At 71.6% G+C, this 112268-nt stretch carries 109 protein-coding genes, 1 pseudogene and 1 riboswitch (1 of these 111 running past the window's edge); of the genes and pseudogenes, 51 read left to right on the top strand and 59 right to left on the bottom strand.

The window, feature by feature from the left end:
- Positions 1 to 457: 457 nt before the first annotated feature.
- Both tyrS and IEY86_RS02255 read right to left on the bottom strand, forming a co-directional pair.
- Complete coding sequence (tyrS, locus tag IEY86_RS02250) at positions 458 to 1723, bottom strand: tyrosine--tRNA ligase (protein ID WP_189129762.1); 1266 nt, start codon at positions 1721 to 1723, stop codon at positions 458 to 460.
- 96 nt (positions 1724 to 1819) lie between these two features.
- Entirely contained in the window at positions 1820 to 2596 is a 777-nt protein-coding gene (locus IEY86_RS02255) for a DNA-3-methyladenine glycosylase (protein ID WP_189129763.1), read from the bottom strand.
- A 152-nt stretch (positions 2597 to 2748) separates the two neighbouring features.
- On the opposite strand from IEY86_RS02255, the gene IEY86_RS02260 reads away from it, so the two are divergent.
- The 4 genes from IEY86_RS02260 (at position 2749) to IEY86_RS37460 (ending at position 5333) form a co-directional block, all read left to right on the top strand.
- The gene (locus IEY86_RS02260) at positions 2749 to 3531 is read left to right on the top strand and encodes a sporulation protein (protein ID WP_189129764.1); all 783 of its coding nucleotides are present in this window, start codon (positions 2749 to 2751) and stop codon (positions 3529 to 3531) included.
- 189 nt (positions 3532 to 3720) lie between these two features.
- Complete coding sequence (locus IEY86_RS02265) at positions 3721 to 4254, top strand: YbhB/YbcL family Raf kinase inhibitor-like protein (RefSeq protein WP_189129765.1); 534 nt, start codon at positions 3721 to 3723, stop codon at positions 4252 to 4254.
- A 333-nt stretch (positions 4255 to 4587) separates the two neighbouring features.
- Entirely contained in the window at positions 4588 to 5091 is a 504-nt protein-coding gene (locus tag IEY86_RS02270) for an HNH endonuclease (protein ID WP_189129766.1), read from the top strand.
- 119 nt (positions 5092 to 5210) lie between these two features.
- Positions 5211 to 5333 carry a hypothetical protein gene (locus IEY86_RS37460; RefSeq protein ID WP_265803559.1) on the top strand — a complete coding sequence of 41 codons (123 nt, stop codon included), beginning with the start codon at positions 5211 to 5213 and terminating at the stop codon, positions 5331 to 5333.
- Here the strand turns inward: IEY86_RS37460 and IEY86_RS02275 are convergent.
- The 6 genes from IEY86_RS02275 to IEY86_RS02300 all read right to left on the bottom strand — a co-directional run bounded on the left by IEY86_RS02275 (position 5318) and on the right by IEY86_RS02300 (position 11077).
- The gene (locus IEY86_RS02275) at positions 5318 to 7222 is read right to left on the bottom strand and encodes an outer membrane protein assembly factor BamB family protein (protein ID WP_189129767.1); all 1905 of its coding nucleotides are present in this window, start codon (positions 7220 to 7222) and stop codon (positions 5318 to 5320) included. The two genes, IEY86_RS37460 and IEY86_RS02275, sit on opposite strands and share 16 nt — an antisense overlap.
- 288 nt (positions 7223 to 7510) lie before the next feature.
- Positions 7511 to 7804 carry a 4a-hydroxytetrahydrobiopterin dehydratase gene (locus tag IEY86_RS02280; RefSeq protein WP_189129768.1) on the bottom strand — a complete coding sequence of 98 codons (294 nt, stop codon included), beginning with the start codon at positions 7802 to 7804 and terminating at the stop codon, positions 7511 to 7513.
- Between the two features lie 12 nt (positions 7805 to 7816).
- On the bottom strand, positions 7817 to 8584 hold the full coding sequence (locus IEY86_RS02285; protein ID WP_189130035.1) for a sulfite exporter TauE/SafE family protein: 768 nt from the start codon (positions 8582 to 8584) through the stop codon (positions 7817 to 7819).
- A gap of 173 nt (positions 8585 to 8757) precedes the next feature.
- Positions 8758 to 9765, bottom strand: a complete 1008-nt coding sequence (locus IEY86_RS02290) for an SPFH domain-containing protein (protein ID WP_189129769.1) — start codon at positions 9763 to 9765, stop codon at positions 8758 to 8760.
- Positions 9766 to 9780: 15 nt separating this feature from the next.
- Positions 9781 to 10200: an NfeD family protein gene (locus tag IEY86_RS02295; protein WP_229698098.1), complete on the bottom strand. Its 420-nt coding sequence runs from the start codon at positions 10198 to 10200 to the stop codon at positions 9781 to 9783.
- An 85-nt stretch (positions 10201 to 10285) separates the two neighbouring features.
- Positions 10286 to 11077 carry an ABC transporter ATP-binding protein gene (locus tag IEY86_RS02300; protein WP_189129770.1) on the bottom strand — a complete coding sequence of 264 codons (792 nt, stop codon included), beginning with the start codon at positions 11075 to 11077 and terminating at the stop codon, positions 10286 to 10288.
- A gap of 185 nt (positions 11078 to 11262) precedes the next feature.
- Here IEY86_RS02300 and IEY86_RS02305 point away from each other — a divergent pair, with 185 nt between their 5' ends.
- On the top strand, positions 11263 to 12090 hold the full coding sequence (locus IEY86_RS02305; RefSeq protein WP_189129771.1) for an Rv1486c family protein: 828 nt from the start codon (positions 11263 to 11265) through the stop codon (positions 12088 to 12090).
- 127 nt (positions 12091 to 12217) lie between these two features.
- Here the strand turns inward: IEY86_RS02305 and IEY86_RS02310 are convergent, their stop codons facing one another.
- From IEY86_RS02310 to IEY86_RS02320, 3 genes are all read right to left on the bottom strand, one after another.
- Positions 12218 to 12517, bottom strand: coding sequence for a chaplin (locus IEY86_RS02310; protein WP_189129772.1), 300 nt, complete (start codon positions 12515 to 12517; stop codon positions 12218 to 12220).
- A 405-nt stretch (positions 12518 to 12922) separates the two neighbouring features.
- The gene (locus IEY86_RS02315) at positions 12923 to 13579 is read right to left on the bottom strand and encodes a response regulator (protein ID WP_189129773.1); all 657 of its coding nucleotides are present in this window, start codon (positions 13577 to 13579) and stop codon (positions 12923 to 12925) included.
- The gene (locus IEY86_RS02320; protein ID WP_189129774.1) at positions 13572 to 14747 is read right to left on the bottom strand and encodes a GAF domain-containing sensor histidine kinase; all 1176 of its coding nucleotides are present in this window, start codon (positions 14745 to 14747) and stop codon (positions 13572 to 13574) included. Before IEY86_RS02320 ends, IEY86_RS02315 begins: the two co-directional genes overlap by 8 nt.
- Before the next feature lie 212 nt (positions 14748 to 14959).
- Between IEY86_RS02320 and IEY86_RS02325 the strand changes: the two genes are divergently transcribed.
- From IEY86_RS02325 to IEY86_RS02335, 3 genes are all read left to right on the top strand, one after another.
- Entirely contained in the window at positions 14960 to 15658 is a 699-nt protein-coding gene (locus IEY86_RS02325) for an SDR family NAD(P)-dependent oxidoreductase (RefSeq protein WP_189129775.1), read from the top strand.
- A gap of 26 nt (positions 15659 to 15684) precedes the next feature.
- Positions 15685 to 16908, top strand: coding sequence for an S-adenosylmethionine:tRNA ribosyltransferase-isomerase (locus tag IEY86_RS02330; protein WP_373286946.1), 1224 nt, complete (start codon positions 15685 to 15687; stop codon positions 16906 to 16908).
- Between the two features lie 347 nt (positions 16909 to 17255).
- On the top strand, positions 17256 to 17657 hold the full coding sequence (locus IEY86_RS02335) for an aggregation-promoting factor C-terminal-like domain-containing protein (RefSeq protein ID WP_189129776.1): 402 nt from the start codon (positions 17256 to 17258) through the stop codon (positions 17655 to 17657).
- A 135-nt stretch (positions 17658 to 17792) separates the two neighbouring features.
- On the opposite strand, the gene IEY86_RS02340 is transcribed toward IEY86_RS02335, so the two are convergent.
- Positions 17793 to 20369, bottom strand: coding sequence for an FHA domain-containing protein (locus IEY86_RS02340; RefSeq protein ID WP_189129777.1), 2577 nt, complete (start codon positions 20367 to 20369; stop codon positions 17793 to 17795).
- 174 nt (positions 20370 to 20543) lie between these two features.
- Between IEY86_RS02340 and IEY86_RS02345 the strand changes: the two genes are divergently transcribed.
- On the top strand, positions 20544 to 22292 hold the full coding sequence (locus IEY86_RS02345; RefSeq protein ID WP_189129778.1) for a streptophobe family protein: 1749 nt from the start codon (positions 20544 to 20546) through the stop codon (positions 22290 to 22292).
- 106 nt (positions 22293 to 22398) lie between these two features.
- Positions 22399 to 23616, top strand: a complete 1218-nt coding sequence (gene serB, locus IEY86_RS02350; protein WP_189129779.1) for a phosphoserine phosphatase SerB — start codon at positions 22399 to 22401, stop codon at positions 23614 to 23616.
- A gap of 138 nt (positions 23617 to 23754) precedes the next feature.
- Here serB and IEY86_RS02355 read toward each other — a convergent pair whose 3' ends face one another.
- The 3 genes from IEY86_RS02355 to IEY86_RS02365 all read right to left on the bottom strand — a co-directional run bounded on the left by IEY86_RS02355 (position 23755) and on the right by IEY86_RS02365 (position 26521).
- On the bottom strand, positions 23755 to 24273 hold the full coding sequence (locus tag IEY86_RS02355) for a SixA phosphatase family protein (RefSeq protein WP_189129780.1): 519 nt from the start codon (positions 24271 to 24273) through the stop codon (positions 23755 to 23757).
- Between the two features lie 286 nt (positions 24274 to 24559).
- Positions 24560 to 24775, bottom strand: a complete 216-nt coding sequence (locus IEY86_RS02360) for a hypothetical protein (protein ID WP_189129781.1) — start codon at positions 24773 to 24775, stop codon at positions 24560 to 24562.
- Between the two features lie 252 nt (positions 24776 to 25027).
- Complete coding sequence (locus IEY86_RS02365) at positions 25028 to 26521, bottom strand: CynX/NimT family MFS transporter (protein ID WP_229698099.1); 1494 nt, start codon at positions 26519 to 26521, stop codon at positions 25028 to 25030.
- A gap of 91 nt (positions 26522 to 26612) precedes the next feature.
- Between IEY86_RS02365 and IEY86_RS02370 the strand changes: the two genes are divergently transcribed.
- Positions 26613 to 27278, top strand: a complete 666-nt coding sequence (locus IEY86_RS02370) for a FadR/GntR family transcriptional regulator (RefSeq protein ID WP_189129782.1) — start codon at positions 26613 to 26615, stop codon at positions 27276 to 27278.
- 132 nt (positions 27279 to 27410) lie between these two features.
- On the opposite strand, the gene fabI is transcribed toward IEY86_RS02370, so the two are convergent.
- Both fabI and fabG read right to left on the bottom strand, forming a co-directional pair.
- On the bottom strand, positions 27411 to 28178 hold the full coding sequence (fabI, locus tag IEY86_RS02375; protein WP_189129783.1) for an enoyl-ACP reductase FabI: 768 nt from the start codon (positions 28176 to 28178) through the stop codon (positions 27411 to 27413).
- A gap of 5 nt (positions 28179 to 28183) precedes the next feature.
- Positions 28184 to 28903, bottom strand: a complete 720-nt coding sequence (gene fabG, locus IEY86_RS02380; RefSeq protein ID WP_189129784.1) for a 3-oxoacyl-[acyl-carrier-protein] reductase — start codon at positions 28901 to 28903, stop codon at positions 28184 to 28186.
- Positions 28904 to 29112: 209 nt separating this feature from the next.
- Between fabG and IEY86_RS02385 the strand changes: the two genes are divergently transcribed.
- From IEY86_RS02385 to IEY86_RS02395, 3 genes are read left to right on the top strand one after another with little or no spacing between them, the layout of a single operon-like run.
- Positions 29113 to 30639, top strand: a complete 1527-nt coding sequence (locus tag IEY86_RS02385) for a TldD/PmbA family protein (RefSeq protein WP_189129785.1) — start codon at positions 29113 to 29115, stop codon at positions 30637 to 30639.
- On the top strand, positions 30636 to 32039 hold the full coding sequence (locus IEY86_RS02390; protein ID WP_189129786.1) for a TldD/PmbA family protein: 1404 nt from the start codon (positions 30636 to 30638) through the stop codon (positions 32037 to 32039). The genes IEY86_RS02385 and IEY86_RS02390 overlap by 4 nt, the downstream gene beginning before the upstream one ends.
- A gap of 6 nt (positions 32040 to 32045) precedes the next feature.
- Positions 32046 to 32612 carry an RNA 2'-phosphotransferase gene (locus tag IEY86_RS02395; protein WP_189129787.1) on the top strand — a complete coding sequence of 189 codons (567 nt, stop codon included), beginning with the start codon at positions 32046 to 32048 and terminating at the stop codon, positions 32610 to 32612.
- Between the two features lie 33 nt (positions 32613 to 32645).
- On the opposite strand, the gene IEY86_RS02400 is transcribed toward IEY86_RS02395, so the two are convergent.
- Complete coding sequence (locus IEY86_RS02400; RefSeq protein ID WP_189129788.1) at positions 32646 to 32930, bottom strand: GlsB/YeaQ/YmgE family stress response membrane protein; 285 nt, start codon at positions 32928 to 32930, stop codon at positions 32646 to 32648.
- 210 nt (positions 32931 to 33140) lie between these two features.
- Here IEY86_RS02400 and IEY86_RS02405 point away from each other — a divergent pair, with 210 nt between their 5' ends.
- Both IEY86_RS02405 and IEY86_RS02410 read left to right on the top strand, forming a co-directional pair.
- Positions 33141 to 33497, top strand: a complete 357-nt coding sequence (locus IEY86_RS02405) for a DUF3099 domain-containing protein (RefSeq protein WP_189129789.1) — start codon at positions 33141 to 33143, stop codon at positions 33495 to 33497.
- 246 nt (positions 33498 to 33743) lie between these two features.
- A complete protein-coding gene (locus IEY86_RS02410; protein ID WP_189129790.1) occupies positions 33744 to 33995 on the top strand; it encodes a hypothetical protein in 252 nt (83 codons plus the stop codon).
- A gap of 67 nt (positions 33996 to 34062) precedes the next feature.
- Here IEY86_RS02410 and moaA read toward each other — a convergent pair whose 3' ends face one another.
- The 3 genes from moaA to IEY86_RS02425 form a co-directional block, all read right to left on the bottom strand.
- Positions 34063 to 35061, bottom strand: a complete 999-nt coding sequence (gene moaA / locus IEY86_RS02415; protein ID WP_229698100.1) for a GTP 3',8-cyclase MoaA — start codon at positions 35059 to 35061, stop codon at positions 34063 to 34065.
- A 233-nt stretch (positions 35062 to 35294) separates the two neighbouring features.
- The gene (locus tag IEY86_RS02420) at positions 35295 to 36956 is read right to left on the bottom strand and encodes a monocarboxylic acid transporter (RefSeq protein ID WP_373286943.1); all 1662 of its coding nucleotides are present in this window, start codon (positions 36954 to 36956) and stop codon (positions 35295 to 35297) included.
- Positions 36953 to 37372 (bottom strand): DUF485 domain-containing protein, encoded by a 420-nt coding sequence (locus tag IEY86_RS02425; protein WP_189129792.1) that lies wholly within the window; start codon positions 37370 to 37372, stop codon positions 36953 to 36955. The genes IEY86_RS02420 and IEY86_RS02425 overlap by 4 nt, the downstream gene beginning before the upstream one ends.
- Before the next feature lie 522 nt (positions 37373 to 37894).
- Here IEY86_RS02425 and IEY86_RS02430 point away from each other — a divergent pair.
- From IEY86_RS02430 to IEY86_RS02450, 6 genes are all read left to right on the top strand, one after another.
- Positions 37895 to 39442: a S8 family peptidase gene (locus IEY86_RS02430; protein ID WP_189129793.1), complete on the top strand. Its 1548-nt coding sequence runs from the start codon at positions 37895 to 37897 to the stop codon at positions 39440 to 39442.
- Positions 39443 to 39814: 372 nt separating this feature from the next.
- Complete coding sequence (locus IEY86_RS02435; protein ID WP_189129794.1) at positions 39815 to 40990, top strand: DEDDh family exonuclease; 1176 nt, start codon at positions 39815 to 39817, stop codon at positions 40988 to 40990.
- A gap of 119 nt (positions 40991 to 41109) precedes the next feature.
- Positions 41110 to 41343, top strand: coding sequence for a metallothionein (locus tag IEY86_RS02440; protein ID WP_189129795.1), 234 nt, complete (start codon positions 41110 to 41112; stop codon positions 41341 to 41343).
- 177 nt (positions 41344 to 41520) lie between these two features.
- A complete protein-coding gene (locus IEY86_RS02445; protein WP_229698101.1) occupies positions 41521 to 42408 on the top strand; it encodes an SURF1 family cytochrome oxidase biogenesis protein in 888 nt (295 codons plus the stop codon).
- A 75-nt stretch (positions 42409 to 42483) separates the two neighbouring features.
- On the top strand, positions 42484 to 42606 hold the full coding sequence (locus tag IEY86_RS37465) for a hypothetical protein (protein ID WP_265803570.1): 123 nt from the start codon (positions 42484 to 42486) through the stop codon (positions 42604 to 42606).
- 5 nt (positions 42607 to 42611) lie between these two features.
- Complete coding sequence (locus IEY86_RS02450; protein WP_189129796.1) at positions 42612 to 43373, top strand: SDR family oxidoreductase; 762 nt, start codon at positions 42612 to 42614, stop codon at positions 43371 to 43373.
- Between the two features lie 81 nt (positions 43374 to 43454).
- On the opposite strand, the gene amaP is transcribed toward IEY86_RS02450, so the two are convergent.
- The 6 genes from amaP to IEY86_RS02480 all read right to left on the bottom strand — a co-directional run bounded on the left by amaP (position 43455) and on the right by IEY86_RS02480 (position 46277).
- The gene (gene amaP, locus IEY86_RS02455) at positions 43455 to 44051 is read right to left on the bottom strand and encodes an alkaline shock response membrane anchor protein AmaP (RefSeq protein ID WP_189129797.1); all 597 of its coding nucleotides are present in this window, start codon (positions 44049 to 44051) and stop codon (positions 43455 to 43457) included.
- 5 nt (positions 44052 to 44056) lie between these two features.
- Positions 44057 to 44701, bottom strand: a complete 645-nt coding sequence (locus IEY86_RS02460) for a DUF6286 domain-containing protein (RefSeq protein WP_189129798.1) — start codon at positions 44699 to 44701, stop codon at positions 44057 to 44059.
- Complete coding sequence (locus IEY86_RS02465; protein ID WP_189129799.1) at positions 44698 to 45084, bottom strand: Asp23/Gls24 family envelope stress response protein; 387 nt, start codon at positions 45082 to 45084, stop codon at positions 44698 to 44700. The genes IEY86_RS02460 and IEY86_RS02465 overlap by 4 nt, the downstream gene beginning before the upstream one ends.
- 5 nt (positions 45085 to 45089) lie before the next feature.
- On the bottom strand, positions 45090 to 45272 hold the full coding sequence (locus IEY86_RS02470) for a hypothetical protein (RefSeq protein WP_189129800.1): 183 nt from the start codon (positions 45270 to 45272) through the stop codon (positions 45090 to 45092).
- Between the two features lie 98 nt (positions 45273 to 45370).
- A complete protein-coding gene (locus IEY86_RS02475; RefSeq protein ID WP_189130075.1) occupies positions 45371 to 45637 on the bottom strand; it encodes a hypothetical protein in 267 nt (88 codons plus the stop codon).
- A gap of 145 nt (positions 45638 to 45782) precedes the next feature.
- Complete coding sequence (locus IEY86_RS02480) at positions 45783 to 46277, bottom strand: Asp23/Gls24 family envelope stress response protein (protein ID WP_189129801.1); 495 nt, start codon at positions 46275 to 46277, stop codon at positions 45783 to 45785.
- A 181-nt stretch (positions 46278 to 46458) separates the two neighbouring features.
- On the opposite strand from IEY86_RS02480, the gene IEY86_RS02485 reads away from it, so the two are divergent.
- Positions 46459 to 47229, top strand: coding sequence for a hypothetical protein (locus tag IEY86_RS02485; RefSeq protein ID WP_189130041.1), 771 nt, complete (start codon positions 46459 to 46461; stop codon positions 47227 to 47229).
- A gap of 28 nt (positions 47230 to 47257) precedes the next feature.
- On the opposite strand, the gene IEY86_RS02490 is transcribed toward IEY86_RS02485, so the two are convergent.
- The 4 genes from IEY86_RS02490 to IEY86_RS02505 form a co-directional block, all read right to left on the bottom strand.
- A complete protein-coding gene (locus IEY86_RS02490) occupies positions 47258 to 48076 on the bottom strand; it encodes an enoyl-CoA hydratase/isomerase family protein (RefSeq protein WP_189129802.1) in 819 nt (272 codons plus the stop codon).
- Positions 48077 to 48201: 125 nt separating this feature from the next.
- The gene (locus IEY86_RS02495; RefSeq protein WP_189129803.1) at positions 48202 to 48423 is read right to left on the bottom strand and encodes a helix-turn-helix domain-containing protein; all 222 of its coding nucleotides are present in this window, start codon (positions 48421 to 48423) and stop codon (positions 48202 to 48204) included.
- A 364-nt stretch (positions 48424 to 48787) separates the two neighbouring features.
- Positions 48788 to 50386 carry an ABC-F family ATP-binding cassette domain-containing protein gene (locus tag IEY86_RS02500; protein WP_189129804.1) on the bottom strand — a complete coding sequence of 533 codons (1599 nt, stop codon included), beginning with the start codon at positions 50384 to 50386 and terminating at the stop codon, positions 48788 to 48790.
- A gap of 355 nt (positions 50387 to 50741) precedes the next feature.
- A complete protein-coding gene (locus IEY86_RS02505; RefSeq protein WP_189129805.1) occupies positions 50742 to 51461 on the bottom strand; it encodes an outer membrane protein assembly factor BamB family protein in 720 nt (239 codons plus the stop codon).
- A 511-nt stretch (positions 51462 to 51972) separates the two neighbouring features.
- On the opposite strand from IEY86_RS02505, the gene IEY86_RS02510 reads away from it, so the two are divergent.
- Positions 51973 to 52389 carry a VOC family protein gene (locus tag IEY86_RS02510; RefSeq protein ID WP_189129806.1) on the top strand — a complete coding sequence of 139 codons (417 nt, stop codon included), beginning with the start codon at positions 51973 to 51975 and terminating at the stop codon, positions 52387 to 52389.
- A gap of 17 nt (positions 52390 to 52406) precedes the next feature.
- Here the strand turns inward: IEY86_RS02510 and IEY86_RS02515 are convergent, their stop codons facing one another.
- From IEY86_RS02515 to IEY86_RS02525, 3 genes are all read right to left on the bottom strand, one after another.
- Entirely contained in the window at positions 52407 to 53810 is a 1404-nt protein-coding gene (locus IEY86_RS02515) for a hypothetical protein (RefSeq protein ID WP_189129807.1), read from the bottom strand.
- An 81-nt stretch (positions 53811 to 53891) separates the two neighbouring features.
- A complete protein-coding gene (locus IEY86_RS02520; protein ID WP_189129808.1) occupies positions 53892 to 55004 on the bottom strand; it encodes an alpha/beta hydrolase in 1113 nt (370 codons plus the stop codon).
- An 85-nt stretch (positions 55005 to 55089) separates the two neighbouring features.
- Positions 55090 to 55794 (bottom strand): class II aldolase/adducin family protein, encoded by a 705-nt coding sequence (locus tag IEY86_RS02525; RefSeq protein ID WP_189129809.1) that lies wholly within the window; start codon positions 55792 to 55794, stop codon positions 55090 to 55092.
- A gap of 128 nt (positions 55795 to 55922) precedes the next feature.
- Between IEY86_RS02525 and IEY86_RS02530 the strand changes: the two genes are divergently transcribed.
- From IEY86_RS02530 to cobC, 11 genes and pseudogenes are all read left to right on the top strand, one after another.
- Positions 55923 to 57317, top strand: coding sequence for an NAD(P)/FAD-dependent oxidoreductase (locus IEY86_RS02530; protein WP_189129810.1), 1395 nt, complete (start codon positions 55923 to 55925; stop codon positions 57315 to 57317).
- A 283-nt stretch (positions 57318 to 57600) separates the two neighbouring features.
- A complete protein-coding gene (locus tag IEY86_RS02535) occupies positions 57601 to 58806 on the top strand; it encodes an inorganic phosphate transporter (protein WP_189129811.1) in 1206 nt (401 codons plus the stop codon).
- Between the two features lie 12 nt (positions 58807 to 58818).
- The gene (locus IEY86_RS02540; RefSeq protein ID WP_189129812.1) at positions 58819 to 59052 is read left to right on the top strand and encodes a hypothetical protein; all 234 of its coding nucleotides are present in this window, start codon (positions 58819 to 58821) and stop codon (positions 59050 to 59052) included.
- Between the two features lie 245 nt (positions 59053 to 59297).
- Positions 59298 to 59422, top strand: a riboswitch (cobalamin riboswitch).
- 126 nt (positions 59423 to 59548) lie between these two features.
- A complete protein-coding gene (locus tag IEY86_RS02545) occupies positions 59549 to 60580 on the top strand; it encodes a cobalamin biosynthesis protein (protein WP_189129813.1) in 1032 nt (343 codons plus the stop codon).
- On the top strand, positions 60577 to 62115 hold the full coding sequence (locus IEY86_RS02550) for a cobyric acid synthase (protein WP_189129814.1): 1539 nt from the start codon (positions 60577 to 60579) through the stop codon (positions 62113 to 62115). The genes IEY86_RS02545 and IEY86_RS02550 overlap by 4 nt, the downstream gene beginning before the upstream one ends.
- Positions 62116 to 62182: 67 nt before the next feature.
- Positions 62183 to 64384, top strand: a complete 2202-nt coding sequence (locus tag IEY86_RS02555; protein WP_189129815.1) for a putative cobaltochelatase — start codon at positions 62183 to 62185, stop codon at positions 64382 to 64384.
- A 33-nt stretch (positions 64385 to 64417) separates the two neighbouring features.
- On the top strand, positions 64418 to 65014 hold the full coding sequence (cobO, locus tag IEY86_RS02560) for a cob(I)yrinic acid a,c-diamide adenosyltransferase (RefSeq protein WP_189129816.1): 597 nt from the start codon (positions 64418 to 64420) through the stop codon (positions 65012 to 65014).
- Positions 65011 to 66360, top strand: coding sequence for a cobyrinic acid a,c-diamide synthase CobB (locus IEY86_RS02565; protein ID WP_189129817.1), 1350 nt, complete (start codon positions 65011 to 65013; stop codon positions 66358 to 66360). The genes cobO and IEY86_RS02565 overlap by 4 nt, the downstream gene beginning before the upstream one ends.
- Complete coding sequence (locus IEY86_RS02570) at positions 66357 to 66767, top strand: cobalamin biosynthesis protein (protein ID WP_308425093.1); 411 nt, start codon at positions 66357 to 66359, stop codon at positions 66765 to 66767. The genes IEY86_RS02565 and IEY86_RS02570 overlap by 4 nt, the downstream gene beginning before the upstream one ends.
- A pseudogene (locus IEY86_RS02575) lies at positions 66761 to 67225 on the top strand (CbiX/SirB N-terminal domain-containing protein); the annotation flags it as partial. The gene IEY86_RS02570 and the pseudogene IEY86_RS02575, both read left to right, overlap by 7 nt.
- 196 nt (positions 67226 to 67421) lie before the next feature.
- The gene (gene cobC, locus IEY86_RS02580; protein ID WP_189130043.1) at positions 67422 to 68453 is read left to right on the top strand and encodes an Rv2231c family histidinol phosphate aminotransferase CobC; all 1032 of its coding nucleotides are present in this window, start codon (positions 67422 to 67424) and stop codon (positions 68451 to 68453) included.
- 125 nt (positions 68454 to 68578) lie between these two features.
- On the opposite strand, the gene IEY86_RS02585 is transcribed toward cobC, so the two are convergent.
- Together IEY86_RS02585 and IEY86_RS02590 are read right to left on the bottom strand one after the other, a co-directional pair.
- A complete protein-coding gene (locus IEY86_RS02585) occupies positions 68579 to 71869 on the bottom strand; it encodes an ABC transporter substrate-binding protein (RefSeq protein WP_189129818.1) in 3291 nt (1096 codons plus the stop codon).
- 181 nt (positions 71870 to 72050) lie between these two features.
- Positions 72051 to 72971 carry an SCO1860 family LAETG-anchored protein gene (locus IEY86_RS02590; protein WP_229698102.1) on the bottom strand — a complete coding sequence of 307 codons (921 nt, stop codon included), beginning with the start codon at positions 72969 to 72971 and terminating at the stop codon, positions 72051 to 72053.
- A 274-nt stretch (positions 72972 to 73245) separates the two neighbouring features.
- On the opposite strand from IEY86_RS02590, the gene IEY86_RS02595 reads away from it, so the two are divergent.
- Positions 73246 to 75162 (top strand): glycoside hydrolase family 9 protein, encoded by a 1917-nt coding sequence (locus IEY86_RS02595; RefSeq protein ID WP_189129820.1) that lies wholly within the window; start codon positions 73246 to 73248, stop codon positions 75160 to 75162.
- A gap of 87 nt (positions 75163 to 75249) precedes the next feature.
- On the opposite strand, the gene IEY86_RS02600 is transcribed toward IEY86_RS02595, so the two are convergent.
- Together IEY86_RS02600 and IEY86_RS02605 are read right to left on the bottom strand one after the other, a co-directional pair.
- Positions 75250 to 76338 (bottom strand): amidohydrolase family protein, encoded by a 1089-nt coding sequence (locus tag IEY86_RS02600; RefSeq protein WP_189129821.1) that lies wholly within the window; start codon positions 76336 to 76338, stop codon positions 75250 to 75252.
- A 97-nt stretch (positions 76339 to 76435) separates the two neighbouring features.
- Positions 76436 to 76588: a hypothetical protein gene (locus tag IEY86_RS02605; protein WP_189129822.1), complete on the bottom strand. Its 153-nt coding sequence runs from the start codon at positions 76586 to 76588 to the stop codon at positions 76436 to 76438.
- Between the two features lie 68 nt (positions 76589 to 76656).
- On the opposite strand from IEY86_RS02605, the gene ectA reads away from it, so the two are divergent.
- The 4 genes from ectA (at position 76657) to thpD (ending at position 80016) form a co-directional block, all read left to right on the top strand.
- Positions 76657 to 77190: a diaminobutyrate acetyltransferase gene (gene ectA, locus IEY86_RS02610; protein ID WP_189129823.1), complete on the top strand. Its 534-nt coding sequence runs from the start codon at positions 76657 to 76659 to the stop codon at positions 77188 to 77190.
- 98 nt (positions 77191 to 77288) lie between these two features.
- On the top strand, positions 77289 to 78557 hold the full coding sequence (ectB, locus tag IEY86_RS02615; protein ID WP_189129824.1) for a diaminobutyrate--2-oxoglutarate transaminase: 1269 nt from the start codon (positions 77289 to 77291) through the stop codon (positions 78555 to 78557).
- Between the two features lie 71 nt (positions 78558 to 78628).
- Positions 78629 to 79036: an ectoine synthase gene (locus tag IEY86_RS02620; protein ID WP_189129825.1), complete on the top strand. Its 408-nt coding sequence runs from the start codon at positions 78629 to 78631 to the stop codon at positions 79034 to 79036.
- 77 nt (positions 79037 to 79113) lie between these two features.
- Entirely contained in the window at positions 79114 to 80016 is a 903-nt protein-coding gene (gene thpD, locus IEY86_RS02625) for an ectoine hydroxylase (protein WP_189129826.1), read from the top strand.
- 84 nt (positions 80017 to 80100) lie between these two features.
- Here the strand turns inward: thpD and IEY86_RS02630 are convergent, their stop codons facing one another.
- The 3 genes from IEY86_RS02630 to IEY86_RS02640 are packed head-to-tail and all read right to left on the bottom strand — an operon-like array spanning position 80101 to position 83194.
- Entirely contained in the window at positions 80101 to 80973 is an 873-nt protein-coding gene (locus tag IEY86_RS02630; RefSeq protein WP_189129827.1) for an ABC transporter ATP-binding protein, read from the bottom strand.
- The gene (locus tag IEY86_RS36125; protein ID WP_229698103.1) at positions 80970 to 82094 is read right to left on the bottom strand and encodes an ABC transporter ATP-binding protein; all 1125 of its coding nucleotides are present in this window, start codon (positions 82092 to 82094) and stop codon (positions 80970 to 80972) included. Before IEY86_RS36125 ends, IEY86_RS02630 begins: the two co-directional genes overlap by 4 nt.
- On the bottom strand, positions 82091 to 83194 hold the full coding sequence (locus IEY86_RS02640) for an ABC transporter permease (protein ID WP_229698104.1): 1104 nt from the start codon (positions 83192 to 83194) through the stop codon (positions 82091 to 82093). Before IEY86_RS02640 ends, IEY86_RS36125 begins: the two co-directional genes overlap by 4 nt.
- Positions 83195 to 83238: 44 nt before the next feature.
- Here IEY86_RS02640 and IEY86_RS02645 point away from each other — a divergent pair, with 44 nt between their 5' ends.
- The gene (locus IEY86_RS02645; protein WP_189129828.1) at positions 83239 to 83892 is read left to right on the top strand and encodes a TetR/AcrR family transcriptional regulator; all 654 of its coding nucleotides are present in this window, start codon (positions 83239 to 83241) and stop codon (positions 83890 to 83892) included.
- A gap of 53 nt (positions 83893 to 83945) precedes the next feature.
- On the opposite strand, the gene IEY86_RS02650 is transcribed toward IEY86_RS02645, so the two are convergent.
- Together IEY86_RS02650 and IEY86_RS02655 are read right to left on the bottom strand one after the other, a co-directional pair.
- Entirely contained in the window at positions 83946 to 84299 is a 354-nt protein-coding gene (locus IEY86_RS02650) for a hypothetical protein (RefSeq protein WP_189129829.1), read from the bottom strand.
- A gap of 40 nt (positions 84300 to 84339) precedes the next feature.
- A complete protein-coding gene (locus tag IEY86_RS02655; protein WP_189129830.1) occupies positions 84340 to 85887 on the bottom strand; it encodes an aldehyde dehydrogenase (NADP(+)) in 1548 nt (515 codons plus the stop codon).
- Between the two features lie 97 nt (positions 85888 to 85984).
- On the opposite strand from IEY86_RS02655, the gene IEY86_RS02660 reads away from it, so the two are divergent.
- The gene (locus IEY86_RS02660; protein ID WP_189129831.1) at positions 85985 to 86755 is read left to right on the top strand and encodes an IclR family transcriptional regulator; all 771 of its coding nucleotides are present in this window, start codon (positions 85985 to 85987) and stop codon (positions 86753 to 86755) included.
- A 28-nt stretch (positions 86756 to 86783) separates the two neighbouring features.
- On the opposite strand, the gene IEY86_RS02665 is transcribed toward IEY86_RS02660, so the two are convergent.
- Positions 86784 to 88073, bottom strand: a complete 1290-nt coding sequence (locus IEY86_RS02665) for a hypothetical protein (protein ID WP_189130045.1) — start codon at positions 88071 to 88073, stop codon at positions 86784 to 86786.
- Positions 88074 to 88098: 25 nt separating this feature from the next.
- The gene (locus IEY86_RS02670; protein ID WP_373286947.1) at positions 88099 to 89031 is read right to left on the bottom strand and encodes a 5-dehydro-4-deoxyglucarate dehydratase; all 933 of its coding nucleotides are present in this window, start codon (positions 89029 to 89031) and stop codon (positions 88099 to 88101) included.
- A gap of 220 nt (positions 89032 to 89251) precedes the next feature.
- Between IEY86_RS02670 and IEY86_RS02675 the strand changes: the two genes are divergently transcribed.
- Complete coding sequence (locus IEY86_RS02675; RefSeq protein ID WP_189129833.1) at positions 89252 to 90049, top strand: NAD-dependent epimerase/dehydratase family protein; 798 nt, start codon at positions 89252 to 89254, stop codon at positions 90047 to 90049.
- A 38-nt stretch (positions 90050 to 90087) separates the two neighbouring features.
- Positions 90088 to 91389 carry a TerD family protein gene (locus tag IEY86_RS02680; RefSeq protein ID WP_189130046.1) on the top strand — a complete coding sequence of 434 codons (1302 nt, stop codon included), beginning with the start codon at positions 90088 to 90090 and terminating at the stop codon, positions 91387 to 91389.
- Between the two features lie 58 nt (positions 91390 to 91447).
- Here IEY86_RS02680 and IEY86_RS02685 read toward each other — a convergent pair whose 3' ends face one another.
- A complete protein-coding gene (locus IEY86_RS02685; RefSeq protein ID WP_189129834.1) occupies positions 91448 to 92893 on the bottom strand; it encodes an alkaline phosphatase PhoX in 1446 nt (481 codons plus the stop codon).
- Between the two features lie 146 nt (positions 92894 to 93039).
- The gene (locus IEY86_RS02690) at positions 93040 to 94644 is read right to left on the bottom strand and encodes a hypothetical protein (protein WP_229698105.1); all 1605 of its coding nucleotides are present in this window, start codon (positions 94642 to 94644) and stop codon (positions 93040 to 93042) included.
- A gap of 223 nt (positions 94645 to 94867) precedes the next feature.
- Between IEY86_RS02690 and IEY86_RS02695 the strand changes: the two genes are divergently transcribed.
- Positions 94868 to 96706: a DUF8508 domain-containing protein gene (locus IEY86_RS02695; RefSeq protein WP_189129835.1), complete on the top strand. Its 1839-nt coding sequence runs from the start codon at positions 94868 to 94870 to the stop codon at positions 96704 to 96706.
- On the opposite strand, the gene IEY86_RS02700 is transcribed toward IEY86_RS02695, so the two are convergent.
- Together IEY86_RS02700 and IEY86_RS02705 are read right to left on the bottom strand one after the other, a co-directional pair.
- Complete coding sequence (locus tag IEY86_RS02700) at positions 96636 to 97145, bottom strand: hypothetical protein (protein ID WP_189129836.1); 510 nt, start codon at positions 97143 to 97145, stop codon at positions 96636 to 96638. The two genes, IEY86_RS02695 and IEY86_RS02700, sit on opposite strands and share 71 nt — an antisense overlap.
- Positions 97135 to 97623, bottom strand: a complete 489-nt coding sequence (locus IEY86_RS02705; protein ID WP_189129837.1) for a copper-binding protein — start codon at positions 97621 to 97623, stop codon at positions 97135 to 97137. The genes IEY86_RS02700 and IEY86_RS02705 overlap by 11 nt, the downstream gene beginning before the upstream one ends.
- Positions 97624 to 97857: 234 nt before the next feature.
- On the opposite strand from IEY86_RS02705, the gene IEY86_RS02710 reads away from it, so the two are divergent.
- Both IEY86_RS02710 and IEY86_RS02715 read left to right on the top strand, forming a co-directional pair.
- Entirely contained in the window at positions 97858 to 98499 is a 642-nt protein-coding gene (locus IEY86_RS02710; protein WP_189129838.1) for an RNA polymerase sigma factor, read from the top strand.
- On the top strand, positions 98492 to 99157 hold the full coding sequence (locus IEY86_RS02715; protein WP_189129839.1) for a zf-HC2 domain-containing protein: 666 nt from the start codon (positions 98492 to 98494) through the stop codon (positions 99155 to 99157). The genes IEY86_RS02710 and IEY86_RS02715 overlap by 8 nt, the downstream gene beginning before the upstream one ends.
- 143 nt (positions 99158 to 99300) lie before the next feature.
- Here IEY86_RS02715 and IEY86_RS02720 read toward each other — a convergent pair whose 3' ends face one another.
- The 8 genes from IEY86_RS02720 to IEY86_RS02755 all read right to left on the bottom strand — a co-directional run bounded on the left by IEY86_RS02720 (position 99301) and on the right by IEY86_RS02755 (position 106410).
- Positions 99301 to 99648 carry a metal-sulfur cluster assembly factor gene (locus tag IEY86_RS02720; RefSeq protein ID WP_189129840.1) on the bottom strand — a complete coding sequence of 116 codons (348 nt, stop codon included), beginning with the start codon at positions 99646 to 99648 and terminating at the stop codon, positions 99301 to 99303.
- A complete protein-coding gene (gene sufU, locus IEY86_RS02725; protein WP_189129841.1) occupies positions 99645 to 100115 on the bottom strand; it encodes a Fe-S cluster assembly sulfur transfer protein SufU in 471 nt (156 codons plus the stop codon). The genes IEY86_RS02720 and sufU overlap by 4 nt, the downstream gene beginning before the upstream one ends.
- A gap of 19 nt (positions 100116 to 100134) precedes the next feature.
- Positions 100135 to 101391 (bottom strand): cysteine desulfurase, encoded by a 1257-nt coding sequence (locus IEY86_RS02730; protein ID WP_189129842.1) that lies wholly within the window; start codon positions 101389 to 101391, stop codon positions 100135 to 100137.
- Between the two features lie 154 nt (positions 101392 to 101545).
- A complete protein-coding gene (gene sufC / locus IEY86_RS02735; protein WP_189129843.1) occupies positions 101546 to 102310 on the bottom strand; it encodes a Fe-S cluster assembly ATPase SufC in 765 nt (254 codons plus the stop codon).
- Positions 102311 to 102317: 7 nt separating this feature from the next.
- Positions 102318 to 102656 (bottom strand): non-heme iron oxygenase ferredoxin subunit, encoded by a 339-nt coding sequence (locus IEY86_RS02740; RefSeq protein WP_189129844.1) that lies wholly within the window; start codon positions 102654 to 102656, stop codon positions 102318 to 102320.
- Positions 102653 to 103894, bottom strand: a complete 1242-nt coding sequence (gene sufD / locus IEY86_RS02745) for a Fe-S cluster assembly protein SufD (protein WP_189129845.1) — start codon at positions 103892 to 103894, stop codon at positions 102653 to 102655. The genes IEY86_RS02740 and sufD overlap by 4 nt, the downstream gene beginning before the upstream one ends.
- Positions 103895 to 104119: 225 nt before the next feature.
- Positions 104120 to 105532 (bottom strand): Fe-S cluster assembly protein SufB, encoded by a 1413-nt coding sequence (sufB, locus tag IEY86_RS02750; protein ID WP_189129846.1) that lies wholly within the window; start codon positions 105530 to 105532, stop codon positions 104120 to 104122.
- Positions 105529 to 106410, bottom strand: a complete 882-nt coding sequence (locus IEY86_RS02755) for a helix-turn-helix transcriptional regulator (RefSeq protein WP_189130048.1) — start codon at positions 106408 to 106410, stop codon at positions 105529 to 105531. The genes sufB and IEY86_RS02755 overlap by 4 nt, the downstream gene beginning before the upstream one ends.
- 277 nt (positions 106411 to 106687) lie before the next feature.
- Between IEY86_RS02755 and IEY86_RS02760 the strand changes: the two genes are divergently transcribed.
- The 3 genes from IEY86_RS02760 to IEY86_RS02770 all read left to right on the top strand — a co-directional run bounded on the left by IEY86_RS02760 (position 106688) and on the right by IEY86_RS02770 (position 109542).
- Positions 106688 to 107614, top strand: a complete 927-nt coding sequence (locus IEY86_RS02760; protein ID WP_189129847.1) for an ABC transporter ATP-binding protein — start codon at positions 106688 to 106690, stop codon at positions 107612 to 107614.
- Positions 107611 to 108381, top strand: coding sequence for an ABC transporter permease (locus IEY86_RS02765; RefSeq protein ID WP_189129848.1), 771 nt, complete (start codon positions 107611 to 107613; stop codon positions 108379 to 108381). The genes IEY86_RS02760 and IEY86_RS02765 overlap by 4 nt, the downstream gene beginning before the upstream one ends.
- Positions 108382 to 108558: 177 nt before the next feature.
- The gene (locus tag IEY86_RS02770) at positions 108559 to 109542 is read left to right on the top strand and encodes a COX15/CtaA family protein (protein ID WP_189129849.1); all 984 of its coding nucleotides are present in this window, start codon (positions 108559 to 108561) and stop codon (positions 109540 to 109542) included.
- A 146-nt stretch (positions 109543 to 109688) separates the two neighbouring features.
- On the opposite strand, the gene IEY86_RS02775 is transcribed toward IEY86_RS02770, so the two are convergent.
- Positions 109689 to 110039 (bottom strand): hypothetical protein, encoded by a 351-nt coding sequence (locus IEY86_RS02775; RefSeq protein WP_189129850.1) that lies wholly within the window; start codon positions 110037 to 110039, stop codon positions 109689 to 109691.
- Between the two features lie 98 nt (positions 110040 to 110137).
- Positions 110138 to 111079 carry a heme o synthase gene (locus tag IEY86_RS02780; protein ID WP_229698106.1) on the bottom strand — a complete coding sequence of 314 codons (942 nt, stop codon included), beginning with the start codon at positions 111077 to 111079 and terminating at the stop codon, positions 110138 to 110140.
- A gap of 294 nt (positions 111080 to 111373) precedes the next feature.
- Here IEY86_RS02780 and tkt point away from each other — a divergent pair, with 294 nt between their 5' ends.
- Positions 111374 to 112268: the start of a transketolase gene (gene tkt, locus IEY86_RS02785; protein ID WP_189129852.1), read on the top strand. 1226 nt of this gene lie beyond the right edge of the window; the window shows 895 of its 2121 coding nt (coding positions 1-895); it begins with the start codon at positions 111374 to 111376; its stop codon lies beyond the right edge, outside the window.

Here is a 112268-nt window from a genome sequence, read left to right on the forward strand (position 1 = left end):
ACGCTGTTGAGTTCTCAAGGAACGGACGCTTCCTTCAAGACCCTTTCACCGGTCTCTCCGGGCGCTTCCCTTCTTGTTTCTCCGAGCTTATCAGATCTTTATCTCAATCCGATCCCGGCCGGCCGGGTCATGCTTTTGCTCCGGCTTTTTCGGCCTCGGCGTGTTCGCTACGTTAGCGCATTCCTTCGCGGCTAGCGAATTCATGCCCCGCGCCCATGCCAAATGAATTCAGCGCGCACAGAAGCACGGCCGAAGATTCGGAGTGGGTTCGTTGTAGTGAGTGCCGCCCTGCGAGGATCCGGTGAAACCGGCCGTCCCGCCTCAAGCGGCTCGGACTACATTACGGACGCGGGGAGGCAGAGTCAAGCTCGTCCAGGCTTCAAACGTGCAGATCCGGCCGGGAGTAGCGACTCCCGGCCGGATCCGGCGGCGCGACGGGTGACGAGGGGATGCCGGGTCAGTCGGCGGCCAGCTCCACCGCGGCGAGGCTCTTCTTGCCGCGGCGCAGGACGAGCCAGCGTCCGTGCAGTAGCTCCTCCGCCGTCGGCACGACGTCCTCACCTGCGACCTTGACGTTGTTGACGTACGCGCCGCCCTCCTTGATGGTGCGGCGGGCGGCCGACTTGCTGGCCACCAACCGCACCTCCGCGAGGAGGTCGACGACCGGGGCCAGACGGTCCACCTTGGCGTACGGCAGCTCGCTGAGCGCCGCCGCCAGTGTGGCCTCATCCAGGTCGGACAGATCCCCCTGGCCGAAAAGCGCCTTCGACGCGGCGACGACCCGGGCGGTCTGGTCGGCTCCATGGACGAGGGTGGTCATCTCCTCGGCCAGCGCCCGCTGGGCCAGTCTGGCCGCGGGGCGCTCCACGGTGAACCGCTCGAGCTCCTCGATCTCCTCACGGGACTTGAAGCTGAAGATCCGCAGGAAGGTGGGGATGTCCCGGTCGTCCGCGTTGAGCCAGAACTGGTAGAAGGCGTAGGGCGTCGTGAACTCCGGGTCGAGCCAGACGGTCCCGCTCTCGGTCTTGCCGAACTTGGTGCCGTCCGCCTTGGTGATCAGCGGGGTGGCCACGGCGTGCACGGAGACGCCCTCGACGCGGTGGATGAGGTCGATGCCCGCGGTGAGGTTGCCCCACTGGTCGCTGCCGCCGGTCTGGAGGGTGCAGCCGTAGCGGCGGTAGAGCTCCAGGAAGTCCATGCCCTGAAGGATCTGGTAGCTGAACTCCGTGTAGCTGATGCCCACGTCGGAGTTGAGTCTGCGGGCGACCGCCTCCTTGGCGATCATCTTGTTGACCCGGAAGTACTTGCCGATGTCGCGCAGGAACTCGATGGCCGACATGCCCGACGTCCAGTCGAGGTTGTTGACCATGGCGGCGGCGTTCGGGCCCTCGAAGGACAGGAACGGCTCGATCTGGGCGCGCACGCGCTCCACCCAGTTCGCGACGGTCTCGGGGTCGTTGAGCGTCCGCTCCGAGTTGGGCTTGGGGTCGCCGATGAGCCCGGTGGCACCGCCGACCAGGCCGAGCGGGCGGTGGCCGGCCTGCTGGAACCGGCGGATGGTGAGGATCTGCACGAGGTTGCCGATGTGCAGACTGGGCGCCGTCGGGTCGAACCCGCAATAGACAGTGACGGGGCCGTCCGCGAGGGCCTTGCGCAGGGCGTCCTCGTCGGTGGACAGGGCGAGCAGCCCTCGCCACCGCAGCTCGTCGACGATGTCCGTCACGGGTCTCGTTTCTCCTTCGTCCGGGCGGCGGCCGGTGCACCGCCAGCGTGTCCGAGAGTACGCGGTCCGCGCCGCCGGGTTGCGGTCACCTGGAGGTCACCGGGCGGTCGAGGTCCCGTTCCTGCGGCGCGGGACGTGGGCCCGGTAGGGGCTGACGGTCGGATCTGCGTCGATCCAGAAGCGCCAGGGGGCCGCCGCTCCGTCGCCGCCGACGCCCGTGCGGGGGCCACTGCGGACGGTGCCGGGGGCGGGGGGTGTGCCGTGCAGGATGCGGAAGGCGGGCTCGCTGCCGGAGGCAGCGGAGGAACAGCCGGAGGCAGCGGAGGAACAGCCGGAGGCAGCGGAGGAACAGCCGGAGGCAGCGGAGGAACAGGAGGAGGCAGCGGAGGAACAGCCGGAGGCCGGGCAGACGTCGGCGCCGTTGTGCGCGCGGTCGACGCCGAGGGCGGTGGCCAGCCTGGCCGGCCCCTGGGCCAGCTCGCTGTCCTTGCGGGCGCCTGCGCGGCGGGTACGGGCCAGATCGGCACCGACGATGATCTCTCCCGCCCGCAGCAGGACAGCCGATGGGGTGTCTTCGGGCCCGCACACCAGATTCAGGCAGTGCCACATGCCATAGGTGAAGTACACATAGGCGTGGCCCGGGGGACCGAACATCACCGCGTTCCGCTCCGTGCGGCCCCGGAAGGCGTGCGAGCCGGGGTCCTGGAGGCCGGCGTAGGCCTCCACTTCGGTGAGCCGCAGCTCGATCGTGCCCTCCGGGCCGGTGTGCACGAGGACACGGCCGAGGAGGTCGGGGGCGGCTTCGAGCACGGGGCGGTCGAAGAAGGAGCGGTCGAGCGCGCAGCGGTAGGAGGGGTGGGGCTGGTGGGGCATGAGGGCGAGGCTAATGCAAAGGTGTGACAGCCCCGGCATGGCCAATCGGCCCTGGTATTGCCAGGGTGGTACACGGAACCGCGGTGGGATCGTCAGCGTTCCCATGGGTCACAACCGGATCGACCAGATCGACCAGATCGAGAGGAACGAACGTGGGCTTCAAGAAGCTGCTTGCGAGCATGGGCGCCGGTGGCGCGTCGGTGGAGACGGTCCTGACGGAGCCGAACGTGGTCCCGGGCGGCGTGGTCCAGGGCGAGGTGCGGGTCGAGGGCGGCAAGGTCGCGCAGCAGATCGAGGGGCTGTCGGTCGGTCTCCAGGCCCGGGTCGAGGTCGAGTCCGGCGACGAGGAGTTCAAGCAGAACATCGAGTTCCACAAGGAGCAGATCGGTGGTGCCTTCGAGGTGCAGCCGGGCCAGGTGTTCGCGGTGCCGTTCGGTCTGGAGATCCCCTGGGAGACCCCGATCACGATGTTCGGCGGGCATCACCTGCACGGGATGAACGTGGGCGTCACGACGGAGCTGCAGATCGCCCGAGCGCTGGACTCCGGTGACCTGGACCCGATCAATGTGCACCCGATGCCGGCGCAGACGGCGATCCTGGACGCCTTCGCGCAGCTCGGCTTCCGCTTCAAGGCCGCGGACCTCGAGCGCGGGCACGTGCGCGGGACCCGCCAGCGGCTGCCGTTCTACCAGGAGGTCGAGTTCTCGGCTCCGTCGCAGTACCGGGGGCTCAACGAGGTCGAGGTGACGTTCGTGGCCGACGGGCACGAGATGGACGTCGTGCTGGAGATGGACAAGAAGCCGGGTCTGTTCTCCGAGGGCAGCGACTCCTACCGGTCGTTCACGGTGCAGCTGAACGCGTTCCAGGGCACGGACTGGGCCGGCTACCTCAACCAGTGGCTGGCCGAGGTCGGCGGTCGCCGCAACTGGTTCTGACCGTTTCTCGCGGGGCTCGAAGGGCTTGGACGGCGGGAGGGGGCGCGGCCGGTGCCGGCCGCGCCCTCGTGCGTGTACGGGGCTCTCACCCCGCGCTGTGGGCCTCGTGTGCGTGCCGGGCGGGGGCGGTGCGGGACTAGGGTGGCCGGTGAGTGATCGATCCGCCTTCGAGCTTCGAGAGGATTGACCGTGACTGAGCCGAAGAGGCCTCCGCTCCCCCACGATTTCCACCCCGAGGTCCCGTCGTTCACCGTGGCCAGCGACGACCTCACGCCGGGCGGGGTGCTGCCCGACGCGCACGTGCACGCGAAGGGCAACACCTCGCCGCATCTGCGGTGGGAGGGCTTCCCGGAGGAGACCAGGAGCTTCGCCGTCACCTGCTTCGACCCGGACGCGCCCACGGGCAGCGGGTTCTGGCACTGGTCCCTGTTCGACATTCCGGCGTCGGTGACCGAGCTGCCCACGGGAGCGGGCTCGGGCGACTTCAAGGGGCTGCCCGAGGGCGCCAAGCATGTGCGCAACGACAACGGGACGCGGGAGTTCTGCGGGGCGGCGCCGCCGCCCGGGGACCGGGCGCACCGCTATGTGTTCACGGTGTACGCGGTGGACACCGACCACCTCGGGCCCGACGAGGATGCCTCGCCGGCCGCGGTGGGCTTCAACTTGCGCTTTCACACGCTCGCTCGGGCCCGGGTGATCTCGGAGTACGCCAGCGAGGGCTGAAAAGCCGTTGCGGGCCGCCGTCCCCTGGCCGCACAGTGGTGTCGTCCGGCACTTCGATTCGTTTCGAAGCGTCGGGCAGTCGGTACCGCACGGGCGGGGCGGCAGGGGACGTCTTCGAGCGCTCCGTGGACCGCTGCCGGAATCCTGGTTCCCACCGGGGCGTCCGCGCCGACTGCCGTATGCTCCGGGCGCCTCTCACGGGGGAGGGCGCCCGGAGCGTTCGGCCTTTTCTTTTTTGACGGCCTGTCAAAAATTGCGTTGTTGTATGACTCCTGCCTGGGCACAGTGGTGCCACCTCGCCAATGGGCGGGGCGGGCCACGGAGGTGGGCGGGATGCGTGACACGCTGGTGCTGAATGCGAGCTTCGAGCCGCTGGCGACGGTGTCGCTCAAGCGTGCGGTGGTGCTGGTGCTCCAGGACAAGGCCGTGGTCGAGCAGGAGCACCCGGGGCTGCGGGTGCGCGCGCAGGACGTGGAGCTCGCGGTGCCGCAGGTGATCAGGCTCTGCCGGTATGTACGGGTGCCGTTCCGACAACGGGCGGCGTGGTCGCGGCGGGGAGTGCTGGTGAGGGACCGGCACCGGTGCGCCTACTGCGGCCGCAGGGCCACGACGGTGGACCACCTGGTGCCTCGTTCGCGCGGTGGCGCGGACTCGTGGCTCAACACGGTGGCGGCGTGCGCGGCGGACAACCAGCGCAAGGCGGACCGTACCCCTGAGCAGGCGGGGATGCGGCTGCTGACCCAGCCGTTCGAGCCGACTCCGGCGGACGCGCTGGTGCTGGCGCTGGGGCTGGCCGGGCGTGAGGAGCTGAACAGCTGGCTCGCGGTGACGGCCTGAACGAGCGGATGAACGGCGGCCTGAGCGGCCGGTGAACGAACGGCCTGAACGGCAAAAGGCCCGCCTCCCCTTGAGCTTGAGCTCGAGTGGGAGGCGGGCCTTCGCCTTGTGCGTTCCAGGTGCGTCAGGACCGTGCGGGCCTGCCCATGGACCTGCCCGAGGACGTGCCCGAGGACGTGCCCGAGGACGTGCCCGAGGACCTGCCCGAGGGACCTGTCGGCGGGACCTACTTCGGGCCGTAGGCGACGACGCGCGGGGTGTACTTGGAGTTGAACGCCTGGATGACGAGGACCAGATCGCCCTTGGTCACCATCCAGTTGTAGTCGAGCGAGGTGATGGCGGTCGACGGGAACTTGCCGCCCTTGGTCGCGGTGCCGGAGGAGCCGGACAGCTTGAGGAACTGGCCCTGGTCGGAGTAGCCGCCCTCGAGGATCGCGGTCACATCACCGTTGGAGGCGACATCCAGCGCCTGGATGCCCTTCTGCGAGGTGCCGAGCTTCTGGTTCCACTTCAGGGAGCCCGAGGACAGGTCGAAGGCGGCGACCGTGGTGGCCTTGCCCGCGAGCCCGCTGCCGACGGTGGCGATCATCGTGTCCCCGTTGAACCGGTACCGGGGCATCGTGTTGGTCAGGCTGCTGCCGTCGGAGAGGTTGCCGAAGGACTGCGTCAGCTGGATCTTGGGGCCGGGGTCGCCATTGCTGCTCATCTTGACGACGTAGCCGCGGGCGGCGGCGCTGCCCGGGTTGACCATGGCCACTGCCGGGGACGTGGAGAGCACATTGACCTTGGTGGTCGCGTCACCCTCGGTCTTGTGGCTCCAGAGCGTCTTGCCCGAGCCGTTGTCGAGGTCGAGCGAGTGGATGATCGTGCGGCCGGTGTCGAAGCACGACTGCGAGACGACGATCGCGTCCGGGGAGGCCATACCGTTGACCGTGCAGCCGCTCTTGCCACCGGCCGACCAGTTCTTCCTGTGGGTGTCGAGGGAGTACGAGTAGACGGTGTCCGCCATGATGGCGAAGACGCGGTTGCCCTTGCCGTCGATCGCGACGCTGCCCTTGTTGCCGGCGAACGAGGAATTGCCGACGGAGAGCGTCTCGTACCACTTGGGCCGACCGGTCTTGAGGTCCAGCACGGTCAGCAGGGTGCACGGCGCGATGGAGTTGGCGGTCGCCTTGCGGTACAGCACGGCGGCGAGCCCGTCCTGGGTCACCGTGCGGGACATGTAGCACGGCTTCGCGTCGGACTCGGGGGCCTCGGCCGTCCAGGCCTTGTTCCCGGTCTTGAGGTCGTAGGCGGTGATGTCCTTCTCGTCGCCCACGACGACGTTGTTGCCCGAGAACCAGGTGCCCACCAGTTCGCTGGTGTCGGCGGTGCTGGCGTTGGGGTCGGCGGCCACCTTCCACAGGGCGGTGCGCTCGGGGCCGATCTGGAGCTGACGCGACGCCAGTGAGAGGCCGTCCGAGGGGCCCTTGTCCTTGCCGTCGTTGCCGCCGTTGCCCCCGCTGGAGCTGCTGCCCCCGTCGGCGGAGTCGCCGCCGTTGTCGTCACCGTTGGTGAGGTACACGGCGCCGACGATGATCAGGGCCAGCGCGACGACTCCGCCGATGACCGCGGCTATCACGCCGTTCTTGTTGCGGCCGCCGCCCGGCCGGGGCGGCATCGGGTAGTTGGGCTGCTGGGGGTAGGGCGTCTGCTGGGGGTAGCCGTAGGCACCGGGCTGAGGCTGCTGCGGATAGCCGTAGTTGCCCTGCGGCTGCTGGCCGTAGGGGTTCGGCTGGGGCGGCTGCTGCGGATAGCCGTACCCGCCCTGCGGCTGCCCGAAGCCCGCCGGGGGCTGCTGCTGCGGCGGGACGGGAGGGGTCTGCGGCTGCGGGTAGCCGTAACCCGGCTGCGGCTGCCCCGGCGGCGGGGGCGGGGGCGGGGTTCCCGGTCCCTGCCAGGCCTGGGTGGGCGCGTAGTGCTGGTTGTCGGCGGGCGGCTGCTGCTGCGGGGGCTGGGGCGGCTGAGCCGGCCGGCCGGGCGGGGGCGGAGGAGGCGGCGGGGTACTGGGTCCCTGCCACGCCTGGGTCGGGGCGTAGTGAGGGTCGGGCTGCTGGTTCTGCCCGCTGCTGCCTTGTGGTTCGTCGGCCATGTCCCCGTCCGTTTCCATCCCCGTCATGCGGCCGCTTGCGGCCTTCTCACTCGAACTCCCGCATGGTAGCGAGCATGAAGACCGGAGAAACCAGGGGTCGGGGGGCAGGGGCCAAACGGTGACATGAACGCAACGCAGCTCGGTGGCCGGCGTTCCGTTTGTCCGGGTTGCCAGGGCGAATGGGCCGGATCACCGGGTGGAGGACGGCGTGGGGGGACATCGGATCACCCGGTGCCGACCTGTGGGAACGGCCTGAGTTCTCCCGTGGACGCTGAGCGCGGCAATGGCTCAGCCGCCGGCCGCGGCCGTCTCGTCGATGAACGCGGCGAGTTGGATGTCGAGTTCGGTGATGCCGCCCTCCGAGTGGGTGCTCAGCGTGAAGTGCAGGGTGCGCCAGCGGATGTCGATGTCGGGGTGGTGGTTCATCTTCTCGGCCTCGGCCGCGACGTCGTCGACGATCGCGATGGCCGTGGGGAAGTCACGCGCTTCCACGGTGCGCCGCAGGGAGTCGCCGTCGCGGGTCCAGCCGCTCAGCCGGGTGAGGTGCCGACCGATCTCGTTGTCGCTCAGTCTTCTCGCCATATGCCCAGGCTCTCAGCCGAAGACGAGTTTCGCGATGGCAAGCAGGCCGACGACGACGATCACCCCTCGCAGCGCGGTCGGGGGCAGGCGCCGGCCGACCTTCGCACCGACCTGGCCGCCGATGACGGCGCCCGAGGCGATGAGGACGACGGCGGTCCAGTCGAAGTCGGCGACGAACAGGAAGAACAGCGCCGCCACGGAGTTGACGATGAGCGCGAGGATGTTCTTGACGGCGTTGATCCGCTGGAGGTCGTCATTGAGCAGGGTGCCCATCATGGCCAGGAGAAGCACGCCCTGGGCGGCGCCGAAGTAGCCGCCGTAGACGCCGGAGAGGGTGACCCCGGCGGTGAGGAGGGCGCCTCCGTGGGCGGGGGATGGGGCGTCGTTGTTCTCCCGGCGTGCGGCGACGGCGCGGGCGAGCCTGGGCTGGAGGACGACCAGGACGAGCGCCAGACCGATGAGCACGGGGACGATGGCGTCGAATGCCGCCGACGGCAGCCGCAGCAGCAGCCAAGCCCCGACGAGGCCTCCGACGAGGGAGGCCAGGCCCAGCCGGATGAGCCGGGGGCGCTGCCCCTTGAGCTCGCGGCGGTAGCCGATGGCACCGCTGAGGGATCCCGGCACGAGGCCGAGGGTGTTGGAGACATTGGCCGTGATCGGGGGCAGCCCGACAGCCAGGAGTACGGGGAAGGTGATCAGCGTGCCGGAACCGACGATGGTGTTGATCGTGCCCGCTCCGATGCCCGCGACGAAGACCGCGAGCCCTTCCCAGATCGTCACACTGCCCCTTCCGGTCGCTGCGATCGTTGCCACTGGCACCGATCATGCCGGAAGGGGCGGCGGGCTGCGGAGCGCGGCCGGCCCATGGGACACGTGGACCGTGCGCTTCCCGGTGCCGGGCGGGTCCGTCGGTCGTCCCCGCCCGCGCTGTCACCTCGCCTTCGGTCCCGCTGTCAGTCCTCGCCGAAGAGCGGGTTCTCACGGCGGGACGGCAGGGGCTTGGCGTCCCCCGAGGGGCCCGAACCGGAGCCCGGTACGGGGCCGGTCACCGGGCGGCCGCCTCCGTTCCCGTTCGGGGGCTTGGGCTGCGAGCCGATGTTGCCGAGCGCTCCGCCGAGGCCCTTGAGTGCCTCATTGAGCTCGCTGGGGATGATCCAGAGCTTGTTGGCGTCTCCCTCGGCGATCTTCGGGAGCATCTGGAGGTACTGGTAGGCCAGCAGCTTCTGGTCCGGGTCACCGTCGTGGATCGACTGGAAGACGGTGCTGATGGCCTGGGCCTCACCCTCCGCGCGCAGGGCCGCGGCCTTGGCCTCACCTTCCGCGCGCAGGACGGCGGACTGCTTCTCACCCTCGGCGGTGAGGATCTGGGACTGCTTGATGCCCTCGGCGGTGAGGATGGCGGCGCGCTTGTCACGGTCGGCGCGCATCTGCTTCTCCATCGAGTCCTGGATGGAGGTCGGGGGCTCGATCGCCTTGAGCTCAACGCGGTTGACGCGGATGCCCCACTTGCCGGTGGCCTCGTCGAGGACTCCGCGCAGGGCCGCGTTGATCTCCTCACGGGAGGTGAGGGTGCGCTCCAGGTCCATGCCGCCGATGATGTTGCGCAGCGTGGTGACGGTGAGCTGCTCGATCGCCTGGATGTAGCTGGCGACTTCGTAGGTTGCGGCCCGGGCGTCGGTGACCTGGTAGTAGATGACGGTGTCGATGTTCACGACCAGGTTGTCCTGGGTGATCACCGGCTGCGGCGGGAACGGAACGACCTGCTCGCGCAGGTCGATGCGGTTGCGGATGGTGTCGATGAACGGCACCACGATGTTGAGGCCCGCGTTGAGTGTGCGCGTGTAGCGGCCGAAGCGCTCGACGATCGCGGCGCTTGCCTGAGGGATCACCTGGACGGTCTTGATCAGTGCGATGAAGACCAGCACGACCAGGATGATGAGGACGATGATGATGGGCTGCACGTGGTCATTCTCCCTTTACACGACGACGGCTGTGGCACCGTCGATCTCCACCACGTCGACCTGTTGACCGGCCTCGAATACCTGGCCGGAGTCCAGGGCCCGTGCCGACCAGACCTCGCCCGCGAGCTTGATGCGGCCGCCTCCGCCGCCGTCGACCCGTTCGAGGACGACGGCTTGGCGGCCGCGGAGGGCATCGATACCGGTGCGCTCCTGCGGGCGCTGCCTCTTGCGTGCGATCGGGCGCACCACCGCCACGAGGGCGACGGAGACAACGGCGAACACGAGCACCTGGCTCACGATGCCGCCCCCGACCGCGGCGACGATGGCGCCCGCGAAGGCGCCGACGGCGAACATCCCGAACTCGGGTACCGCGGTGATGACCAGCGGAATACCCAGGCCTACGGCGGCTATCAACCACCAGATCCATCCGTCCACGCACTCATCGTAGGCGTGGCACGGCACTCAGTACGAGGGGTTCGATCAGGTCTTAGGACAAGATGGATCACCAAAGTGGCTGGTTTTACTTCAACGGGAGCCCTCTGGCGGTCCATCGGTCGTTCTCGTGCTCGACCACGAGGGGCAGTCCGAAGCACAACGAAAGGTTGCGCGAGGTCAGTTCGAGCTCGATCGGCCCGGAGGCGACGACCTTGCCCTGGCGGATCATCAGAACGTGGGTGAAGCCCGGGGCGATCTCCTCGACATGGTGGGTCACCATGATCATCGAAGGGGCGATCGGGTCGCGCGCGAGACGGCCGAGGCGCCGCACCAGGTCCTCGCGGCCGCCGAGGTCGAGACCGGCGGCGGGCTCGTCGAGGAGCAGCAGTTCGGGGTCGATCATGATGGCGCGGGCGATGAGGGTGCGCTTGCGCTCTCCCTCGGAGAGGGTGCCGAAGGCGCGGTCGGCGAAGTCGGCCATGCCCAGCCGGTCGAGGATGACCCGGGCGCGGGCCTCGTCGGTCTCGTCGTAACTCTCGTGCCAGTGCGCGGTCATGCCGTAGGCCGCGGTGAGGACGGTCTCCAGGACCGTCTGGCGGCGCGGCATCTTGTCGGCCATGGCGACACCGGCCATGCCGATGCGCGGGCGCAGCTCGAACACGTCCACGCCGCCCAGCTTCTCGCCGAGGATCACGGCGGTGCCGCTGGTGGGGAAGAGGTAGCTGGAGGCGATGTTGAGCAAGGTGGTCTTGCCGGCGCCGTTGGGGCCGAGGATCACCCACCGCTCCCCCTCGGCGACCGCCCAGGAGACCTGGTCCACCAGCGCGCGGCCATTGCGGACCACGGATACGTCCACCAGCTCCAGCACGTCACTCATGTGCCCGTTGTCTCCCCATGCAGTGCGGTCGTCTCGGGTACGCGGCCGGCGCCTGTAGGAGCGCGCTCGGGACCACGCCTAGCAAAACCTACGCCACCGCTCGGCGGGCCCCTTCCTCGGCCAGCCCTCAGGCCCACCGGCCCGCGCCCGGGAGTGCTCCACAGGACAGGCCCTAGGCTGGGGCCATGCTTGAGGAACCTCGGTCGGGGCGGCTCGCCGCTTGGGGAAACGCATTGATCGCCGGGCTGGTTCCGCCCGACGACGCGGCGCAGAAAGTGACCGGCAGGGACGGGGGCCATCGCCTGGCCGGGCTGCCGGACGAGGAGGAGCCCGAGGCGCTGGTGACCCTGACCTGGGGCCTGGGGCGGCTGCGGGCGCTGGGGGTACGGGGGCTGCGGATCGCGCTGCCGGTGGCCGGGCATCCCCTGGGGCTCACCGGGCCCGCGGGCTTCAACGAACTGGCCCTCGACGCGGGGGAAGCGGTGCTGACGGTCGGCGGTCCACCCCTGGGACTGGTGCCCGAGGTGACGGAGATCGGGTCCGGCGACGAGCGGAGCACCGCGGTGGTCTGGCGCTGCCTTCCGGTGCGCGAGGCGCCTCCGGCGGACGTTCCGTCGCTGAGCGAGGCCGAGCGGGAGCTGAACGAGGCGCTGCGCGACGCGACCGAGGTGCTGACCCAGCTCGACGTGGCGGGTTCGGGGCCGGGCGCTCAGGCTGCGCTGGACGCCTACCGGACCCGGCGCACGCGCTCGGTGCTGGCTCCCGGCTATCCCCCCAGGGCGGTGCGGGTGCTGGAACTGGCGCAGCGGGTGGGCGCTCTGGTGGACATCGCGGCCGGGCGGCACAGCGGCGGGGAGGGCATGGAGCACGGCGGGGCGGTGAGCGCTTCGCAGATCGCGGCGCGGGCGGGGGCGCTGCGTCCGCTGGAGCGGACCGCGCGGCGGGCGCAGGTGGCCGCGTACAACGCCTTCGTCGACCAGCCGGACACCCCCGAGAAGGCCTGGCGGCGGTAGAGCGCCGGACGGCTTCGGCCCCGGAGGCGGGGTGCGCTCGGGCAGGCGACGCCGCCCCCACGGCGGCACGGGGAAGGCCCCGGGACCGGTGTGGGTCCGCGGGGCCTTCGGCTGCCGAGAGAACTCGTCAGTGGTCGTTGTGGTGCTCGCCGTGGTGGTCCTCGTGCTCCACCTCGGTGTTCTCGATGTCGGCGTTGATGCAGGTGGTGCCGAAGGTCGGGCTGAGCAGGTTCCCGACGCCGAGGTCGTTGCCGCACACGTTGATCGGGATGTTGATCGGGATCTGGACGTTGTTGCCCGACAGGAAGCCGGGCGAGTTGGCGGCGAAGCCCTCGGCCTCGGCGTCGGCGAACGCGGCGCCCGAGCTCGCCAGCACGGCGAGGCCGGCCGTGGCCAGGCACAGCGCCGTCTTCTTCACAGAGAACATGGGTGTTTCCTCCTGTTGAGGTGTTCCCGCGGCGACCGCGGGCTCACACGCGTGACAACGCGATCACTAACCCGGCAGCAACGAGTTTCGACACAGGTCCGTCCGTTCGGCGCAATCGGCCGCGAGGTCGCCAACGTGGGCGTGTCGAGGGAGAAAACAGCAGGTGGGACGGGGTGTGGGCGTGGTCGGCCGCAACCACCCTTACGGGGGCAGGCAGCATGGGCCCTCCGGTGCAACGGCTGCCGGTGCGACCCCGCCCGACGAAGCGTCGGCCGAGCTGTGGAGGGCCCCGGGCAGGGTCGGCAGGGCCCCGCAGGGCGCGGTGGGTGAACGCGGCGGGTGTGTGTCGCCGGTGGGTGTCGCCGGTGGATGTCGCCGGTGGATGTCGCCGTCGGGTGCGGTCCGTCAGTCGGCCATGTCGTGGCGCACGGCCCACAGGGCGGCCTGGGTCCGGTCGGCGAGGTCCAGCTTCATCAGGATGTTGGACACATGCGTCTTGACGGTCTTCTCCGACAGCACCAGGGCGCGCGCGATCTCGCGGTTGGAGCGGCCGTCCGCTATGAGGGCGAGCACTTCCCGCTCGCGCTCGGTGAGCGCGCCGCCGCGGCCCTGCGCCGGTGCGGCGCCCTCGGCGGACAGCAGGGCCTGGGCGACCTCCGGCTGGAGGAGGACATGGCCGGCGTGCACGGAGCGGATCGCTCCCGCGAGCGCGTCGGGGTCGACGTCCTTGTAGAGGTAGCCCGTCGCCCCCGCCCGCAGGGCCGGGACGACCGAGCGGGTCTCGGTGAAACTGGTGACGACCAGGACCCGGGCGGTGCTGCCCCGCTCCCGCATCGTCCGCAGCGCCTCCACGCCGTCCATGCCGGGCATGTGCACATCCAGCAGGATCACATCGGGGCGCAGGGCGTCGGCCGCCTCGATGCCCTCGGCACCGTCGCAGGCCTCACCGACGACCTCGATGTCGTTCTGCACCTCGAGGAAGGTGCGCAGGCCCCGCCGGACCACCTGGTGGTCGTCGACGAGCAGGACCCGGATCTTCTCGCGGGTCTCCTGTTCAGCCACCGGGAACCTCCATCTCGATCACTGTGCCCCGCCCCGGCGCTGACTCCACGCGCAGGGTGCCCCCGGCGCCGGCCGCCCGGTCGCGCATGGAGACCATTCCCAGGTGGCGGCCGGCACGGCGCACCGCCGCTGGGTCGAAGCCCTTGCCGTCGTCGGCGACCCGCAGCACCGCGCCGTTGCCCCGCCCGTTGAGGCTGAGGGAGACGGTGGTGGCGTGGGCGTGCCGCAGGGCGTTGTGCAGGGCCTCCTGGGCGACCCTCAGGACGGCTTCCTCCTGCCCCGCGGGCAGGGCGCGGACCTTGTCCGAGTCGAAGGTGACCCGGGCGGCGTGGGCGCGGTTGAGGACTTCCGCCTGAGTGCGCAGGGTGGCGACGAGTCCGTCCTCGTCGAGGGCGGCGGGGCGCAGCTCGACGACCACGGCCCTCAGTTCGTCGGCGGCCTCGGCGGCCAGGAAGGCGACCTGGGCCAGTTCGGCCTTGGCGCGGGCGGGGTCCCGGTCGACGAGGGCCGACGCGGCCTGAGCGGTCAGCCTCAGGGAGAACAGCTTCTGCGAGACGGCGTCGTGCAGTTCATGGGCGATACGGGCCCGCTCCCCCGCGATGGTGAGCTCTCGGCTGCGCTCGTAGAGGCGGGCATTGGTCAGGGCGATGGCGGCGTGGTCGGCGAGGGTGCGCAGCAGCGCCTCGTCCTCCTCCGTGAAGGCGCACTGGCCGTCGGCGCCCGCGCAGCCGGTCCCCTCCGGCGAGCCCTTCTTGTTGGCCAGGAAGAGCGCGCCCAGCACCTCGTCCCCGTCGAGGACGGGCACACCGAGGAAGTCGGACATCTCGGGGTGGGTGTGCGGCCAGCCCTCGAAGCGGGGGTCCAGGCGGACGTCTGCGAGGCGCTGGGGTGTGGCGTCGTGCAGCATCACCGCGAGGATGCCGTGCTGGCGCGGCAGCGGGCCGATGGCCTTCCACTGCTCGTCGCTGATGCCGTCCACCACGAACTGGGCGAAGCCGCCGTGGTCGTCGGGCACGCCCAGGGCCGCGTACTCGGCGCCGAGCAGGTCCCTGGCCGAGGAGACGATCGTCTGGAGGACGTCGCGGACCTCCAGATGCCGGCTCATCGCCAGCACGGCGGCGCTGACCGCCTCGATCCCGGTCCTGGGCCGGGGCCGTGAGGTGGACATGCGGTCACGGTACCCGTGCTCGCTCGCCGGGGCATCGGGCCGAGGGCTCGTGGGGCCTGGTCCCCGGGGCCTAGGCCCATCTGCCCTGGTCCGCTGCGTCCCGTGGCCGACGCCGCGGGATCCGTTGATTCCTAGCGTGGGAGCCGCATCGACGTCGAAGAGGCACGAACGTCGTAGAGACACGGGCAACGAGTACGAGGGTGTGGGCTGACATGTCTGTCGCGATCATCACGGGGGCGTCGAGGGGGCTCGGCCTGGCACTGGCCGAGGCGCTGGCGCAGCGGGGGTGGGGGCTGGTCCTCACCGCCCGCGGGGCTGACGCGCTGGAGGAGGTGGCGGGGAAGCTGCGCAAGCGCACACGGGTGACGGCGATCGCCGGGGACGTGGCCGACGACGCGCACCGTGTCGCGCTGGTCTGCGCCGCCTGGGACCTGGGCGGGCTCGATCTGCTGGTGAACAACGCGAGCGCGCTGGGGGCCGAGCCGCTGGTCCGCCTGGAGCACCTGCCGCTGATCGGTCTGCGTGAGGCGCTGGAGACCAATGTGGTGGCGCCGCTCGGCCTCGTCCAGCAGGCGCTGCCGCTCCTGCGGGACTCCCGCGGCACGGTGCTGAACATCAGCTCCGACGCCGCCGTCGAGGCGTACCCCACGTGGGGAGGGTACGGCTCGTCGAAGGCGGCGCTGGAGCAGCTGTCGGCGGTGCTGGCCGAGGAGGAGCCGGATCTGCGGGTGTGGTGGGTGGACCCGGGTGACATGCGCACCGCTCTCTACGCGGCGGCCTGCCCGGACGACGACCTCTCCGATCGGCCTGTGCCGGAGCAGGTGGTGCCCGCCTTCCTGGACCTGCTCGACCGCGGTGCGGCGAGCGGCCGCTACTCGGCGCCCGCGCTGCTGGCGGGGGCGGCGTCGTGAGACCTGCCCTGCCGGAGAAGTCGCAGGTGGGGAAGCCGGGAGTGGGCACGCGCGGCCCCTCGGGTTCCGGGGCCGCGCTGAGGGTGCCGCCCGAGCTGTCGGCTCGGGTGCCCGCGGAGCAGCGCGGGGCCGGCCGGGACGCGGTGCGGCTGTTGGTGGGCCGCAGGGGCGGGGGGGAGGTGTCGCACCACGTCTTCGCGGATCTGCCGTCGCTGCTGCGGGCCGGCGATGTGCTGGTGGTCAATACCTCGAAGACGCTGCCCGCGGCCGTGGACGGGACGGTGGAGGGCGTTCCCGTGGTGGTGCACTTCTCCACCCGGCAGGACGACGGCCGCTGGGCGGTGGAGCTGCGCAGGCCGGACGGCAGGGGGTCGACGCTGCCGAGGCCGGGCGGCCCCGCGGGGGCGCTGGTGGAGCTGGCGGGCGGGGGGCGGCTGGTGATCGTACGGCCGCTGAGCCCGCGCGGGGACCGGCTGTGGGTGGCGGCGGCGTCGATGCCGGACGTGGTGGCCCACCTGTACCGGCACGGCAGGCCGATCCGGTACGGCTACACGGAGCGGGACCAGCCGCTGTCCGCGTACGGCACGGTGTTCGAGGCGCCGTCACCGGACGGGCTGGGCTCGGCGGAGATGCCGAGTGCCGCGCGGCCGTTCACCCCGGCCATGGTGACGGAACTGGTGAGCCGGGGGGTGCATGTGGCGCCGGTCACGCTGCACACGGGGGTGGCGTCGGCGGAGGCGCACGAGCCTCCCTTTCCGGAGCGGTTCCGGGTCCCGGCGAGCACGGCCCTGCTGGTCAACGCCGTCCGGCGGGCCGGGGCGGGCGGATGGGGGCGGCCCGTCGGCCGAGGTGGCGGCGCCGGCCCGGCGGGCGGGGGCAGGGTCGTGGCCGTGGGGACGACGGCGGTGCGCGCGCTGGAGTCCGCCGCGGGGCCGGACGGCCTGCTGACCGCGGCGGACGGCTGGACCGACCTGGTGATCACCCCGGAGCGCGGGGTGCGGGTGGTGGACGGCCTTCTCACGGGCCTGCACGAGCCGGAGGCGTCACATCTGCTGATGCTCGAGGCGGTGGCCGGCCCCCGGCTGCTGGCCGAGGTGTACGGGCAGGCGGTGGAGCGGGGCTACCTCTGGCACGAGTTCGGGGACAGCACTCTCCTACTGCCCTGGGAAGCAGGAACGAACCAGACAAATCCCCCGCAGATCGTCGACGGTGAGCGTCGGGGCGACCACGCGCAGTGCCCCGGACTGTGACCTGCCCCATAGGACTTTGGTCCACTACGGTCCCGCGTAGTTCCTCGGAACTGCGCGGGACCTTCTGCCGTCCCACGGGGCCGACGGCGACTTTCCGGCCCGGGAACTGGGGGCCCGGAAGGTCCCGAGGCACTTCGGGACCCTCTGCCTTGAGTACGGCCGGGGCTAGTAAATGGGGTGATTGCACCGCCTCGGAACCGATGGCTACAACTGTGTGAGTCGCAAGCGGAACGGCCGATCCGAACCGCCCCGCGAGCCCCCCAGTGGTGTGAAACGCGCAGATGGCGCGTACGTCGCCAGGCGCTCACGGTCACTGCGACTCCCCCAGCGGAAAGAGTTCAATCAGTATGCCGTCTCTGACGATCAAGCGAGTGTCCGCCCGCAAGACCGCCGTTACCGGCGTCGCCGTCGCCGCTGCCGCGGCCGGGCTGATGGCCCTGGCCCCCGGCGCACAGGCCGCGGGTGGTTCCCAGGCGATCGCCAAGAAGATGATCCACAACGACGCCCAGTACCAGTGCTTCAGCCACATCGTCGAGCACGAGAGCGGCTGGGACCACACCGCCACCAACCCCTCGAGCGGTTCCTACGGCCTGGTTCAGGCGCTTCCCGCGAGCAAGATGGCCTCGGCCGGCTCGGACTGGAAGACCAACCCGGCCACCCAGATCAAGTGGGGCGTCGACTACATGGAGGACCGCTACGGCAGCCCGTGCGGCGCCTGGTCCTTCTGGCAGAACCACCACTGGTACTGAGCCGGCGCAGCCGAGCCGGCCAGGGCACACATACGCCGAGGCGGCGGCCGCCCTCGCGAGGGAGGCCGCCNGAGGCCGCCGCCTCGGCGTTCGCCCACCCGGTCCTGCGCGGGGTGGTCCTCGCACGGGGGCCGGTCAGCTCTGGCGCATGACCTCGGGCTCGTGGCGGCGCAGCAGCCGGACCACGATGAACCCGCAGATGACACCGAGCAGGAGCAGCACGGCGGAGTCGAACACCCACTGGCTCGCCGCGTGGTCCCACAGCGGGTCGGTCGCCGTCGGGTTCGACTTGTCCTGCGGACCCATGAGCCTGCCCAGGTCGACCGTGGTGCCCTCGGCGGCGATGGCCCAGCGCGAGGGCATCAGCCACGCGACCTGCTCGACACCGGGGCTGCTGAACAACCGGAACAGGATGCCGGTGAAGACGACCTGGACGATGGCGAAGAGCACCAGCAGAGGCATGGTCTTCTCGGCGGTCTTGACCAGCGAGGAGATGACCAGGCCGAACATCATCGAGGTGAAGCCCAGGAGCATGATGACCAGCGTCATCTCGATGGTCGGGTTCTTCGCGAGCAGGCCCTCCGCGGGCAGGTCGCGCGGGAAGAAGCCGATGGCGCAGATGATGATGCCCTGAAGGCCGGTGATCAGGCCCAGGACGATCACCTTCGACATCAGGTACGCCGACCTGGACAGCCCGGTCGCGCGTTCGCGTTCGTAGATCACCCGTTCCTTGATCAGCTCACGCACCGAGTTCGCCGCTCCGGAGAAGCAGGCGCCGATGGCGAGGATGAGCAGGATGGTGCCCGAGTCCGCGTTGAACCGGGACGGCGGCTTGGGCGGGCCCAGGCCGAAGTCGGACGGGATCAAGGTGCTCACGAAGCCGAGGATCGCGGGCAGAATGACCATCAGGGCGATGAAGCCCCGGTCGGAGGCGATCACCGACACATAGCGCCGGATGAGCGTCCACAGCTGGGAGCCCCAGCTCTGCGGCTTCGGCGGCCGGCTCTGGGTGGGCTGGACGGGCACCGACTGCGGCGCCACGGCGTCGATGTCGGCGGCGTACTTCTGGTAGTGCATGGAGCCGTGCCAGCGGCCGCCCCAGTCGTGGTCCCGGTAGGTCTCGAACGCCTGGAAGACATCCGCCCAGGTCCCGTACCCGAAGAACTCCAGCGCCTCGTTCGGCGGACCGAAGTAGGCCACCGAGCCACCGGGGGCCATCACGAGAAGCCGGTCGCACAGTGCCAGCTCGGCGACCGAGTGGGTCACCACGAGCACGGTGCGGCCGTCGTCCGCGAGGCCGCGCAGCAACTGCATGACGTCACGGTCCATCCCCGGGTCGAGGCCGGAGGTCGGCTCGTCCAGGAAGATCAGCGACGGCTTGGTGAGGAGCTCCAGCGCGACGGAGACGCGCTTGCGCTGGCCACCGGAGAGGGAGGTGATGCGCTTGTCGGCGTGGATGTCGAGCTTGAGCTCGCCCAGCACCTCCTCGACGCGGCGGTTGCGCTCGGCGGCCTCGGTGTCACCGGGGAAGCGGAGCTTGGCCGCGTAGCGCAGCGCGGTGCGCACGGTGAGCTGGGCGTGCAGGATGTCGTCCTGCGGGACCAGGCCTATGCGCTGGCGCAGCTCGGCGAACTGCTTGTACAGATTGCGGTTGTCGTAGAGGACGTCGCCCTCGTCCGCCGGCCGGTAGCCGGTGAGCGCGCGCAGGAGCGTGGACTTGCCGGACCCGGAGGGGCCGATGACGCCGATGAGCGACTTCTCGGGAACACCGAAGCTGACGTTGTTCAGCAGGATCTTCTCGCCGTTGCCGTGCTTGACCTTGACGGTCAGGCGGCGCGAGGAGAAGGAGACCGCTCCGGTGTCGACGAACTCCTCGAGGCGGTCGCCGACGAGGCGGAACGTGGAGTGGCCGACACCGACGATGTCCTCGGGCCGCAGCAGGTGACGCTGGATCGGCTGGCCGTTGACGTAGGTGCCGTTGTGGCTGCCCAGGTCGACGATCTCGTAGCGGCCGTCGGCGGTGGTCCGGAACTCCGCGTGGTAGCGCGAGACCTGGAGGTCGGCGACGACCAGTTCGTTGTCGAGCGCACGGCCGATGCGGGTGGTCCTCGTGGTGAGGTTGCGGATCATGGTCGGTTCCGCCCGGCTGCCCAGCGGGGACGGCGCGCCGCCGCCCTGCGGCTGACGCTGCGGCACACCCGGGCCCGGGGACTGCTGGTGCGGAACCTGCGGCGGCTGGAAGGGCGGCTGCTGCTGGGGCGGCTGGAACGGCGGCTGTTGCGGCGGCTGGAAGGGCGGCTGCTGGGGCGGGGCCTGCGGCGGCGCGTAGCCGGGGCCGACGCCCGGGGCCATGGCCGTGGGCGCGCTGTAGACATCGGCGCGCGCGGCGCTGAAGTTCAGCCGCGGACCGTCGGTCCCGTTGCCGAGGTGGATCGCCGAACCCGGGCCGACCGGCGCCTGGTTGACGCGCCGGCCCTGGGAGTACGTGCCATTGGTGCTGCCCTGGTCGTCGATGACCCAGCTGTGGCCGTTCCACCCGATGCTCGCGTGGCGCCAGGAGACCCGGGAGTCGTTGATCACCACGTCCGCCTGCGGATCACGGCCGATCACAAAGGGCCTGGACGGGTCAAGTGTCCAGGTCTGTCCGTTCAATTCAAGTACGAGTTCCGGCACTCCATGCCCCACATAGTTGTCCCCCGAAAGATCCCCCATGAGGGGAGTCTAGGGATGCTGAACATCGGGTGGAACTATTCCAGGCTCTTCGCGGGAACGGGAGGCCGGGTTGGGGGGAGACTGGTTTCGGGCGGTTCCGACAACTTCGGCGCATTGCACTCGGGGGGCGGGATGGGCGGGTATGGGGGTTCACGGCTGAGATGGGGAAGCGTCGTGCTCTCCGCGGTGGCCGCGGTGAGTTGGGCGTTTCTGGCGATGGCGGGTGTCGCGGCGCTCGGGCTGCACCTGCTGGGGGCGGACACGGCGGGCTCATTGGGCCCGATGACGGCGGCGGTCGTCGCGATGGCGGCCGGGGGCTCGGTGAGCCCGTCGGGAGACATGTCCGTCTTCGGGATGTCACCGGCCGGGGCGCAGGGCGGCATCGGCATCATGCCGCTGGGGGTGAGCCTGGTCGGGGCGCTCCTGCTGGCGTGGGTGTTCCTGCGTCCGCTGCGCACGGGCCCGGTGGCCGTCGGTGAGCTGGTCGCGCGGGTGGTGAGCACGGCGGCGCTGTTCGTCGCGGTGCTCGGCGGTCTGGCGTGGGCCGGGCACGACACGGTCTCCATCGACGGCTCGGCGCTGGGCGGCGCAGGAGGCAAAGGCGGGGGCGGGGGCGGAGGTCTGCTGGACGGCATCCCCGGAATCGGCGGCTCGGGGGATCTCGGCGATCTCGGTGACCTGGGCGACTTCGGCGACGGGCTCGAGGATTTGGTGAAGTCCCATTCCTCCGTGGGCTTCCACGTCAATACCGGTGCCACGCTCCTGCGGGGACTGGTGTGGGTGCTCGCGGTGGTGGTGATCGCGCTGGTCGCGTCGCGCCGCACCGCGCTGCCTCGCGGCTGGGAATTCGTCTCGCGCGCCGTCCGGCCCGCGGCGTCCGCGCTGGTGAGGGTCCTGCTGATGGCGGCGCTCGCGGGCGCGGCGGCGGGGCTCTACGCGGCGGCCACCGGCGACGAGCCGGGGAGGATCACCGGAGGCGTCCTGCTCGGGGCGCCCAACGGTGCCTGGCTGGCGGTGCCGCTGGGGCTGTTCGTCCCGTGGGACGGCTCCGTCTCGGGGCCCCTCGCACAATTCCTGCCCGCACCGGTGGACCGGCTGCTGAACGGCCATCCGGGCGGGCGGCAGATCACCTTGAGCCGTCTCGCGGAGCTGGACGGGAGGGTGTGGCTCCTCCCCGTGGCCGTGGTGCTGATGATGCTGACCGCCGGCGTGCTCAACGCGGCGAATGCGCCGCTCCCGCAGGGCGGCCGACCGGGGACACTGCGCCTGGCCGCGTCGGCGGCGGTACGGCTGGGGGTGGCCACGGCGGTGGCCCTGCCCCTGCTGGTGCGGGTGACCGGGGTATCGGTGGACGCGAATGTGTCGGTCTTCGGGATCGACGCGGTCGGTGCGGGTCTGAAGCTCAACGGGGACGCGGTGACGGCGGTGGCGCTGGGTGCGGTGTGGGGGGCCGCGGCGGGGTTCGCCGGGGCACTGATGTTCGCAGCCGCGGGCGCCGGACGCGGGCGTGAACGAGCCGGGGAGGATTGGGCGGGGCAGACGGCGGCCGCGAAGGCGCCTGCCGGGCAGGCGGCCGCGCAGATGCGGGCCGGGCAGGTGGGAGGAGGGGCGGCCCCGGCGGCGTCGGCTCAGGCGAGACCCGGGCAGGGGGCGGCAGCCGGGCAGAGGTCACCCTGGCACGGGGCGGCAGCCGGGGAGGCGGCCGCGCAGGCCCAGCAGCCGGGGCCCTACAACCCCCGGCCTCCGTACCGTCCCGAAGGGCCCGAGCACAATCCCTACCGGGACGACCGGGGCTCCACGCAGCCACCGGACCACGGCCGGAGTCAGGGCGGGGACCAAGGCCGCAGTGAGGGCGCGGCAGAGCCGCCCGCGAGGAACGACTCCCCCACCCTTCCGGACGTACGGCGGCCTCGGGACCGCTGAGGGGCGGCTTCCGGTTGAAGACCAGGTGAAAGGTACCGGTACAAGTGTCCGCCCACCGGGACGCTCGGCGCCGGTCCGAGTCACGCCCGCTAACGTGGGGCCTACCATGAACGATTCCACCGCTCGAGCGGAATTCCCCACCCTGCTCGTCAAGATCTTCGGCAAGGACCGTCCAGGTATCACGGCCGGCCTGTTCGACACCCTGGCGGAGTTCGACCTCGACGTGGTCGACATCGAGCAGGTGGTCACGCGGGGCCGGCTGGTGCTGTGCGCGCTGGTCACGGTGCCCGCCGAGGGCACGGCCACCGAGGGGGAGCTGCGCGCCACCGTGCACCGCTGGGCGGAGTCGATGAAGCTCCAGGCGGAGATCCTCTCCGGTGTCGGCGACAACCGGCCGCGTGCCGAGGGACGCTCGCACGTCACCGTCCTCGGCCACCCCCTGACCTCGGAGTCCACGGCCGCCATAGCCGCCCGTATAGCCGAGGTCGGCGGCAATATCGACCGTATCTTCCGGCTGGCGAAGTACCCGGTGACCGCGGTGGAGTTCGCCGTCTCCGGTGTCGCCACCGAGCCCCTGCGCAGCGCGCTCGCCGCCGAGGCCGCCAAACGCGGGGTCGATGTCGCCGTGGTCAGCGCGGGTCTGCACCGCAGGGCGCAGCGCCTGGTCGTGATGGACGTGGACTCCACCTTGATCCAGGACGAGGTGATCGAGCTGTTCGCCGCCCACGCGGGCTGCGAGGACCGCGTCGCCGAGGTCACCGCGGCGGCGATGCGCGGGGAACTGGATTTCGAGCAGTCGCTGCATGCCCGGGTGACGCTGCTGGGCGGACTCGACGCGAGTGTGGTGGACAAGGTCCGGGCGGAGGTCCGGCTGACCCCGGGGGCCCGCACACTCATCCGTACGCTCAAGAGGCTCGGCTATCTGGTCGGTGTGGTCTCGGGTGGCTTCACCCAGGTGACCGACGACCTCAAGGACCGGCTGGGACTGGACTTCGCGGCGGCGAACACGCTCGAGGTCGTGGACGGGAAGCTGACCGGCCGGGTCATCGGCGAGGTCGTGGACCGGGCGGGCAAGGCGCGGATACTGGCCAGGTTCGCGCAGGAGGCCGGGGTGCCGCTGTCGCAGACCGTCGCGATCGGTGACGGGGCCAACGATCTGGACATGCTCAACGCGGCGGGGCTGGGGGTCGCCTTCAACGCCAAGCCGGTGGTGCGCGAGGCGGCGCACACGGCGGTCAATGTCCCCTTCCTGGACACGGTCCTCTATCTGCTGGGGATCACCCGGGAAGAGGTCGAGGCCGCGGACCTGGCGGACGGGTCCTGAGCCCCCTCCCCGAGCAGCCCCGTCCCTGAGCCCGTATCCCCCCGCAGGACCACGGAAAGACCACGGAAAGACCACGAGGGGCCCCGCGGGGCCCCTCGTGCGCTTCTCCGTACGCGTCCGGCTCCGTACGCGTCCCGGTCAGTCGTGCGGCGCCCAGAAGGTCGTCAGCCGTCCGGCACCGTGCTCGACGGATTTCCAGGAGCCGGTGAAGGTGATCACGGCCGCGGCGGAGGTCGGGAATCCCTGACGGCGCATCCTGACCACCGTGTCACCGTCGGCCTCGCCCGCGAGCGCGTCGGCGAGGGCGTGCATGCCGGGGTTGTGGCCCACCACGACGAGATCCGTCACGTCGTCGTCCTGTTCGGCCAGCAGGGCGAGCAGGTCGCCGAGACTCGCCTCGTACAGCCGCTCCTCGTAGACGGTCCTGGGTCTGTGCTCGAGCTCGTGGACGACCAGCTTCCAGGTCTCACGGGTGCGTACGGAGGTCGAGCACAGGGCGAGGTCGGGTTCGATACCGGTCCCGGCGAGCCAGCGTCCGGCGGCGGGTGCGTCCCTGCGGCCGCGCTCGGCGAGCGGCCGCTCATGATCGGGGACGGACGGCCAGTCGGCCTTGGCATGCCGGAGAAGAACGATCCTGCGGGGCGTTTCGGCGCTCATACCCATCAGCTTTCCAGAAAACCTGCGAAGCGGCGCGGCCCCTGGAGGAGTACCTCCGGGCCTGTCCTATGGGTCACTGCGGGGCTCGCGACGCCCGGCACCCCGCCTGGCGGCGTCGCCGGACCGTCCCAGAAGACCCGCCCTCCTTGCCCGCCGACAGGCAGGAAGCGCCCCGAGGACGGCCGGGAGGACGGCTCGGCGCCTTGCCGACCGGGCGCCAACCGCCGCTCGCCGTCCGACAAGACCCATCCGACGAGACCCGTCCGACAAGACCCTTGAGACAGCCCTAGCCGAAAAGGCTGATCAGGACCTGCGGGAGGACCTTCTCTATGCGCTGGAGGCCCGGATACGGCGAGTAGTGCCGCTCCCCGGCCTGCGCGGGCGAGGCCAGCAGGCAGAACAGCGTGGTGAACACGGCGAGCGGCAGGGCGACGGCCCACCAGCGCACCCTCGTCTGCTGCCTGGGGCGCGACGCTTGGGCGTACTGCTGACGGGGCGACATGGCTGCTCCCTTTGGGGTGGGCTTCGGACGGGGCCGGTGTGGGCTCCACCGGTCGTTCCGGCGTGCTTCGACGCTACGGCGACCGACGTCCCCAACCCACCGGGCGAGCCACCCAGTTACCCCTGACCTACCCCCCATATCCATGGTGGGGTTAACCCCACCCCCACTCCCCCGGGCGCCGCCGAGTGACCCGCCCGGCCCCACCCGTCCCGCCCGGCCCCACCCGTCCCGCTCAGGCCCCACCCGTCCCGCTCAGACCTCGTCCTCGATGTGCCGGACCCGCCCCGCGAGTATCCCGACCACGATCTGCGGCACGAGCAGGCCCGCGATCAGCGTGATGGGCAGGCTCCATCCGCCGGAGTGCTCGTAGAGGGCGCCAACCGCGATGGGCCCCGGGATGGAGATCAGGTAACCGACGCCCTGCGCGAAGGCGGACAGCTTCACCACGCCGGCCGTGCTCCGCGAGCGCAGGCCGACCATGGTGAGGGCGAGGGGAAACGCGCAGTTGGACACACCGAGCAGGAGCGACCACACCCAGGGTGCGGCGGCCGGAGCCAGCGCCAGGCCGAGGTAGCCGGTGATGCCGAACAGGCCGAGGGCGGCGGCAAACGGGCCCTGGTGCCGGTAGCGGGCGGCGAGCGCCGGAAGAACGAAGGACAGCGGAACGCCGACCCCCATCGTCACCGCAAGGAGCACTCCGGCCTGCCCGGCCGGGATCCCGGCGTCATGGAAGATCTGCGGCAGCCAGCCCATGGTGATGTAGGCGCCGGTGGCCTGGAGGCCGAAGAAGACACCGAGAGCCCAGGCGGTGCGGCTGCGGGTGATCCGCATCGGGGCGTCGGTCCCGGCGGCCGCGGCCCCCTCGTTCCGGCCCCGGCTCCCGCCGCGGCTCTGGCGAGGGACGCGGCCCGCGGCCCGCTCACCGCGCCCACCGCTCCCCCGGTCACGGAGCACCACCGGCAGCCACGGCAGTACGGCGAGGGCGGCCAGGACCGCCCACACGCCCAGTCCGGCCCGCCAACTGCCGCCGAGGGCCTGTGTGAGGGGCACGGTGACGGCCGCCGCCGAGGAGGTGCCCAGGGCCAGCGCCATCGAGTACAGGCCGGTCATCGCCCCGACCCGCTCGGGGAAGTACCGCTTGATGATCACGGGAACCAGGACGTTGCCCATCGCGATTCCAGCGAGCGCCAGGGCGCTGACGGCCACGAACGCGGCCGTAGTTCCGACCAGCGAGCGCACGGCCAGTCCCACCGCGATCGCGGCCATGCCCGCCCCCACCACCGTCACCGGGCCGTAGCGCCTGGCCAGGCGGGGAGCGGTGACGCCGAAGACGGCGAAGCACAGGGCGGGAACCGAGGTGAGCATCCCGGCGGCCGTGCCGCTCATGTGCAGGCCGTGCCGGACTTCCTCCATGAGGGCGCCGAGGCTGGTGATCGCCGGGCGCAGATTGAGCGCCGTCATGACGAGGCCGGCCATCACCAGGCGGGGCATCCATCCGGGGACCGCCCGGTCGGCCAGGAGCCCGACACCGAACGGTGCGCCGCCGAGGGGCCGATCACCGAGGGATCGGCTGGCGGGGGATCGGCTGCCGAGGGGGCGCCCGCCGAGGAGTCGCCCGTCGGTCCGGCCCACGGGCCCCGGCCGGGCCCGCCGCCGCGGGTGACCTCCGGTGACGGTCTCTTCCTCGGTCTCGGTCTCTTCTCCGGTCGCGGTCTGTTCCTTGGTGGCGGTCTCTTCCTCAGACATGAAGCCCATCATAGAATGATGGGATGATTCTCTCTCCACTGGGTTCCGCCCCTCCCGGCCGTCCTGGTTCCAGGCTCGTCCCGGGAGCGCCATGCCACTGACCTCGCCCAGGCGCTCGGCCCTCGCCGACCAGGTGATCGCGCAGCTCAGGGGACAGATCACCTCGGGCGAGTGGCCGGTCGGCTCACGTATCCCGACCGAACCCGAGCTGGTCGAGCGGCTCGGAGTGGCCCGCAACACCGTGCGGGAGGCGGTACGCGCCCTCGCCCACAACGGGCTGCTGGACATCCGCCAGGGCTCCGGCACATACGTCCTCGCCACATCCGAGCTCGCCGGTGTGATGCACCGCCGCTTCGCCGACGCCGATCCCGCGCACGTCGCGGAGCTGCGCAGCGCGCTGGAGACGACCGCCGCCCGCCTCGCCGCTCAGCGCCGCACCGACGCGGACATGGCGATACTCGACACCGCGCTGGAGCGGCGCGAGCGGGCCTGGGACTCGGGCCACGCGGAGGCGTTCGTGCAGGCCGACGCCTCCTTGCACCAGGCGGTGGTGGCGGCCTCGCACAATGACATCCTGGCCGAGCTCTACGCGGACCTCGGGGAGGTCCTGAGGGACTTCCTGCGATGGGACGTGGGCTCGAGACTCGATCCCGAGCAGCATCTGGACCACTCGCGGCTGATCGAGGCGGTCAGGGCGGGCGACGCCGGTACCGCCGCCGCCGAGGCGGGCTCCTACGCCACTCGCTGCCGTTCCTGACGGAGCACCGGAACGTGAGCGAGCCCGGCCCCCACGGGTGCCGGGCTCGCTCGGAAACTCGAAAACGCGAAACGCGAAACGCGAAAAAACGAGAATTCGGAAACGCAGAAACGCAGAAACGCGGAATACCGGTCAGGCGCCGATCGCGTGCAGGCCGCCGTCCACGTGGACGATCTCGCCGGTCGTCTTCGGGAACCAGTCGGACAGCAGTGCCACCACACCGCGGGCGGCGGGCTCGGGGTCGGCGAGGTCCCAGGTCAGCGGCGCGCGGTCGTCCCAGACCTTCGCCAGCTCCTCGAAGCCCGGGATGGACTTGGCGGCCATGGACTTGATCGGGCCGGCCGAGACCAGGTTGACCCGGATGTTCTCCTTGCCCAGGTCACGGGCGAGGTAGCGGGAGGTCGACTCCAGCGCCGCCTTGGCCACGCCCATCCAGTCGTACTGCGGCCAGGCCACGGTGGCGTCGAAGTCCATGCCGACGACCGAGCCGCCGTTCTCGAACAGCGGCAGCGTCGCCATGGTCAGCGACTTCAGCGAGTACGCCGAGACCTGGACGGCGGTGGCGACCGACTCCCAGGGGGTGTTCAGGAAGTTGCCGCCGAGCGCGTCCTGCGGGGCGAAGCCGATGGAGTGCACGACGCCGTCGAGCCCGTCCACGTGCTGGCGCACCCGGTCGGCGAGGGTGTCGAGGTGCTCGGTGTTCGCCACGTCCAGCTCGATGACCGGGGCGGGCTTGGGCAGCCGGTTGGCGATGCGCTCGACGAGGCTGAGGCGGCCGAAACCGGTCAGCACGACCTCGGCGCCCTGCTCCTGCGCGAGCTTGGCGGTGTGGAAGGCGATCGACGATTCCAGGAGGACGCCGGTGACCAGGATCCGCTTGCCGTTGAGAAGTCCACTCATGATGATCAGTGACCCATGCCCAATCCACCGTCGACAGGAATGACGGCTCCAGTGATGTATGCGGCGTCGTCGGAGGCGAGGAAGCGCACGGAGGCGGCGACCTCCTCCGGCTGCGCGTAGCGCCCTGCCGGGATGTTCTTGAGGATCTCCTCCTTGCGCTCGCCGCCGAGCACCTGCGTCATCGCCGTGTCGACGAAGCCGGGGGCGACCACGTTGACGGTGATGTTCCGCGAGCCCAGCTCGTGCGCCAGCGACCGGGCGAAGCCGACGAGGCCGGCCTTGGAGGCCGCGTAGTTCGCCTGGCCGGGAGATCCCTTGAGGCCGACCACGGAGGAGATCAGGACGATCCGGCCCTTGCGGGCGCGCAGCATGCCCCGGGAGGCGCGCTTGACCACGCGGAAGGTGCCGGTGAGGTTGGTGTCCAGGACGGAGGTGAAGTCCTCCTCGGACATCCGCAGGAGCAGCTGGTCACGGGTGACGCCGGCGTTGGCCACCAGCACCTCGACCGCTCCGTGCTGCTCTTCGATGGTCTTGTAGGCGGTGTCGACCTGCTCGGCGTCGGTGATGTCGCACCGGACCGGCAGGACACCGAGCTTGGTCAGCTCCTCCGGTGGCTCACCCGTGCGGAAGGTGACGGCCACCTTGTCGCCGTTGTCTGCGAACGCGCGCGCGATGGCGAGGCCGATGCCCCTGTTGCCTCCGGTGACGAGAACCGAGCGGCTCAACGGACCACCCCTCCTGTTTGGGAGAACCCGTGCGGTCGAGCACGGTATGTACCTGAGAAAACTATCGGTCCCACCCCCTCGAGCGGGAATCGGGCCCCGACAGGGGCTGAGGTCCGCCACTGTTGGGATCCAACAGAAATCAGTGGGCGGCACCCCTGTCGGCGCGACATGATTCACTTCGACCGGCCCGACACCGAACGGAGGCACCCGTGCCCCATCAGATCGATCCGGCGTTCCTGGCGTATCCCTTGCGCAGACTCGCCGACGCCGCGCTGACCCGCACCCGTGAGCTGGGGTCCGAGCACGCCGACTTCCGGTTCGAGAGGGTGCGCAGCGCCTCGTGGCGATTGCGTGACGCCAAGCCCTCGGGCTCGTCCGACACCACGGATGTCGGTTTCGCGGTGCGGGTGGTGCACGGCGGGGCGTGGGGCTTCGCGTCCGGGGTGGATCTGACCCCGGACGCCGCGGCGAGGGTGGCCGAGCAGGCGGTGGCGATGGCGCGGCTGTCCGCGGGGGTGATCGCGGCGGCGGGCTCCGACGAGAGGGTGGAGCTGGCAGGGGAGCCGGTGCACGCGGACGCCACCTGGGTCTCCTCGTACGAGGTGGACCCCTTCGACGTGCCGGACGCGGAGAAGACCGCGCTGCTGGCCGGGTGGAGCGAGCGGCTGCTGGCGGCCGAGGGCGTCTCCCATGTGGACGCCTCGCTCATGACCGTTCACGAGAACAAGTTCTATGCGGACACGGCGGGAACGAGCACCACCCAGCAGCGGGTACGGCTGCATCCGTCGCTGACCGCCGTGTCGGTGGACCCCCGCACGGGCGAGTTCGACTCGATGCGCACCCTGGCGCCCCCGGTGGGGCGCGGCTGGGAGTACCTGACCACGGACCGGACCTGGGACTGGGACCGCGAGCTCGCCGAGATCCCCGAGCTGCTGGCCGAGAAGATGCGGGCGCCCAGTGTGGAGGCGGGCCGCTACGACGTGGTCGTGGACCCGTCGAATCTGTGGCTGACCATCCACGAGTCCATCGGGCACGCCACCGAGCTGGACCGGGCGCTGGGCTACGAGGCGGCGTACGCGGGCACCTCGTTCGCGACCTTCGACAAGCTGGGCACGCTCGCGTACGGGTCACGGCTGATGAATGTCACCGGGGACCGCACCGCCGAGCACGGCCTCGCCACCATCGGCTACGACGACGAGGGCGTGGCCGGGCAGTCGTGGGACCTGGTCAAGGACGGCACACTCGTCGGCTACCAGCTGGACCGCCGGATCGCCCGTCTGCAGGGCTTCGAGCGCTCCAACGGCTGCGCCTACGCCGACTCCCCCGGCCATGTGCCCGTGCAGCGCATGGCGAATGTCTCGCTCCAGCCCGACCCCGAGGGTCCGTCCACGCGGGGGCTGATCGAGGGTGTCGAGCGCGGTGTCTACATCGTCGGGGACCGCTCGTGGTCGATCGACATGCAGCGCTACAACTTCCAGTTCACCGGTCAGCGGTTCTTCAGGATCGAGAACGGCCGGCTGGCGGGCCAGCTCAAGGACGTCGCCTACCAGGCGAGCACCACCGACTTCTGGGGCTCGATGGAGGCGGTCGGCGGCCCCGGCACCTATGTCCTCGGCGGCGCGTTCAACTGCGGCAAGGCCCAGCCGGGCCAGGTCGCCGCGGTCTCCCACGGCTGCCCGTCCGCGCTGTTCCGCGGTGTCAACATCCTCAATACGGCACAGGAGGCCGGGCGATGAGCGAGGTTTCCGGAACGACCGCGCCGCACGAGACCGTCGAGCGGGCGCTGAAGCTCTCCCGCGCCGACGGCTGCGTGGTCATCGCCGACGAGGACTCCACCGCCAATCTGCGGTGGGCGGGGAACGCGCTGACGACCAACGGGGTCACCCGCGGCCGCACCCTCACCGTCATCTCGACGGTCGACGGCGCCCGGGGCACCGCCTCCGGCGTGGTCTCGCGCTCGGCCGTGACCGCCGACGAGCTGGAGTCCCTGGTGCGTGCCTCGGAGGCCGCCGCCCGTGAGACCGGTCCTGCCGAGGACGCCCAGCCGCTGGTCTCCGGCGTCCCGAGCTCCCCCGATTTCACCGACGCCCCCGTGGAGACCTCGGTCGAGGTGTTCGGGGCGTTCGCTCCCGCCCTCGGCGAGGCTTTCGCCCGCGCCAGGGGCGGGGGCCGGGAGCTGTACGGCTTCGCCGAGCACCGGTTCACCTCGACGTACCTCGGCTCCTCGACGGGTCTTCGGCTGCGGCACGACCAGCCGACCGGCTCGGTCGAGCTCAACGCCAAGTCACCGGACCGCACCCGCTCCGCGTGGGCGGGAGCGGCGACCCGCGACTTCACCGATGTGGACCTGGCCTCGCTCGACGAGGGTCTGGCGCAGCGCCTGAAGTGGGCCGAGCGCAAGATCGACCTGCCCGCGGGGCGCTACGAGACACTGCTGCCGCCGACCGCGGTCGCCGACCTGCTGATCTACCAGATGTGGTCGTCCGGGGGCCGTGACGCCGCCGAGGGCCGCACCGTCTTCAGCCGGCCCGGCGGGGGCACCCGGGTGGGCGAGAAGCTCTCGCCGCTGCCGCTCACGCTCGCCAGCGACCCGGCCGAGCGGGGCCTGGAGGCTGCGCCGTTCGTCATCGCGCACACCTCCGGCGACGACTCGTCGGTCTTCGACAACGGGCTGCCGCTCGCGCCGACCGAGTGGATCCGCGAGGGGGTGCTGACCTCGCTGCCGACCACCCGGCACTCGGCGGGACTGACCGGCCTTCCGGTCGCCCCCGGCATCGACAATCTCTGCCTGCGCAGCCCCGACGGGGCCAAGTCCCTCGAGGAGATGGTGGCCGGGACCCGGCGCGGACTGCTGCTGACCTGCCTGTGGTACATCCGCGAGGTGGACCCTGCGACCCTCCTGCTGACCGGGCTGACCCGCGACGGGGTGTACCTCGTCGAGGACGGCGAGGTCGTGGGCGCGGTGAACAACTTCCGGTTCAACGAGTCGCCGGTGGATCTGCTCGGCCGCGCGAGCGAGGTGGGCCGCACCGAGCGGACGCTGCCGCGCGAGTGGGGCGACTACTTCACCCGGGCCGCCATGCCGGCGATGCGGGTGCCGGACTTCAATATGAGCTCGGTCAGTCAGGGGGTCTAGCGGTCCATGGAGGAGAAGCGGGCGGTCAGGATCTCCAAGTTCCTGTCGCTGGTGCTGCGGCACGATCCCGGCGCTGTCGGGATCGTGCTGGACGACGCCGGCTGGGTGGGCGTGGACGATCTGATGGCCGCCTGTGCGGCGAAGGGCCGCCGCTTCTCCCGTGCCGAGCTCGAGCACGTCGTCGCCACGAACAACAAGAAGCGCTTCGCGTTCTGCGAGGACGGCACCCGGATCAGGGCGAGCCAGGGCCACTCGGTGGAGGTGGACCTCGGGCTCGAGCGCGCCGTCCCGCCCGATGTGCTCTTCCACGGCACCGGGGCGCGGACCGTCCCGGTGATCATGCGGGAGGGGCTGCGCCCGATGTCCCGCCAGGACGTCCACCTGTCCGCCGATGTGCGGACGGCACTGCGGGTGGGCGCGCGGCACGGTCGGCCGGTGGTGCTGGCCGTGGACGCGGCGGCCCTGGGGAGGGAAGGGCATGCCTTCCGGGTCAGCGCCAACGGGGTGTGGCTGACGGACCATGTACCCCCCGAGCGGCTGCGGCTCCACCACGAGGACGGCGCGAGGGGCTGAAGGGCAGCGGTCGCCGCCCGTCGGCCCGCGGGATCAGCGGACCACCCGTCCGCGTGAACCGCCCTTCCACGAGTGGTACAGCGGTGTGCCGACGGCCACGAGCAGGACCGCGCCAGCGATCTGCAGGATGTGCCGGATCCAGTCGACGCCCCTGGTCTCGCCCACCCCGGACCAGATCGCCACCGCGTTGCCGAGGATCCCGCCGAGCGTTCCGAGGACGACGGTCAGCCACAGCGGGATCGCCTGCTTGCCCGGAAGGATCCCCTTGGCCAGCAGCCCGAGGACGAAGCCGACGATGATGGCCCACAAGAACGACATGCCGCCTCCCGAGGTCTGTCCGCCCGGACGGGGACGTGCCGGTGCGCCTCGGTTCCAGTGTCCGCGGGGAGCCTGGGCACCGCATGTCGGCGCTGCCGGACGGCTTACGGCCGCCGGTACCCGGCCTGTGGCACCGACGGGGCGCGGCGTAACGTGGGAACGTTGGAGGCGGGAGTCCTCCGGAGTTCGATCGGGCGGCGGGTGATGGCGATGCACAGGCACGGGAGCGGGAACGAGGTCTTCCGCATCACGGGTGCGGCGGCCGGTCTCTCCGAGGACGTGCGTGGGCGGCAGCGGCGTTACGTCATCTCGATGAGCATCCGCACGGTGTGCGTGATCCTGGCGGTGACGCTGTGGAGCGTGGAGCGGCCGCTCGCGTGGGCCGCCCTGGTGGCCGGGGGTGTGCTCCCCTACATCGCGGTGGTGATCGCCAACGCGGGCCGGGAGAACGCCAAGGATCTGCCCGGCGCGGTGATCACTCCGACCCCGCCTCCCGAGCTCGAGTCCCATCCGCATCAGGTGGAGGAACGGGATCCGGATCAGCACCGGGAATACGACGCGCGTTGACCGACCGTTGTACGTTTGTACCTCAGGAAAAGCTCAACACAATCGCCGGGATCCAGTGCCCCGCGGCAGTCTCTGCGTGCCATACTTCGATACGCGCTCCGCATCCCCCGTCGGGGCGATGGACCGACGCCGGGCGGCTCCCCCCGTGGTTGCCCGGCGTCGCCCCATGTCCGGGCCCCTTTTCCCTCCGGGCCCTTTTCCCTCCGGACCGAACTGAACGCAAGGCGAGTCCACCAGGTGAGTCCCATGCTCCGTCCCGAGCCCGAAGAGCCGATCTGCTCGGCCAAGGACTGCCGCGAGCCCGCCGAGTGGGTACTGGCGTGGAACAACCCCAAGATCCATCAGCCGGAGCGGCGCAAGACCTGGCTCGCCTGCGAGGCGCACCGTGAGCATCTGTCGAAGTTCCTGGGTGTGCGCGGCTTCCTGAAGGACGTGGTCCCGTTCGCCGAGTGGACCGAGCGCGAGTCCCGGCCCGGGGCCGAGCGCGACGCCACGTAGCCGAGCGCGAGCGCCGCGCCCTACCGGGGCTCGCCGCACAGGGCACAGCGCGGGTCCGGCGGCCGCCTCAGCCTCCGATGGCCGACATCGGCCGCTGGGGCTGGAGGAACGAGGGGTCGTCGAGCCCGCTGCCCGCCTTCTTGCCCCACATCGCAACCCTCCACAGATCCGCGACCTGCGCGTCGGAGGCGCCCGAGCGCAGGCCGCCGCGCAGATCGGACTCCTCGCGTGCGAACAGGCAGGTGCGCACCTGGCCGTCCGCGGTGAGCCGGGTCCGGTCGCAGGCGCGGCAGAACGGCCGGGTCACGCTCGCGATGACACCGACCCTGGCGGGCCCTCCGTCGACCAGCCAGCGCTCGGCCGGGGCCGAGCCGCGGTCCTGCGACGGCTCCGGGGTGAGGCTGAAGCGGGTGGCGAGGCTGCGCAGGATCTCCTCGGCAGTCACCATGTTGTCGCGCTTCCAGCCGTGCTGGGCGTCGAGCGGCATCTGCTCGATGAAGCGCAGCTCGTAGCCGTTCGCCAGGGCCCAGCCGAGCAGGTCGGGGGCCTCGTCGTCGTTGATGCCGCGCATCAGCACCGTGTTGACCTTGACCGGGGCGAGCCCGGCGGCACGGGCGGCGTCGAGGCCGCCGATCACGTCGTGGTGGCGCTTGCGGCGGGTGAGGGTCTGGAAGACATCGGGGCGCAGGGTGTCGAGTGAGACATTGACCCGGTCCAGCCCCGCCTCGCGCAGCGCCGAGGCGGTGCGCTCGAGGCCGATGCCATTGGTGGTGAGGGAGATCCTGGGGCGGGGGTCGAGCTCGGCGCAGGCGGCGACGATGGAGACCAGCCCGGGGCGCAGCAGCGGCTCGCCGCCGGTGAAGCGGACCTCGCGGATGCCGAGGTCGGCCACGGCTATCCGGATGAGTCGGACGATCTCGTCGTCGGTGAGGAGTTCGGGCTTGGCCAGCCATTGCAGGCCCTCTTCCGGCATGCAGTACGTGCAGCGCAGATTGCACCGGTCGGTGAGGGAGACCCGCAGATCGGTGGCCACGCGCCCGTAGGTGTCGAGAAGAACGGCGTCCACCTCCACTCAGGGGGCGCGTCGACAGCGCCCGTACTCCTACCAGCCTATGTCCGCGGTACGACATTCCCGGTGGGGCCGAGCGCTCGCGGCGGGACAGCGGGCATGGAGCCGCTGTCCCGCCGCAGCGTACGCGATGGGTCGGAAGCTACAACACTTTGTTTAAGCGCGCTGCCCTCGCGGCGCCCTCGCGGCCTCGCCGTGCCTTCACCGCGGCCCCGTCGCGTCCTGGCCGGTCAGACGGCACCCGCCCCCGTGAGCGAGCGGACCTCCAGTTCCGCGTACTTGCCGGCGTCCGGCTCCTCCTTGGACAGCAGGGTGGCGACCCACCCGAGCAGGAAGCCGAGCGGGATGGAGACCAGACCTGGGTTCTCCAGCGGGAACCAGTCGAAGTCCATCCCCGGGAAGAGCGCCTTGGGGTTGCCGGACACGACCGGCGAGAAGATCACCAGCGTGACCGAGCAGGTGAGGCCGCCGTAGATGCTCCACACCGCGCCCTGGGTGGTGAACCGCTTCCAGAACAGGCTGTAGAGCAGTGTCGGCAGGTTCGCCGAGGCGGCCACGGCGAAGGCCAGCGCCACCAGCGCCGCCGTGTTGAGCTTGTCCGCGAAGATGCCCAGCACGATGGCGATGACCCCGATGATGGCGGCCGCGATCTTGGCGACCCCCACCTCCTCCTTCTCGCTGGTCCTGCCCTTGCGGATCACATTGGCCCACAGGTCGTGGGCGAACGAGGCCGAGGAGGCCAGCGTCAGGCCCGCCACCACCGCGAGGATCGTGGCGAACGCGATGGCGGAGATCGTCGCCAGCAGGATGGCGCCCCAGGTGCTGTCCGCGCCGCCGCCGAGTTCCTGGGCGAGCTGCGGCGCCGCGGTGTTGCCTGCCGCGTTGGCCGCGGAGATGGCCTTCGGGCCCACCAGGGCGGCGGCGCCGAAGCCGAGGGCGATCGTCATCAGGTAGAAGCCGCCGATGATGCCGATGGCCCAGTTGACCGACTTCCGGGCGGCCTTGGAGGTGGGCACGGTGTAGAAGCGCACAAGGATGTGCGGCAGCCCGGCGGTGCCGAGTACGAGCGCGAGGCCGAGGGAGACGAAGTCCAGCTTCGAGGTGCTGTCCGCGCCGTAGCGCAGGCCCGGCTCCAGGAAGGACTTGCCCTGGCCGCTGGCGTCGGCGGCGGCGCCGAGCAGCGAGGAGATGTTCCAGTCGAACTTGTTGAGCACCAGGACGGTGATCAGGAGGGTGCCCAGGATGAGGAGCACGGCCTTGATGATCTGCACCCAGGTGGTGCCCTTCATCCCGCCGATGATCACGTACAAGACCATCACCAGACCGACCAGCGCGATGATCCAGCGGCGCGGCCCCTCGCCCGTGACGCCGAGCAGGAGGGCCACCAGCGAGCCCGCGCCGACCATCTGGGCGAGCAGGTAGAAGATGGAGACCACGATCGTGGAGGTGCCCGCCGCCGTGCGCACGGGACGCTGCCGCATGCGGAAGGCGAGCACGTCGGCCATGGTGAACCGGCCGGAGTTGCGCAGCGGCTCCGCCACGAGCAGGAGCGCGACGAGCCAGGCGACCAGGAAGCCGATGGAGTACAGGAAGCCGTCGTACCCGTAGAGGGAGATGGCGCCCGCGATACCGAGGAACGACGCGGCCGACATGTAGTCGCCGGAGATCGCCACACCGTTCTGGAAGCCGGTGAACGAGCGGCCGCCCGCGTAGAAGTCGGTGGCGTCCTTGGTCTGCCGCCCCGCCCACACCGTGATGCCGAGGGTGATCAGGACGAACACCGAGAAGAGCGAGATGATCAGCGTGCGGTGGTCTCCGGCGTCGGAGGCTGCGAGCGGGTTCAGCGCTCCGGCGCCGTGGGACATGGCGTGTGCCATGGTCTGCCCGGTCATGCGTCGCCCTCCTTGCCGCTCAGGGTGCCGGTGGGGCCGCTCAGGGTGCCGGTGGGCTCGGACTGCCGCTGGTGCGGCACCTCCAGCGCCTCACGGAGGGCGTCGGCCTTCGGGTCGAGCCGGGAGTCGGCGTACCGGGCGTAGAGCCAGGCGATGACGAAGGTGGTCAGGAACTGCAGCAGCCCGAGGACGAAGGCCACGTTGATGTTGCCGACCACGGTGGTGCCCATGAAGCCGCCCGCGTAGTTCGACAGCAGCACGTACAGCAGGTACCAGGAGATGAAACCGACCGTGAGGGGGAAGGCGAAGTTGCGGAAGGAACGGCGCAGTTCGGCGAACTCCGGGCCCTCGTGGACCTGCGCGTAGCGTTCGACGCCGGGGGGTCCCTGGCTCGCTCGGGTGTGTTCGGTAGTCACTCGGTCTCCTCACGGCGGGGCCCGCGGGCAGCGGAACGGGGGAACTGAGAGCAAGGCGCACCGGGGGAACGTGATACGGATCACGTCCCCGAACGGTCCCGCGCATGTTAGGGGCGCCGAAGAGTGATCCAACAGGGATGGCCGGACGACTTGGGCTCAAGGGCCGCAACGGCTCGATGAACGGTTCGTTCTACAGGATGAGCGGCACGCGGCTCGCAGTTCGCCCGTTCGACCGACAACCGCCGTCCCGAGGCCCCCGGCGCGGCTCACCGGCGGGGGGATCGGGGGCGGCGGCCCGCGGGTACCGCCACCGTGCGCCGCCTCCGCCGCCTCCGCCGAGCATCGCGGCGCTCCCGGTGCCCTGTGAGAAGGACTCATTTTCCGTATTCCGAACGGAGATCCAGGAACAAACACTCGGAATCCATTGAATCGGGCCGATGGTCGGCGGTAGCTTCGCTCGTCATGTACCCGCCCAGGGCAATCACGCCCACGGGCGGTTTTTCAGGACGAATTGGAGATCCGATGGCTCCTGTCCCACCCCGGCGCAGACGTGTCGCCGCGGTTCCGCTGAGCTTCGCCGTGGCGGGGGCACTCGCCTGCCTGCCGCTCGCCGCCTCCACGGCGTCGGCCGCCGGCCACCAGGAGAAAGCCGCGGACGGCCCGGCCCTGAGCTACGTGGTGAACACCAAGGCCAACCACGGCTATGTGAAGAAGGTCGAGCAGGCGGTACGTGACGCCGGCGGCACCGTGGTGATCTCGTACGAGCAGATAGGCGTCGTAGTCGCGCACTCGGCCAACACCGACTTCGCGAAGGAACTGCGCGGGGTCCGCGGTGTGCAGTCCGCGGGCGCCACCCGCACCGCTCCGCTCCAGTCCGCGGCCACCACCGAGGTCGGCGTGCCGGAGAAGGTGGACGCGAAGACGGCGGCCGCGCTGGCCCCCAAGTCCGCCAAGGCCTCGAAGGCGGGTCTCACGCGGGAACCGCTCGAGCCGCTCCAGTGGGACCTCGGCGCCATCAAGGCCGACAAGGCCCACGAGAAGACACTGGGCAGCCGCAAGGTCACCGTCGGTGTCATCGACACGGGTGTCGACGACAGCCACCCGGACCTCGCCCCGAACTTCGACAAGCGGGACTCGGTGAACTGCGTCGGCGGCAAGCCGGACGCCTCCGACGGCGCCTGGCGGCCCTACCCGGACTCGGCCGGCAACTACCACGGCACCCACGTGGCCGGGACGATAGCCGCGGCCCGCAACGGCATCGGCGTCTCGGGCGTCGCTCCGGGTGTGAAGGTCGCCGCGATCAAGGTGTCCCAGCCGGGCGACAGCCTCTTCTACCCGGAGAGCGTGGTCTGCGGCTTCGTCTGGGCCGGTGAGCACGGCATCGACGTGACGAACAACAGCTACTACGTGGACCCGTGGTACTTCAACTGCGTCGAGGACCCCGACCAGAAGGCGATAGTCGACGCCATCGGCCGGGCCACCCGGTTCGCCGAGCACAAGGGCACGGTCAACGTCGCCTCGGCGGGCAATTCCAACTGGGACCTCGACGCCGACTCCATCGAGGACACCACCAGCCCCGACGACGGCACCCCGACCCCGCGGACCGTCGACCCGCACAAGTGCTTCGACGTCCCCACGCAGCTGCCGGGCGTGGTCTCGGTCTCGGCCACCGGCGCCAAGGCCGGCAAGTCCTACTACTCCAACTACGGCCTCGGCGTGATCGATGTCGCCGCCCCCGGTGGCGACCGCCGGGTGCTGCCGGACGCCCCGGCCGTGGACGGCCGGATCCTGTCCACCCTGCCGGACAACCAGTACGGGTACCTCCAGGGCACCTCGATGGCCGGTCCGCATGTCGCGGGCGTGGCGGCCCTGATCAAGAGCACCCACCCGTGGGCTCCTTCGGCCGTCGTACAGGCCCTGCTCAAGTTCGAGGCGGACGACGTGGCCTGCCCCACCCTCTACGACAGCGACGGCGACGGTGTCGCCGACGCCGTGTGCAAGGGCGGCAAGAGCTACAACGGCTTCTACGGCCACGGCATCGTGGACGCGCTGGACGCCGTCGAGAAGTAGCCGTCGTCACCCACTCGTCGCGAAGAGCGAGGCAGCGAGGCAGCGAAGTAACGAAATAGCGAGGCAGCGCAGCCTTCGGCGCGACAGCGGCCGGGCCGGGCGGGGATCGTTCCCCCTCCGGCCCGGCCGTGAACGTGCGTGCCGCCGGTCGCCGTTACGGCTCGACCAGCGTCTTCAGAGCGCTGCGGTCGTCCATGGAGGCGCGGCCAAGCATGCGAGACGGTCCGTCAGCAGCGGACGGCGACATGGCCTCGCGTTCCTGATGAACCATTACTCGCCCATCCGTCCTTCAATGTCCGTTCCATGCGCCGTACTTCACAAGGGCGACACTTCGGGAATCACTGTCGGCGGTGCCCCGTATCCTCTGGGATCATGCCGGACCGAATCGAAGCCGCACCGCCGACCGTTTGGCCCTCGGCGTACCCGGAGGGGTACGCGGTGGTGGACGTCGAGACCACCGGGCTCGGGCGCCACGACCGGATAGTCTCCGCGGCCGTCTACCGGCTCGACACGCGGGGGAACGTCCAGGACCACTGGTACTCCCCCGTCAATCCGCAGCGCGATCCGGGGCCGGTGTGGATCCATGGGCTCACCAGCGACATGCTCCAGGACGCCCCGCTCTTCCCGGAGATCGCCGACGAGCTGTCCGAACGGCTCGACGGACGGGTCCTGGTGGCGCACTACGCGGTCTTCGACTGGTCCATGATCGCCCGGGAGTACGCCCGCGCCGACCGTCAGGCACCCGTCGAGCAGCGGCTGTGCACCATCGAGCTGTCCAAGCAACTGCGCCTGCCCCTGCCGAACCAGAAGCTGGAATCCCTCGCCGCCCATTACGGCGTCGTCCAGGAGCGGGCTCACCACGCGCTCGACGACGCCCGGGTGTTGGCCGAGACCTTCCGCCCGAGCCTGCACCTGGCCGCCGCGGCGGGGCTGGCGCTTCCCCTGCTGGCGTGCCGCCCCGTGGAACTGCCGGCGCAGGTGGACGCGGAGTACCGCGCTGCCTCGTCCAGTTGGCGCACCTGGCGCGCCCCTCGCAAGCGCCCCGCCTGCCCCTATCCCAACCCCGGCCGTCTGGAGCCGGGCGGGCGGCTCACGCAGGGCATGAGGGTGGCGTTCTCCGGGGACACCGCCACGGACCGGGACACGCTGGAGGACCGGGCGACCGAGGCCGGGCTGCATGTGGCGAGCAGCATCAGCGGGCTGACCAGCCTGCTGGTCACCAATGACCCCGGGTCCTGGACGACGAAGGCACGCCGCGCCCGCGAGGTCGGCACCCCGATCGTGGACGAGCACACCTTCGTGGAGCTGCTGGAGGACGTGGCTCCCGCCCCGGGCTCGGCCTCGGCCGACCTCGAGCCCGCCGCGGACCTCGAGCCCGCTGCCGAGCATGAACCGGCCCCGGCTGATCCTGGCGCCGCCCCGGCCGACCCTCCGGCCGCCCCGGCCGTACCCGTTCCCGAGCCCGTTCCCGAGCCCGTTCCCGAGCCCGTTCCCGAGGCCGCGGCCGAGTCCGCCGCCGAGTCCGCCGCCGCGGCTCCGGAGCGCTGAGCGCCGTTCGGGTGGAGCCTCGGCGACGCGCCCGGCGACCGATTGCTCCGGCGACCGGGGGCCACGCACCCTGGACGCCTCCCGGGGCACCCGGGGACCCCCGGTGAAAGGAAACTGCTGTGGCGCGGTGCGAGGTCTGCGGGAACGACTACGGGATGGCGTTCGAGGTCCACGCGCAGGGGGCGGTGCACGTCTTCGACTGCTTTGCCTGCGCGATCCACCGGATGGCGCCGATCTGCGAGCACTGCGGCGTCCGCATGGTCGGGCAGGGAGTGGAGGCGGACGGCCAGTGGTTCTGCGGCGCCCACTGCGCCCGCGCCGAGGGCAAGGTCGGCGTGGCCGACCACGTCTGACCCCGGCGACGGCATGTCCGGACCGGAGCCGGGCGGTGAGCCGGACCGGAGCCGGGCGGTGAGCCGGACCGGAGCCGGGCGGTAGCCGGACCGGAGCCGGGCGGTGAGCCGGACCGGAGCCGGGCGGTAGCCGGACCCTGGCTCGGTGACCCCACGACCGGGAGGTACGGTCGTGGGGTGTCGTACCGCTTCCTGCTCTCGCGGCGATGGCTGATCCTCACCCTGGTCGCCGTCGCCCTGATCCCCACCATGATCAGGTTGGGTTTCTGGCAACTGCACCGCCATGAGCACCGGGTGGCGAACAACCATCTCATCGCGGACAGCCTGGCCGCCGAGCCCGTACCCGTGCAGCGGCTCACCCGCCCCGGCGCCGATCTGCCGAAGAAGCTCACATGGCACCGGGTCACCGCCACCGGCCACTACGACAGCGCCCACCAGATCGTGGTCCGCCAGCGCACCGCCTCGGACGGCGGGCGCATCGGCTACTACCTGATCACCCCGCTGGTCACCGCCGACGGCGACGCGGTCCTGGTCAACCGCGGCTGGATCGAGCCCGGCGACGACATCACCCGCTTCCCCCCGGTGCCCAGGACGGCGACCGGCGAGGTCTTCGTCGCCGGGCGGCTGCGCCCGGACGAGACCACGGCCTCCAGCGGCGTCAAGGACAAGTCCGGGATGCCCGACCGCCAGGTCATGCTGATCAGCAGCGTCAAGGCGGCCAAGTTGGTCCCGCACCGCCTGCTCAGCGGCTACATCGAGCTGACGGGCACCACTCCCCGTCCCCCGGCCGGGCAGCCCGAACTCGTCCCCGCCCCCGACCACTCGGGCATCGGCCCGCACTTCGCCTACGCGGTCCAGTGGTGGCTGTTCGCCTCGATGGTCCCGGTCGGCTGGGTCGTCCTGGCCAGGCGTGAGCGCAAGGACCTCCTGGAAGCCGCGGCGCGGCAGCAGGCCGGTGCAGGTCCCCGACCGGGCGGGAGCGACGACGAGCCCGTTCCCGCCCCTGCCGCCTCCTCGGCAGGCGCCACCGCCGGCGCCTCCTCCCCCGGCTCCGCCTCCGAGTAGAAGGACTCCTGCGGGAAGACGCTCGGTGCTCCTGGGCATCCACCAGCGTCCGGACCGGAGGAGGGGGCACCGCACGTGCCGGGACTGATCGAGGACTACGCGCTCATCGGTGATCTGCACACCGCGGCGCTCGTCGGGCGGGACGGCTCGATCAACTGCCCGATCGGTCCCGCCCGTAGGCCCGCGGCAGTAGCCTGAGCGCCATGGATCTTGGATTGGAAGGCCGGGTCTACATCGTCACCGGCGCCACTCGCGGGCTCGGCTTCGCCACCGCGCGCACGCTCGTCGACGAGGGCGCGCTCGTCGTCGCCACCGGACGCAAGGAGGAGTCCGTCGCCTCCGCCGTCACCGCGCTGGGCGGGTCCGAGCGGGTCCTCGGCATCCCCGCGGACAACGCCGACAGCGATACCGCGGAGCGCCTGATCGCCGCCGCCAGGAGCCGCTTCGGGCGCTTCGACGGCATCCTGATCAGCGTCGGCGGGCCTCCGGCGGGAGCCGTCACCGCCGTTGACGACGACCAGTGGCGCGACGCCTTCGAGAGCGTCTTCCTCGGCGCCGTCCGGCTCGCCCGCTCGGCCGCCCACGAGTTGGGCGAGGGCGGGGTCGTCGGCTTCGTGCTCTCCGGCTCGGTGCATGAGCCGATCCCGGGCCTGGCGGTCTCCAACGGCCTGCGGCCGGGCCTCGCCGGATTCGCCAAGACGCTCGCCGACGAGCTCGGCCCGCGCGGCATCCGGGTGGTCGGCCTGCTGCCCGCGCGGATCGACACCGACCGGGTGCGCGAGCTCGACGCGCTGTCGGGCGACGCCGAGGCCACGCACGAGCAGAACTGCTCGAGGATCCCGCTGCGCCGCTACGGCACACCGGAGGAGTTCGGCAGGACGGCGGCGTTCCTGCTCTCCCCCGCGGCCTCGTATCTGACGGGGCTGATGCTGCCGGTGGACGGCGGCGCCACTCGCGGCTGGTAGGAGCGGCCGGCGCCGGGGCCCATGGCGGCCCCGGCCGCGCGGCCACTGGTCCCCGCCGCCCGCGGCCCCGCCGCCCGGCGGCTACTCGACCCGGGTGGCCGGGTGGCGGTCGCTGCGCAGGCGGACCTCGGAGGGCAGCACATCCAGGGCGACGGAGGCCCGGGCGTTGCCGAGCTGTTCCGTCTCCAGGGTCTCCAGGACACGTCCGGGTTCGGCATGGGCGGCGAGCGTGAGGGCGACCTTGACGCCGGGGACGCCGCGCCGCCGGTGCAGGGTGACCTTGGCCCCGTCGACGCCCTCCATCCGGCGTGCCTCCATCTCGATCGCGTGCTCGAGCGCCGGGCCGCGCAGGAGCGCGTTCCCACCCTCGCCCACGTCGATCCTCAACTGGGCCAGGCGACGGTGGCGCACCTGCGCCAGCAGCCACCACAGCGTGAGAACCACCAGCGCGCCGAGGACGGCGAAGACGGTCGGCCACCACCAGCCCTCGTCCCGCCACCTGGTGCGCGAGGCGCGGCTCAGCACCGACTGGTCGGGGTCGTCCAGCGGCCACCACGACGGCAGGGTGAACCCCCAGTGGCGCGGGAGGTCGAGGCCGCCGATGAGGACGAGCGCCCCTACGGCGAACAGGGCCAGGCCGATCAGCCCGAGCAGCACACGGTTGACGATCTTGCGCATTCCGCTCACTTCCCCTGTATCCGCCGCGCGGTCAGGGACAGGCGCAGCGGCCGTGCCGTGCGCATACGCTCGAGGTCCTCCTCGAGCACGGCCCTGAGCTCCTCGTGCACCTCGTCGATGTCCCGGAAGTTGACGTCCACGAGGGCCTTGACCCGGCGTCTGCCGACGGTCACCCGCGCCGCCGAGACTCCGGCGACCTGCAGGGCGCTGTCCCGCAGCACCAGAGCCGCCGCCTTGCGGTCGATTCCGGCCCGCATGTACGGGGACGGCGTGCGCAGGGGCAGCACCGCTCGCAGACCGGGGGTGGCGGTGAGCCAGATGAGCCACAGGCCGAGGATGACCGCCAGCCCCGCCGCGCCGAGCACCCAGGGGTCGTCCAGGGGGCGCTCGGCGAGCTGGTCGGCGATCCATCGACGCCACCGCCCGGCGGGGTGGTCGGCGCGCACGGCGGCGGTGTCGAACAGCAGCGCACCCGAGGCCACCAGGCACACAAAGGCCACGATCGCGGAAGGAAGGCGGCGGGCGGACCAGAAGCGGTGCGTCGGTCCGCTGGGCGGGGGCTGCGGCGTCCTGTCGTGCGGCGGGGGCAGCGTCTGTGTTCCGGACCCGGCTGCGCCACCCGCTCCTTCCCCCGGCTGCGGCTGCGTCATCGCACTCTCCCTGCCCGTTCCTCGGCCTCGACCGCGGGGTGGAGCCGTTCGACCTGGACGACGACCTGGGGAACGTCCATACCCGTCAGCGTATGCACCCGCGTCGCCACCTCATGGCGCAGCGTGGCGCAGATGGCGGCGATGTCCACGGGATAGGCGAGCTCCACGGTGAGCCGGATACGGGCGACACCGGAGCGCACGGTGACCGACGCTCCGGCGGCGAGCGCGGCGAGCGCGCGGTGCCGCTCGGCCGCCGCGGACAGCACTTCCCGCGCCGTCCGTGAGGCGACCTTCGCCACCACCCGGTCGGCGATCCTGGTGGCACCCCGTTCAGCCGGGGGGATCCGCACGAGGGCGCGCGTATCCGTACGGGGTGCCGACACTCCGGTCACCTCCGCCGGTCACGTGGGCGGAAGAAGTCGCCCGGCTCCAGGTCGCCGTCCAGGAATCGGCCGGCGATGAATCCAACGGCGCCCAGCGCCGCCACCAGCAGGAAGGCACCGAAGCCGCCGAAGTATCCGGCGAATCCGAGCGCCATCCCGACCACCAGGCCGATCACGGCCATGCTCATGGTGTGCTCCCTAGGTTCCGACGTCTCCGACCGTACTGCGGACCATACGGGCGAACGCTGTCTCCATGCCCACTTCTGTCTGACACACCGACGTCCGGTCAGGTCACGCGAGTGCGCCGTCGTCGGCGTACCGCGGCGGCGACCGCACGACCGCAGCGCACCGGCCAGGGGCCCCGACGGTAGGCGGACACCCGGTGTCCGCCGGGCCCGGCGCCGGGGCTCGAGCCCCCGGCCAGCCGCGCCCGCCAGAGCAGCAGCTCCGCCGCGAACACCTCCGGGTCACCGCCCCGGTCGGGGTGGCAGGTGCGCACGAACACCCGGTACTCCTGGCGCAGTCTCGCCTGCGTCCCCTCACCAGCGGTCAACGTCCACTGCCCATCCGTCGCCGAATCGTGCGGCCATGCGGTCGTGCGCCCACGCAGCCCTGGCCGGTGTCGTCGTGGCCCACGTAGCCGTGGCCCATGCGGTCGTGGCCCATGTATACGCCGAAACGCCGCCCGTCCGCGCGGCCTAATGGATCCTGGGCTCGCCCTCCTCCTCGTCCTCCTCGTCCGGGAGTTTGACGTCGCCGACGGCGATGTTCACCTCGACGACCTCCAGCCCCGTCATCCGCTCCACGGCCGAGACGACATTCTCCCGGACGGCCCTCGCGACGTCGGCGATGGCCACCCCGTAGTCCACGACGATATTGATGTCCAGAGCCGTCTGTACCTCGCCGACCTCGGCCTTCACGCCCCGGGTGACGCTCGGCCGGCCACCGGGCACCCTCTCGCGCACGGCTCCCAGGGTCCTGCCGAAGCCCGAGCCGAGCGCGTGCACACCCATCACGTCACGGGCGGCGAGGGCCGCGATCTTCTCCACCACACCGTCGGCGATGGTGGTCCTGCCGCGCTCGGCGGGAGCGGGGAGGCTGCGCTTGCCGCCGGGGGCCGACTTTCCCTGGACGGCTCCTCCGCCTTCCCTGACGACGGCCTCTGACGTGCCGCGTTCTCCACTGTCCGTCATAGCCAGTCCTTTCCAGCCAGTACGGTCAACCCTATGTGCGTCTGCCCCGGCGTGCCTCCGCAAATCCACGGCAGAGGCCCCCCGAACGGGTGACTCGGCATGTGGGGCCGACGCTCGAAGGAGGATCATTTATCCGCGGGCGGTGAATGGACCGTCCGCGGTACGGAAGAGGGGCGTGGCCATGGTCGAGGAGCAGGTGGCGCAGTCGGTGCGGCGCCAGATCGGGCTCGGCCGGATCGTCCCGCTGGGCGATCCCGGGGACGGGTCCTGGATCACCGAGGCCGCGGCGGCGGGTGTGCTGCGCCGGGCGGCCGAGACGGCGGGCGGGGTCCTCGTCGAGAAGCTGCGGATCGGTCTAGCGGACGCCGGGGCGGCCGCGGAGCCGGTGGTGCCCGCACCGCCGAGCGCGCTGCCGCCGGGGCCGTTGAGGGTGACAGCCCGTCTGCGGGCCACGGTGGAGCGGCCCCTGCCCGCGACCGCCGAGGTCGTGCGGGCCGCCGTCGAGGAGGCCGCGGACCGGCGGCTCGGCCTGGTCGTCCAGGCGGTCGACCTCGAGGTGACCGGGCTGCTGGAGAGCGAGCCGTGGAGGTCCGCGGGGGCCCGGGCCGGCCGGGCCGAGGGGGCCGGGGAGCCGTCCGGGTGGGCGGTGGAGGGCGAGGGACCCGCGCGGGCCGCCGCGCGGGCGGCGCTGGCCGTGCCGGGGGTGGCGCGTCTGGATCCCGCACTCGACAGCCCGTTCCCCTCGATGACGGCTTCGGGTGTACCGGGGGTGCGGGTGGCGGACGGCGATCAGCCGCCGTCCCGCCATGTGCTGGTCCAGCCGGCGGTGGACCCGGCCCATCGGGCGCTGGACGTGGCGAGGGCGGTGCGTACGGCGGTGGCGGCCGCGGTGAGCGCCGACGCCCCCGGGCCGGTGACCGTGGCGGTCCTGGTCACCGGCGCCGGGAGCTGACGGCTCAGGACATGGCTCGCAGCGGCGCTCAGTCGCCGATGCCCGCCAGATCGCGCAGCCGACGGGCCTGGGCGGCCCGTTCGGCTGCCCGCTGATCGTCGTAGACTCGCCCGCCGCCCTCGCGCAGCAGGGCCTTGGTCTCGATCACGGCGTCGCGCGGGGCGGCGAGCAGGGCGGCGGCGAGGTCCTCGGCCGCGGCGTCGAGCTCGGCGCGGGGCACCACGAGGTTGGCGAGGCCGGTACGTTCGGCCTCCTCGGCGTGGACCCACCGGCCGGTGGCGCAGATCTCCAGTGCGCGGGCGTAGCCGACGAGGTCGAGCAGCGGTTTGGTCCCGGCGAGGTCGGGCACCAGGCCCAGACCGGTCTCGCGCATGGCGAACTGCACATCGTCGGCGACGACCCGCAGGTCGCAGGCGAGGGCGAGCTGGAAGCCCGCGCCCACGGCGTGGCCCTGGACGGCGGCGATGCTCACGACGTCATTGCGCCGCCACCAGGTGAAGGCCCCCTGGAACGAGGCGATGACCTCGTCCAGCTCGGCGTCCGAACTCGAGGCGAGCTCGGTGAACGACTTCTCCCCCTCGATGCCCTCGGGGGTGAACATCCGCCGGTCCAGACCGGCGGAGAACGAGACACCTTCGGCCCGCAGCACGACCACGCGCACGTCGCCGGGGAGCCGTTGACCGGCCTCGATGAGCGCACGCCAGGTGGCGGGGGTCTGCGCGTTGCGGCGCTCGCCACGGCACAAGGTGACCGTGGCGAGAGGGCCGGACACGGCGAGACGGACGCCGTCCCGCTCCAACTCCACCTTGGACTCCCCAAGGGAGTCGCTACCGGACGGAACGGGCATGCGGCACCTCCGACTTCAGTTCGGCTCAGCATTGATTCATGTGCTTACCGAACAGTAACCACCCGGCCACCACCACCGTGCGCCCGGGTGGGCACCGCTGAAGCCGTCGGGGGAGACGCAGGGCTTTAGGCCGACGCCTTCGCCTTGCCGCGCGTCGCCCCGCCCCGCCCGCGCAGGGTCACTCCGGACTCACTGAGCATCCGGTGGACGAAGCCGTACGAGCGACCGGTCTCTTCGGCCAGCGCCCGGATGCTTGCCCCGGAGTCGTACTTCTTTTTCAGGTCAGCCGCGAGCTTCTCGCGCGCGGCACCGGTTACCCGGCTGCCCTTCTTCAGAGTCTCGGCCACCCGTGCCTCCTCATGGGAAGTGCGCTCTGGGTTCCCATGATCACCCCTGCCGCGCTTCCTGGCCACCCATTCGACAAGGTCCGTGCGACAACATTGACCACGGTCCGCCCGCGAATCGCAGACCCGCGCGGACCGGTCGGCGGCCGTACCGCCCCCAATGCCTGCCCCACCCCTCACCGAGCGTGGAGAACCAGCAGGTCAACGAAGCGGAAAGGGGCGCTCCAGCAGGGCGGGAATTACCCCTTGAGCGGCCATTTTCCCGCCGATGCGCAAGCCCGTCCCAGGATGAACTCTTCTGGTCCAGATGGTGGATCACCCGTCGGTCGAATGATCGACATGACCGGCGGACAGCCGGATGGGGACGCTAGGCGAGCGACACGAGGTCCGCGTAGTCCTCGTTCCACAGGTCCTCGACCCCGTCGGGGAGCAGGATGATCCTCTCCGGCTGGAGGGCGTCGACGGCGCCCTCGTCGTGGGTCACGAGGACGACGGCGCCGGCGAAGGTGCGCAGGGCGCCCAGGATCTCCTCGCGGCTGGCCGGGTCGAGGTTGTTGGTGGGCTCGTCGAGCAGGAGCACATTGGCGCTGGAGACCACGAGGGTGGCCAGCGCCAGCCGGGTCTTCTCACCGCCGGAGAGCACACCCGCGGGCTTGTCCACGTCGTCGCCGGAGAACAGGAACGAGCCGAGGATCTTGCGGATCTCGACCAGGTCCATGTCGGGGGCGGCCGTGCGCATGTTCTCCAGCACCGTACGGTCCGGGTCCAGGGTCTCGTGCTCCTGGGCGTAGTAGCCGAGCTTGAGGCCGTGCCCGGGGTCCACCTGTCCGGTGTCGGGCTGCTCGACCCCGGACAGCAGCCGCAGCAGCGTGGTCTTGCCGGCGCCGTTGAGGCCGAGGACGACGACCCTCGAGCCCTTGTCGATGGCGAGGTCCACGTCGGTGAAGATCTCCAGCGACCCGTAGGACTTGGACAGCCCGCTGGCGGTCAGCGGGGTCTTGCCGCAGGGGGCGGGATCGGGGAAGCGCAGCTTGGCGACCTTGTCGGCGGCGCGCACGGCCTCGAGGCCGGAGAGCATCTTCTCGGCGCGGCGGGCCATGTTCTGCGCGGCGACGGTCTTGGTGGCCTTTGCGCGCATCTTGTCGGCCTGCGACATGAGCGTGGCGGCCTTCTTCTCCGCGTTGGCGCGCTCGCGCTTGCGGCGGCGCTCATCGGCCTCGCGCTGGGTCTGGTAGGCCTTCCAGCCCATGTTGTAGACGTCGATGCAGGTGCGGTTGGCGTCGAGGTAGAAGACCTTGTTGACGACCTCCTCGACGAGGTTCACATCGTGGGAGATCACGATGAAGCCGCCGCGGTAGGTCTTGAGGAAGTCCCGCAGCCAGACGACGGAGTCGGCGTCGAGGTGGTTGGTGGGCTCGTCGAGCAGGAGGGTGTCCGCGTCCGAGAAGAGGATGCGGGCGAGCTCGACGCGGCGGCGCTGGCCGCCGGAGAGCGTGTGCAAAGGCTGGCCGAGGACGCGGTCGGGCAGGCCGAGGCTCGCCGCGATGGTGGCCGCCTCGGCCTCGGCGGCGTAGCCGCCCTTGGTCAGGAACTCCGTCTCCAGGCGGGAGTACTTCTTCATCGCCTGGTCCCGGGTGCCGCCGACGGCGCTGGCCATCTTCTGCTCGGTGGCGCGCATGTCCCGCAGCACGGTGTCGAGGCCGCGCGCGGACAGGATGCGGTCACGGGCCAGCACGTCGAGATCGCCGGTGCGCGGGTCCTGCGGGAGGTAGCCCACCTCGCCGCTGCGGGTGACGGTGCCTGCGGCGGGGATCCCCTCACCCGCGAGCACCTTGGTGAGCGTGGTCTTTCCCGCTCCGTTGCGGCCGACCAGACCGATGCGGTCGCCGCGGGCGATGCGGAAGGACGCGGACTCGATGAGGACTCGGGCGCCGGCGCGCAGCTCGATTCCAGTGGCAGTGATCATGGGTGGGAAGGCTCCGGGGCGTGGGACGGCAGGGACGTCTCGGACCGGCCAGGGCGCCTGTTCGCGCCCATGACCGCGCGCCGTCTAATGCACGAGGAGAGCTGCCATGGACGCCAGTCTACCGGTGTCCGTCCAACGCTTTTGCGCCCACGGGGCTTCCCGGCGGCGGGCGCGGGCCGGGCCGGACCCGGAGACCGGTGCCTTCCGGCCGACTTCACGGGGGCTCAGACGGCTTGTTCCCGGGGTGCGGGGTGGGGCTCGGGGGCCTCCTACGGGCTCGCCGACGGGGTCGGCCAACAGGGCTCACCAACGGGGCTCACCGACAGGGCTCGCCCGCTCGGCGAAGGGCGGCGCCTCAGCGCGGTAGGGGCGGTCGGGGCGGACGGCCGCCGCGCTCGGCCGAGACCTTCCCGTCCTCGCCGATCGCCACGACCTGCACCGGCCAGGATGCCCCGGGATCGCCGCACGGCTGCGCGATCATCGCGTATCCGCCGAGCCGGACCGAGCGGGACGGTTCGAACGAGCAGCCGCGGTGAGCGGGCATGACCCAGCGCAGATCACCGTCGTGCAGGCGGTACGCGGCCACCCGGCGGGGAGTGACCACGGCCAGCATGCGCCCGCCGGGGCCCAGCGGCTGGAGGACCCCCGCTCCCCGGTGCCCGGAGTGGGAGGCGAGCCACCCGGCCACCTCGGGCACCGCCCGGTGCCAGCGGACGGAGGCGCTGCGCGGGTCGGTGCCGGTGACCACGCCGTCGTTCCACAGGGTGACCGCGCGGCCGGAGGTGAGCAGGACATGGACGGGGGTGCGGCCGGAGCGCGCGTACGTCCAGCGGCGCTCGCCGGTGTCGGGCTCGTACGCCTGGACGGCCGGTCCGGTGCGCAGACGCGGTGGCAGATCGCCCTTCCCGGCCGGGGCGTGGACGGTCACACGGTCCCCGTAGGCGGCGGGGCGGGCCCGGTGGACGGCGGAGGCCAGCGGCAGGGACAGCACGACGGCCACGGCAGGCAGCACGACCCTCAGGGCACGCCGCACCCCGGCCGGCCGATCGGTCGCCACGCCCACGGTCACCCCCATCGTCTCGGCGGCGAGCGTAACGGCGGGCGCCCCCCGCCACGGACGCGCCGCGCCGGTCCGGTCTGCGGGCAACGGGTCCCGTCCGCGGGCAACGGGTCCGGCCCGGGAGGCGGGCAGCGGGTCCGGTCGGCAGACAGCGGGTCCCGTCCGCGGGCAACGGTCCCCTCGGCGGGGAGCGGATCCCGTCGGCGGGCAGCGGGTCCGCAATCGGGCGGTCCGTAGTGTGCCGCCATGACGATCGCCCGCTCCGTACTCCTGTTCGTCCTCGCCGGGGTCGCCGAGATCGGCGGGTGACGGGGGCCGCGGTGTGCCTCGCCGCGGTGTGCCCGGCGGCAGCTGCGCTGGTCATGTACGCACCGAGCGGCTGACGGCGCGTCGGGCCTGGGGCGTGCCCGCCCGGAACGCGGTTGTCGGACCCTCGTGCGAGGCTGTGACCACGCTCACATCCACCCGGGGGAGAAGCCCCAGGAGGAAGACCCCGGAAGAAGACCTCGGAGAAGGAGTGGTCACCATGTCGGACGGCGCTGCCAGCAGGCCCACGGTCTACCCGACGCTGCGCTACCGGGACGCCCGCGCGGCCATCGATTTCCTCAAGAACGCCTTCGGCTTCACCGAGGTCGCGGTCCACGGGGAAGACGAAGGGCCGGTCCACCACGCCGAGATGGCCTACGGCAATGGGCTGGTCATGTTCGGATCCGCCGTGGAGCGCGGCGACTTCTCCAAGGCGGCCAGGGATCTCGGGCCCGCCTCGGTCTACGTGGTCGTCGAGGACACCGACAAGCACCACGCCCGCGCGGTGGCGGCGGGCGCCGAGATCGTCGTGCCCGTCACCGACCAGGACTACGGATCGCGGGACTACACCGCCAAGGACCCCGAGGGGAATCTATGGACCTTCGGCACCTATACGCCCGACTTCACCGCGACATGATCCCGGCCGCCCCGCGCTCAGCTCCCCGTGTGCACCTGGAAGGCGGCCCGGCGCACCACCTTGGCGAGCACGGGGTCGGGGTGCGCGGCGGCCAGGGCCACCAGCACCTGCACGGTCCTCGGATGGTCCACCTCCCGCAGTTCCTCCAGCAGTTGGAGCACGGAGCCCTGGGCCGCCGACTGGAGGTGCCGCACGAGCAGTTGCCCCTCGCCGTGGTCGACGACGGCTGCCGCGGTGTCCACCCACAGCCATGTCGCCTCCTGGCGGCTGAGCAGATCGGCGGGGACCTCCTCACCGTCGAGCTCCGCCAGCCACAGCAGCGCGTAGGGGCGCAGGTGGGGCTCCTCGCCGGCCGAGCGCACGGCCGACTCGGCCGCGCCGCCGACCACACGCAGGGCCTCGAAGGCCAGGCCGCGCAGGAGCGGGTCCTCGCCGCGGGCCACTTCGAGGAGTTCGTCGACCGCCTGCCCGACCGGTCGGGCGGCCAGCCAAGCGCGGTACTCGGCCCGTGCGGGACCGGGCGAATAGCGGGCGCACGCGCGTAGAAGTTCCTCGGCGGGCTGCTCGATGTGCCCGGCGACGCTCTGTGCCGCCACGCAGATCTGTTCGATCTTGGTCCACACCGCCCAGTTCCCGAGGCCGCTCAGGGACACGGTGTGCCCCTGCCTGTCGCGGCCCAGTGCCCCCACCGCCGCGAGGGCGTCGAGGAGCCAGTCGAGCAGCCGGGTCAGCTCGTCGGCGTCGTCCGTCCCGCCCGGCTCGGGCAGGTCGGGCTCGCTCCGGGACACGCGCAGCTCGGCGACGCGCTGGGCGAGCAGCTCCAGCAGCCCGGCGACGGGCAGGGGATCCGAGGTCAGATGGAGCAGGGAGAGCAGCTGCGGCGCGCTCTCGACCACCTCGGCCACCAGGGCAGGGTCGCTGCCCTCGGGCGCCGCACTGGCGAGGGACCACGCGTCGAACAGGGCCACCCAGCCCCGGAGCACGGCCCCGTTGTCCGTGTCCCACACCCGCAGCCGCCAGCCGGGACGGGCCAGGCCCTCACGCAGTTCGAGCAGTCCGGCGAGCCGGGCGTGCTCCCACGCGGTACGCACCCCTTCCGCCGTCAGTTCCAGGGCCTCGGCGGCCCTTCGGGCCTCGACGGCCGGCAGGGTCACGGACGAGGACACCCGGATGGCCACGGGGCCGTGGGGCGTCCCATCGGCCCAGCGGGCGAGCCGTACCGCGTCGGCGAGTTGGGAGCGGGCGTGGGCGGCCAGTTCGGACTGGCTCGGCATGCCCTCCGGAGGGCGGGCGGAAGCCGCCCGCCGGGCGCTGCGCCGGTGAGCGGTGGCGCCCTCGGCCTGGAGCGCTCGGGCCGCCTCCACCCTGCGGCTGGGGACGGGGCGCAGTGATGCTGTGTCTCGCGGAGTACGGGACGTCACGACAGCAGTCTGTCGGGTCTTGGCCCGGAATCCCAAACGAGTACGTGCGGCGCCGGGTTCACACCCCTTCCGGCGCCGATCTCACACGAGCGGGACGAGGAAGCGGCGGACCACGTCGGGGTAGTCGGGGTCGGCGTTCCACATGGCGGCGTGCTCCGCCCGGGACACGCTGTGCAGGACCACGCGGTCCGGGCGGGCGTCGGCCAGCTCCCGCGAGGGCTGCCAGGGGGCGATGGTGTCGTCCGGGCCGTGCAGGATGAGCGTGGGCAGGTTGAGTGTCCGCGGATTCGCCGCCTGGGCGAGCCGGTCGCCGTGCAGCCCGGTGCGCCCTTCGCAGGCGCGCACGCCCAGGGGCAGGAGCGGCCCGGGCACCCCGAGGGCGGCCGCTCTCCTGCGCAGGGTCAGCTGCCAGTCCAGGATGGGCGAGTCGAGCACCAGGCCGCGCACCGCCCCGCGCAGGTGCGAGCGGTCGGCCGCCAGCAGCGCCATGGTGGCGCCGACCGACCAGCCGTACAGGACGAGCCCCGTGGCGCCCTCCTCCACGGCGAAGCGCATCGCCGCGTCCAGGTCGCGCCACTCGGTGTCGCCGAGGTGGCCGAGATGGTCCGGGGACCGGGGCGCGCCGGGGTCGTTGCGGTAGCTGATGTCGAGGACGGGCACTTCGAGGGCCTGGAGGTCGGGGAGGATCGACAGCGGCTGCTCGCGGGTGGCGCCGAGCCCGTGGGCGGTGATCACCCACACCTGGCGCAGTCCGGGCAGGTACCAGGCGGGCATCGGCCCGAGCTCCCCCTGGATCTTCACTTCCTCGTAGTCCAGGTCCAGCGCGGAGCGGGGGTCGCCGGTGTACACCTGCGGGCTGAACAGGACCCGGGTGCCGGTGGGGAGGACACCTCGGACGACGCTCACGAGGCGCCGGGTGACGGAGTCGGCGGAGGTGGAGATCACCTCGCCCACCACGGCGTGGGTGGCGGCTCCGGTGAGCGCGTACCGTCCCGGCCGGGAGGTCGCGGGGGTGCGGCTGATGGTGACCTGCCCGGCGGCGGTGCTGTGGACCGTGACCTCCTCGGTCCCCGGCGGCCCGTACTTGGGGGGCTTGAGGGCGATGTCGCAGACGTACCGCCCGGCCGCTATCGCGGCCGCGCCCGCACCCGCCGCCGTGGCGGCCGTGACGGCTGCCGCTGTACCCCATCGCATAGTGGGTACAGTCTCCGGCTCCGCCCGGCGGGGGGCCACCCGGCGCGGTGCGGCCGGGTGACGCCGGGCGCCGGCGGCCTTGCGGCTACTGGCCCGAAGGGCGCTGGGACGGTTGGCCGTAGGTGCGCAGTCTCTCCACCACATGCTCGATCTCATACCCAGGAAGCAGGCTGGGATTGCCCGCGCTCCTGGCGGCGAGCCAGACCCTGCACATCCACTCGAGCTGCTCGGTGCGGGCGTAGGCGGAGTCGAGGTCGGCGCCGTAGGTGACGGTGCCGTGGTTGCGCAGCAGGCATCCGGTCCGGTCGCGCAGGGCGGTGAGCATGGCGTCGGCCAGTTCCCGCGTGCCGTAGGTGGCGTAGGGAGCGACCCGGACGATGCCGCCGAGGGCGGCGGTCATGTAGTGGATGGCGGGCAGCTCGTCGACGAGGGTGGAGACGGCGGTCGCGTGCACGGCGTGGGTGTGCACCACGGCGCGCGCGGGGGTGTGCCGGTAGAGCGCCAGGTGCATGGGCAGTTCGCTGGTGGGGCGCAGCCGCCCCCGCACCTGCCTGCCGTCGAGGTCCACCACCGCCAGGTCGTCGGGGCCGAGTGCGTCGTACCGCACTCCGGTGGGGGTGACGACGACGAGGTCGCCGACGCGGGCGGAGACATTGCCCGAGGTACCCACGACGAGCCCTTCGGCGACCGTGCGCCGCGCGGTGGCGGCGACACCGGCCCAGGCCCGCTCCACATCGTCCTGTGCCATGTCGGGTTCGACCTCCGGGTCGGCGTCCGGCTTCGATTCCATGGGCGAACCCTACGGTGGCCTACGAGTCGCATCGATCCTCCGGCCATGTCTTCCACTGTGTCCATTGATCGCAGTGATGGGGTCACGTAGCGTCCCGGCAACGATCCGATCAGGGCAGGGCGAATCCCATGGGCAGTACCACCGTCAACGGCGGCATCTCCTTCTGGTACGCGCAGACGGGCGTGCCGCCACGCCGGGAGCCGCTGCCGGGCGACGGCAGCGCCGATGTGTGCGTCGTCGGCGGCGGATACACGGGTCTGTGGACGGCGTACTACCTGAAGAAGGCCGTGCCGTTCCTGAGGATCACGGTGCTGGAGGCGGAGTTCTGCGGGTACGGCGCCTCGGGCCGCAATGGCGGCTGGCTCTACAACGGCATCGCGGGCCGCGACCGTTACGCCGGGCTGCACGGCCGCGAGGCGGCGGCGGACCTCCAGCGGGCGATGAACGAGACCGTGGACGAGGTGGTCCGCGTCTGCGCCGAGGAGGCCATCGACGCCGACATCGTCAAGGGCGGTGTCCTGGAGGTGGCGTACTCCCCCGCCCAGCTCGCCCGGCTCAGGGCGTTCCACGAGGCGGAGGTGGCGTTCGGCGAGAAGGACCGGGTGCTGCTGTCCGCCCGGGAGACGGCCGGGCGCATCCGTGTGGCGCGGGCGCTCGGCGGAAGCTGGACCCCGCACGGCGCCAGGATCCACCCGGCCAAGCTGGTGCGCGGCCTGGCCGACGCGGTGGAGGCGCTGGGAGTGACCGTCCACGAGTCGACTCCGGTCACCGAGATCCGGCCGAAGCACGTGCTCACCCCGCACGGCACCGTGCGGGCCCCCTATGTCCTGCGCTGCACGGAGGGCTTCACCGCGGGGATCAAGGGCAGCAAGCGGGCCTGGCTGCCCATGAACTCCTCGATGATCGCCACCGAGCCGCTGCCCGCCGAGGTGTGGGAGGAGATCGGCTGGGAGGGCCGCGAGACCCTGGGCGACATGGCGCACGCCTATATGTACGCGCAGCGCACGGCGGACGACCGGATCGCGCTCGGCGGTCGGGGCATCCCCTACCGGTTCGGATCGCGGACGGACAACGACGGGCGCACCCAGGACAGGACGGTCGAGGCGCTGCGCGAGATCCTGGTCCGCTTCTTCCCCTCGACGGCCTCGGCCGCGATCGACCATGCCTGGTCGGGGGTGCTCGGTGTGCCCCGCGACTGGTGCGCGAGCGTCGACCTGGACCGCGCGACCGGCCTCGGCTGGGCGGGCGGCTATGTCGGCAGCGGGGTCGCGACGGCGAACCTGGCGGCCAGGACCCTGCGCGACCTGGTCCAGCAGGACTCCGGGCAGGGCGGGAGGACCGAGCTGACCGCACTGCCGTGGGTGGGGCACCGGGTGCGGCGGTGGGAGCCGGAGCCATTGCGCTGGCTCGGGGTGCACGGCCTGTACGCGGCCTACCGCGCGGCCGACCGCCAGGAGCTGGCGGGGCGGGCGGACACCGCGCCGCTGGCGAGGGTCGCCGACCGGATCTCCGGGCGGCACTGAGCCCTCCGGCGTTCGATTCCAGGGCGGTTGGGGACCCCGTTGGGCTCAGCGAACGCCGACGGGTCCGACGTCCTTTGCCCGAGGGCTCACCGGCGGTCCGCGCAGGGGCTCCTGACACCCCCGCAGACGACGCTGACATGCATGATATATGCGGGCAAAAGCCGCAAAACCATGGGAGCGCTCAACCCGAGCACCACCAGGACAGACCTAGTTCATCTTCCGTTCACTCAGGGTCCCTACCTTCGCTACCGTCACCAACCCCTCTGAATGATTGCCTGGGTGCATGGAACACATCACGCTTCTCATCGGGATCGTGATCATTACGGCTCTCGTGTTCGACTTCACGAACGGCTTCCACGACACAGCCAACGCCATGGCAACGACCATCTCGACAGGGGCACTCAAGCCCAAGGTCGCGGTCGCCATGTCCGCTGTGCTCAACCTCGTCGGCGCCTTCCTGTCCGTGGAGGTGGCCAAGACCATCTCCGGCGGGATCATCGACGAGGGGTCCGGCATCAGACCCGAGGTGATCTTCGCCGGGCTCGTCGGCGCGATCGTGTGGAACCTGCTGACCTGGCTCGCAGGACTGCCGTCCAGTTCCTCGCACGCCCTCTTCGGCGGTCTGATCGGCGCCACCCTCGTCGCCGTCGGCCCCTCCGGCGTGCACGGTGACGCGGTGGTCATGAAGGTCCTCATTCCCGCCGTCTGCGCCCCGATCGTCGCGGGCCTCGCCGCGGCGGCCGCGACCCGCCTGACCTACCGCCTCGGCCGCAAGGCCGACGAGAAGGCCACCGCGAAGGGCTACCGCGCCGGGCAGATAGCCTCGGCCGGCCTGGTCTCCCTCGCCCACGGCACCAACGACGCCCAGAAGACGATGGGTGTCATCACCCTCGCCCTGATCACCGGCGGTGCCGTCTCCCCGCACTCCGACCCCCCGCTGTGGGTGATCGTCTCGGCCGGTACGGCCATAGCACTCGGCACCTACATCGGTGGCTGGCGGATCATCCGCACGATGGGCAGGGGCATCACCGACATCGCGCCCCCGCAGGGCTTCTCCGCCCAGACCGGCGCCGCCGCGGTGATCCTGTCCTCCTCGCACATCGGCTTCGCGCTCTCCACCACCCAGGTGTGCTCCGGCTCGATCCTGGGCTCCGGCGTGGGCCGCAAGGGCGCCAGCGTGCGCTGGAGCACCGCGGGCCGCATGCTCGCCGCCTGGGGCCTGACCCTGCCGGCGGCCGGAACCGTCGCCGCGGGAGCCGCGCTCCTCGCCGACCAGGGCAGCGTCGGAGTCTGCGCCGTCGCCGTACTGGCCGCCGCCGCCTGCGCGGGCATCTGGTACGCCTCGCGCCGCAAGCCGGTGCACGCGAGCAACGTCAACGAGCTTCCGGACCTCATCGTCCAGCCCGTCGACGTCGCCCCCAACCCCGCTCCGGCCAAGGTCAACGTTCCGACCGCCGAGCCCTCCCGGGCCACCGCGCCGACCGTCTAAGGAAGACCATCCATGAGCATCGACTGGGCTGCCCTCGGCCAGGTCTTCGGCGTCAGCGTCGGCGTGACCGTCGGTCTGGTGGGCCTGTTCACCCTCGGCATCGTCTGGCTCTCCAGGACCGAGGAGACCCCGGACCAGGTGGCCGTCTCCGGCGGTTCCGCCGCCCTCGCCCGCACCGGCGCCTACACCTGCTTCGCCCTGTGCGCGGCGGCCGTCGCCTACGGGATCTGGATCATCGTCAACTGACGACCGACGTCCCCCGGTGAGCGGGGTGCGCCCGAGCCGTCCGCGGCCGTGGCGCACCCCCGCTCACCACGCCCGCGCACCCCGGTGGCATTCCGGTGGCACACCGGCAGGCCGTGCGGCTCGGTCGCGCGCCGCCCGGCGCACCCCCCGTGTGCGTTCCCGCACACCTCGCGCCGCAGGTCACAGTGAGGTTGACGGCCGTTCCCGCTGCGTGGTGGTATCGGAGCCGCCAAACGGCGGCAGGGGAGGAAGCCGGTGAGAATCCGGCGCGGTCCCGCCACTGTCACCGGGGAGCGCCCCTCCATGACACGGTCACGGTCCACTCGGCTGGAAGACCGGAGGACGCGCCGATCCGGGAGCCAGGAGACTCTCACCGCCGGTTACGTCGAACCAGGGCGCGGACCCTGAGTGAGGACAACCGCCATGCCCGGCACCCGCCGACCACGCCCAGCCTGCCCCCGGCCGCCGCACGAGGCTCCCTGACGGGCTGACGCGGATGCAGCCAGGAGTCTTCGGAGCCGGCGCCGCCGCCGGCTTCCTCGGCGACCTCGTCTTCGCCGACCCCCGCCGCGCCCATCCGGTGGCCGCCTTCGGGAGGGCCGCTTCCGCGGTGGAGCGGCGCCTGTGGCACGACCACCGAGGCGCGGGAGCCCTGCACACCGCCGTGTGCGCGGGCACGGTCGCGGCGGCCTCCGCCCTGCTGGCCTCCCGCACCCGAGGGGCGCTGCCGGGCGCCGCACTCACCGCCGCCGCCACCTGGGCCGTCCTCGGCGGAACCTCGCTCGGCCGTGAGGCCCGGATCATCGCCGCCGCGCTGGATGCCGGGGACCTCACCGCGGCGAGGCGGCGGCTGCCGCATCTGTGCGGGCGCGATCCGCAGGCGCTGGACGCCGATCAGATGGCCAGGGCCGTGGTCGAGTCCGTCGCCGAGAACACCTCCGACGCGGTGGTGGGCGCCCTGGTCTGGGGCGCGCTGGCAGGAGTACCGGGGCTGCTGGGCTTCCGCGCGGTCAACACCCTCGACGCGATGGTGGGTCACACATCGCCGAGATACCGGCGTTTCGGCTGGGCCTCGGCCCGCCTCGACGACGTCGTGGGCTGGCCGGGGGCACGGCTGACGGCCGCACTGGCCACCCTTGCCGGTCCCGATCCCGCCGGGGCGTGGCGGGTGTGGCGCCGGGATGCCGCGAGCCACCCGAGCCCGAACGCCGGACACGCCGAGGCCGCCTTCGCGGGCGCCCTGGGGGTGAGGCTGGGCGGCACGCTCGCCTACGGCGGCAGGGTCGAGCACCGGCCGGTGCTCGGCGGTGAGGGCCGCCCGGTGGCGGTCGCGGACGTCGAGCGGGCCGTGCGGCTCTCACGCCGCGTCGGCGCGCTGGCGTTGGGCGCTTCGGTGCTGGGCAGGTTCGCGGTGGCGCGGGCGAGGATCGGGCGGAGCACGACGAGCGGGCCGAACGCCAGGACCGGGCCGAACGCCAGGGCCGGTGGCCGGGCAAGCGGGCCGGGCACGAGGAGGGGGCCGCGGTGAGCGGTGGGGGGCTGCTGGTCGCTGGGACGACCTCGGACGCCGGCAAGAGCGTGGTGACGGCGGGGATCTGCCGCTGGCTCGTGCGCAAGGGGGTGCGGGTCGCCCCGTTCAAGGCGCAGAACATGTCGCTCAACTCCTTCGTCACCCGGGAGGGCGCGGAGATCGGCCGGGCGCAGGCCATGCAGGCGCAGGCCGCCCGGATCGAGCCGACGGCGGCGATGAACCCCGTCCTGCTCAAGCCCGGCAGCGACCGCAGCAGCCAGGTGGTCCTCCTCGGCAGGCCGGTGGGCGAGCTGAGCGCCCGCGGCTACCACCAGGGGCGCCGGCAGGACCTGATGGGCACGGTGCTGGACTGCCTGGACGAGCTGCGCCGTGAGTACGACGCGGTCATCTGCGAGGGCGCGGGAAGCCCCGCGGAGATCAATCTTCGGCACACCGACATCGTCAACATGGGCCTGGCCACCCGGGCGGCGCTCCCGGTCGTGCTGGTCGGCGACATCGACCGGGGCGGGGTCTTCGCCTCGCTCTTCGGCAGCGTCGCCCTGCTGTCGCCGGAGGACCAGCGGCACATCGCGGGATTCGTGATCAATAAGTTCCGGGGCGATGTGACGCTGCTGGAACCGGGCCTGGAGATGCTGCGCGGCCTGACCGGGCGGCCGACCGTCGGGGTGCTCCCGATGCTCCACGGGCTGGGCATCGACGAGGAGGACGGCCTGCGGCTGTCGCTGCGGGGATCGGTGCGCGAGAGCGCGGTGTCGCCGCCGCACGGCGCGCAGGTGCTGCGGGTCGCCGTGGCCGCCGTGCCGTTGATGTCGAACTTCACGGACGTCGACGCGCTGGCCGCCGAGCCGGGCGTCGCCGTGCGGTTCGTGGACCGCCCCGAGGAACTGGCCGACGCCGATCTCGTGGTGCTGCCGGGCACCCGCGGCACCGTGCGCGCGCTGGAGTGGCTGCGGGCGCGCGGTCTCGCCGACGCCGTGGCGCGCCGCGCCGCCGAGGGCCGCCCCGTCCTCGGCATCTGCGGCGGCTACCAGCTCCTCGGCGAGCGGATCGAGGACGATGTCGAGTCCAGGACCGGTGAGGTGCCGGGTCTCGGCCTGCTGCCGACCCGCACGGTGTTCGCCGCGGACAAGACCCTGGCCCGCCCGGTGGGCGAGGCGCTGGGCGAACGGGTCCACGGCTACGAGATCCACCACGGCGTGGTGGACGTGCTCGGCGGCGAGCCCTTCCTCGACGGCTGCCGCGAGGGCTCCGTGTGGGGCACGACCTGGCACGGGGCGCTGGAGAACGACGCCTTCCGGCGGGCCTTCCTGACGCGGGTGGCGGCCGACGCCGGGCGGTCCTTCGTCCCCGCGCCCGACACCCGCTTCGGCGAGCTGCGCGAGGAACAGCTCGACCGCCTCGGCGACCTGATCGAGGAACACGCCGACACCGACGCGCTCCTGCGCCTGATCGAGGACGGCATCCCGGACGGACTCCCCTTCATCGCACCGGGGGCACCGGCCGTACCCACGCGACCCGAGGGGAACCACTGATGAGCGAGCGAACCACCACACGGCGCGCGACGGGCGAGGGCAGTGCCCGTCGCCGGGCGGGGCGCGCATGAGCCCGCACTACCCGTTCACCGCGATCGTCGGTATGGAGGAGCTTCGGCTCGGCCTGCTCCTCAACGCGGTGTCGCCGTCGGTCGGCGGGGTCCTCGTCAGGGGTGAGAAGGGCACCGCCAAGTCGACGATGGTGCGCGCGCTCGCCGGCCTTCTGCCGTCCATCGACGTGGTCGAGGGATGCCGGTTCGCCTGCGACCCGGCGTCACCGGACCGCAGGTGCCCGGACGGTCCGCACGAGGCGGGCCCGCGGGAGAAAGATCCGCAGGAGGCCGACCCGCAGGAGAGGGACCCGCAGAAGGCCGGGGCGCCCGGCCGGAGCCGCCCCGCCAACCTCGTCGAGCTGCCCGTGGGTGTCTCCGAGGACCGCGTCGTCGGCTCGCTGGACCTCGAGCGGGCGCTGTCCGAGGGGGTGAAGGCCTACGAGCCGGGCCTGCTGGCGCAGGCGCACCGCGGTGTCCTCTACATCGACGAGGTCAACCTCCTCCACGACCACCTCGTGGACCTCCTGCTCGACGCGGCGGCGATGGGGCAGTCCTTCGTCGAGCGCGAGGGCGTCTCCGTCCGGCACGCGGCCCGCTTCCTGCTCGTCGGGACGATGAACCCCGAGGAGGGCGAGCTGCGCCCGCAGCTGCTCGACCGGTTCGGGCTCACGGTGGAGATCGCGGCGACACGGGACCCGCAGGAGAGGGCCGAGGTGGTGCGCCGCCGTCTCGCCTACGACGCGGACCCCGAGGCCTTCGCCGCGCGCTGGGCGCAGGAGGAACGGTCGCTGGCCGAGCGCATCACCCGGGCGCGCGCCCTACTGCCGCAGGTCGTCCTCACCGACACGGCACTGCGTCGGATCACCGCGGTCTGCGCCGCCTTCGAGGTGGACGGGCTGCGCGCGGACATCGTCATGGCCCGCACCGCGGTGGCACTGGCGGCATGGGCGGGGCGCACCGAGGTCGACGCGGAGGATGTGCGCACCGCGGCTCAGCTGGCGCTGCCGCACCGGCGGCGCAGGAATCCCTTCGACGCCCCGGGGCTGGACCAGCGGCAGTTGGACGAGACCCTGGAGCAGTTCGAGGACGACGACCCGGACCCCGGGCCGGACGGTCCTGACGGCCCCGAGGGCGGTCCTGACGACGCCGGTCCGGACGGAGGCGGTCCCGACGGGGGCGGTCCCGACGGGGGCGGTCCCGACGGGGGCGGTCCCGACGGGGGCGGTCCCGACGGTGGTCCCGGTGGCGGGGCTCCCGGCGACGGTGGTCCGGACGCGGGCCAGGAGGCGCCGCTCGACAGTGCCTCGCAGCCCTCGGTCCCCCCGCAGGGCGCCCCCTCCGAGAACGGCGCGCAGGACCCCGGCCGCACAGCACCGCGTTCCTCTCCCGTCGCGGCCGCGGACCCGTTCCGCACCAAGCTGTTCAAGGTCCCGGGCCTCGGGCGGGGCGCCCAGGGCCGCCGTTCGCGGGCCGAGACGGACGGCGGGCACACCATCCGTTCGCGTCGCCCCTCCGGCGCGCTGGCCAGGCTCCATCTGACGGCCACCCTCCGGGCGGCGGCGCCGCACCAGCACGCCAGGGGCAGGACCGGCCGTGCCCTCGTGGTGCGCCGTGACGATCTGCGCGAACCCGTCCGCGAGGGGCGCGAGTCCAATCTCGTGCTCTTCGTCGTGGACGCCTCGGGCTCGATGGCGGCCCGCAAGCGGATGAGCGCGGTCAAGGGCGCGGTCCTCTCTCTCCTGCTGGACGCCTATCAGCGCCGGGACAAGGTCGGACTGATCACCTTCCGGGGACGGGAGGCCGATCTGGCCCTGCCTCCCACCTCCTCGGTGGAGGTGGGGGCGGCCCGCCTGGACCGGCTGCCGACCGGTGGCCGCACCCCGCTGGCGGCGGGCCTGCTGCGGGCGCACGAGGTGCTGGCGGTGGAACGGCTGCGCGATCCGCAGCGGCGCCCGCTGGTCGTGGTGGTCACGGACGGCCGCGCCACGGGGGGCGAGGACGCGCTCGGCGACGCCCGCCGCGCCGCCGGTCTGCTGGCCGCCAGAGGCACGGCGTCGATCGTCCTGGACTGCGAGAGCGGACCGGTCCGGCTGGGCCTGGCCCAGACCCTGGCCGTGGACCTGAACGCGACCGCCGTACGGCTGGAGGACCTGCGTGCCGAGGGCGTGGCCGCATTGGTGAGGGACAGCCGGAACACGATGAGATCAGCCGCCTGAGCGGCGGAGCGAAGAACACGAAAGGGCCCCGCAATGCCCCAAGGCAAGCCCGCCGTCGTCCCCGACGACGGCCTGACGACGCGGCAGCGCCGCAACCGCCCCCTTCTGCTGGTCCACACCGGACCCGGCAAGGGCAAGTCCACCGCCGCCTTCGGGCTGGCGCTGCGCGCCTGGAACCAGGGGTGGCCCATCGGAGTGTTCCAGTTCGTCAAGTCCGCCAAGTGGAAGGTCGGCGAGGAGCGCGCCCTTCGCATACTCGGCGCCAGCGGCGAGGGCGGCACCGTCGTCTGGAACAAGATGGGCGAGGGCTGGTCCTGGGTGCAGCGCGACCTGGCGGACAGCGAGGAGGCGGCCCGCGAGGGTTGGGAGCAGGTCAAGCGCGACATCGCCGCCGAGACCTACAGGCTGCTGGTGCTGGATGAGTTCGCCTACCCGATGCACTGGGGCTGGGTGCCGACCGAGGAGGTCGTCCACGTGCTCCGGGACCGCCCCGGCACCCAGCATGTGGTGATCACCGGGCGCAACGCCCCCCGGGAACTGCTCGACGCGGCCGACCTGGTGACGGAGATGACCAAGGTCAAGCACCCGATGGACACCGGCCAGAAGGGCCAGAGAGGTATCGAGTGGTGAACCCGCTCCCCCGCCTGGTCATCGCCGCGCCGTCCAGCGGAAGCGGCAAGACCACGGTGGCCACGGGTCTGATGGCCGCGTTCGCCGAACGCGGACTGGAGGTCTCCCCGCACAAGGTGGGCCCGGACTACATCGACCCCGGCTACCACGCCCTCGCCACCGGACGCCCCGGCCGCAACCTCGACGCGTACATCTGCGGCCCCGAACGCGTCGCGCCGCTGTTCGCGCACGGCGCCCGGGGAGCGGACCTGGCGGTGGTGGAGGGGGTGATGGGCCTGTTCGACGGGGCGACCGGCTTCGGCGAGCTTGCCTCCACCGCGCATGTGGCCAAGCTTCTGCGCGCTCCCGTCGTCCTGGTCGTGGACGGTTCCTCCCAGTCCCGTTCGGTGGCGGCGCTGGTGCACGGCTTCGCCTCGTGGGACCCCGAGGTGCGCCTCGCCGGGGTGATCCTCAACAAGGTGGGCTCCGAGCGGCACGAGGAACTGATGCGTGAGGCGCTGGACCACTCGGGGGTGCCGGTGCTGGGGGCGCTTCGGCGCGAGCAGTCGGTGGGGACCCCGAGCCGCCACCTCGGCCTGGTACCGGTGGCGGAGCGCCGTCAGGACGCCGTGGAGGCGGTGCGCCGACTGGCCGGACAGGTGCGCCGCTCCTGCGATCTGGACGCGCTGCTGGCGCTGGCCCGCAGTGCCCCCTGGCTGCCCGACTCCCCCTGGGAGCCTGAAGCCGAGGTCACCCGTGCGGCGCGCCGTCCCAGGATCGCGGTCGCGTCCGGCGCGGCATTCACCTTCTCCTACGCGGAGCACACCGAACTGCTGGAGGCCGCGGGCGCCGAGGTGGTCCCGTTCGATCCGCTGCGCGACGAGGGCCTGCCGGACGGCGTGGGCGCACTGGTCGTCGGCGGCGGCTTCCCCGAGGTGTACACGCCGGAGCTGTCGGCCAACGAGCCGCTGCGCAAGGCCGTCGCCGATCTGGCCGCCTCTGGGGCGCCCGTCGCCGCCGAATGCGCCGGGCTGCTCTATCTGTCGCGCTCGCTGGACGGCAGGCCCATGTGCGGCGTCCTCGACGCCGAGGCCCGGATGACGGAACGGCTCACCCTCGGCTACCGCGAGGCGGTGGCCGTACGGGACAACGTGCTGGCACCGGCCGGCACCAGGGTGCGCGGCCATGAGTTCCACCGCACGGTGTGCGAACCGGGCTCGGGCCCGAACCCGGCCTGGGGCGTGGTGCATCCGCGGCGTCTGGCGGAGGGGTTCGCCGAAGGCAATGTGCACGCCTCCTATCTGCATGTGCACTGGGCCGGAGCACCGCTGATCGCCCAGCGGCTCGTCGAACGCGCCCTCCGGTGATCGTCGTCGGGGTCGGTGCCTCCCGGGGCGTCACCGCCGAGGAGTTGCTCGACCTGGTCCAGGACACCCTGGCCGGCCTCGGGCTTGAGCTGCGGGCCGTCGGCCGTCTGGCCACGGTGGAAGGCAAGGGCGACGAGGAGGGGCTGGTCGAGGCCGCCCGGGTACTCGGCGTCCCGCTCGTCACCCACTCCGCGGCGGCGCTTGCGGCGGTGAACGTGCCCAACCCCTCCGACGCCGCGCTCGCCGCCGTGGGGACCCCCAGCGTCTGCGAGGCGGCGGCCCTCATCGAGACTGGAGCCCACCTTCTCGTCCCGAAGCGGAGGTCCAGCCCGTCCAACGGTCCCGCTCTGTGCACCATCGCCGTGGCGCGTACGGCAGAACACCCCAGCAAGGAGAACCACCCGTGAACCCGCCAGCTCCGCTCTCCGCCCTCGAGCGCCGTATCGACGCGGCCCTCGGCGCCACGCAGGACGCCGAGGCCCCGCACCGCGACGCGTCCGGCTCCTTTGCGCCGGGCTCCGCCCGCAGAAGCCCGGGGGACCGGGCCGCCACCACGGTTCTGCTCGTCGGCCGGGGCTCGACCGACCCGGAGGCGAACGCGGAGCTGTGCAGGGTGGCCCGGCTGCTGTGGGAGGGCCGGGGGCTCGCGGGTGTCGAGACGGCGTTCGTGTCGGTCGCCGCGCCGGACGTCCCGGCCGGACTCGACCGCTGCCACCTGCTCGGCGCGCGGCGCGTTGTCCTGGTGCCGTTCCTCCTCGCCGACGAGGCCCTCAGCCGGCGGGCCCGGCTTCAGGCGGAGGGCTGGGCGGAGGCCCACCCGGAGGTCGAGTTGCGCTTCGCCGCCGCTGTCGGCCCGGAGGAGGACGAGGACGAGGGGGCCGCCGACGACCCCGACGGCCCCGACGGCCCCGACGGCATGGACAGCCGTGCACGCGCCCGCTGAGCCGGAGTCCCCAGGGTGCATGGCAGCGGGCTTCGCGGACGTGGACCCCGCCGAAGCGGAGGCCGCCGAAGCGGGAGTCGCGAAGGCGGAGTTCGAGGTCGCCGGGGAGGTCGGGGTCATGGAGGCCTTCGATCTGCGCCATCACGGCGACACGGAGGTCGGCGACGGCCTGACCGACCTGGCCGTGAACGTCCGCTGGGGCACTCCTCCCCCCTGGCTGGCCAAGCGGCTCGCGGCGTCGCTCGGCGATCTGGCGGCCTATCCGGACGGACGGGCGGCCCGTGAGGCGGTGGCCGTGCGCCACCGCCGCCCCGTCGACGAGGTCCTGCTCACCGCGGGCGCCGCCGAGGCGTTCGTCCTGCTGGCCCGCGCCCTGGAACCCCGCCACGCGGTGGTGGTCCACCCGCAGTTCACCGAGCCGGAGGCGGCCCTGCGGGACGCGGGCCACGCGGTGGAACGGGTCCTGCTGCGCGAGGAGGACGGCTTCCGGCTCGACAACGCGGCCGTCCCCGAGGACGCCGATCTGGTCGTCGTGGGCAACCCCACCAACCCCACCTCGGTCCTGCACCCGGCCCCCGCCATCGCCTCCCTGGCCCGGCCGGGACGCACGCTCGTCGTGGACGAGGCGTTCATGGACACCGTGCCGGGCGAGGCCGAGTCACTGGCCTCGTGGCGGCATGTGCCGGGCCTGGTGGTCCTGCGCAGCCTCACCAAGACCTGGGGGCTGGCCGGGCTTCGGGTCGGCTATGCGCTGGGGCCGTCCGGCACCCTCGGACGGCTGGAGCGTGCCCAGCCGCTGTGGCCGGTGTCCACCCCCGCGCTCGCGGCGGTCGAGGCCTGCTGTTCCCCGTCGGCGCTGGCCGAGGCGGAGCAGTCGGCACGGAGCCTTGTCGGCGACCGGGCCCATCTGGTCGAGCGGCTCGGGCGGTTGGAGGCGGTGGAGGTGCCCGGCTCCCCCGCGGCGTCGTTCGTCCTGGTGCGGACACCGGGCGCGGCGGCGGTGAGGCGGCGGCTGCGGGAGCGCGGTTTCGCCGTGCGCAGGGGCGACACCTTTCCCGGCCTCGGGGAGGACTGGCTTCGGATCGCGGTGAGGGACCGGGCGACCACGGACCGGCTCTGCGCCGCGCTCGCGGAAGTCCTCGCTCTCTGAGACCCCTTGGAGGACGCCGGGGACCGGTCCTTTCGGCCCGGCGTGTCCGCCGGGGTCTGCCCGACGTGTCCGCCGGGGCTCCGATGCGGCCCCGGGCGCCCGGCGCGCTCCGGGCACCCGGGCGGCTACTTCAGCCCGAGCGCCTGGAGGTCGATACCGCCCAGCGCCGGCTGGATGTAGGCATTGGTCAGGCGCGGACCGCGGTAGTTGAGCTGGCGGTCATGGATGATCGGCACCATCACCGCGTCCCACATCAGGGACTCGTCCACCTTCCGCCAGGTCTTGTCCGCCTTGGCCCGGTCCTTCTCGCGCTCGGCGTCGTCCATCAGGCCGTCGATGTCCCAGTCGACCAGCCCGGAGTAGTTGTAGGCGCTGTCCTTGCCGACGAGGGGGCGCAGGAATCCGGCGGGCGCCGGCCAGTCGGAGGACCAGGCGGTGAGCGCGACGGCCCATTTCTTCTTCTTCACCACCGAGGCCCTGCCCAGGTTGGTGTAGTAGTCGGCGCCGCTGATCATCTCGATGTCCGCCTTGATGCCGACCTTCTTGAGATTCCCCTGAAGGACCTCGAGGACTTCGCGGTTCCTGGGGTTGGCCGAGCTGGCCACGAGCTTGGTGGAGAAGCCCTTCGGCTTGTCGCAGGCGTCCAGCGACCGCTTCGCCTCGAGGATCTGCGGACCGGCCTTGGTGCCGTAGGGGTCGAGGCTCTTGTCGAAGCCGCGGATCGTGGGCGGGAGCATCCCCGAGGCGATGTCTCCCCCGGCGGTCCGGCCGCCGAGCACCGCGCGCATATCGGGCTTGTCCACGGCGTACTCGACCGCGCGGCGGCAGTTGACGTTGTCGAAAGGCGGCACGGTGGTCTGAATGCTGAAGTAGCGCACTCCGCCGGTGTAGGCGGCGTCGGACCGCGCCTTGAGCTTGTCGCTGTTCTGGATGCTGGTCTGCGCCGTCTCGCCCACGCCGAGCTGCGCCGCGTCGACGTCCACCTCCCCGTTGAGCAGCGCCTGGTCCACCGCGTCCTGCCCTCCCGAGGGGAAGCTGAACTCGATCTCGTCGGGCAGGGCGGTGCGAACGGGGTCGGTGGAGGCGTCCCACTGGTCGTTGCGGACCAGGCGCAGGGACTGGGCGCCGGAGGAGGTGAAGGGCGCCTGGAGCTTGTAGGGGCCGCTGGCGACGGGCTTCTTCTCGTACTCCTTCTGCGTGTCCTTGTCCTTGGGCACGGGGGCCGCGATCGACATGGCCAGAACGTAGGGGAAGTCGGGGAACGGGTCCTTCAGCTTGAAGACGATCGTGCTGTCGTCCGGAGTGGTGACCGAGCGAAGACCCAGCTTCTGCGGATCGCTGTCCTTGTACGGGCCGGGGTAGTGCTGGCCCTGGTCGAGCAGGTCCACCAGGTGGCTGGGGCCGGTGCCGTAGACGTCCTGGGCGAAGGTGCGCTCGATGCCGTACTTCACGTCCCTGGACGTGATCGTGGTGCCGTCCTCGAACCGCAGGCCCCGCTTGAGCTCGAATGTGTAGGTCTTGCCGTCGGCGGAGACCTCACCGGTGCTGGTGGCGAGGTCCGGCCTGAGCTTCGTCCCGGCCTCTCCGGGCATGGGTGCGTAGTCGACGAGCTTGCGCAGGTAGATGCGCTGGAGGTTCCAGGCCATGCTGGTGTAGGAGCGGGCCGGGTCGAGCGAGTCGGGCGGGTAGGCGGAGGCGATCTTGAGAGTGCCGCCCTTCTTCTTGGAGGGGTTCACCGCGCCGGTCAGTGCCCCGTTGAAGCCACTGGTGCTCCTGCGGTCCTTGACGATGTCCCCGGTCTTGCCGTCGTGGGACTTGTCGTTCGTGGCGCGGTCCTTGGTGTCGCCGCTTCCGCCGAACGGATGGAAGACCAGGGCGGCCGTCGTCAGCAGCCCCGCGACGGCGACCGCGGCGCCCGCGACCATCCAGCGGCGCCGTGCCCCGCGCGTGGAGGGGGGCGCCTGGGGCGGCGCCGGCGGGTAGGCGAGCGGGGAGGGGCCGGGGCGGATGTCCCGCAGGGCGGGGTGAACGGCGCCGGGGTCCCTCAACGGCGGGACCGGGATCTGCTGGGGCGGCGAGGAGTGGGGTGGCAGGGGACCAGCCGCCCCGGCGGCCGCGGCCGCCGCTCCCGCCGCCGAGACGGCGGCGGGACCGCCCTCCTTGACGAACAGGAACATCGTCCGGGGATCGGGAGTGCCCGAACCCCCACTGCCGACAGCACCGCTGCCCGCGGCACCACTGGCGTCAGCACCGCTGCCCGCGGCACCACTGGCGTCAGCACCGCTGCCCGCGGCACCACTGGCGTCAGCGCCGCCGACCGCGTAGCCACCGGTGGCCGAACTGCCACTGGCCGCCGAACCGGCGGCCGAAGCACCACTGCCGGAAGCACCACTGCCGGAAGCTCCACTGCCCGCGGCGCCACTGCCCGGAGCTCCCTCGGCGGCGGCACCGCCGGCCGCCTGGACATCGATCGCCCCACCGCCGACGGCGTTGCCGCCCACCGCCCCGCCGCCGGCCCCCTTGTCCAGGGCCACCCGCTCGGCGTCGGCTCTTCCCGCCTGGGGCCGTCCCGCCTCGGGCCGTCCCGCCAGCCACTCCCGCAGGGAGCCCCGCATCGTCACCGCGTCGACCGGACGTTCCTGCGGGTCCTTGGCCAGGGCCGCCAGCACGACGGCCTCGAGCTCCCTCGGCACCCGCGGGTTGCGCTCGGACAGGCTCGGCGGGGCCTGGTGGACATGCAGGTACATCACGTTCAGCGCGGAGTTGCCGGTGAACGGCACCTCCCCGGTGAGGAGTTCGGTGAGCATGCAGCCCACCGCGTACAGATCGCTGCGGGCGTCCACATGGCGCCCGAGCACCTGCTCGGGCGCCATGTAGCCGGGGGTTCCCACGGTGAAGCCGGTGCCCGTCAGCCGGGTGGAGACCGAGTCGGCCACGCGCGCGATGCCGAAGTCCGCCACCTTCACCGCGCCGGACTTGGTGATCATCACATTCGACGGCTTCACATCGCGGTGCACCGTCCCCCGCGAATGCGCGTGGGCCAGCGCGTCCAGCACATCGCAGGTGATGCGCACGGCGCGTTCGACGTCCATCGGCACTTCGGTCTTGGCGATGTCCTCGAGCGTGGAGCCGTCGATGTACTCCATGACCAGGTACGGCACTATGCCGTCCTCGTCGTGGACTTCGTTCTGGTCGTGGACGGTGACGATGCCGGGGTGGTTCAACGCGGCCGCGGCTCGGGCCTCGCGCGCGAATCTGCTGCGGGCCTCGGGGTCCCTGGCCAGCTCGGGATGCAGCGTCTTGAGCGCGACGATGCGCCCCAGCCTGGTGTCGCGCGCCCGGTGGACGCGGGCCATGCCGCCGGAGCCCAGCAGTTTCTGCAGTTCGAAGCGCGCTCCGAACAGCGCCCCACCCATGCGCGCCCCCGACATAAGCCATGCCCCCGCGCCTCTCGGCGCCCGCCCGTGACCAGCGCTCGCCACGTCACGGCGTCGCGAGCGCCCGCGAACAGAGTAGTGCGTGGGGCCGCGCGCGCGGGATCGGGTGGGTCCGGCCCGGACGCTGTACCGGTGTCCGGGCACGGGACCCGAGCCCCGGTCAGCGCCTGGAGGCCGACCCCCGGCGCCGCAGCCGCAGCAGCAGCGCACCACCCGCGACCAGTGACGCGCCGACGCCGCCGAGGGCGAGGCCGCTGCCGCCGCCGGTCTCGGCGAGGTGGTGGGTCTGGGGCTTGTCGACGACCGGCTCGGCGCTGGGCGACTGGCTCGGCTGGTCGGGCGTGATGGGCGTACGGCAGGTGGCCTCGGCGAGCACGATATCGCCCGCCACCTTGGCGACCCCGAGACGGAGCGGGTCGATCGAGACCTTGAGCCTGAGCGCGGTGGCGGCCGCGGTACGGCGAGTGGTGGTCTTCTGCGCAATCGCGAGTTTGACGTGTCCCACGCCCGGCACGTCGGCCTCGGTGGTTCCGGCGGTGTTCAGCGACAGGGGCCGGCCGAGGACCACGACCTTGCCCACGAGCCGGGAGTCGGCGACCGGTTCCTTGCCCGCGACACACAGGGCACGGGACTTGACGGCCTGCGCCCGGACCAGGGGGGTCAGGGGCAGTCCGGGGACATGGACATCGACGTCGGCGAGGTCGGCGCGCCCCTCGGCCCTGTCGCCCGAGGACCGGGCGGAGGTCCTGGCGACGTCGGCCCGGACGATCTCGACCGGCCTGCCCCCGTCGACGCCCCCGATCCTCGCGGTCAGCAGCGTCGCCGCGCTGTTGCGCGGGGCGTACACCTGGTTGAGCGAGAGGTTGACCGGGACGTCCACGCTCTTGCCGACCAGGGAGACGTCGAGGGCGACCCGTGCGGCGACCGCCGAGGCCCGGCCGGAGGCCTGGATGCCGGTGGCGTGTGCCGGGGCGGCGAGGACGGCGGACGGGAGTGCCGCGCCCAGGACCGCGGCTGCGGCGGCGGCCGTGGTGGACACCGCCGGGCGGCGTGCGGGCAGGCCGAAGACATTCGTGTGCAAGTGAGAAACCCCCACCTAGGGATGGAGTCACGGCGTGGCTGAAGGGGACAGCGTGCTCGCCGGTGACCTCGACCCGGCCATATTTACGCACCGAGCGTGACCGCGTGACTACATGGCGCCAGTTCACCCCAATGGGTGGTTTCTGACATGAAGTTCGAATTCTTTGACGCATTCGTTCTCCTGCGTCACACTGCTTGACCTGCTTCGGGTGCCCCTCATACCGTCCCAGGTAAAGTGTTAGGAAACTTTACTAACGTTCCCAGAGGGCAGGCGGATGTATACACGGAGAACCACCTCGGCGACCGTCCTCGCCTACGCGGTGGTGGCCGCGGTGGCCGGCGTGAGCTCCTGCGGCTCCCCCGCACCGCGGACCAGGCCTGCCGCCGTGACGGGAGCGGTCCGGGTGAACCAGGTCGGCTACGCGGACTCCGGTTCCAAGGAAGCCTTCCTCCTCGCCAAAGGCGTCGTCTCCGGAGCCACCTGGAAGCTGCTGGACTCCCATGGCGCCCTCGCCGCGTCCGGGACCACCGGCAAGAGCCTGGGCAGCTGGAACAAGGCGTATCCGGCCGTCTACGGCATCGACTTCTCCTCGGTGAAGGGCGCGGGCACCTACCACCTCCGGGTGAGCGGCGCGGCGACCGCCTCATCGCCCTCGTTCACCATCGGGACGCCCAAGTCCGTCCACGGGAAGGTCGCGCGGGACGCGACGGCGTTCTTCCAGGCCCAGCGCGACGGCTCCGACGTGGTGCCGGGACAGCTCAAGCGCAAGCCCTCGCACCTGAACGACCGCAAGGCCGCGGTGTACAACCAGCCGTCGTTCACCTCGAGCGACGGCGACACCATCAAGAAGGCTCCGACGAAGATCGCCGGGGTGGGCCCGGTGAACGCCGAGGGCGGCTGGTTCGACGCCGGGGACTATCTGAAGTTCACCGTCACCACCTCCTACGCCGCCGCCGCGCTGCAGATCGCCGCCCGCGAGAGCGGTGCGAGCCCCTCGTCGACGCTGGGCGAGGAGGCGCAGCACGGCCTCGACTGGCTGGACCGGATGTGGGACGAGAAGACGAAGACCCTCTACATCCAGGTGGGGCTGGGTTCGGGGACGGACAGCGGCAGCGTGGTCGGGGACCACGACGTGTGGCGGCTGCCCGAGAAGGACGACGCCGACTCGGTGAAGGAGCACGCGTTCCTGAAGAACCGGCCGGTCTTCCGCGCCGGCGCTCCGGGGTCCCGGCTGAGCCCCAACCAGGCGGGCCGCCTCGCCGCCGACTTCGCCCTCGCCGCCCAGCGCCACGCGGCCTCGGACCCGGAGAAGGCGCGCGGCTACCTGAGGACGGCGGCACAGATCTACGCGCTGGCCGACACCACTCCGGGCAGGCTGGTCACCGCGGTGCCGTACGGCTACTACCCGGAGACCAGCTGGAAGGACGACCTGGCCTTCGGCGGCGCCGAGTTGGCGCTGGCCGGGCAGGCGCTGAAGGACTCACGCGCGTCGGGCTGGCTGTCGAAGGCGGCCTCCTGGGCGAAGGCGTACGACGAGGACGACGACCACGGCACGCTGAACATGTACGACACCAGTGCCCTGGCCTACGCGGACCTGGCGCGGGCGGTGAGGGCCGCGGGTGATCCCGAGGGCCTGCCGATCGGGTACGACGCCCTGGTGGCGGATCTGAGGGCGCAGCTCGCTCAGGGCAAGGCGCGGGCGGGCAAGGACCCGTTCCACGCGGGCGCGGTCTACGACGGCTTCGACGCGGACTCGCACACCCTCGGCCTGGCCGCCTCGGCGCGGCTGTACCGGCGGCTGACCGGGGACACCTCGTTCAACCGCTTCGCCTCCCAGCAGCTCGGCTGGGTGCTGGGGGCCAACGCCTGGGGCACCTCGTTCATGGTCGGCGAGGGCTCGACCTTCCCCACGTGCACGGCGGGGCAGCTGGGCAACCTCGCGGGCGCACTGAACGGCAAGCCGCTGCTCGAGATCGGGGCGATCGTCAACGGCCCCAATGGGACCGAGCAGTTCGACGAAGGGCTCGGCGACTTCGGCGCCATGCGCAAGTGCCCGTCGGGAAGCGACCCCTTCAGCGCCTTCACGGGGCACGGCAGCAAGTACGTGGACGACGCGCGCTCGTGGCAGACCAGCGAACCGGCCCTCGACATGGATGCCTCGGGCCTGCTCGCGTTCACGCTGTCGAGCTAGACACCGACGGGCCGGTTCCGGCTGTCCGGCCCGGTCACGCCGTCGCGCCGGTTCGAGACGGAGAGCCGGGCCGCCGCCGACGGGCGATCACACCACCCGCCCCCGCAGCACGATGCGCTGCGGGTCGGCGAGGACCCGGACGTCGTCGCGGGGGTCCTCGGCATAGACCACCAGGTCCGCCGAGGCCCCCTCGGTGAGGCCGTCGCGACCGAGCCACTCGCGGGCCCCCCAGGTGGTCGCCGACAGCGCCTCGACCCGGCTCAGCCCGGCCATCACCAGCTCGGCGACCTCCTGGGCCACCAGGCCGTGCGGGAGCGAGCCGCCCGCGTCGGTACCGACGTAGACGGGGATTCCGGCGTCGAATGCTGAGCGCACGGTGTCGTAGCGGCGCTCCCACAGCCGCCGCATGTGGTCCGCGTACCGCGGGAACTTCGCCTCGCCCGCGGCGGCGATGTCCGGGAAGGTGGCGATGTTGACCAGGGTCGGGACGATCGCGACCTGCCGCTCGGCGAACAGCGGGATGGTCTCGTCGGTCAGCCCGGTGGCGTGCTCGACGCAGTCGATCCCGGCCTCGACGAGATCGGCGAGCGAGTCCTCGGCGAAGCAGTGGGCCGTGACCCGGGCGCCTTCCTCGTGCGCCGCGGCGATGGCCGCCTCGACCGCCTCGCGCGGCCAGCAGGGCGACAGGTCCCCCCGGTCGCGTTCGATCCAGTCGCCGACGAGCTTGACCCAGCCGTCGCCGCGCCGTGCCTCGCGCCGCACATACGCGACGAGGTCCTCGGGCTCGATCTCGTGGGCGAAGTTGCGGATGTAGCGGCGGGGGCGGGCGATGTGGCGCCCGGCCCGGATGATCCTCGGCAGGTCCTCGCGGTCGTCGATCCAGCGGGTGTCCGCGGCCGAGCCGGCGTCGCGGATCAGCAGCGTCCCGGTCTCGCGGTCCTGGATGGCCTGCTTCTCAGCTGTGGCGGCGTCGACGGCGCCATGGGAGTCCAGGCCGACGTGGCAGTGGGCGTCGACGAGTCCGGGCAGGACCCATCCTCGGACGGTGCGGATGTCGCGGGCCAGCGAGGGCCGGTCGTAGGTGACGCGGCCGTCGACCACCCACATCTCGTCCCTGACGTCCTCGGGACCCACCAGGACCCGGCCCTCGATGTGCAGCACCGCGCGATCAGTCATGGCCGCACGATACGCCCAGGCGGCGCGACCCGGCATTGACGGTTGCCCGATGCGTCACGGCATTTTCCCGGGGCACTCCTTTCCAGAAGTCGCGGGGCTAAACAGACTTCTTTTCCACTGTCTCGTTCGACACTTTTTCCACGGCGCCGACCTGCGCCGTTATCCGACTGTAATCATTGGTCTCGACCACCGTCAATATCCCGACATACCAGGGCATCACGGCGGCAATTTCACGCTCGCGCGATAACATATTCCGCTACGACACGGAACCCCGATGGCCCATGCATTCGAACTCGGCAATCGGTAGGTTCAACGCACATGACCGCTACAAAAATCATTGCGGACACCCAATTCAAGACACCCCCCGAGGCGCTGGGGCTCGACCATCCGGTGGTCGAGGACGGCGCCGCGATCTGGCGCATCGCGCGGGACTCCCGGGCGCTGGACCTGAACTCGTCGTACAGCTATCTGCTGTGGTGCCGGGACTTCGCCCGCAGCTCCGTCGTCGCGCGTGGCGAGGACGGTGAGCCGGTCGGCTTCGTCACCGGCTACGTCCGCCCCGACCGCCCGCACACCCTCGTGGTGTGGCAGGTCGCGGTCGACGACGGCCACCGCGGCCGGGGCCTGGCCGGGGCGATGCTGGACGGCCTGGTCCGGCGATTGGCGGCCAGCGGCATCCGGGAGCTGGAGACCACGATCACCCCGGACAACGCCGCCTCCATCCGCCTGTTCACCTCCTTCGGCGCCCGCCACGGCGCTCAGGTCGAACGCGAGGTGCTGTTCGACGGCGGCCTCTTCCCGGACGGCCACCAGTCCGAGGTGCTCTACCGCATAGGCCCGCTGCCCGCATAGCAGGCCGCCCGCACGGGCCCTTCGCGGCGCTGCGCCCGAGCGCCCCGAACACCCGAACCCGGCCTTCGTCCGCCCGTTCCGGAAGGATTCCCACCCGCATGACCATCGCCCCGCCCGCCCCGACCGTTTTCGAGACCCGCGAGTCCGAGGTCCGCAGCTATTGCCGCAACTGGCCGGTCGTGTTCGACAAGGCTCAGGGCAGCCACCTCTTCGACGAGGATGGCCGTGCCTACCTCGACTTCTTCGCGGGTGCCGGGGCGCTCAACTACGGCCACAACAACCCGCTCCTCAAACGCGCGCTGCTGGAATACCTCGAACGCGACGGCATCACGCACAGCCTGGACATGGCCAGCACCGCCAAACGCACCTTCCTGGAGACGTTCGAGCGGCTGATCCTCGAGCCCCGCGGTCTGGACTACAAGGTCCAGTTCCCAGGCCCCACCGGCACCAACGCGGTCGAGTCCGCGCTCAAACTCGCGCGCAAGGTCAAGGGCCGTGAGTCGGTCGTCAGCTTCACCAACGCCTTCCACGGCATGTCCCTCGGCTCGCTGGCGGTGACCGGCAACTCCATGAAGCGCGCGGGCGCGGGCATCCCGCTGGTGCACGGCACGCCCATGCCGTTCGACAACTACCTCGACGGCCGCACCCCCGACTTCCTGTGGTTCGAGCGCCTGCTGGAGGACAGCGGCTCGGGGCTGAACCACCCGGCAGCGGTCATCGTCGAGACCGTCCAGGGCGAGGGCGGTGTCAATGTCGCCCGCGCCGAGTGGCTGCGCAAGCTCGCCCAGCTGTGCGTGCGCCGCGACATGCTCCTGATCGTCGACGACGTGCAGATGGGCTGCGGACGCACCGGAGGCTTCTTCAGCTTCGAGGAGGCCGGGATCACCCCGGACATCGTCTGCCTGTCCAAGTCCATCGGCGGCTACGGGATGCCGATGTCGCTGACGCTGCTCAAGCCAGAGCTCGACGTCTGGGAGCCGGGCGAGCACAACGGCACCTTCCGCGGCCACAACCCGTCCTTCGTCACGTCCGCCGCCGCCCTGGACGCCTACTGGGCCGACGACCAGCTGGAGAAGCAGACACTGCTCAAGGGCCAGCAGGTCGAGGCGGCACTGGCGGCCGTCGCCGCCGAGAGCGCCGGCCTCGGCGGCTCCTACCGCGGCCGCGGCCTGATCTGGGGGCTGGCCTTCCCGGACAACGAGCGGGCGGGCGCGATCTGCAAGCGCGCCTTCGAGCTCGGGGTACTGCTGGAGACCTCCGGGCCGGAGAGCGAGGTCGTCAAGCTCATACCTGCGCTGACGATCACCCCGGACGAGCTCGACGAGGGCCTGGCCGTCCTCGGCCGCGCCGTGCGCGAGACCGCGTAGCGACCGCTGGAGCGGGCAGCCGTCCCCGCGACGCGCGGGAGACACCCAGACACACGAGAGGTACTGCGACTGTGATCGTCCGATCCCTGGCCGACATCGAGGGCACCGACCGCGATGTGCGCTCCGAGAGCGGCACTTGGCGCAGCAAGCGCATCGTCCTCGCCAAGGAGCGCGTGGGCTTCTCGATGCACGAGACCGTGCTCTACGCGGGCACCGAGACCAATATGTGGTACGCGAACCACTACGAGGCCGTGCTCTGCGTCGAGGGCGAGGCGGAGCTGACCGACCACGAGACGGGGCAGACGCACCTGATCACCCCGGGCACGCTCTACCTCCTCGACGGGCACGAGCGGCACACCCTGCGGCCGAAGACGGACTTCCGCTGCGTCTGCGTGTTCAACCCGCCGGTCACCGGGCGCGAGGACCACGACGAGAACGGCGTGTACCCGCTGCTGACCGAGCCCGAGCCGACCGCCTGAAGCGGAAAGCGCGACACGTACCAGCGCGACACGTACCAGAAGGAAGCACCGAGAAGGAAGCACCAAGGAGGCAGCGTATGACCCTGGCGCCCGAGCGATCCGCGGACCTGTACCCCACCCGCACGGTGGAGCCGGTGCTCACGCCCCGCCAGGACCCGGTGGTGTGGTCCTCACCCGCCGCCGGCGGTCCGATCGTCCCCACCGATCTGGCGGCCTATGAGCGCGACGGCTTCCTGACCGTCGACCAGTTGATCACGCCGGACGAGGTGGAACGATTCCGCGCCGAGCTGGAGCGGCTCTCCGCCGACCCCTCGGTCCGTGCCGACGAGCGCTCGGTCATCGAGCCGAAGTCCGAGGAGATCCGGTCGATCTTCGAGGTGCACAAGCTCAGCGAGGTCTTCGCCTCACTGGTGGACGACCCGCGGGTGCTCGACCGCGCCCGCCAGATCCTCGGCTCCGAGGTCTACGTCCACCAGAGCCGCGTCAACGTCAAACCCGGCTTCGGCGCGTCCGGCTTCTACTGGCACTCGGACTTCGAGACCTGGCACGCCGAGGACGGGCTGCCGCGGATGCGCGCGGTCAGCATCTCGATCGCGCTGACCGAGAACCTCGACACCAATGGCGGTCTGATGATCATGCCAGGCTCCCACAAGACGTTTGTGGGCTGCGCGGGTGAGACCCCGGAGGACAACTACCGGCAGTCCCTCAAGCGCCAGGAGCTCGGCACTCCCTCCCCTCGGGCGCTGAGGTCCCTCGCGGACGAGCACGGCATCAAGCTGTTCACCGGCAAGGCCGGTTCGGCGACGATGTTCGACTGCAACTGCATGCACGGGTCCGGCGACAACATCACGCCCTACCCGCGCAGCAATGTCTTCATCGTCTTCAACAGCGTGGAGAACGCCGCCGAGGAGCCCTTCGCCGCGCCGGGACGCCGACCGGAGTTCATCGGGGCACGGGACTTCACCCCCGTGGGGGCGTAGGCACGGCAACCGCGGGGTGAATCCCGCGGCAGCGCGCGCAGGGGCGGGACCGTTCGTAGGCCCCGCCCCTGTCCGTGGTGCCTCCTAGGCCGCCCGGTCGATGGAGGTCATCCTCTCCTCCAGGGTCGCGGGCACCTGCCGGACCTCCGCCCTGAGCCCCGCCCGCTCCAGCGCCTCGCCGACGCGCGGGAGCGCGGTGTCGGCCACCCGGACATGGCGCCCGGCCAGCGTCGCGGGCAGGCCCGCGTCGATCAGGGCGTCGAACGCGCGGGCCCACGCGTCGGTGCGCACCTCGACCGCCGTGGTCGGGCCGATGATGTCCTTCTCGGTGCCCGCCGCCACCTGCCTGCCCCGGGACATGAGCACCAGGCGGTCGCACTGCTGGGCTTCCTGCATGTAGTGGGTGGTGACCAGGACGCCGGTGCCCGAGTCCGCCTGCTCGTGGACGGTGTCCCACAGCCGGGCCCTGGCGAGCGGGTCGACCCCGGAGGTCGGCTCGTCCAGCACCAGCAGCTTGGGACCGTGGCCGAGGGCGGCGACGAACGCGAGCTGCCGCTGGAGCCCCCAGCCGATCTCACCGACGAGCCGGTCCTCGGTGCCGCGCAGCGGACCGGGCAGCTCGGACGGCCGTGGCCTGCCGAACGCCTCGGCGACGAACGCGAGGTTCTCCCTCACCGTCAGATCCGCGTACAGCCCCAGTCCCTGGGCCACGTATCCCAGTTGCCGCCGGGTCTGGCGCGAGGGCTCCCGGCCGAAGAGGCGCAGCGTGCCGCCGGTGGGGGCGATCAGGCCGAGGACCATCTTGATCAGCGTGGTCTTCCCGGCGCCGTTGGCGCCGAGCAGGCCGACGATCTCACCGCGTTCCACCCGCATGGAGACGTTGTCCACGGCGGTGAACGAGCCGAAGCGGCGCGTGGCGCCCTCGACCTCCACCAGCGGGGCATCGGGTGTGCTCATGCGTTCCTCCCCTCGGAGCCGGCGGCCTCGGCGCGGACGGCGCCGTTGTCGCTGTTCGGATCGCGGCCGGTCGGGCCGGCGTCGGCGATGTCCTCCCGGTCCTCGCCGGTCCGGGCGCCACCGCCTGCTCGGGCCGCCCGGTCGGCGAGGGCGGCGGCGATCACCGCGTCCTCCATGTCCGGCTCCAGTGGCCGCTCCCCCGGCCCGGGCGGACCCGGATGCCAGGTGTGGAACTCGTGCCCGCGCCGCCACGAGTACCCGCGATCGACCGGGGCGGCAGTGGTGGGGCTTCCATGGTTCGCTTCTCCGCCCGCGAGGCGAGAGTCCCGATCCGCCGCCCCCTGCAGACGGGCAGCCTCGCGTGCGACGCTCACACCTCCATGGTTCGCTTCTCCGCCCGCGAGGCGAGAGTCCCGATCCGCCGCCCCCTGCAGACGGGCAGCCTCGCGTGCGACGCTCACGGTCACGGTGCCGGGCGCCTGCGCCGTTACCTTCTCGGGCGGCCCGTACGCCAGGGTGCGGCCCTCGTCCAGGACGAGGACGGCCGCCGCCCGCTCCGCCTCGTCCAGATAGGTGGTGGCCATGGCCACGGCGGCTCCGTCAGCGGCGGCCCGCGCGATCAGGCGCCACAGGTCGACCCGGCTGACCGGGTCGACACCCGTGCTGGGCTCGTCCAGCACCAGCAGCGTCGGCCGGTGGAGCATCGCGAGGGAGAAGGCGAGCTTCTGGCGCATACCGCCGGACAGCTGACCGGCGAGCCGGTCCCCCACCCCGGCCAGGCCCGCGGCCTCCAGCAACTCGGCGCGGCGGCCGCGCAGTTCCGCTCCCCGAAGGCCGTAGGCGGCGGCCACGAAGTCGACATTCTCGTCCACCGAGAGGTCCCGCCACACTCCCGACGCGGTGGGCATGAAGCCGATGTCCCGCAGCGCCGGGACGCTGATCGTGCCGGAGTCGGGCGGCACGACGCCCACCAGCGTCCTGAGCAGGGTGGTCTTGCCCGCGCCGTCGCCGCCGACGAGCGCGGTGACCTGTCCGGCCGGAACCTCCAGGGTCACGTCGTCCAGGGCGGTCGTACGGCCGAACCGCACGGTCACGCCGTAGGCGCCCCACTCGCCGCTCACCGGGCACCCGCCTCGGCGGCCTGGGGCGGGGCGGCGGTGGCACGCCCGGTGGAGGGCCGGCTGGGCGCCAGGTCACGGCGGAAGCGCAGCACGGCGGCGGAGAAGACCACGACCGCCATTGCCGTCAGCAGGAGCAGCGGCAGCCAGAGCGAGGCGGCGGACGCCCCTCTGAGCATGATCCCCTGGGAGATCATATTGAAGTAGGTCAGCGGCAGCAGATAGCCGATCCAGCGCACCCCTGCCGCCATGGAGGCGAGCGGGAAGAACATGCCGGAGAAGATGATCTGCGGCATCACCGTCATCATCGCGAGCTGGATCGCCTGGCCCTGGGTCTGGGAGACGGTCGAGATGAGCACCCCCACGCCGAGGACGACGAAGAGGAACAGCGCTCCGCCGACCGCGAAGACCCCGGCATTGCCCTGGAACGGCACCCCGAACAGCAGCGTTCCCAGGACGGTGACGACGATCATGTCGAGGGCGGCCAGCAGGAAGTAGGGCGCGATCTTTCCGATGATCACGTCCGAGGGTTTGAACGGCATCACGGCGAGCTGTTCCAGGGTGCCGGACTGCCGCTCCCTGACCATGCCGATGCTGGTGATGATCGTGCCGATGAAGGTCAGGATCAGGCCGATGAGCGCGGGCACCATGATCCATGACGTCTTCAGGTCCGGGTTGAACAGCACCTTGGCCTCGACCTGCCCGCCGGCTCCGGCGAGCGCGCCGGTGGCCTTCTGGGCGGCGAACAGGTTCGAGCCGTCGATGTAGGCGACGGTCCCCGCGCCGCCCTTCCCGCTCCCGGTCACCACGACCACGTCCGCCTTGTCGTCGCGCAGCCGCTCGCGGGCCTGCGGCGCCCCCTGTCCGGGTGCGACCTTCTCGACGTCGAAGGGCTGGTGCAGGGCCGCCGCGACCTTCTGGGCCTGCGGGCCGACGACATCGGTCTTGAGGTGGGAGACATTGAAGTTGGCCGCGTAGCCGAAGCCCACCAGCAGGACGAGCGGCAGCACGATCAGCATCGCCACCGTCCGCCTGTCCCGGCGCAGCTCCCGGAATTCCTTGAAGATCATCGCCCGCATGTCGAGCCTTTCCCCTGCGATCACACATCATCATGTGTTGATGTGGAATGGAGCTTAACATTGAGCGGGTGACCGAGACCACCAGTACGGGGCCCGCAAAGGGCGAAGAGGGGCGCGCGCTCCCGCAGCGCGCCCGGCGTTCCCGCGAGGGCGCCTCGATGCGCGAGGAGATCCTGAACGCCGCTCGCGAGGAGTTCGCCGGCGGCGGCTACGACCGCACGAGCGTGCGCGCGATCGCCCGGGCGGCGGGAGTGGACCCGGCGCTGGTGCACCACTACTTCGGCAGCAAGGAGAAGCTGTTCGCCACGGCGGTCGCACTGCCCGCCGTGCCCAGCGAGCTGATCGAAGCCCTGCTGGCGGGCGACCGGGAGCACATCGCGGAGCGCTGGCTGCGCACGCTGTTCACGATGTGGGAGAACGAGGACGCCAACAACCGGATGGCCGCCCTGGTGCGCTCGATGACCAGCGGCGAGCCCCGTTCGGCCATGCTGCGCGACTTCTTGACCAGGCATGTGCTCGCCCGTATCGCCGCCGCCCTCGGCGTGGAGCGGCCGGAACTGCGCGCCGCGATGGCGGGCTCCCAGGTCATAGGCCTGTTCATCGCGCGCAGCGTCGTGGGGGTGGAACCCCTGGCGAAGACGGACGCGGAGTATCTGATCGCCTGCTACGCGCCCATCGTCCAGCGGTGCCTGACGGGACCGCTCCCGGATCCCGTCGGCTGAACGGCCGGGGCTCGGGGCGGCGCACGCGCACGGCACCCGGCCGCCGTATACAGCTAGGGCTCGAGGCCGCTCGCCCGGGCGATCCGCTCGACCTCATGGCGGTCGTGCTCGGCCACGTCGGCGCAGGGGCCCTCGGCGCCGTCCATGTCGATGACCACCCGCAGTCCCCCGGGCCCGAGGAACTCCACGAGTCTGGTCAGCTCCTGGGCCAGCTCGGCCGTGAACAGCTCCTTCTCACCCGGGGCGAACTCGATCGAGATGCCGCCCGGCTGCCGCGTCAGGGCGTCGTTGATCCCACGCAGGACGCGCAGCAGGAGAGCGTACGACTCGGGGGTCAGACGCTCCTGTAATTCCGCCAGATGGAACGCGAATCGTTTGGTGCGCTCCAGGAAGTCCGCATCGGTCATCGCCCCATGGTGGCGAAGTCCGCTCACCGCCGCGAGTGTTTCACTGTGATCGGTTCATGCCAGGCTCCAGTCGGCCGTCGACCCGCCTCGGCAGTCCGAGGGGGTTGCCGTCGCGCAGTTCCGGCGGGAGCAGCGCCTCCGGAGCCCCTTGGTAGGCCACAGGCCGCAGCCAGCGTTCGACGGCGGTGGCGCCGACCGAGGTGGAGGTGCTGGTGGTGGCCGGGTAGGGGCCGCCGTGGTGCTGGGCGGGGGCGACGGCGACGCCGGTCGGCCAGCCGTTGACGAGGATCCGTCCGGCAAGGGGGGTCAGCTCGGCGAGCACGGCCGCGCCGGGGCCCTCGGCCTCGGCCGATCCGAGGTGGACCGTCGCCGTGAGGTTGCCGGGCAGCAGGGCGAGCAGGGCGCTGACCTCGCCGGTGTCGCGGTAGCGGGCGATCACGGTCACCGGGCCGAAGCACTCCTCGAGGAGGAGTTCGTGCGAGTCCTCGGTGAGGTGGGCGGCCGGGACCGTGAGGAAGCCGGGGCGCACGCGGTGGCCGTCGGCTCCGCCCGGCTCGACGGGTGCCTCGACACCGGGGAGCGCGGCCCGCTGCCGTACTCCGGCGACAAAGGCCTCGCGCATCCGCGAGTCGAGCATGACACCGCCTCCCGCCTCGGAGGCGGCGCCGGTCAGCGCCTTGAGCAGGCGGTCACCGCAGTCGCCCTCGGGCGCGAGGACCAGGCCGGGCTTGGTGCAGAACTGGCCGACGCCGAGGGTGAACGAGCCCGCCAGGCCCGTTCCGATCTCCTCGGCGCGCTCGGTGGCGGCGGCCTCGGTGACGATCACGGGGTTGAGGCTGCCGAGTTCGCCGTGGAACGGGATGGGGCGCGGGCGGGCGGCGGCGGCGTCGAACAGCGCGCGGCCACCGGGGATCGAGCCGGTGAAGCCCGCCGCCGAGACCAGGGGATGGTCGACCAGGTCGACACCGGCCTGCCGGCCGTGGACCAGGCCGAGCACACCGGCGGGCAGTCCGACGGACTCGGCGGCGCCACGGAGGGTGGCGGCGACCAGCTCCGAGGTCGCGGGGTGGTCCGGGTGGGCCTTGACCACGACGGGGCAGCCCGCGGCGAGGGCGCTGGCCGTGTCGCCGCCGGGGACGCTGAAGGCGAGCGGGAAGTTGCTCGCGGCGAAGACGGCCACCACACCGAGCGGCACCTTGTAGCGCCGCAGGTCGGGGCGGGGCACGGGGCCGGCGTCCGGGTCGGCGTGGTCGATCACCACATCGAGGAAGGCGCCCTCGTCGACCACGTCCGCGAACTCGCGCAGTTGGTAGGTGGTGCGGGACAGTTCACCGCCGAGCCGCGCGGGCCCCAGCGCGGTCTCCGCGTCGGCCGCCTCGACCAGCTCGTCCCGGGCCGCCTCCAGGGCGTCGGCGCAGGCGCGCAGCAGACGGGAGCGGGCATCCCGGTCGGCGAGGGAGGGCGCGGCCTGCGCCGCGGCCCGTACCGCCGCGTCCACATCCGCGGCGGTGGCTTCGACGGCCACCTGTTCCCGCGGCTTCCCCGTGCGTGGATCGACGCTCCAGACTGGGACTTCGGTGGTGGCCACGTGCTGCAACCTCCTGGCGTGTTCTATATGCTGAACAGCGTTTAGAACAATGAACTTCCCGGGACCTTATGCCGGGCCGAACGAAGGGGTCAAGAGCATGGCCGTTCCCGAGAGCGGGGGCTCCCAGGTCAAGTCCGCGGTGCGCACCGTGGAGCTCCTTGAGTTCTTCGCCGGCCGTCCCGGCATGCACAGCCTGGCAGAGGTCCAGGAGGCAGTGGGATACCCCAAGAGCAGTCTTTACATGCTTCTGCGCACCCTGGTCGACCTCGGCTGGGTGGAGACCGACGCCACCGGCACCCGTTACGGCATCGGCGTGCGCGCCCTGCTCGTCGGCACTTCATACATCGACGGCGACGAGGTCGTGGCCGTCGCCCGTCCCACACTCGACCGGCTCTCCGACGACACCACGGAGACCATCCACCTCGCCCGCCTGGACGGGACCAATGTGGTCTATCTGGCCACCCGCCAGTCCCAGCACTACCTGCGGCCCTTCACCCGGGTCGGCCGCCGCCTGCCGGCCCACTCGACCTCCCTGGGCAAGGCACTGCTGGCCACATGCACCGACGAGCAGGTGCGCAAGCTGCTGCCGAAGCACCTCGACCCGCTGACCGACAACACGATCACCGACCGGGAGAAGCTCATCGAGGAGCTGCACCACATCCGCGAGCAGGGGTACGCCGTGGACCGGGAGGAGAACACGGCGGGGCTGCGCTGCTTCGGCGTCGCCATCCCCTACCGCACTCCGGCGCGGGACGCGATCAGCTGCTCGGTGCCCGTCGCCCGGCTCACTCCGGGCCGAGAGCAGATGATCAAGGACGCGCTCTTCGACGCCCGGGACCGTCTCACTCTGGCCACCCGCAGACTGTAGTCGGCGGTGGTTCGGCTCCGTTCGGGCTTCATCGGCGGCCGTCGCCGTGCGTCGGCGTGGCCGCCGTCCGCGCAAGCTCCCGAGTGATCCGCGCCAGATCGGAGTCCGAGGCGAGCCCCGCGTGGTACAGCCGCAGTTCGTCCGCGCCATGGGCCGCCGCGTGCCGTGCCGCCTCGGCCAGCTCGCCCGGCCGTCCGCCCATGCCGGTGACCACGGTGAAGTTGGCGGCGAGCACCGATCCCGGCCGACGTCCCCTTCCGGCGGCGCCGAGGACCGCTGCCGTCTCCTCGGGAGCCCCGCACGGCAGCACCAGCCCGTCCGCGTCGGCAAGGATCTCCTCGGGCAGCACACCGACGTTGGCTCCGCAGCGGTGCGGAGCCGGGTCGGCATGCAGCATCACCCGGAACTCCCGCTCACCCGCCGTCTCACCCACGGCCTCGCCCCCGGGCCCGCTCAGGGCCCCACCGGCGGCCTCACGAGCCGCCCGCCGGACCGCCCCGACCGCCTCGCGCTGGAACGACAGGGCGACGGCCGTCCGGTAGGCGAGGGTCGCGGCCGCCGGCTCGTGGCCGAGGAGTTCCCGCACCCCGTCCCACTCGGCCGCCCGGCCCCCGGGAGTCTCCCGGTGCTCGCCGCGCCACACCGCGTCCATCGCCTTGACCACGGCCTGCCTCAGATGCACCGGGTCGACGCCGGTCCCCGCGTAGCCGTCGCGGCAGGCGCGGCAGAAGCACAGCGACATCAGATACTGCGCCGCCCCGCCCAGGGGCACTCCCCCGATCTTGTCGTGGGCGTGCAGATGGCCCACGCCGTACCAGCCGCACGACTCCAGCTCCGTGCCCCCGGCGCCGGGCCGGACCGCCGCCTCCGCCGCCAGGTCGACCAGGTACTCGCGCACCTCGTCCCGCGCGATGCACAGCGCCCAGGGGTAGCGGTCGCCGTAGGCGTTGCGCACGGTGGCCCGCGGATACTCCTCCCCCAGCCGTGAGTTGTGGGCAAGGATCACCCAGGAGTCGACGGCCAGACCGGCCTCCGCGAGCGCCTGGGCGGCCTCGCCGAACGCGTCCTTCGACGCGACCCAGGCCTGCGGTTGGGGGCGCAGCGCCCTGCCCTTCCAGCGTCGCGGGTCGGGCGGGTAGTAGACGGCCGCGTGCCGTGCGGTGACGATCCGGTGCCGGGGGTGGCGCGGCACCAGCGCCCTGGTGCTGTGATAGGCCGAGGCCAGCGTCACCCGCCGCACACCCGTCTCGGCGATGCGGCGCGGTGCCTCGGGGTCGCCGACGACGTCCCAGGGGTAGAGGAACGCGGATGCCTTCACCATGCCCTCCCGGAGTTCGCGGTGTTCAGGACGCCGGAAGGAGCGCACGCCCCCGGTCGATCAGTTCCGACAGCTCCTTGACGTGCTCCGGCGCGGGTTCTGCGAGCGGGGAGCGCACCGGGCCGACGTCCAGGCCGCGCAGCCGTACTCCGGCCTTCACGAGCGAGACCGCGTAGCCCCGGCCCCGGTTGCGCAGTTCCACCAGCGGCCGGTAGAAGCCGTCGAGGAGGCGGTTCGCGGTCACGTCGTCGCCGGTGTTGAGGGCGCGGTGGAAGGCCATGGCGATCTCGGGGGCGAAGCAGAAGACCGCCGAGGAGTACAGGCGCACACCGACACCCCGGTACGCCAGGCCGGTCAGCTCGGCCGTGGGCAGGCCGTTGAAGTAGAGGAAGCCGCCGTCGGGCAGTTCGGTGCGCACGGCGGAGACGATGCGCTGCATCAGGTCCAGGTCGCCGAGGCCGTCCTTGAGCCCGATGACGTTCGGGATCCGGGCGAGGGCGACGGCGGACTCCGGCGTCAGCACCGCGTTGTCCCGCTGGTAGACGATGACGTCGAGGCCGGTGGCGGCGGCGACCTCGGTGTAGTGCCGGACCAGGCCCTCCTGGTCGGGATGGACGAGGTAGGGCGGCAGCACGAGCAGCCCGTCGGCGCCCGCCTTCTCGGCGAGGCGGGCGAACTCGGCGGCCAGCGCGGTCCCATGGCCCACCCCCGCCAGCACCGGGACCTCCCCGGCGGCCTCGGCGACGGCGGCGGCGACGGTCTCCCGGTACTCCTCGAGACCGAGCGCGTGGTACTCGCCGGTGCCGCAGCAGGCGAAGACGGCCCCGGCCCCGGCCTCGATACCGGCCCTGACATGGGTGCGGAATGTGGCCGAATCCAGTCCCCCGTCGGGCCCGAAAGCGGTCACGGGGAAGAACAGAAGTCCGTCGAGGCGCTCGGCGAGGGACAAGGTCATCAGGCTCCCCTGGGGCCGGGTACGAATCCGTCGACGCACCGCGCCAACATGTTTAGATTCATGACTTGCGTACACATCCTTGAACACAACCAAGATAAAGCGGTGCCGCCCGGGTGGTCAAGGCGGCAGGGCAGGGTTGACGGCAATCCGGCCACTCCCTACGCTGTCCATGGATATGAACTACATCCATGGATGTGATCCAGCCCACCGAGGAGACCCGCCCATGACTGCTCCCCGCACCGTCCTGCTGACCGGCGCCGCAGGCGGCGTAGGCACCCTCATGCGCGAGCGCCTGCCGCAGTACGGGTACGAGCTGCGGCTCCTCGACGCCGCACCGGTCGAGGGGGCACCGGAGGCGATCACGGCCGACATCAGGGACACCGACGCGCTGCTCGCCGCGGTGCGCGGCGTCGACGCGATCATCCACCTCGCCGGCATCTCCCTGGAAGCCCCGTTCGAGAAGATCCTCGACTCCAACATCGAGGGCACCTACAGCATCTACGAGGCCGCCCGCGCCGAGGGCGTCCGCCGGGTGGTCTACGCCTCGAGCAATCACGCGGTGGGCTTCACCCCCCGGCCCGCCGACCCCGCCGAGAAGGTGGGCGTCGGCACCGCGCCGCGCCCGGACACCTACTACGGCGTCTCCAAGGTGTTCGGCGAGGCGCTGGCCTCGCTCTACGCCGACAAGTACGGCGTCGAGACCGTCTCCATCCGCATCGGTTCCTGCTTTCCCGAGCCGCGCTCGGTGCGGATGCTCGACACCTGGCTGAGCCCCGACGACTGCGCCCGCCTGCTGCACGCCGCGCTCACCGCGCCGGACGTCGGCCACACCGTGGTCTACGGACTGTCCGCCAACACCAGGGCCTGGTGGGACATGGAGCCGGCCAGGGCACTGGGCTACGAACCCCAGGACGACTCCGAGGTCTTCGCGGAGAAGATGATCGCCGAGCACGGCGAGCCGGACCACGACAGCGTGGACCACCGACTCCTCGGAGGTCATTTCACCACCATGGAGCCGTAAAGACTTGTCAAGGAATTACGGTGGGGCCCATGACGACGATGACCCCGGGCTCCAACATCCCGCTCGCTCCTCCCCGAGTGATCGTGGAGGTGACCGCGCCCAAGGCCCTGGACGTCTCCGGCCTGCTGGTCACCCCCGCTGGGAAGGTGCGATCGGACGCCGACTTCGTCTTCTTCAACCAGCCCCATGGGCCGGGGGTCGCCCACCGTCCCGCCTCCGCGGGGGCGCCCGACGCGATCACGGTGGACACCGGGTCCGTCCCGGCCGGCATCGACAAGGTCGTGGTGACCGCCAGCGTGGACGGCGGGGGCCAGTTCGCCGGGAGCGAACCGACCGCGACCGTGCGCAACGCCGACGACGGCACGGTCATCGCCTCGTTCACCCCGCCGAAGCTGGACACCGAGCGGGCGCTGGTGGTCGTCGAGGTCTACCGGCGTCAGGGCGCGTGGAAGCTGCGAGCGGTCGGCCAGGGCTACGCCGAGGGGCTGGCGGGCATCGCCACGGACTTCGGCGTGTCGGTCGACGACGCTCCCGCACCCCAGCCCCAGGCACCGCCGCCCCCGTCGGCACCGCAGGCACCCCAGGCACCGCAGGCACCGGCCTGGCAGTCCCCGGCCTCTCAGACACCCCAGGCCCCTGCCTGGCAGCCCGCTCCCCAACCGCCCGCTCCGCCGCAGCCGTACAGCCCGCCGCCCGCGCCGCAAGCACCCGCGCCGCAGGCCCCGGCCGCCCCCGCTCCCCCCTCTGCCGCCGCGCCCTCGCCGGGCGTCATCAGCCTCGACAAGGGCAAGGTCAACCTCCGCAAGAACGAGACCGTCTCCCTGGTCAAGGAGGGCCGCCCCATGCTCTCCGTGGTCCGGATGGGCCTCGGCTGGGAGCCCGCCTACGGCGGCCGGAACATCGACCTCGACGCCTCCGTCATCGCCTACGACGGCCGCCGCAAGAAGGTCGACAACGCCTGGTTCATGAAGCTGTCCATCCTCGGCGGCGCCGTCCAGCACCAGGGCGACAACCTCACGGGCGAGGGAGCGGGCGACGACGAGGTGATCACCGTCGACCTCGGCCGGGTGCCCGCCGAGGTCAGCGGCCTGGTCTTCGTGGTGAACTCCTTCTCCGGCCAGAAGTTCACCGAGGTGGCCAAGGCGTACTGCCGGCTCCTCGACTCCATGGGCAATGAGCTCGTGCGCTTCGACCTGACCAACTCCGAACCCCGCACCGGCGTCATCATGTGCAAGCTCATCCGGCAGTACTCCGGCGAGTGGCAGATGACGGCGATCGGCGAGTACGTCGACTCCAAGACCGTGCGCGGCATGATCAAGCCGGGAGCGGCGGCGCTGTAGACAGGCGAAGGCTCCCGCGCCGGCCACCAGGTCGACGCGGGGGCCACCGCGTCTGCCGCTACCGCTGACGGCGCCAGGGACCGGTGATCGCGAGCATGATGCCCGGCTCCTGGATGTTGGCGAACAGCGTCCGCCCGTCGGGCGAGAAGGTCACACCGGTGAACTCGCTGAACTCCGGCTTGTCGGCAGTGCCGATGTTGAGCTCGTTACGGGCGATCGCGTAGGTGCGCCCGTCCGACACCGCGCCGAACAGGTGCTGCACACCCTCGCCGTCCTCGGCGATGACGAGTCCGCCGTGGGGGGAGACGGTGATGTTGTCCGGGCCGTCGAAGGCACCGTCCTTGCTCGGGTCGGGGTTGACGCCGAGCAGCACCTTCAGGGTCAGGGTGCGGCGCTTGGGGTTGTAGAACCACACCTGGCCGTCGTGCTGCGCCGGGCTCTCGGCACGGGCGAAGGACGCCACGACGTAGACGCCGCCGTCGCCCCACCACATGCCCTCGAGCTTGCGGGAGCGGGTGACCTCGCCGTCCTTGAACTGCTTGCGCGTGGGAACGGACTTGGCGTCCCGGTCCGGGACCTCGACCCAGTCCACGCCGTAGACGGTGCCGATCTCGTTGGCCCGCGAGAGGTCGTCGACGAAGCGGCCGCCGGAGTCGAAGCACTTGAACGCCTCGAGCACACCGGCGTTGTCGGCCAGGGTGCGCAGCTTGCCTCGGCCGTGGCAGTAGTGCTCCGGCGGGGTCCAGCGGTAGAACAGGCCGTTGGGGCCCGCGGCGTCCTCGGTGAGGTAGAGGTGCCCGCGGCGCTCGTCCACGACGACGGCCTCGTGCGCGTACCGGCCGAGCGCCTTGATCGGCTTGGGGTCGCGGTTGGCACGACGGTCGCGCGGGTCCACCTCGAAGACGTACCCGTGGTCCTTGGTCATGCCGTTCTGGCCGGCCTTGTCCTCGTTCTCCTCGCAGGTCAGCCAGGTGTTCCAAGGAGTGGCGCCGCCCGCGCAGTTGGTGGAGGTGCCGGCTATGCCGACCCACTCGGCGACGTGGCCGCCGTGGCGGGCGACCTCGACGACCGTGCAGCCACCGGAGGCGGCCGGGTCGTAGACCAGGCGGTCGATCAGCGGAACGGGGTGGGGCCAGTTCGCGCGGGGGCCCCTGAGCTCGTGGTTGTTGACGAGGAGCGTCGCGCCGCGCGGGCCCTCGAAGGTGGCGGTGCCGTCGTGGTTGCTCGGCGTGGACTCGCCGGACTCCAGGGTGGTGACGCCGGTTCGAGTGATGATGCGGTACTCGAACCCCTTCGGCAGCGCGAGGATGCCGTCGGGGTCGGAGATCAGAGGGCCGTAGCCGAGCCCGTGGTGGTGGTCGGTCAGGGCCGCGTCGGTCGCCTCGTCGGCGTTCGCGGCCAGGGCGCCGGGCGCCGTCGCCAGCACCTCCACGCTGCCTGCCAGTACGACCCCCGCACCGGTGATCGCCGAACGCTGGACGAAGTCCCTGCGAGTGAAGGGCATCGTTGTCTCCTCGGAAGAAGCCGATCAATGCGTGCTGACGCACGCGGGCATACCCTCCCGAGGCCCGAAGAACACGGGGTAAACGGTGGGCGACCACTGGTCGGCACGTTTCGAGCCGGTTTCGAGCTACTTCTGTCCGCCGAACGCTACTCCTCCTGTGCGCCCGAACGGGAGCGCGCCTTGAACGCCGCCTTCCGGGCCTCCTTGGCGACCGCACGGTCCGGGTGCAGCCTGCCCAGCGCCTCCAGCACCTCGGCCGTGGCCGGGTGGTCCACCTGCCAGGCGGCGGTGAAGAACGAGTCCGGCTGCTCCCGTACCGGGATGCCGCGCACCAACTCGGCGAGCAGTTCCTCGTCGTCGTCGGCGAGTTGCGCGGCCAGGGTGTCCACGGTGAGCCAGAAGACCATCTCCTCCGAGGGCTCCGGTACATCCGCGGCCCCGTGCTCGACGAGGCGCACCCTGGCCAGGCCACCGAGGTGCCGGTCGTCCAGCACCTCACGCAGCGCGGGGTCCCCCTTCGGGCCGAGCAGCGCCAGGACCTGCTGGCAGTACAGTCGCCTCAGCGGGGCGTGCGGTTCGTCGCCGCGGCAGGCGGCCAGCAGCTCACGGGCGGCCTCGAGCGGTTCACGGCCCTCCAGCCATCCCTGTGCCTCCAGCCGGGCGGAGGAGTCGGGGTAGAAGGCCATGGCGTCCAGCAGTTCACCTGGCCGCGCGCCCGCGAGTTCGCCGAGGGCCGGGGCGACGACACCCGTGGCGAGCAGTCGGCGGCGCACCCCGTAGATGCCCAGGGGGGTCAGGCGCACCATGCCGTAGCGGGTGACGTCGGCGTCGTCGGGTTCCTCGCCGTACTCCCCGGACTCCCCGGATTCCCCCGGCAGCGTCCCGTCCTCGTCCTCGGCGACGAGCGCCGGGTCGACCGGCTGGTAGTCCACGACTCCGGTGCCGATGACGAGTTGGAGCACCGCGTCGAGCTCCATCATCAGCGACGAGACCTCTTCCAGCGCCTCGTCGGTGGGCGAGTCCATGTCGTCCGGCACGACCATGGAGGCGGCGAGCACGGGCAGCGGCACCGCCTGGCCACCGCCTTCATGGTGCCGGCCGTCATGGCTCCCGCCGACGCAGCCACCGCCGACATGGCCTCCACCGTCAGGGCCTCCACCGTCAGGGCCACCGCCGTCGGGCTCGGGTTCGAGGGCCGCGATCAGATAGAGGTTCTCCAGGGCGGCGTACAGCAGTTCCGCCTCGGCCCCGAGCTCGAACTCCTCGTCCTCGTCGCCCTCCGCGGCGGCCATCAGCGCTTCCGGGCCGGGCAGGCAGGCGTCGGCGACGACCACCTCGGCCGCGTCCCACCACAGCTCCAGCAGGTCCTCGGTGCTCCCCCGGTCGACGGCGGTCAGCGCTCCGCCCGGCTCGGCGGTGTCGTCGTCGATGTCGATCAGCCCCAGTTCCTCGGCGATCGACCAGGGCAGGTCGAGCTCCTCCAGCTCCTCGGCACCGCTCAACTTGCCGAGGACGGACTCCCGTTCGGCCTCGGGGAGCAGTTCGAGCTCGCGGACGGCACGGCGCGCGTCACCGAGTTCGAGCACGCCGTCCTCGGTGACGGGGCGGCGGGGCGCGATCCACCTGGCGAGCCGCACGGCCGTGTCGAAGAGGGGGGACTCCATCGCCAGCCGGGCCAGTACGTCCTGCGGCAGCAGCCGCACGGGCGGCATGGCGGTGACGTCGTCGTCGTGCCCGGGACCATCAGCCATCTGTGAGGTTCTCCTCTACGGGGGGTGACAGCCGCCCAGCCTAGTGCTGGCACGCCGGACGCGGCCGCGGTCGGCCGTATGCGGTGAGGGTTCTGGCCACGGCTATTGACAAGTGCCTTGACGCCACAGGAAATTGACGCGCGTAGAAAACCCGGTGTCCATCTGCCGGAAATGTTGGGCCACTAGAAATCCACCGCAGCCGAACGAATCCATTGGGGGGAACGTGCCGTCTCACACCTCTGGCCTGCGCAGACCAGCGACCGTCGCCGCTCTCGCGGCCGCCGCGCTCGCCGCCGGGCTGCTGGCATCGCCCAGCAGCGCTGCCGCCGCCGATGTCCGCATCCACGACATCCAGGGCAGCACCCGTGTCTCGCCGCTCGCGGGCAAGCAGGTGACCGGCGTCTCCGGCACCGTCACCGCCGTCCGCGCCTTCGGCTCGGCCCGCGGCTTCTGGATGCAGGACACCGCCCCCGACGCTGACCCCGCCACCAGCGAGGGGATCTTCGTCTTCACCGGCTCGACCACGCCGGCCGTCGCCGTGGGCGACGACGTGGTGGTCGCCGGCACTGTCAGCGAGTTCTACCCGGGCGGAGCCTCCGCGGGCGGCCAGTCGCTGACCGAACTGAGCAAGGCCACCTGGACGGTGCGCTCCGGCGGCAATACCCTGCCCGAGGCGTTCACCCTCGACCCGCGCAGTGTCCCCGACCGCTACATCCCCCAGGCGGGCGGCGGCAGCATCGAGCCGCTGCCGCTGCGTCCGCGCTCCTACGCCATGGACCTGTACGAGTCGCTGGAGGGCATGCGCGTCCAGGTCTGCGACAGCCGAGTGGTGGGGCCGACGACCTCGTTCCACGAGGTGTGGGTCACCTCCAAGCCGCGGGAGAACCGCACCGAGCGCGGTGGCACCCTCTACAGCTCGTACGACGACCAGAACACCGGCCGCCTCAAGGTCGTCTCGCTCATCCCGTTCGCCGAGCGCCCGTTCCCCGAGGCCAACGTGGGCGATGTGCTCGAGGGCACCACGGCGGGCCCACTCGACTACGACCAGTTCGGCGGCTACGTGCTCGAGGCGACGGCCCTCGGCGAGCGGCGGGACAACGGGCTGGAGCCGGAGCGGACACGCGCCCAGAAGCGCGGCGAGCTCTCCGTGGGCACCTACAACGTCGAGAACCTCTCCCCCAAGGACAGCCAGGAGAAGTTCGACCGCCTCGCCAAGGCCGTCGTCGGCAACCTCGCCTCCCCCGACATCGTGACCCTGGAGGAGATCCAGGACGACAACGGCCCGACGAACGACTCCGTGGTCTCCGCCGAGGAGACGCTGAAGAAGTTCACCGACGCGGTGAAGGCGGCGGGCGGCCCGGCCTACGAGTGGCGCCAGATCAACCCCGTGGACGACCAGGACGGCGGCCAGCCGGGCGGCAACATCCGGGTGGCGTTCCTGTTCAACCCCGAGCGGGTCTCCTTCACCGACCGCCCCGGCGGCGACTCCACGACCGCGGTCCAGGTCGTGGACAACGACGGCGAGGCGGCCCTGTCGGCCTCCCCCGGCCGGATCGACCCCGCCAACTCGGCCTGGAACAGCAGCCGCAAGCCGCTCGTCGGCGAGTTCTCCTTCCGCGGCCGCACGGTCTTCGTCATCGCCAACCACTTCAACTCCAAGGGCGGCGACCAGAGCCTGGACAGCCGCTTCCAGCCGCCGGTCCGCTCCTCGGAGACCCAGCGCGTCCAGCAGGCCATCGCCGTCAACGCGTTCGTGGGCAAGCTGCTCGACATCGACCCGCGGGCCAACGTGGTCGCGGCCGGCGACTTCAACGACTACTCCTTCTCCCCGGCCCTGCGGACACTCACCGGCGACGACACCCTGGTCGACCTCGTCGACGAACTGCCCCGGCGCGAGCGCTACTCGTACGTCTTCAACGGCAACTCGCAGACGCTCGACCACATCCTGACCAGCCCGGGCATCAGGAACTACGACTACGACGTCGTGCACATCAACGCGGAGTTCGCCGACCAGGCCAGTGACCATGACCCACAGGTTGTGCGGATCCACCCCCGCTCGTAGCGGAGCCCGAGGGGAGGCGCCCCCAGCCCTGGCGCCTCCCCGGTCTCCCCGCCCCGGCGAACGCGAGGACGGCCAGTCCCGCGAGGACCAGCACCCCCGCGGACTCGACCCAGATCGTCGTCCGCACCCAGGGCGCCCCGATGACCTCCTGGAACCCGAACAGGCCCGAGGTGAGGCTGACCACCAGCCCGGCGAGCGTGCCGAGCGTGAACAGCGACCCCAGAACCGCCGGTACGCCCAGGTACCTCGTGGGCGAGGCCAGCACCGCGAGGCCCAGCACCCCGGCGCCGATGGCGTTGAGGAGGAAGAGCACACCGATTTTGGCCAGATCCCGGTACCCGTCGCTCCACAGGTAGAGGTGGATCGCGCCCATCGTCAGCAGCAGGCCCGCCCCCGCGACCCGCAGGACGAGGAGCGCGACGGCCCGGTCAGTAGCCATTGCTCTTGGACGAGCCGGTGCCGCTGGGGCTGGTGCCACCGCCGCCACCGACGGTGATGTCCATCTTCATCCCCAGCTTCTTGTGACCGTCGACCGGGCAGTACACCACGTAGTGCCCGCTCTTCAGGGTGATCTTGACCGTGCCGGACTGGCCGGGCTGGAGCGTTGCCTTCAGCCGCGGCTCGGCGCCCTGGCCCTCGATCTCCAGCGAGTGGACCCGCTGCCCCTGGTTGCTTGCCACGAAGGTATAGGTGCCGGGCTTGAACGACATCTGCGACAGCGCCACATGGAAATCGGTCAGCTTCGCCTGGACCTGGGTCCCCCCTGCCGTCCCCGACGAGGCGCTGTGCGACGGCGTGGACGACGAGCCGCCGCCACCTCCGGAGCTGCCGCAGCCCGCCACGACGGCCGCTGCCGCCAGCGCCGCCGCGCCCAGGCCGACGCCGATGGCGTTCCGCTTGACGACTGCCCTTGCCATGGCTCGGCCCTCCGCGCTGTCGGTGGTGTGGTTCTGGAGTAGGTACGGGCCACCGCCGCGAAGGGATTGCCCGCGCGTCGGGGCCGTCCGGCGCGCAGGACTGTCCGGCACGCAGGGTCGTCCAGGGCGTGGGGCCGTCCCGTGCGTGGGGCCGTCCGGCGCGCGACAATGGAGGCGCTCCCGCATGGAGCAATCCCTTCGACGGGACCGGCCGTATGTACAGGTGTGCAGAGGATGGGTCTCCCCCTCGGACGCGCCGCTGACGAGGCGCTGCTCGCCGGGCTCTCGACAGGCGATCCGGAGATCGCCGTGGCCTTCGTGCGCCGGTTCCAGCGCACGGTCTTCGGCGTGGCCATCGCGGTCGTCAGCGATCCGCAGCTCGCCGAGGACGTGGCCCAGCAGACCTTCGAACGGGCCTGGCGGCACGCGCAGGTGTACGACCCCCGGCGCGGCTCGGTGAAGACCTGGCTGACCACGATCGCGCACAACCTGGCGATCGACGCCGTCCGCGCCCGCCGTCCCACCCCCGTGGATCCGGAGGACCTCACGACGCTGGTGGACATCGTCACCGAGACCCCGGAGCAGCGGGCGATCAGCGGTGAGGCGTCCGAGAGACTGCGCTCCGCACTGGGCACGCTCCCCCGCGAGCAGGCCCGGGCTCTGGTCATGGCGGGGATCTACGGCATGACCGCCAGGCAGGTCGCCGAACTCGAGCAGATCCCTCTCGGGACGGCGAAGACCCGCATCAGAGCGGCGATGGGAAAGCTGCGGACGACCCTGGAACCCGAACGAGCCGAACGAGCCGAACGAACCGAACGAGCCGAAAGAGCCGAACGAACCGAAACCGAACGAACCGAGCGAGCCGACCATGAATGACCTGACCTGCGCGGAAGTGCGCGACCTCGGTGCCGAGCTGGCGCTGGGCGTTCTGCCGGGTCGGGAGCGTGCCCTGGCGATAGCTCACCTGGACCACTGCCCGGCCTGCCGTGAGGAGATCGAGCAGATGACCCTCATCGGCGACGGCCTGCTCGGCCTGCTGCCGGGCACCGAGCCTCCCGTCGGCTTCGAGAGCCGGGTGCTGGCCGGCCTCAATGTCCCTGCGCGCCGCTCCGCCCGCCGGCGCTTCCGCATGGCCTTCGCGGCCGTGGCGGCCGCCGCGGCGATCGCCCTGGGCTTCGGCGGCTGGACCCTGGCCACAACGGTCCTCGACCAGCCGGCCGCCACCTCGCAAAGCGCGCTGGTGAGCGCGCACCTGACCAAGGGCGCCCACCAGGTGGGCGAGATCTTCGCCCACCCCGGGTCTCCCGGCTGGGTGTACATGCACGTCGACTTCGACGACGGCTCCTCGGGCAAGGTCACCTGCCAGCTGATCCACCACGACGGCTCGACGGTGAACGCCGGCTCGTTCACGATGAAGGACGGCTACGGCTACTGGGCCGCCCCCTCGCACTCGAACCCCTCCGACCTCTCCGGCGCCCGCCTGCTCGCCGCCGACGGCTCGGTCCTGGCCACGGCCCACTTCCCGAAGACGTAGCGGGCCCACGCAGCGGCGCGCGCAGGGAGGAGTGAGGGCCGGGGAAACGGCCGTGCCCACCAGTTGTCACCGGTGGGCACGGCCGTGTCGCTCCACATGCCGGCAGGGGCACGTTCAGGGGCTGGGACCTGGGAGTCGGACGATCAGACGTTGAAGCCCAGCGCGCGCAGCTGCTCGCGGCCCTCGTCCGTGATCTTGTCAGGGCCCCACGGCGGCATCCAGACCCAGTTGATCTTCAGATCGGAGACCAGTCCCTCGGTGGCGGACTTCGCCTGGTCCTCGATCACGTCCGTCAGCGGGCAGGCCGCCGAGGTCAGGGTCATGTCCACGGTCGCCACATTGGACTCGTCCACGTGGAGGCCGTAGATCAGGCCCAGATTGACGACGTCGATGCCCAGTTCGGGGTCGACGACGTCCATCAGGGCCTCGGTGAGGTCCTCGATGGAGGCGCTTCCCAGCGACGTGCCCTCGATTACCGTGTTCTCGCTCATGCGCCCTCCTCGTTGGGCACCGGGGCCTCGGACAGCGCCTTCGCCGTCGCGTCCTTCCAGGCCATCCAGCTCAGCAGGGCGCACTTCACGCGCGCCGGGTACTTGGAGACCCCGGCGAACGCGACCGCGTCCTCGAGGACCTCCTCCATCGCCTCGTCCGGCTCGAGCCGGCCCTTGCTCTGCATCAGTTCCAGGAAGGTCTCCTGGACCTTCATCGCCTCGTCGACCGACTGGCCGACGACGAGGTCGTTGAGCACGGAGGCGCTGGCCTGGCTGATCGAGCAGCCCTGCGACTCGTAGCTGATGTCCACGACCTTCTCGCCGTCGAGCTTCACCCGCAGGGTGATCTCGTCGCCGCACGTCGGATTGACGTGGTGCACCTCGGCGTCGCCGTCCCGCAGGCCCTTGCCGTGAGGGTGGCGGTAATGGTCCAGGATGATGTCCTGGTACATCGAATCCAGCTTCACAGTGCCCTCAGCGCCCTCGTCACCCGAAGAAGTTCCGGACGTGCTCCAGACCGTCGATCAAGGCGTCGACCTCGGCCGGGGTGGAGTACAGATAGAACGACGCCCTGGTGGTCGCGGGAATTCCGTACCGCAGGCAGACGGGCCTGGCGCAGTGGTGGCCGACCCGGACCGCGATGCCCTGCTCGTCGAGCACCTGCCCCACATCGTGCGGGTGGATGTCGCCGAGGGTGAACGAGATCGCGGCGCCCCGGTCCTCGGCCGTGCCCGGGCCGATGATCCGCAGGTCGGGCACCTCCAGGAGCCGCTTCACCGCGTACTCGGTGATGGCGTGCTCATGGGCGGCGATGCTGTCCATGCCCAGGGAGGACAGGTAGTCCACGGCCGCGCCGAGCCCGACCGCCTGGGCGATCGGCGGTGTGCCCGCCTCGAACTTGTGCGGCGCCGGGGCGTACGTGGACGAGTGCATCGAGACCGTCTCGATCATCTCGCCGCCACCGAGGAACGGCGGCAGGTCCTCCAGGAGCTCCTGGCGGCCCCACAGCACACCGATGCCGGTCGGCCCGCACATCTTGTGGCCGGTGAACGCGACGAAGTCCGCGCCCAGCGACTGGACGTCCAGCACCATGTGCGGTGCCGCCTGGGACGCGTCGATCAGGACCAGGGCCCCGACGTCCTGCGCCCGGCGGACTATCTCCTCGACGGGGTTGACCGTGCCGAGGATGTTGGACACCAGGACAAAGGAGACGATCTTGGTCTTCTCCGTGATGACCCGGTCGATGTTGGAGATGTCCAGACGGCCGTCGTCGGTGAGCCCGAACCACTTCAGCTTCGCGCCCGTGCGCTGCGCGAGCAGCTGCCACGGCACGATGTTGGAGTGGTGCTCCATCTCCGTGATGACGATCTCAGTGTCCCGGTCGACCCGGTACGGCTCATCGGCCCAGCCGAGCATGTTCGCCACGAGGTTGAGCGACTCGGAGGCGTTCTTGGTGAAGATCACCTCGTCGCGGCTCGGCGCGTTGATGAACGCGGCGACCTTGTCGCGCGCGCCCTCGTACAGCGCCGTGGCCTCCTCGGCGAGCACGTGCACACCGCGGTGGACATTGGCGTTGTGCCGCTCGTAGTACTCGTTCAGCGCGTCGAGGACCTGGCGCGGCTTCTGCGAGGTCGCCGCGTTGTCCAGGTACACGATCTTCTTCCCGTCGTGGACCAGGCGGTCCAGGATCGGGAAGTCCTTGCGGATCGCCTCGGTGTCGAGGAGGCCCTGCAGCTGTGTCACGCTCCATCCCCTCCGTTCACTTCCACACCCAGTCGACCGTCGCCCACGTCACTCACGTCGCTCACGCTGCATCCCCTTCGTTCGCTTCTCCGCCCACTCGGCGAAGCTGCGGCTCGCCGGTTGTCTGCCGGATGGGCAGCCTCGTGTACGCCGCTCACGCTGTGGCGCCGCCCTTCACATAGGCCTCGTAGCCCTCGTTCTCCAGCTTGTCGGCGAGCTCCGGGCCGCCGGACTCGGCGATGCGGCCGTTCGCGAACACGTGGACGTGGTCGGGCTTGATGTAGCGCAGGATGCGCGTGTAGTGAGTGATCAGCAGGGTGCCGACCTCGCCGGACTCGGCGACACGGTTCACACCCTCGGAGACCACCCGCAGGGCGTCCACGTCGAGGCCGGAGTCGGTCTCGTCGAGGATCGCGATCCTGGGCTTCAGCAGCTCGAGCTGAAGGATCTCGTGGCGCTTCTTCTCACCGCCGGAGAAGCCCTCGTTGACGTTGCGCTCCGCGAAGGCGGGGTCGATGGACAGCCGCTCCATCGCTCCCTTGACCTCCTTGACCCAGGTACGCAGCTTGGGGGCCTCACCGCGGATGGCGGTGGCGGAGGTGCGCAGGAAGTTGGACACCGACACACCGGGGACCTCGACCGGGTACTGCATGGCGAGGAAGACACCGGCGCGGGCGCGCTCGTCGACGGTCATCGCCAGCACGTCCTCACCGTCGAGGGTGACGGTGCCGCTGGTGACGGTGTACTTGGGGTGACCGGCCAGCGAGTAGGCCAGGGTCGACTTGCCGGAGCCGTTCGGACCCATGATCGCGTGGGTCTCGCCCTGCTTCACGGTCAGGTCGACGCCGCGCAGGATCTCCCGGGGGCCGTTCTCGGTCTCGACGGAGACGTGCAGGTCGTGGATCTCAAGCGTTGCCATGGGGAACTCAGGACTCCTGGGTGACGGAGACGAGAACCTCGTCCCCTTCGATCTTGACGGGGTAAACGGGGACTGGCCGGGTGGCGGGCAGCCCGGTCGGCTTGCCGGTGCGCAGGTCGAACATGGAGCCGTGCAGCCAGCACTCGACGTGGCAGTCCTCCACCTCGCCCTCCGACAGGGAGACGTTGGCGTGCGAGCAGATGTCGTTGATGGCGAACACCTCGCCCGACTCGGACGTGCGCACGATCGCCACCGGCGTGCCGTCGAGCTCCACCCGCCTGGGGGTGTCCTCCTCGAGCTCGCTCAGCGCGCAGACGCGGACGAAGCCATCAGCGGCGTTGGTCATGCGACGGATGCCTCCAGCTCGGCGTCGATCTTGGCCAGCAGGCGCTCCTCGACGTCCTCGACGCCGATCTGCTGGACGAGCTCGGCGAAGAAGCCGCGCACGACCAGGCGGCGCGCCTCGTCGGCGGGGATGCCGCGCGCCATCAGGTAGAACAGCTGCTCGTCGTCGAAGCGGCCGGTCGCCGAGGCATGGCCGGCGCCGACGATCTCACCGGTCTCGATCTCCAGGTTGGGGACCGAGTCGACCCGCGCGCCGTCGCTGAGGACGAGGTTGCGGTTGAGCTCGTAGGTGTCGGTGCCCTCGGCCCCGGCACGGATCAGTACGTCGCCGATCCACACCGCGTGGGCGTCCTGGCCCTGGAGCGCGCCCTTGTAGGCCACGTTCGACCGGCAGTGCGGCACGTCGTGGTCGACGAAGAGGCGGTGCTCCTGGTGCTGCCCGGCGTCGGTGAAGAACAGGCCGTACAGCTCGGCCTCGCCGCCCGGAGCGCCGTAGACGACCCTCGGGTGGAGGCGGACGAGGTCTCCGCCGAAGGTGACGACGACCGACTTGAACAGCGCGTCGCGGCCGACCAGCGCCGTGTGCTGGGCGACGTGCACGGCGGTGTCGGCCCAGTCCTGCACGGAGACGACGGTGAGCTTGGCACCGTCGCCGATGAGGTACTCGACATTGGCCGCCAGCGTGGCGTCACCGGTGTGGTCGATCACCACGACCGCCTCGGAGAAGGCGCCGATCTCGACCACGAGGTGGCCGAAGGCGGTGCCGCCCTCGCCGTGCACCTTCACCCGCACCGGCTCGGCGAGCACCTGCTCCTTGGGAATGGATACGACGGCGGCCTTCTCGAACGAGGAGAACGCCTGCGCCACCACCCGGTCCACCGGCATGCCCGACCGGCCGACGCGCTCGTCGTCGCGGCCGACCGTCTCGACACCCACGCCCTGCGGCGCCTCGACGGTGACGGCGACGCCGCCGTCCGCCTTGGCGCTGCCGTCGTGCAGTCCGCGAAGGCGCTCCAGCGGGGTGAACCGCCACTCCTCCTCGCGGCCGTGCGGCACCGGGAAGTCCGCCACGTCGTAGGACGCCGTGGCGCCGACGCGGGCGTCGACGGGCTGGTCGGCGCGGGAGGCAACAGCGGAGGCGCGCCCGGTACCGGGACCGGCCAGCTGCGCACCGGCACCCGCGGTGCCCACCTCGATCGACCCGGCTGTCGTGCTGCCGGCAGGAGTGTTCTCAGCCATGGCTGTCGTACTGCTCGCTTCCTCTGTGTCTGAGGTCTTCGTCCGAAGTCCTGGTCCGGAGTGGTCGTCCGAAGTCTTCGCCTTCGTGGGAGGCCTTCGTCCGAAAGCCCGGGTTCGCCCGTGAAGGGCGGTGGCGTCGGCCGCCTCCCCTTGGGGGCGGCCCGCCCCGCGGCCTCGCGGACGGCCTCGCGCTCTCGCTCGGCCGACCGCTCGGCTCGCCCGGGGTCAGCCGACCGCGCCCTCCATCTGCAGCTCGATCAACCGGTTGAGCTCCAGCGCGTACTCCATCGGCAGCTCGCGGGCGATGGGCTCGACGAAGCCGCGGACGATCATCGCCATGGCCTCGTTCTCCTCCAGGCCGCGGCTCATGAGGTAGAAGAGCTGGTCCTCACTGACCTTGGAGACCGTGGCCTCGTGGCCCATGGACACATCGTCCTCGCGGACGTCCACATAGGGGTACGTGTCGGAGCGGGAGATCGTGTCCACGAGCAGCGCGTCGCACAGCACATTGGACTTCGCGCCCTGGGCGCCCTCGCCGATCTCGATCAAGCCGCGGTACGAGGTGCGGCCGCCGCCTCGCGCCACCGACTTGGAGACGATGCTGGAGGAGGTGTTGGGCGCCATGTGCACCATCTTGGCGCCGGCGTCCTGGTGCTGGCCCTCGCCCGCGAAGGCGATGGACAGGGTCTCGCCCTTGGCGTGCTCGCCCATGAGGTACACGGCCGGGTACTTCATGGTCACCTTGGAGCCGATGTTGCCGTCGACCCACTCCATGGTCGCGCCCTCGTAGGCGACGGCGCGCTTGGTGACCAGGTTGTAGACGTTGTTCGACCAGTTCTGGATGGTCGTGTAGCGGCAGCGGGCGCCCTTCTTGACGATGATCTCGACGACCGCGGAGTGCAGCGAGTCCGACTTGTAGATCGGCGCGGTACAGCCCTCGACGTAGTGGACGTAGGCGTCCTCGTCGACGATGATCAGCGTCCGCTCGAACTGGCCCATGTTCTCGGTGTTGATCCGGAAGTAGGCCTGGAGCGGGATCTCCACGTGCACGCCCTTCGGCACGTAGATGAAGGAGCCACCGGACCACACGGCCGTGTTCAGCGCGGCGAACTTGTTGTCACCCGCCGGGATGACGGTGCCGAAGTACTCCTGGAACAGCTCCGGGTGCTCCTTGAGCGCCGTGTCGGTGTCCAGGAAGATGACGCCCTGCTCCTCCAGGTCCTCGCGGATCTGGTGGTAGACGACCTCCGACTCGTACTGGGCGGCGACACCGGCGACGAGGCGCTGCTTCTCCGCCTCCGGGATGCCCAGCTTGTCGTAGGTGTTCTTGATGTCCTCGGGCAGCTCGTCCCAGGAAGCGGCCTGCTTCTCGGTGGAGCGCACGAAGTACTTGATGTTGTCGAAGTCGATCCCGGACAGGTCCGAGCCCCAGGTCGGCATGGGCTTCTTGCCGAACAGCCGCAGGCCCTTCAGACGCATCTTGAGCATCCAGTCCGGCTCGGACTTCTTGGCCGAGATGTCCCGGACGACCTCGTCGGACAGGCCCCGCTTGGCAGCGGCTCCCGCCACGTCGGAGTCGGCCCAGCCGTACTCGTATGTGCCCAGACCCTCGAGCTCCGGGTGAGCGGTCGTGGTCATGCGGGGTTCCTCCCGGCCTCAACTGCGGATGCGACGTTCTCAGGACTTGCGTTCGGCGAAGCGTTCTTCGGCGAAGCGTTCTTCTGCAAAGCGGTACTGCGGTCTTCCGGCTCTTCAACGGGGTCTTCCGGCGGCGCGCCGCCGCTCCGCGCGGGCGGCCGTTGAGCGGCCGGGGGCGCCGGCGTCGGCACGAACGTCGTGCACACTCCGTCGCCGTGGGCGATGGTGGCCAGACGCTGCACATGGGTGCCGAGCAGGCGGGAGAAGACCTCGGTCTCCGCCTCGCACAGCTGCGGGAACTGCTCGGCCACGTGCTGCACCGGGCAGTGGTGCTGGCAGAGCTGCTCTCCCAGCGGCCGGGCGGCGCGTCCGGCCACGGCCGGTGCGGGCGCGCTACGAGCGGTAGCAGCGTACCCGTCCGCGGTCAATGCCTCGGCGAGTGCCCTCGCCCGCTCATGGGGCTCGGCGGCCTCGACGTCCTCGCGGTAGCGCTCGGCCTGCGCGGCGAAACGGGCTCGGGCGAACTCCGCCACCGCGGCCTCGCCCGCCTCGCCTCCGCCCGCGCTCCGTGCGATCCAGCGCATGGCGTCCGCCGCGAGCTGGTCGTACGCCTGGTAGAAGGCGTCACGACCGGAGTCGGTGAGCGCGAACACCTTCGCGGGACGGCCCCGTCCGCGGCTGCCGTACACCCGCTGCTCGCGCGGCTCGGCGATGCCTTCGGCCACGAGCGCGTCGAGGTGGCGGCGGACGGCCGCGGGGGTCAGCTCCAGCCGTTCGGCCAGGTCCGCCGCGGTGGACGGGCCGTGGTCGAGGATGGAACGGGCCACCTTGTTACGGGTGCCGTGCTGGGTCTCGCCGCCGTCGGCGGCGGGGGCCATGTGCGCGGGCACGGCCGGCGCGGTGTGGGCAGGCACGGCCGACGGGGCGGCAGCCAGGGCCGCCTTCCGCTCCGAAGCCTTGCTCACGTTTTTCACAACACCATTGTTGCTTAATTCCCGCGCGAGGGACAACCCGACGCGGATCACCGGCCCGGTGTCCTGCGTCACTTAGGGGAACCTAACCCCTCTCCCGTGCTGACCTGCGCAAACGCCCGGAGGTTGCCGACCGGTAACCCAGTGGGTCTGAACGGGGCGTGGGCTTCGTAGACTTCGCTCCATGCAGAGACAGCCCGCGGTCGAGGTCGTCGGACTGGTCAAGCGGTACGGCGCGAAGACCGCGGTGGACCGGCTGGACCTGACCGTCGGTGAGGGGACCGTCACCGCCGTCCTCGGCCCCAACGGAGCCGGGAAGACCACCACGGTCGAGACCTGCGAGGGCTACCGCAGACCCGACGGCGGGAGCGTGAGGATCCTGGGCCTGGACCCCGTGGCGGACAACGCGGCCCTGCGGCCGAGGATCGGCGTCATGCTCCAGTCCGGGGGGGTCTACCCCGGCGCGCGGGCCGAGGAGATGCTGCGGCACACCGCGAGGCTCCACGCCCAGCCCGTCGACGTGGACCTCCTCATCGAGCGGCTCGGCCTCGAATCGTGCGGCCGCACCACCTACCGGCGGCTGTCCGGCGGACAGCAGCAGCGCCTCGCGCTCGCCATGGCCGTCGTCGGGCGGCCGGAGCTGCTCTTCCTGGACGAGCCGACCGCGGGCCTGGACCCGCAGGCCCGGCACGCCACCTGGGACCTGGTGCGGGAGCTGCGCTCGGACGGGGCGACCATCGTGCTGACCACCCACTTCATGGACGAGGCCGAGGAGCTGGCGGACGACGTCTCGGTCATCGACCGCGGCCGGGTGATCGCCCGGGGGACCCCCGAGGAGCTGTGCCGCGGCGGTGCGGAGAACACGCTGCGGTTCAGCGGACGCCCCGGCCTGGACCTGGCGTCCCTGCTGAAGGCCCTGCCGGCCGACACCGCCGCCGCCGAGATCACCCCCGGCAGCTACCGCATCGAGGGCAAGGTCAATCCGCAGCTGCTGGCGACCGTCACCTCGTGGTGCGCCCAGCACGGCGTGATGCCGGACCGGCTGGCGGTCGAGCGCCGCACCCTCGAGGACGTCTTCCTCGAACTGACCGGACGGGAGCTTCGCGGATGAGAGCGACGGGCACTTTCGCGCCCCGCCCGGGGGCGGCCCCGCTGCCCCGGATGATCCGGGCGCAGACGGCGCTGGAGACCCGGATGCTGCTGCGCAACGGCGAGCAGCTCCTGCTGACGATCGTCATCCCGTCGATGCTCCTGGTGCTCTTCAGCGCCGTGGCCATCGTGGACACCGGCGGCGGGGAGCGGGTGGACTTCCTCGCTCCCGGACTGCTGGCCCTCGCCGTGATGTCCACGGCGTTCACCGGGCAGGCCATCGCCACCGGGTTCGAGCGGCGGTACGGGGTGCTCAAGCGGCTGGGTGCGAGCCCGCTGCCCCGCTGGGCCCTGATGACGGCCAAGACCGGCTCGGTGCTTGTGACCGAGGCGCTGCAGGTGGCGCTGCTGACGGTGATCGCGCTGGCGCTCGGCTGGTCGCCGCACGGCAACCCCTTGGCCGTCCTGCTGCTGATCGTGCTGGGCACGGCAGCGTTCTCGGGCCTGGGGCTGCTGATGGCGGGGACCCTGCGGGCGGAGGCCACCCTGGCCGCCGCGAACCTCGTCTTCGTCCTCCTCCTGCTGGCCGGCGGCGTGATCGTTCCGCTGGACAGGTTCCCCGAGGGGGTGCGGTCGTTCCTGGAGCTGCTGCCGATCTCCGCCCTGTCCGACGGATTGCGCGAGGTGCTCCAGCACGGGGCCGGGATGCCCTGGGGCGATGTGGGAGTGCTGGCGCTGTGGTCGGTGGTGGGGCTGGCGGCGGCAGCCCGCTTCTTCCGCTGGGAGTAGGGTTCCGCCGGGAGTAGGGGCAGGGCGCTTGGGAGCAGGGACGGGGCGCTTGGGAGCAGGGACGGGGGCGCCCCTGCCCGGCCGCCCGGGGCGGACCGGCCCGGGCGGGTCTCACGGCGCGGACGCCTGCCGGGACCCACGTGAAGGCATTCACAAACGGCCGCCTACGATGGGTCCGTGCTGAACTCGCTCAACCCCTTCGCCGCCATCGCCCGCCGCCGGCAGCCCTCCGCCGCCTTCGTCGAGCGGGCCGCGCTCGCGACCGTCGTGATGAGCGTCGTCATCGTCGTGACCGGGGGGGCCGTACGGCTGACGGAGTCCGGGCTCGGCTGCCCCACCTGGCCGACCTGCACCGCCGAGTCGCTCACCCCGACCGGCCAGATGGGCATCCACGGCGCCATCGAGTTCGGCAACCGCATGCTCACCTATGTCCTGTGCGCGGCCGTCGGTCTGGCGATCGTGGCCGCCCGCGCCCGCTCACCCTGGCGAAGGGACCTCACCCGGCTCGGCTGGGCGCAGTTCTGGATCGTCATGAGCAACGCGGTCGTCGGCGGCGTCACCGTGCTGACCGGCCTCAACCCCTACATCGTGGGGTCGCACTTCCTGATCAGCTCGGCCCTGATCACGGTCGCCGTGCTCATGTGGAAGCGGGCGGGCGAGGGCTCGGGGCCCGCAAGGCCCCTGGTCGCCAAGCCGGTCGGGCAGCTCACCTGGGGCCTGGTCGCCGCCACGGGAGCGCTGATCGTCGTCGGCACGGTCGTGACGGGCGCCGGGCCGCACGCGGGCGACGCCAAGAAGGTCCACCGCATCCCGCTCGACTGGGAGCGGGTGACCCAGCTCCATGTGGACCTGGTCTTCCTCGTCCTCGGTGTGTCCCTCGCGCTCCTCTTCGTGCTCCGGGCGACCGGCGCTCCGGCGGCCGCCCGCGCCCGCTGCCGTGATCTGCTGGTCGTCCTGCTCGCCCAGGGCGTGGTCGGGTTCGTCCAGTACTTCACCCACCTGCCCGAGCTCGTCGTCGGTGCCCACATGCTCGGCTCGGGCCTGGTGTGGATCGCGGTGCTGCGCCTGGCGCTGGCGCTGCGCGAGCGCCCGGTCGAGGAGCCCGGGGCAGCGGACATCCCGGGCCCGGTCAAGGACGAGCCCCGCCTCTCGGCGGTCTGAGGCCGACGGTCCGAGGCCGACAGGTCCGAGGTCGACGGGTCCGAGGCCGACGGGTCCGAGGCCGACGGGTCCGAGGCCGACGGGTCCGAAGTCGGCCGGGTCCGAGGCCGACGGGTCCGAAGTCGGCCGGGTCCGAGGTCGGCCGGTCAGGCGCGTACCGGCGCCTGGATGCCCGCCATGCGCTTCCACTCGTAGGGGCCGGTGCGCACCTTCGCGGCGAGTTCGCCGTCGAACTGCTCGTGCACCGTGAGCTCGGCCAGCTCCGCCGCGCGCCGGGCGATGTCGTGGCTCGGGGCCACCAGGTCGCCCCAGCCCCCGTCGGCGCCGACGAGCACGATCCTCGTACCCGCCTCACCGATGTACTCGAGTGTGCCGTCGGCGCTGCCGCCGCGGGACTTGGCGAAGGCGCGGATCCGTTTGGCGAGCCGGGCCGCCCGACGCTCGGCGCGCTTGTCGGCGCCGTCCCGGGGGCCCTCGGTGATGGTGTCGTCAGCCATGCCCCGATGCTACGCGCAGGTAGAGGAGCCCGCGGAAGCGGCTGCCGCTTCAGGCAGCCGGCACGGGAAGTCAGTGCAGGAAGGTCAGCGCAGGAACGTCAGCGCAGGAAGGGGTCCACCGCGACGGCCACGAACAGCAGCGTCAGGTAGGTGATCGACCAGTGGAACAGCCGCATCTCCTGGAGCTTCGCCCCGACCACTCCCGCCTTGGCGCGGCTCCGCAGGCCGTGCGCCTCCTTCAGCCACAGCACACCGAGCGCGGCCGCGACCACGGGGTAGACGAGCGAGGTGTGCGCCAGGGGCCACAGGGCCAGCGAGACCGCGACCATCACCCAGCTGTAGAGGACGATCTGGCGGGCCACCTCCGCGTTGGAGGCCACGACCGGCAGCATCGGCACATTCGCCTTGACGTAGTCGTCCTTGACCTTCATCGACAGCGGCCAGTAGTGCGGCGGCGTCCAGAAGAAGACCACGAGGAAGAGGACGAGGGCCGCCCACGACAGCGAGTTCGTGACGGCGGCCCAGCCGATGAGGACCGGCATGCAGCCCGCGATCCCGCCCCACACGATGTTCTGCGAGGTTCGGCGTTTGAGGCCGAGGGTGTAGACGAAGACGTAGAAAAGGATGGCGGCCACGGACAGCACCGCGGACAGCGGGTTCACCAGGACGGCGAACCACACGGTCGAGACGACAGCGAGGGTGATACCGAAGACGAGGCCTTCACGGGGAGTGACCATTCCCGTGACGATCGGACGCTGCTCCGTGCGGTGCATCAGCCGGTCGATATCGCGGTCGATGTACATGTTCAGGGCGTTGGCACCACCCGCCGACAGGTATCCGCCGAAGACCGTGGCCAGCACCAGCCACAGGTCCGGCACACCGTCCGCGGCGAGGAACATGACCGGCACCGTCGACATGAGCAGGAGCTCGATGACGCGCGGCTTCGTGAGCGCCACGAATGCCTTGACCCGAGCGCCGAACGGACGGTGCCCGCGGCTCGTTCCGATGACCCCTGCGGGTCGGGACTCGACGGCCGTCACGAAAACCCCTGAAGAGATAAGACATGCAAGCCCCAGGGGTACAGCAGATGTACGACCAGGGAGGTCCTTGCGCTTACCACGCCACTCTAGACGCATCGCAACTACCGTCTTGCGCCGGGGGTCGCCCGTGTTCCGCCGCCCCGCCGGCGCTCCGTCCCCGCTGGGAATCGGCTCGAGTACGGAACGGTTGGCCGGAAGGCCGAAAAGCCGAGCCCCCCATCGGCGGTAGGCTCGACAGCGCCGGTTTGCACGCCGTTTCTCGGCGTTCGACATCGAGAGGAGCCCTGACTCAGGGTGAGCACCAAGTCGACCAACACAGCCTTGGACTGGACCGATCTGGACAAGCGGGCTGTGGACACAGCTCGAGTCCTCGCCATGGACGCCGTGCAGAAGGTCGGCAACGGCCACCCCGGCACGGCCATGAGCCTGGCACCCGCCGCCTACCTTCTGTTCCAGAAGCTGATGCGGCACGACCCCACGAACCCGGACTGGGCGGGCCGTGACCGCTTTGTCCTCTCCCCCGGGCACACCAGCCTGACGCTCTACACCGAGCTCTTCCTGTCGGGCTACGGCCTGGAGCTGGACGACCTGAAGGCGTTCCGCAAGTGGGGCAGCCGCACTCCGGGCCACCCCGAGCACGGCCACACCATCGGGGTCGAGACCACCACGGGCCCGCTCGGCCAGGGCATCGCCAACGCCGTGGGCATGGCCATGGCCGCGCGGTACGAGCGCGGGCTGTTCGACCCGGACGCACCCGAGGGCGAGTCCCCCTTCGACCACACCATCTGGGCCATCGTCTCCGACGGCGACATCGAGGAAGGCGTCTCGGCGGAGGCCGGCTCCCTGGCCGGCCACCAGAAGCTGGGCAACCTCGTCGCCCTGTACGACGACAACCACATCTCGATCGAGGGCGACACCGCCACCGCTCTGAGCGAGGACGTGCTGGCGCGCTACGAGGCCTACGGATGGCACGTGCAGCGCATCGAGCAGGCCGAGAACGGCGACTTCGACATCGAGGCGCTGCACAAGGCGCTCCTCGCCGCGAAGGCCGAGACGGGCCGTCCGTCCATCATCGGCGCCCGCACGATCATCGCCTGGCCGGCCCCGAACGCCCAGAACACCGAGGCGGCGCACGGCTCCGCCCTCGGCGAGGACGAGGTCAGGGCCACCAAGGAGGTCCTGGGCTTCG

Origin of the sequence: Wenjunlia tyrosinilytica (assembly GCF_014646055.1) — a bacterium.
GTDB lineage: Bacteria > Actinomycetota > Actinomycetes > Streptomycetales > Streptomycetaceae > Wenjunlia > Wenjunlia tyrosinilytica.

Excerpts from the sequence above, each read along its gene's own strand:
- IEY86_RS02420 (WP_373286943.1), bottom strand. The coding sequence starts at position 36,956 with ATGACCGGGCAGACCATGGCACACGCCATGTCCCACGGCGCCGGAGCG.
- cobO (WP_189129816.1), top strand. The coding sequence starts at position 64,418 with ATGCCCCAAGGCAAGCCCGCCGTCGTCCCCGACGACGGCCTGACGACG.
- IEY86_RS02460 (WP_189129798.1), bottom strand. The coding sequence starts at position 44,701 with ATGACGCAGCCGCAGCCGGGGGAAGGAGCGGGTGGCGCAGCCGGGTCC.
- IEY86_RS02335 (WP_189129776.1), top strand. The coding sequence starts at position 17,256 with ATGCCGTCTCTGACGATCAAGCGAGTGTCCGCCCGCAAGACCGCCGTT.
- IEY86_RS02710 (WP_189129838.1), top strand. The coding sequence starts at position 97,858 with ATGGGTCTCCCCCTCGGACGCGCCGCTGACGAGGCGCTGCTCGCCGGG.
- IEY86_RS02690 (WP_229698105.1), bottom strand. The coding sequence starts at position 94,644 with ATGGCTGATGGTCCCGGGCACGACGACGACGTCACCGCCATGCCGCCC.
- IEY86_RS02485 (WP_189130041.1), top strand. The coding sequence starts at position 46,459 with ATGGTCGAGGAGCAGGTGGCGCAGTCGGTGCGGCGCCAGATCGGGCTC.
- IEY86_RS02500 (WP_189129804.1), bottom strand. The coding sequence starts at position 50,386 with ATGATCACTGCCACTGGAATCGAGCTGCGCGCCGGCGCCCGAGTCCTC.
- IEY86_RS02390 (WP_189129786.1), top strand. The coding sequence starts at position 30,636 with ATGAGCGAGGTTTCCGGAACGACCGCGCCGCACGAGACCGTCGAGCGG.
- IEY86_RS02365 (WP_229698099.1), bottom strand. The coding sequence starts at position 26,521 with ATGTCTGAGGAAGAGACCGCCACCAAGGAACAGACCGCGACCGGAGAA.
- ectB (WP_189129824.1), top strand. The coding sequence starts at position 77,289 with ATGACCATCGCCCCGCCCGCCCCGACCGTTTTCGAGACCCGCGAGTCC.
- IEY86_RS02430 (WP_189129793.1), top strand. The coding sequence starts at position 37,895 with ATGGCTCCTGTCCCACCCCGGCGCAGACGTGTCGCCGCGGTTCCGCTG.
- IEY86_RS02340 (WP_189129777.1), bottom strand. The coding sequence starts at position 20,369 with ATGGGGGATCTTTCGGGGGACAACTATGTGGGGCATGGAGTGCCGGAA.
- IEY86_RS02255 (WP_189129763.1), bottom strand. The coding sequence starts at position 2,596 with ATGCCCCACCAGCCCCACCCCTCCTACCGCTGCGCGCTCGACCGCTCC.
- IEY86_RS02505 (WP_189129805.1), bottom strand. The coding sequence starts at position 51,461 with ATGGGGGTGACCGTGGGCGTGGCGACCGATCGGCCGGCCGGGGTGCGG.
- IEY86_RS02480 (WP_189129801.1), bottom strand. The coding sequence starts at position 46,277 with ATGACGGACAGTGGAGAACGCGGCACGTCAGAGGCCGTCGTCAGGGAA.
- IEY86_RS02775 (WP_189129850.1), bottom strand. The coding sequence starts at position 110,039 with ATGGCTGACGACACCATCACCGAGGGCCCCCGGGACGGCGCCGACAAG.
- IEY86_RS02510 (WP_189129806.1), top strand. The coding sequence starts at position 51,973 with ATGTCGGACGGCGCTGCCAGCAGGCCCACGGTCTACCCGACGCTGCGC.
- fabI (WP_189129783.1), bottom strand. The coding sequence starts at position 28,178 with ATGAGTGGACTTCTCAACGGCAAGCGGATCCTGGTCACCGGCGTCCTC.
- IEY86_RS02555 (WP_189129815.1), top strand. The coding sequence starts at position 62,183 with ATGAGCCCGCACTACCCGTTCACCGCGATCGTCGGTATGGAGGAGCTT.
- IEY86_RS02540 (WP_189129812.1), top strand. The coding sequence starts at position 58,819 with ATGAGCATCGACTGGGCTGCCCTCGGCCAGGTCTTCGGCGTCAGCGTC.
- IEY86_RS02630 (WP_189129827.1), bottom strand. The coding sequence starts at position 80,973 with ATGAGCACACCCGATGCCCCGCTGGTGGAGGTCGAGGGCGCCACGCGC.
- IEY86_RS02650 (WP_189129829.1), bottom strand. The coding sequence starts at position 84,299 with ATGACCGATGCGGACTTCCTGGAGCGCACCAAACGATTCGCGTTCCAT.
- IEY86_RS02535 (WP_189129811.1), top strand. The coding sequence starts at position 57,601 with ATGGAACACATCACGCTTCTCATCGGGATCGTGATCATTACGGCTCTC.
- IEY86_RS02370 (WP_189129782.1), top strand. The coding sequence starts at position 26,613 with ATGCCACTGACCTCGCCCAGGCGCTCGGCCCTCGCCGACCAGGTGATC.
- IEY86_RS02310 (WP_189129772.1), bottom strand. The coding sequence starts at position 12,517 with ATGTTCTCTGTGAAGAAGACGGCGCTGTGCCTGGCCACGGCCGGCCTC.
- IEY86_RS02270 (WP_189129766.1), top strand. The coding sequence starts at position 4,588 with ATGCGTGACACGCTGGTGCTGAATGCGAGCTTCGAGCCGCTGGCGACG.
- IEY86_RS02545 (WP_189129813.1), top strand. The coding sequence starts at position 59,549 with ATGCAGCCAGGAGTCTTCGGAGCCGGCGCCGCCGCCGGCTTCCTCGGC.
- IEY86_RS02525 (WP_189129809.1), bottom strand. The coding sequence starts at position 55,794 with ATGGAATCGAAGCCGGACGCCGACCCGGAGGTCGAACCCGACATGGCA.
- amaP (WP_189129797.1), bottom strand. The coding sequence starts at position 44,051 with ATGCGCAAGATCGTCAACCGTGTGCTGCTCGGGCTGATCGGCCTGGCC.
- sufC (WP_189129843.1), bottom strand. The coding sequence starts at position 102,310 with ATGGCAACGCTTGAGATCCACGACCTGCACGTCTCCGTCGAGACCGAG.
- IEY86_RS02595 (WP_189129820.1), top strand. The coding sequence starts at position 73,246 with ATGTATACACGGAGAACCACCTCGGCGACCGTCCTCGCCTACGCGGTG.
- IEY86_RS02300 (WP_189129770.1), bottom strand. The coding sequence starts at position 11,077 with ATGAGTGACGTGCTGGAGCTGGTGGACGTATCCGTGGTCCGCAATGGC.
- IEY86_RS02600 (WP_189129821.1), bottom strand. The coding sequence starts at position 76,338 with ATGACTGATCGCGCGGTGCTGCACATCGAGGGCCGGGTCCTGGTGGGT.
- IEY86_RS02760 (WP_189129847.1), top strand. The coding sequence starts at position 106,688 with ATGCAGAGACAGCCCGCGGTCGAGGTCGTCGGACTGGTCAAGCGGTAC.
- IEY86_RS02530 (WP_189129810.1), top strand. The coding sequence starts at position 55,923 with ATGGGCAGTACCACCGTCAACGGCGGCATCTCCTTCTGGTACGCGCAG.
- IEY86_RS02520 (WP_189129808.1), bottom strand. The coding sequence starts at position 55,004 with ATGCGATGGGGTACAGCGGCAGCCGTCACGGCCGCCACGGCGGCGGGT.
- IEY86_RS02400 (WP_189129788.1), bottom strand. The coding sequence starts at position 32,930 with ATGTCGTTCTTGTGGGCCATCATCGTCGGCTTCGTCCTCGGGCTGCTG.
- thpD (WP_189129826.1), top strand. The coding sequence starts at position 79,114 with ATGACCCTGGCGCCCGAGCGATCCGCGGACCTGTACCCCACCCGCACG.
- IEY86_RS02395 (WP_189129787.1), top strand. The coding sequence starts at position 32,046 with ATGGAGGAGAAGCGGGCGGTCAGGATCTCCAAGTTCCTGTCGCTGGTG.
- IEY86_RS02715 (WP_189129839.1), top strand. The coding sequence starts at position 98,492 with ATGAATGACCTGACCTGCGCGGAAGTGCGCGACCTCGGTGCCGAGCTG.
- IEY86_RS02490 (WP_189129802.1), bottom strand. The coding sequence starts at position 48,076 with ATGCCCGTTCCGTCCGGTAGCGACTCCCTTGGGGAGTCCAAGGTGGAG.
- IEY86_RS02605 (WP_189129822.1), bottom strand. The coding sequence starts at position 76,588 with ATGTTATCGCGCGAGCGTGAAATTGCCGCCGTGATGCCCTGGTATGTC.
- IEY86_RS02450 (WP_189129796.1), top strand. The coding sequence starts at position 42,612 with ATGGATCTTGGATTGGAAGGCCGGGTCTACATCGTCACCGGCGCCACT.
- IEY86_RS02435 (WP_189129794.1), top strand. The coding sequence starts at position 39,815 with ATGCCGGACCGAATCGAAGCCGCACCGCCGACCGTTTGGCCCTCGGCG.
- IEY86_RS02755 (WP_189130048.1), bottom strand. The coding sequence starts at position 106,410 with ATGGCCCCCGCCGCCGACGGCGGCGAGACCCAGCACGGCACCCGTAAC.
- cobC (WP_189130043.1), top strand. The coding sequence starts at position 67,422 with ATGGAGGCCTTCGATCTGCGCCATCACGGCGACACGGAGGTCGGCGAC.
- IEY86_RS02765 (WP_189129848.1), top strand. The coding sequence starts at position 107,611 with ATGAGAGCGACGGGCACTTTCGCGCCCCGCCCGGGGGCGGCCCCGCTG.
- IEY86_RS02680 (WP_189130046.1), top strand. The coding sequence starts at position 90,088 with ATGACCCCGGGCTCCAACATCCCGCTCGCTCCTCCCCGAGTGATCGTG.
- IEY86_RS02700 (WP_189129836.1), bottom strand. The coding sequence starts at position 97,145 with ATGGCTACTGACCGGGCCGTCGCGCTCCTCGTCCTGCGGGTCGCGGGG.
- IEY86_RS02355 (WP_189129780.1), bottom strand. The coding sequence starts at position 24,273 with ATGAGCGCCGAAACGCCCCGCAGGATCGTTCTTCTCCGGCATGCCAAG.
- IEY86_RS02405 (WP_189129789.1), top strand. The coding sequence starts at position 33,141 with ATGCACAGGCACGGGAGCGGGAACGAGGTCTTCCGCATCACGGGTGCG.
- IEY86_RS02740 (WP_189129844.1), bottom strand. The coding sequence starts at position 102,656 with ATGACCAACGCCGCTGATGGCTTCGTCCGCGTCTGCGCGCTGAGCGAG.
- IEY86_RS02410 (WP_189129790.1), top strand. The coding sequence starts at position 33,744 with ATGCTCCGTCCCGAGCCCGAAGAGCCGATCTGCTCGGCCAAGGACTGC.
- ectA (WP_189129823.1), top strand. The coding sequence starts at position 76,657 with ATGACCGCTACAAAAATCATTGCGGACACCCAATTCAAGACACCCCCC.
- IEY86_RS02280 (WP_189129768.1), bottom strand. The coding sequence starts at position 7,804 with ATGGCGAGAAGACTGAGCGACAACGAGATCGGTCGGCACCTCACCCGG.
- IEY86_RS02320 (WP_189129774.1), bottom strand. The coding sequence starts at position 14,747 with ATGTCCACCTCACGGCCCCGGCCCAGGACCGGGATCGAGGCGGTCAGC.
- IEY86_RS02720 (WP_189129840.1), bottom strand. The coding sequence starts at position 99,648 with ATGAGCGAGAACACGGTAATCGAGGGCACGTCGCTGGGAAGCGCCTCC.
- sufB (WP_189129846.1), bottom strand. The coding sequence starts at position 105,532 with ATGACCACGACCGCTCACCCGGAGCTCGAGGGTCTGGGCACATACGAG.
- sufD (WP_189129845.1), bottom strand. The coding sequence starts at position 103,894 with ATGGCTGAGAACACTCCTGCCGGCAGCACGACAGCCGGGTCGATCGAG.
- IEY86_RS02325 (WP_189129775.1), top strand. The coding sequence starts at position 14,960 with ATGTCTGTCGCGATCATCACGGGGGCGTCGAGGGGGCTCGGCCTGGCA.
- serB (WP_189129779.1), top strand. The coding sequence starts at position 22,399 with ATGAACGATTCCACCGCTCGAGCGGAATTCCCCACCCTGCTCGTCAAG.
- IEY86_RS02660 (WP_189129831.1), top strand. The coding sequence starts at position 85,985 with ATGGCCGTTCCCGAGAGCGGGGGCTCCCAGGTCAAGTCCGCGGTGCGC.
- IEY86_RS02275 (WP_189129767.1), bottom strand. The coding sequence starts at position 7,222 with ATGGCCGACGAACCACAAGGCAGCAGCGGGCAGAACCAGCAGCCCGAC.
- IEY86_RS02360 (WP_189129781.1), bottom strand. The coding sequence starts at position 24,775 with ATGTCGCCCCGTCAGCAGTACGCCCAAGCGTCGCGCCCCAGGCAGCAG.
- IEY86_RS02305 (WP_189129771.1), top strand. The coding sequence starts at position 11,263 with ATGCTTGAGGAACCTCGGTCGGGGCGGCTCGCCGCTTGGGGAAACGCA.
- IEY86_RS02705 (WP_189129837.1), bottom strand. The coding sequence starts at position 97,623 with ATGGCAAGGGCAGTCGTCAAGCGGAACGCCATCGGCGTCGGCCTGGGC.
- IEY86_RS02675 (WP_189129833.1), top strand. The coding sequence starts at position 89,252 with ATGACTGCTCCCCGCACCGTCCTGCTGACCGGCGCCGCAGGCGGCGTA.
- IEY86_RS02585 (WP_189129818.1), bottom strand. The coding sequence starts at position 71,869 with ATGGGTGGGGCGCTGTTCGGAGCGCGCTTCGAACTGCAGAAACTGCTG.
- IEY86_RS02470 (WP_189129800.1), bottom strand. The coding sequence starts at position 45,272 with ATGAGCATGGCCGTGATCGGCCTGGTGGTCGGGATGGCGCTCGGATTC.
- IEY86_RS02685 (WP_189129834.1), bottom strand. The coding sequence starts at position 92,893 with ATGCCCTTCACTCGCAGGGACTTCGTCCAGCGTTCGGCGATCACCGGT.